Origin of the sequence: Saccharothrix luteola (assembly GCF_020859565.1) — a bacterium.
Lineage (GTDB): Bacteria > Actinomycetota > Actinomycetes > Mycobacteriales > Pseudonocardiaceae > Actinosynnema > Actinosynnema luteola.
Genome location: NZ_JAJHUO010000033.1, coordinates 1 through 114888 on the forward strand (window position 1 = coordinate 1; position 114888 = coordinate 114888).

Here is a 114888-nt window from a genome sequence, read left to right on the forward strand (position 1 = left end):
GGAGAACCCGACGCCCTCCAGCCCGGCCTCGGTGCGGATCTCGGCGAACAGCACCGCGACCTCGGTCATCGGCCGCTGCCTGCCGGTGAACACCTTGGCGTCGCTGATCGGGGTCGGCAGGGGCAGCATCACCGACGACAGGGTGACCGAGCTGATCCGGTCGGAACTCATCGCACTCCTCGGCGGTCAGGCGAACTGCCGGACCAAGGCGGTCAGCTCGGCGCGTTCGTCGTCGGTCAGGTCGGTCAGCGGCGGGCGCACCGGGCCGCCGTCGCGGCCCACGGCGGTCAGCCCGGCCTTGACGATCGACACCGCGTACCCGCGGGCCCGGTCGCGGATGTCCAGGTAGGGGATCACGAAGTCGTTCAGCATCCCGTACACGGCGGCGCGGTCCTGGGCGCGCACGGCGGCGTAGAACTTCAGCGCGAACTCGGGCACGAAGTTGAACAGGGCCGACGAGTACGTGGTCACGCCGAGCTGGAGCAGCGGCAGCGCGAACGTCTCCGCGGTCGGCAGGCCCCCGATGTACATCAGCCGGTCGCCGACGCGGGCGTAGGTGCGGGTCAGCTGCTCGATGTCGCCGATGCCGTCCTTGAGCCCGATCAGGTTCGGGTTGCGATCGGCCAGCTCGGCTACGGTCACGTCGGTCAGCATGGCGTTGGCCCGGCTGTAGACGATCACGCCCAGGTCCGTGGCCCGGCAGACCGCCGAGACGTGCTCGACCAGGCCGCGCTGGCTGGCCTCGGTGAGGTAGGGCGGGAACAGCAGCACGCCGGACGCGCCCGCGGCCTCGGCGGCACGCGCCTGCGCCACCGACACGGCGGTGGCGCCGGTCGCCGGTGCGACGACGGGCACCCTGTCGCCCACCTCGTCCACGGCGACGCGGACGACCCGGTCCACCTCGTCCGGGGTGAGCGAGAAGCCCTCGCCCGTGCCGCCCGCGGCGAACAGGCCGGCCACGTCGAAGCCCGCCTGCCAGGCCAGGTGCTCGCGGTAGCGGGCCTCGTCGAAGCGCAGGTCGGCGTCGAAGTGGGTGACCGGGAAGGAGAGCAGCCCGGAGGCGAGTCGGTCGGCGAGAGCGGCTGGGTGCGTCACATCCCCACCGTATGGACCAGCGGTGATGCTTGTCCAAGAGTTGTTTAGCATTGCGCAATACCTTGACGGCATCACTCGAACGGGGTGCGGCCCTCCAGGACGCTCAACGTCCGCCACAGCGCCGGGTTGGCCGAGGCCTTCAGCCACACCAGGTGCAGCTCCACCGGCTCGGGCACGGCCGTCTCCAGCGGCACGAACTCCACGCCGTCCAGCCGCAGCCGCGCGGCCGACTCGGGCACGAACGCGATGCCCCTCCCGGCCGCGACCAGCCACAGCATGGTGAGCACCTGGCCGACCGTGTGCACGGTGTGCTCCGGCGCGATCGGGACGGTCCGCACGACGAGGTCGTAGAAGTACCGGGCGTCGGTGGGGGAGTGCATGACGACCGGCTCGCGGGCCACGTCGGCGGCCGTCGCGGGCCGTCCCAGCCTCGGCAGCCGGTGACCGGCGGGCACGGCGACCAGCAGCGCCTCCCGGTGCAGCAGCCGGGAGCCGAACGTCGCGTCGTCGAACGGCGGCCGGCCCAGGCCGAGGTCGATCTCCTCGTTCACCAGCGCGGCGACCTGCTCGCGGGTCACCAGCTCGGCCAGCTCCACGTCCACGTCCGGCAGGTGCCCGGCCAGCTCGTCCAGCAGCCGGCCGAGGATCCCGTAGGTGGCCGCCGCGGTGAACCCGACCCGCACCACCCCGCTGGACCCCGACGACACCCGCCGGGCCAGCTCCGGCGCGGTCTCGGCCAGCGAGAGCAGCCGCCGTGCCTCGACCAGGAACACCTCGCCCGCCGCGGTGAGCGTGACCCGCCGGTTGTCCCGGATCAGCAGCTGGGCGCCGACCGCCCGTTCGAGCTTCTGGATCTGCCTGCTCAACGGCGGCTGCGTCATCGCCAGCCGGGCGGCGGCACGGCTGAAGTGCAGCTCCTCGGCCACGGCTACGAAACCCCGTAGCTGCTCCAGCGTGAACGCCATGCGGGGAAGGTATCAACCCTGGTCACGTCCGGTCGGGCGTGTGAGCATGGTCGACATGGGCCACCCGCGCCGCACCACCGGTCTCGTCCTGGCCGTCGTCCTTCTCTGCGGCCTGGCGACCGCACCCGCCACCGCCGCCGCCACCGCGTTCAAGGTGCTGCAGCTGAACCTGTGCAACAGCGGCGTCGCCGGGTGCTACCAGGACGGGCTGGCCGTGGGCGAGGGCGTGACGATGATCCAGCGCCGCGTGCCGGACGTCGTGTCGGTGAACGAGGTGTGCGTGTCCGACCTGCCCCGGCTGACCGCCGCCGTCGGCGCGACAGCCGAGTACCAGTTCGCGTTCGCGCGCCGGAAGACCACGAACGCGAACATCGAGTGCACCGACGGCCGGGGCGCGTACGGCAGCGCGATCATCGTCAAGGAAGGCATCAGGACCAGCGGCCAGAACACCTACACCGCGCAGGACAGCGGCAACGAGGTCCGCGCGTGGGCTTGCGCGCTGAGCGCGGTGCGCGGCTTCACCGCCTGCACCACCCACCTGAGCACGACCGGCACCGTGGCGCTGGCGCAGTGCAAGGAACTCGTGCCGGCGACGGTGCTGTCCTACGACCCGACCGGCTCGGCCACGACCCGGCACGTGGTCGTGGGCGACCTCAACCTGAAGTACAGCCCGGGTTCGGCGACGAACGCCCAGAACTGCGTGCCGTCGGGCTGGTTCCGCAAGGGTGACGGCGACGTGCAGCACGTCATCGCCCGCACCCTGACGTTCGTGTCGACCCAGGAGTACGCCATGTACCGCACCGACCACCCGGCGTTCGTGGTGAACTACACGTTCTGACGCCGTTCAGCGGTCGAGCGCCGCGCGGAGCACCCGGACCGCCTTCGGGCCGACGCCGTGCACGGCCAGCAGTTCGGCGTCGCTCAGGCGCGCGACCTGGGCGAGCGTGGTGACGCCGATGGCGGTGAGCGCCCGCGTCGCGGGTCGTCCGATGCCCTTGGGCAGGTCGCCGACCTCGCCCGCCTCGGCCGTCTCGGCCTCGGCCGCCCGCGCGGACAGCTCCTCCGGCGCCCGCCACAGCCACGCCCGCCGCACCCAGTGGTTGAGCTGCTGACCGTCGACGTCGCCGAGCGGGACGCGCACGCCGCGGGGCAGCCGTTCGGCGGTCGGGTGGGCCGCGAGGAGCGCGTCCACCTCCGCGGCCGGGAGGTGGAGGTGGACGCGGTCGTGCTCGTCCACCGAGGCGAACCGCTTGTCCCGCACGGTGAACGCCCGGTCGTGCGCGGCCACCTCGGGCAGGGACAGCGCGGTCTTGCGCAGCTGGGCGATCGTCGTCACGCGGAGATTCCATCACGCCGGCAGCAGCCGCCACAGGTGGTCGGCGGTGCCGTTGTCGTTACTGCACCACCGGCACGTCCAAGGGGTGGAGGTCGCGTGGACTATTGCCATAACATGGCAACAATGACGACGAGTTCGACCGCCACGGGCACGAGCCTCACCGACCTGGTCCGCCGCTGGGAGCGGGGGTGGAGCGTGTGTCGCGGCTGGGACCGGCCGCGGGAAGCCGGCGATGCCCTGCACCTGCTCCAACGCCGCCCGGGACGCCACCGCGAGATCATCGCCCTGCGCCCGGACGACGTGCCCGGTCTCCGCGCCCTGGCCGACGAAGCCGCCGCCGCCGAGGAGGCGACCTGGCTGACCGTCCCCACCACCGAGCCCGACCACGTCGAAGAGGTGCTGCGCCACGCCGGTCTCCACCTCCAGACCGCCCGCGAGTGGCTGATGACCCGACCCCTGGCCGACCACCCCCGCCGCACGGTCCCCGCGCCCTACCGGGTCGCCACCTCGGCGGCGGAGGTCGTCGTGGCCGACGTCCGGCACGAGTCCGACGAGCAGGCCGCGAGCGGTCAGGTGGCCGTCACCGGCGGGGACGCCGTCTTCGACCGCATCGAGACCGCCCCGGCCCACCGCCGCCGCGGCCTGGGCAGCGTGGTGATGGCGACCCTGGCCGAGGAGGCGGTCGCCCGCGGCGCGCGCCACGGCATCCTCCTCGCCGGCGTGGCGGGGCAGGCGCTCTACGCGTCCTTGGGTTGGGACACGCGGGCGGCGGTGGTGATCGCCACCAGCCAGCCCGGGTGAGCCCGTCGCGGTCGTGCCGGATTCCTGTTGCGGCACAAGCCAGTTGAGACTCGAAACTTCCGCGAAACGTCTGGTAGGTGGGTTGATCCCGACCTGATAGTGACAGCGCTCGTCCGACGGAAGGGATCTCGCGATGCGGTGGAGAACGGTGCTGTTGACCACTGGCCTGGTGCTCGGCTTGAGCTCGGCGCCGGCGAGCGCGGCCGAACCGGTGATCGTCGACTCCACCAAGCACGGTGGCCGCACGGTCGCGTTCACCTTCGACGACGGCCCCAACCCGGCCGACACGCCGCGCCTGCTCGAAGTGCTGCGCCGCCACCACGTCAAGGCCGTGTTCTGCCTCTGGGGCGACTACGTCGAGGCCAACCCGCAGCTGGTGCGCAAGATCGTCGCGGGCGGGCACATCCTCTGCAACCACAGCATGCACCACGACAACATGGGCGAGTGGACGCCCGAGCAGATCGAGGCCGACCTGCGGCAGACCAGCGCCGCGATCCACCGCGCCGCGCCGGGCGTGCCGATCCGCTACTTCCGCGCGCCCTACGGCAGCTGGGGGCAGAGCCCGCAGGTCGCGGCCAAGCTCGGCATGACCTCGCTGGGCTGGAAGCTCGCGATCGGCGACTGGGAGCCGCCGGGCGTCGACGAGCTGGTGCGCCGGGTGAAGGACGGCCTCACCGACGGGGCCGTCGTCCTGATGCACGACGGTCCGAACGAGCGCGGCCAGACCGTCGACGCGGTGGCCAGGCTGATCCCCGAACTGCGCGCCGAGGGCTGGCGCTTCGACCGTCCCGCCCGCCGTTGAAGGGGTCGACCGTGAAGCGCACCACGACGGCGGCGGTGGCCGCCCTGCTGCTCCTGCTGCCGACGACGGCCTCCGCGTCGCCGCGGCCCGCCTGGGTGGGGGCGTGGGCGACCTCGCCCACCACCGTGCCCGCCTCGGACACCACGGCGTTCGAGGACCAGACGCTGCGCCAGGTCGTGCACCTGAGCGTCGGCGGCGGCACGGTCCGCGTGCGGCTGTCCAACGAGTTCGGGACCGAGCCGCTGGTGATCGGCGAGGCGCACGTCGCGCGGCGGGCGGGCACGGGTTCGGCGATCCAGCCCGGCAGCGACCGGCGGCTGACGTTCGGCGGACGCCCGTCCGCGACCCTGCCGCCCGGCACGCCGCTGCTCAGCGACCCGGTCGCGCTGCCCGTCGAGGCCGACGCCGACCTCGTGATCAGCATCCACCTGCCGCGGCGCACGGCCGGGAACACCGTGCACGCGTTCCCGTACCAGGACGGGTACGTCGCGGCGGGCAACGTCACCGGCCGCGCGGAGATCACGCCGACCGCCGTGCTCGGCAAGTGGCACTTCCTCACCGGCGTCAGCGTCACGGGCGGCAAGCGCGGTTCGACCGTGGTGGCGCTCGGCGACTCGATCACCGACGGCGCGGAGACCACGCGCGGCGCGAACCGCCGCTGGCCCGACGTCCTCGCCCGTCGGTTCCAGCACGACCGGGGCCTGCGGCACCTCGGCGTGGTCAACGCGGGCATCAGCGGCAACCGGCTGCTGCACGACCCCAACCCGCCCGTCGGCCACCCGGCTCAGGGCTACGCGGCGTACTTCGGGCAGGCCGCTCTGCGCCGCTTCGACCGGGACGTGCTGGCCCAGCCCGGTGTCGGGCACGTCGTCGTGCTGCTCGGCGTCAACGACCTCGGCCACCCCGGCACGAGCGCGCCGCTGTCGGAGAAGGTGACCGCGCAGGACATCATCGGCGCCCACCGGCAGCTCATCGCCCGTGCGCACGCGCAGGGCCTGCGCATCCACGGCGGCACCATCACGCCGTTCCGCGACGACACGCTCGGCTTCTACAGCCCCGAGAACGAGGCCGCGCGGCAAGCCGTGAACCACTGGATCCGCACCGGTGGCGAGTACGACGGCGTGATCGACTTCGACCGGGCCGTCCGCGACCCGGGGCAACCCGACCGCCTGCTGCCCGCGTACGACAGCGGCGACCACCTCCACCCGAACGACGCCGGCATGGCCGCGATGGCGGAGGCCGTGCCACTGCGCCTGTTCCGGTGACGCCCGCGGGGCCGCCTCCGACACCGGGCGGCCCCGCACCCCACGTCCGACGACCGCCCGCCCGTGACGGGTGGGCGGTCGTCGTCACGCGTCGTTCACGTCGTGGCCACCCTCGGGTGGTTACGATTTTTCGCGATCGTGGCTATGTTGGGTTGGAAATTTCGGCCGAGCCGGGGGAGCGCCCAGGTGTCGCTGTTGCGGATTTGCGGTGTCGTCGTCGCACTGTTGGTCGCCACCGCGGTGCCCGCGTCAGGTCGGCAGGCCGCGGCGGCGCAGTCGCACTCCGAGAAGATCATCTTCGACGGCGGCGGCGACGACGTGCTCAACGGGATCAGGTACCACTCGTTCCGCATCCCGTCGTTGATCCGCACGAACACCAACCGGCTCATCGCGTTCGTCGAGGGGCGTGCGGCGGACAACGCCGACTTCGGCAACATCAACCTGATCTACAAGGTGTCCGACGACAACGGCGCGACCTGGTCGAGCCTGCGCGAGGTCGTGGGCGCCGGCCAGGGCACGTGGGGCAACCCGACCGCCGTGGTCGACCGCACGAACAACAAGATCTGGCTGTTCCTCAACCACCAGCCCGAGGGCCACTCGCCCGTCGACTCGTGGGACGACCGGCAGGTGTGGCTGACCTCCAGCACCGACAACGGCACCACCTGGGCGTCACCGACGAACATGTCCGCCACCCTCAAGCCCCGGACCCTCGCCGACGGCCGGAGCTGGAACTGGGACGCGGTCGGCCCCGGCGTCGGCGTCCAGACCACCTACCGCGACGCCGGTCGCCTGGTGATCCCCGCCCAGCACCGCAACCTCTACAGCGACGACCACGGCGTGACGTGGAAGTCGGCGCCGCTGCGCACCGCGGCGGGCGCGGCGATGGAGCAGACCGGCGAGTCCACCGTGCTGGAGCTGGCCAACGGCGAGCTCTACCGCAACGACCGGCCGACGTCGGCGACCGCGCAGATCCAGGAACGGCGCTGGGTCACCCGCGGCACGATCGAGAACGGCTTCCGGCCGTTCGCCGCGGCGAGCTGCCTGCTCGACCCGGTGAACGAGGGCTCGACCACGCGCTACAACGCCGACGCGCCCGCCCGGCTGGCGTTCGTGAACTCCGCCAGCACCGAGACCCGCACCAAGATGCGGATCCGGATGAGCGAGGACGAGGGCCGCACCTGGGCCTACAGCCGACCGTTCTCGGACGCGCCGCTGCCGAACGAGGGCGGCGGCTACCGCGAGGGCGGGTACTCCAGCATCGTCAAGACCGCCGACTACCACGTCGGCGCGTTGATCGAGGTCAACGAGAACACCTCGGCGAGCTCGACCTCGCACCGCTCGATCGCGTTCCGGAAGGTGAACCTGCCGTGGATCCAGGGCGGTGTCCGGGACGCGGGCTGCGACGGCGGCATCTCCTGACCGGACGCGCTCCCCGGCGAGGTCATCCCTAGACCGACATCGACGGCACCAGCGGTCGGCGGGTCGGCTCGGCGTCGAAGGCGCGCCACGCGGCGGCCAACGCGGCGACGGCGGCGCTGATCACCGGTGGTTCGGCGGTGAACGGCAGCCGCAGCCGGTCGGCGCTGCCGCCCGTCGGGTCGAGCGATCCCCCGGGCAGCACGGCCACCCCGTGCCGCAACGCCAGCTGGGCGTAGGAGGCGGCGTCCGCGTCGGGCAGCCGCACCCACAGCGTCTGGCCGCCCTCGGCGGGCGTGAACTCCCACGCGGGCAGCTCCTCGCGCAACCGCGCGCACAGGTGGTCGTGCTGCCGCCGCAAGGCCGTGACGCGTTCCGACCGCACGGCCGCGAAGTCCGCCAGCAACTCCACCGCCGCCCACTGGTCCAGCACCGCGCTGCCCAGGTCGTGCACCGCCTTGAACCGGGCCAGCCGGGCGACGAGCGCCGCGTCGGCCCGCACCCAACCGACCCGCAGCCCGCCCCACACCACCTTGCTCAGCGACCCCACCGTGATCGCACCGGGAGCGGGCGCCGCCGCCGGCGCGCCGCTCAGGTCCAGGTCGGCCAGCACCTCGTCGAACACCAGCGGCACGTCGCCCGCCGACCGCGTCAGGCGCGCGCGTGCCAAGGAGCTCATGGACGAGCCGGTGGGGTTGCGGAACGCGGGCATCGCGTACACCAGCGCCGGCGTGCACCGCGCCAGCGCGCCCGCGAGGTCGTCGTCCGCGCGGACCACCGCGCCGACCTCCCGGAACAGGTCCAGCGCGCCGGGGTACGTCGGCGCCTCCACCAGCACCTCGTCACCCGGCCGCACGAGCGCGCGCGTCAGCAGCGCCAAGGCCTGCTGCGCCCCCGTCGTCACCAGGATCTGGCCCGGGCTCGTCGGCACGCCGAGCTCGCGGTACCGGTCGGCGAGCGCCGCGCGCAACGCCGGGAGCCCGGACGGGTGGTAGCCCAGGTCCTCGGCCGCCAACCGGTCCACCGCCCGCCGTTGGGCCTCGACCAGCCGGCCGGGCGGCGTCATCGGCCCGGCGCAGGCGAACTGGAGCACGCCGTCGGGCGGCTCCAGCAGGTTCACGAACATCGGGTTCGCGGTCTCCTCGCGGGCCGCCGCACGGCCACCCGACGACACCCACGTGCCGCTCCCGCGTCGCCGGGTCACCCGGCCTTCCTCCCGGAGCAGGTCGTACGCCGCGATCACGGTGGTCCGCCCGACCGCCAGGCCCGAGGCCAACGACCGGTCCGGCGGCAGCACGGTCCCCGGCGGCAGCAGGCCCTCGTCGACCAGCTCGCGCAGGCGCGCCGCCAGCAGCAGGTACAGCGAGCCCCGGCCGGCGGACCAGCGCCCGAGCCGGCCCGCGAGGTCGTCCACGGAGATTGGCTTCATGATGAGACCAATCTAGGCGAATTGGCCCTAAAGGCATACCGCTTCCTGAGCCATGCTCGCTTCATGCAAGCCGACACCCGCGTTGCCCGCACCTCGGTCCCCGCGTTGACCAGCACGCCCCTGTCCGTGCCGCTCTACCAGACCTCCAGCTTCGCGTTCGACGACCTCGAAGCCCTCGCCGACGGGATGAACCGGCCCGACGGCGCGTTCGTCTACACCAGGTTCGGCAACCCGACCGTCCGGGCGCTGGAGGACGCCGTGGCGTCGCTCGAAGGCGGCACGGCGGCGTTGGCCACCGCGTCGGGGATGGGCGCGATCAACGCGGTGCTGCTCGCGAACCTCAAGTCGGGCGACCACGTGATCGCCCAGAACGCCCTCTACGGCGGCACGCTCGCCCTGCTGCGCGACCTGGAGGAGCGCTGGGGCGTCGCGGTCACGTACATCGGTGGCCACGACCCGGACGAGGTGCGCGCGGCGCTGCGGCCCGGCACGAAGGTGCTCTACCTGGAGACCATCGCCAACCCCACCGGCCACGTCAGCGACCTGCCCGCGCTCACCGCCGCCGTGCCGGACGACGTCCTTGTGGTCGTGGACAACACGTTCGCGTCACCGCTGCTGTGCCGCCCGATCGAGCACGGCGCGGACGTGGTCGTCCACTCGACCACCAAGTACCTCGGCGGGCACAGCGACGTGACCGGCGGCGTGGCGGTGTTCGCCGACGACGCCCGGTACCGCTCGACCTGGCGGCACTCGGTCGAGCTGGGCGTCACGCCGGACCCGTTCGCGGCCTGGCTCACGATCCGCGGCTTGCGGACCCTGGCGCTGCGCGTCCGCAAGCACGAGGAGAACGCCGCCGTCCTGGCGCGCCGCCTGGCCGAGCACCCGGCGGTGCGGGTGGTGCACTGGCCCGGCCTCGACACCCACCCCAGCCACGCCGTCGCGACCCGCTTCCTCGACGGCTTCGGCAGCTCGTTCTCGTTCAACCTGGCCGACGTGGAGGCGGGCCGGAAGTTCGTCACCGGCGTCGAGCTGGTCCGGCTCGCGCCGTCGCTCGGCGGCACGGAGACGCTGGTCCTGCACCCCGCCAGCACGTCGCACCGGCAGCTGGACGAGGAGCAGCTGAACGCGAGCGGCATCACCGGCGGCACGATCCGGCTGTCGGTGGGCATCGAGGACGCCGACGACCTGTGGCAGGACCTCGCCCAGGCCCTGGACCGCTGACTGGTCGGCCGTGCCCGCCGCGGAACCGCTCCTGCGGCCCTCGGTGCGTCGAGCCCGGCCGACGCGCGGTCACCCGAACCGGGAGCGGAACGCCAGGTCGGCGTTCCGCGCCCCGTCCGCGATCAGCAGGTGGGGTTGGTCTGGCGGGTTGGCGATGTCCGTCGTGGTGGAGTAGGACGCGTTGTCGTGGGGCCGACGTTCCCGGTGCACGGCGTGCCGCTGAGGGAGAACGCGGTCGGCGCGGGGTTGCTGCCGGTCCACGAGCCGTTGAACCCGAACGCGACGCTCGCGCCGGTGGCGATGCAGCCGTTGTAGCTCACGTTCCTGGCGCTGACCTGGGCGCCGCTCTGCGACACGGTGGCGTTCCACGCCTGCGTGACGGTCTGGCCCGCCGGGTAGGACCAGGTGAGCGTCCACCCGGTGACGGGGTCGCCGAGGAGACGTTCGCGCCGAACCCGCCGGACCACTGCGAGGTCACCGAGTACTCGACCGAGCAGCCGCCGCCTCGGCGGCTTGCGCGGACAGCGCGACGGTCGTTCCGGCCAGGGTCGACCCGGCGATGGCGAGGGCGGACAGGTGGGTTCGAAGTCGTGCGGGATGCCGCATCCCGGACTCCTCTCCAATGAGTGAGTGGCAGCACGTGTTAGCGCTGACAATCCGGGGCGCGCCGAACCGCCGGCTCCCGGACCGCGGGGCCACGGGCTCAGACGGGGTCGGTCCTCCGGAACAGTTCGGAAGACAAGGCCCGGAGGGACGCAGGCGACCGCGGTGACGCGCTCCGGGCTCAGGCGGGCGGCGCGGTGCTCTCGCGCACGACGAGCGTGGTGGCCAGCTCGACCCGGGGCTGGACGACGGTTCCGCCCGTGGCGAGGGTGAGCAGCATCCGGGCGGCCGTCGCGCCCATCTCCGCCAACGGCTGCCGCACGGTCGTCATCGGCGGGCAGCACCAGCGGGTGTTGTCGATGTCGTCGAAGCCGACCACGCTGAGGTCGTGCGGCACGCGCAGGCCGAGCTGCCACGCCGCGGCGTAGACGCCGAGCGCCTGCAGGTCGTTGCCGCACAGCACGGCGGTTGGCCGGTCGGGCAGTCCCAGCAGCTCACGGCCCAGTTCGAGGCCTTGTTCGAAGGTGAACTCGCCGGTGTGCACGAGCCGGTCGTCGAGCCGCGTGCCCGCGGCGTCCATCGCGGCCCGGCAGCCCTCCAGGCGGGCGCGGGCGCCCAGGGAGTCGGTCGGTCCGCCGACGACGCCGATCCGCTGGTGGCCGAGGTCGAGCAGGTGCCGCGCGGCCGCGATGCCGCCGCTCCAGTTCGTCGCGCCGACCGACGGGGTGGCGTGCAGCGGTTCGCCGGACGGGTCGAGCGCCACCAGCGGGATCGCGCTCGCGGCAAGCAGCGCGTGCTGCTCCGGCGTGAACGCCGAGTACACCGCGATCACCCCGATCGGGTGCCTGGCCAGCAGCTTCTCGGCCCAGGACCGGCCGGGCGACGTCGGCTCGACCACCTCGGTGAAGGCGACGGCCAGGTCGTGCTCCCGTGCCACCGGTTCGACGCCGCGCATGATCTCGACCGCCATGTGGCGTTCGAGCCCGTAGAACACGACCTCGAGGATGGCCGAGGGCGCGATGGCGTCCGGGCGCCGGTAGCCGTGCTCGCGCAGCAGGGCCTCGACCCGTTGCCGCGTCTCCGACGCCACGCCGGCCCGGCCGTTCAGCACCTTCGACACCGTCGGCTTGGACACCCCGGCGAGCCGGGCGATCGTCTCGACCGTCAGCTCTCCACGTCGTCGTCCACGCCGCCGGCCGTCCGAGATGCTCCCCGCCACGGGGCGAAGTGTACGTAGGCGGCGACCACGGGCCGTTCATGATCGCCGGACGACCACGCGTGCCGACTGTTCGGAGTGCCGAAGTGCCGTGCGGGTCGCGACGGGTTCGACGGTCACCCGGGGCGCTTGCCCTGGACGGTGCAGAAGACGCGGCGCACCAGCAGGCGCAGGCCGGGCGAGCCGCGTGCCACTGCCGCACCACCGGCACCGGTCCACGTCCACCGTCCTGTTCCCGTCGCGCATCGACGATCCGCAGACTCGCTCTGCCCACAACTGCGGGACAGTAGGTCGGTGACGTGCGCCGATCGTCGATCCGGGAAACCTTCGTTCTTCCCGGTCAGCTGTGCGCACGAGGTGGTGACCGCGCCGGCGTGAACGCCGCACTCCCGCGACGGAGGTGGTGGGGCGAATCCCCTGGCGGGTTGGATATGGTCCGGGGCTGAATCGCTCACCTACCGTGCTGGGAGGTAGACGTCCGGTGATCGGGCATCCCGACGAGCGCGAGCTGGAGCGGTGGGCGCGCGCGGACCTGGCCGCGCTGCGCGACGACCTGGACCACGCGCTCAACGCCGACGCGAGCTCGACGTCCGGTTCTTCGGGCGTGCCGAGATCGTCCCGGCCGCCCTCGGACGCCGAGCTGATCGACGCCGTGCGCGGCGGGCAGATCCAGGCGTACGGGGAGCTGTTCGAACGGCACGTGGCCGCGGCCCGCAACCTGGCCCGGTACTTGGCCTGGTCGAGCGCGGAGGCCGACGACCTGGTCTCGGACGCGTTCGCCAAGGTGCTCGACACGTTGCGCGCGGGCGGGGGACCGGACTCGGCGTTCCGCGCCTACCTGCTGACCGCGTTGCGCCACACCGCTTACGACAAGACGCGGCGGGACAAGAAGCTCAAGCTGGCCGACGACGTAGAAGCCGTGTCGGGCGTGGAGAAGGTCACCACGGTGCCGTTCCACGACCCGGCCTTGGCGACGCTGGAACGGGCGCTGGCCACGAGGGCGTTCGCCAGCCTGCCCGAGCGGTGGCAGACGGTGTTGTGGCAGACCGAGATCGAAGGCCAGTCGGCCGCGGAGTTGGCGAAGTTGCTGGGGTTGACCGCGAACGGCGCGTCGGCGTTGGCTTATCGGGCCCGCGAAGGGCTCAAGACCGCCTACCTGCAAGCGCACCTCGAGCACAGCCCCACGAACCGCTGCCGCGCCACCGTCGCGAAGCTGGCCGCGTGGACCAGAGGGGGCCTCACCAAGCGGGAAGCCGCCCAGGTGGAGGCGCACCTCGACGAGTGCCCGACCTGCCCCGCCATGGCCGCCGAACTGGCCGACGTCAACGGCACGTTGCGCGCCGTCGTCGCGCCGCTGGTGCTCGGCTCCGGTGTCGCGGGCTACCTGGCCACGACCGCCGGCGCGGCGAAGGCGAGCGCGGTGGCGGCCGGAGCGGGAGCAGGAGCGGCGGCAAACTCGGTCACGACGGCGCAGTGGCTCGGCATGGCGGCCTCGGCCACCGCGATGGTCGCGGCCGTGGCGCTGGGGCTGAACGCCGGGCAGCCGGTGGCCGTGCCCGAGGTGCAGGCGCAACCGCCCGCACCGACGACCGATCAAAGGATTTCCCCCGTCGTCTCGGGGACGTCCGCGCCCGTCACGGCGTCATCCGGCGCGCCGGCGACCACGGCCGGACCGTCCGACCCACCGTCCACGTCGGTCACGGCCGGCGTCACCACCACGACCACCGCCGAACCCGTGGCGCAACCGCTGGTTCCGGTCGTGCCGGCGGGTTTCACCCTGCCCACCGGCGGACCACCCGTCGAGCTGCCCGTGACCGTTCGCAACACCGGTCCGACACCCCTGGCGCCCACCACGCTGGTGCTGTCGCTGCCCGAGGGCGTCCAAGTGGTCGGTCCGGGCAACAACCTGGTGGGCCGGCGGCTCGTGGGCTTGGACGGCGCGGTGCGGCGGACGGTCGGCTGCCCGGCGGGCAAGGGCACCGTCACCTGCACGGCCGAGGGCGAGTTGGTCGCCGGCGGCTCGGTGACGTTCGTCCTGCGGTTGCTCGCCGGCCCGAAAGCCGTCGGCGGCCCGATCAGCGGCACGGTCACGGCGGGTCCAGGGCTGTCCGTGCCGGTCGAGGTGTCCGTGGTGGTCACGCCGAGGTGATCGACGGGTTTGGCCAGCCGGAGCAGCGGGTACCACACGCGTTGTTCGTGCCTTGAGAAAACAGGGCATCGGAGGGTGGACCATGAGCACTGTCGAACTTCCCCGGGACGGCGTCGAACTGGGCCTCCCGGACACCCCTCCCGCGCCGGACGAGCTGTTCGACCTGGTCGTCCGCACGTTCCCGGGCATCGGTGGTGGCCGACTCGTGGACATCCAGGTGGTCGCGGCGCAGCTGGTGGGCAACGCCTACCGCCACGCCGACGGGCCACGACGACTGCGCCTGCGCCGAAGGCCCGAAGCCGGTGTGGTGCGGGTCGAGGTCGAGGACGGCAGCCCGAGCCGGTTCCCGGTCCTGGGGCGGGTGGACACCCCGGCGCACGGCCGCGGCCTGGTCATGGTGAACCGGCTGTCCGTCAACTGGGGTCATCGGCCACGCGGCGACCACAAGACGGTGTGGGCCGAGGTCCGGCTGGTCTGAATCGTTCCCGTACGCGGGGTTGGACGTGATGCGACACGGGAGGCGATCGATGGCGCCCGATTCTGGTAGGCGTGGTTCACGCGAGGCTTTCTCCTGCGATTCCGGACAGGTGGCGGCACCACGGTGATCACGGTGTCCGGCGAGGTGGACATCGTGGCGGCGGACCGGATCCAGGACCACCTCGTGCGCGAAGGGCTGGGACCGGACGGGATCAGGCTCGACCTGGGCGGTGTGACGTTCATGGGCGTCGCGGGCCTGGCCGTGCTGCTGCACGCGGCGGACCTGTGCCGCGACCACGGCATGGACCTGACGCTGGTGGCGTCACCGGCGGTCACGCGGGTGGTCAAGCTGATCGACGCGACCGCCGGGCTGGTCGACCACCTGATCCCCGCGCCGACGCCGTCGACCGTGGCGGACCTGCGATGAGGTCGTCGTCACTGTTTGCGGGTGCGGGCGTGGGGAACCCGCCACCTACGCCCCTAGGCTCAAGGGGAGTGCCGATTGTTGGAAGGCAAGTGTTGTGGACGTCGTCGAACGGTCCGCTGACCACGTCGACTTCGATCTGGAGGACCGCGTTCCACCGGTGCGCCGCGCGCGGAGGTGGATAACCGAGAACGTCCCGGAACTGGACCGGCCCGCGCTGCTCGACCTGCTGTTGATCGCCGACGCGTTGCTCACCAACGCGTTCGAGCACGCCGAGGCGCCGCGCCGGTTGCGGCTGAGCCATCGGCCCGATGCGCACGTGGTGCGCGTCGAGGTGCACGACGGCAGCCCCGAACTGCTGCCCGTGCTGGGCAAGCCGGGCGGGCTGGAGCCGCACCACCGGGGGCTCCTGCTGGTCAACCGGGTGGCTTCGCGGTGGGGTGTGGATCCACAGGCCGATCACAAGGCGGTGTGGGGCGAGGTCGCCGCGTAACCGGCCCTCAGCCTTCGCCGCTCCTGCCGCCACCGCGCTTCTTGTCGTCCTCCTTCTTCTTGTCCTCGTGCTCGTCGTCGTCAGGTTTGCCGATGCGTTGGGAGGACAGGACTTCGACCGAGTCGATCAGCGGCGTTCCGTCCTGGACGACGAGCCGCAGGCGGTGCGACTCGCGGAACTTCTTGCCCTCCGGGCCGGTGAAGTCGATGCCGATGGTGACGGTGTCGGGTCCGGCGGCGGTGGGCGGGGCGCTGACGGTGAGGTCCTTGATGTCGCGCCAGGACTTCTCGTACTGCGGGCGGCCCTGCGCGCGCAGACCGGGCCCGAGCCGTTCCCAGGCCTGGGCGGTGTTCTTCGGCAACAACGCGTAGTACTCGGCAACTGCCTGTGTCAATTGGGCGGGAGCGGGCGTGCTGCTGGACGACGACGTGGGCGTGACCGCGCCGGCCGCGTTGTCGGCGGGCCGATTCCCGTTCGCCAGTACGACGATCAGCACGACGAGCCCGACGACAGCCGCCGCTGCCACCGCGATGAGCCCCGCGCGCCCACCACGCGCGGGCTGTGGCGCGAGGGCGGTCGGGTGTGGTGCCAACGCGGTCGGGCGCGGACCCGCCGGGGCTGCCGCGTGCGGGCCGGTCGACCACGGTGCCGGACCGGCGTGGGCTCCGGGGTTCCGATCGGCGGGCTGCGGTGTCGGGTCCGCCCGGTGCGGGTCAGTGGCGACCGAGCCTTCCGCGTGCGGGCCGGGCGGTGGCAGGTCCGCCGGGTTCAGGTCCAGTCGGGTCGCCGGCGGTGCGGTCGGCGCGCGCAGCCGTTCGGCGGCCTGCGCCATCGTGGGCCGGGCGGCCGGATCGGTGCGCAGCAGGTCCATCAGCACGTCGGTCAGCGGTCCGGCCTGCGTCGGCGGCGCGAAGCGGCCCGCCGCGACGGCGTGCAGCAGGGCGATCGCGTTGTCACCGTCGCCGAACGGCGGACGTCCTTCCACCGCCGCGTACAACGTGCCGCCGAGGGCGAACACGTCGGAGGCCGGCCCCGGCTCGCCGCCGCGCGCGACCTCCGGCGAGAGGAACGCGGGCGTGCCGGCGAGCAGTCCGGTCCTGGTGACGGTGACGTCACCGACCGCGCGGGCGATGCCGAAGTCCGTGATCTTCGCGGTGCCGTCGTCGGTCAGCAGGACGTTGCCCGGCTTGACGTCCCGGTGCACGACGCCCGCCGCGTGCGCCGCCGCCAGCGCGCCGGCGATCTGCGCCCCGATGAGCGTCACCCGCTCGACGGGCAACGGGCCGCGCGCGATCAGCTCGGCCAGGGTCCGCGCCCGCAGGTACTCCATGACGAGCACCGGCTTGCCGTCGTCCTCCACGACGTCGTGCACCGTCACGGCGTTCGGGTGCTGCAACCGGGCGGCGATCCGCCCTTCCCGCGCCGCGCGACCCGCCGCCGCGACCGGGTCGGACCCCTCGGGCACCACGAGCTGCTTGAGCGCCACCACGCGGTCCAGGCGCTCGTCCAGCGCCTCCCACACGACGCCCATCGCGCCCGCGCCCACGCGCCCGCGCAGCCGGTACCGCCCGGCCACCAGGCGACCCACGTCCATCACGAACCCCGCCCTTCCCGGCGTCGACCGGACAACCTTACGTCCGGTGCTCCAGCCGCGGACGTCAGTCGCCGGACGCGGTCTTCGCGAGGTAGACGGTGGCGGTCGCCTCACGTTGCTGCAACGGGTTGTGGAACCGGACGACCTCCGCACCGACCTCGGCGAACCGGTCGGCGAGCGCCGCGGTGTAGTCCTCGTCCGGCGGGTCGTTGGACCACAGGGCGAACACGCCGCCGGGGTGCAGCCGGGCGGCGAGGCGGCGCAGGCCCTCGGGCTCGTAGAAGTCGGCGTTGTCCGGGTGCAGCAGGTGCCTCGGGGAGTGGTCGATGTCGACGATGATCGCGTGGAACAGGCGGTCGGGGTCGGCCGGGTCGAGGCCGCCGTCGGAGCGCGAGAGCGCGAAGAAGTCGCCGTGCACCAGTCGGCAGCGCGGGTCGGAGGCCAGCTCCTGCCCGCCGGGCAGCAGGCCCCGCTGGTGCCACTCGATGACCTCGCCGAGCGCGTCGATGACGACCACCGACCGCACGGCCGGGTTCTCCAGCACGGTCCGCGCGGTGTAGCCGAGGCCGAGACCGCCCACGACGACGTCCAGCGGCGCGGGCAGGTCGGCGAGCGCCAGGCGTGCCAGTTCCACCTCCGACACGGTGAACAGGCTCGACATCAGGAACTCGTCGTTGAGCTTGATCTCGTGGACCTCGCGGTCGAACACGGGATCCCAACGGCGACGCAGGACGAGTTCGCCCAGCGGGGTCTGACGCCAGTCGAGTTCCTGGAAACGCGCGCTCATCAGGTGTTACCTCCGGGTCGGTCCTCGACGGTGGTGGTCGGGGACCACAGTGGACCGCGGGCACGCGGTGAGCGCACCGTGACGTCCATCGTCGCAGCACGCCTCCGACCCGGGTGAGCGCGGGGCCGGCCGGCGGCTCAGGCGGGCGCGTCGAGGAGTTCGGCGAGCAGCCCCCTGACGCGGCGGTCGATGTCGTCGCGGATGGGCCGGACGGCGTCGATGCCCTGGCCCGCGGGGTCTTCGAGCTCCCAGTCGAGGTAGCGCTTGCCGGGGAAGACGGGGCACGTGTCGCCGCAGCCCATCGTGATGACGACGTCGGAGGCTTCGACGTCTTCGGTGGTGAGCTTGGACGGCACTTCGGCGGTGATGTCGAGGCCCAGCTCGGCCAGCGCCTGGGCGGCGGCGGGGTTGACCTTGTCGGCGGGTGCGGAGCCGGCGGAGCGGACGGTGACGCGGCCCATCGCGTAGTGCTGGAGGAGTGCGGCGGCCATTTGGGAGCGGCCGGCGTTGTGGACGCAGACGAACAGGACTTCGGGCTTGGGGTTCAACGGACTTGCCCTTCGGTGACGGGTGCGGCGTTCTCGGCGGTGGTCTGGGTGGGGTAGAGCAGGCGCAGCAGCGGGATCGCCACCGCGATGCCGACGAGCTGGGCCGTCACGTAGACCGGGACCGAACTCGGTGCGATGCCGGCGAAGGTGTCGCTGAACACGCGGCCGACGGTGATGGCGGGGTTGGCGAAGCTGGTGGAGCTGGTGAAGAAGTACGCCGCGCCGATGTAGGCGCCGACGGCGGACGGCGCGAGGGCGGCCCGGCCGGACCGGACCAGCGCGAAGATCACCAGCAGCAGGCCGACGGTGGCCACGACCTCGGAGACCCCGTGCGCGAGGGTGGCGCGTTGGGTGGTGCTGATGCTGACCGGCGACGCCTCGAACATGACGTTGGCCAGCACCGCCCCGGTGACGCAGCCCAGCACCTGGGCGAGCGCGTAGGCGGGGACGTCGCGCCAGGCCAGGCCGCCGAACACGGCGTCGGCGATGGACACGGCGGGGTTGAAGTGGCCGCCGCTGACGGGGCCGAAGACGAGGATGATGGCGTAGAGGCCGACGGCGGTGGCGGCGGCGTTCTCCAGCAGTTGCAGGCCGACGTCGTCGGGGGAGAGGCGTTGGGCGGCGATGCCGGAGCCGATGACCAGGGCGGCGAGCAGCAGGCTGCCCAGGTACTCCGCCAGCAGGCGGTGGGGGAGCGGGCGGGGCATTCAGGAGTCCTCGGGAGCGGGGCGGACGGCGGGCACGAGGCGGTCGACGCGGTCGGCGAGGTCGCGGTAGGCGGCGTCGAACGCGGTCGGTGTGCCGACGGCGGCGGGGTCGGGCACGGACCAGTGCAGCCGGTCGTCGTGGTCGGTGAGCTCTTCGTGGGCGTTGTCGCACACCGCCACGACCAGGTCGTCGGGCCGCAGCACGTCGTCCAGGTGGTGCGGCCTGGCTCGGGTCAGCGACAGACCGTGCGTGCGGGCGGTGGCGACGGCCAACGGGTGCACGCGCTCCGCCGGCCGCGTGCCCGCGCTGGCCGTGGGCACCGCACTGCGCCGCTTCCACAGCGCGGCGGCCAACTGCGAGCGGGCGGAGTTGTGGCTGCACACGAACACCACCCGCGGCGCCCGCCGCAGCCCGCTGGGCACGAGGTCGGCGAACGCGGACGTGCGCAGCCGCAGGTAGGTGCGCCGATGGTCGCCCTCCGACCGGGACCGCTCCACCACACCGGCCTGCTCCAGCAGCTTCACGTGGTGGGCGAGCAGGTTGCTGGGCAGCCCGAGCTTGCGACCGACCTCGCCGGGCGAGGCGTCCCCGAGCACGAGCAGGTCCACCAGGGCGAGCCGCGCGGGCTCACCCAAGGCCGCGTGCACCCGCGCACGCGCCACCATGTCCGACGACCAGTCAGTGCTCATTGACTCAATGGTGCTTGAGCAGTCGACCGAAGTCAACCGGACGGCCGCTCGGTCAGCGGGAGCCGGAGACCTGAGCGCATGAGCTTGTGCACGCCGATCAGCCCGAACGCGATGATGATCGAGAACGACAACGCCTCGGGATCAGCGCGAAGGCGACACCTCGGGGAACATGTCGCGAGCGGGCAGGGTGCGACTCGCGTGGTGGACAAGGGACGTCACCCGGCGCACCCGCAGGCCGGCGCGACCGCATTCGAGGTGGCCGGCGTGGGTCTGCGATCCCCGTGAGGACCGGGAACGTGTCGCCGCGTACGCCGCCGTGTGGGAGCGGCGGCGCACGCGGCGCCTGACGCGTCAGGCCTCGACGACCACGGGGATGACCACGGGACGACGGCGGTGGGTCCGGTACGCCCAGTTCTGCACTTCGCGCGCGATCAGCCGTTCGAGTTCCTCGAAGTCGGTGACACCGCGTTCGTTCGCGCCGACCAGCGCCTTCTCGATCGCGGGGATCGCGGGGGCGAAGGTGGAGGCGTCGTGCTCGAAGCCGTGGGCGATGAAGTCCGGCGGTTCGGCCAGCCGGCGGGAGTCGATGTCGACGATGGCGACGACGGTGATGACGCCTTCCTCGCCGAGCGTGCGCCGCTGGGCCAGCGAGGCCTCGGTCACGCCGCCGACGGTCTGCCCGTCGACGTAGACGTTGTGGATCTCGACCTTGCCGGTGATTCGGGCCCGGCCGTCCTGAAGGTCGACGACGTGGCCGTTGGCCGCGATCGGCACGCGGTCGCGGTCTACGCCGGTGCGCACGGCGAGCTCGGCGTTGGCGCGCAGGTGTCGTGCCTCGCCGTGCACCGGCAGCACGTTGGACGGCTGCACGATGTTGTAGCAGTAGACGAGCTCGCCCGCGCTGGCGTGGCCGGAGACGTGGACCTTCGCGTTGCCCTTGTGCACGACGTTCGCGCCGCGGTCGGTCAGGCCGTTGATGACCCGGTAGATGGCGTTCTCGTTGCCGGGGATCAGCGAGCTGGCCAGCAGGACGGTGTCGCCCTCCTCGACCTGGATCGAGTGGTCGCCGCCGGCCATGCGGGACAGCGCGGCCATCGGCTCGCCCTGGGAGCCGGTGCAGACCAGGGTCACCAGGTGGGGCTGCATCCGGTCCATGCGCTTGATGTCCACGACCAGGCCGTCGGGCACCTTGAGGTAGCCGAGTTCGGTGGCCACGCCCATGTTGCGGACCATGGAACGCCCCACGAACGCGACCTTGCGGCCGTGGGCGTGGGCGGCGTCGAGGACCTGCTGGATGCGGTGCACGTGGCTGGCGAAGCTGGACACGATGACCCGGCGCGGCGTGGTGCGGAACACCTCGTCGATGGCGGGGGCCAGGTCGCGTTCGGAGGTGGTGAAGCCCGGCACGTCGGCGTTGGTGGAGTCGACCAGGAACAGGTCGACGCCCTCCTCGCCGAGGCGGGCGAAACCGCGCAGGTCGGTGATCCGGCCGTCCAGCGGGAACTGGTCCATCTTGAAGTCGCCGGTGTGCAGCACGAGGCCGGCGGCGGTGCGGATGGCGACGGCCAGGCTGTCGGGGATGGAGTGGTTGACCGCGAGGAACTCCAGGTCGAACGGGCCGCGCGCGAGCCGCTGCCCCTCCTTGACCTCCACCGTGACCGGCGTGATGCGGTGTTCGACGAGCTTGGCGGCGAGCAGGCTCAACGTCAGGCGCGAGCCGATGACGGGGATGTCGGCCCGCTCGCGCAGCAGGTAGGGCACGCCGCCGATGTGGTCCTCGTGGCCGTGCGTCAGCACGACCGCGACCACGTCGTCCAGCCGGTCGCGCATCCAGGTCCAGTCCGGCAGGATCACGTCCACCCCGGGCTGGTGCTCCTCGGGGAACAGCACACCGCAGTCGACGACGAGCAGCTTGCCCTCGTGCTCGAACACGGTCATGTTCCGGCCGATCTCACCCAGCCCGCCGAGGGCGATGACGCGCAGCGCGCCGGCGGTGAGGGTCGGTGGCGGGGTGGAGGTTCGAGCCATGGTCACACCCTCACGTTACGTGAGGGTGCCCGGGCGCGAACACTCGGGCCCGGGTTCGGGGTGCTCAGGCGTGGGGCAGGTGGGCCCGCAGGCTGCCGGCGAAGTCCTCGGCGATCCGCAACTGGGCGCGGAGCTCCTCGCAGCGCTGCTCGGCCGTCGTGTGGAACTGCGCGAGGCGGTCGAGGTGCTTGTCGCGGTCGTCGTCGTCGTCGAGGGCGGAGAGGGCGTCGAGGATGGTCAGCAGTTCGCGCATCTCCTCGAGCTGGAAGCCGAGCGGCTTCATGCGCTTGACCACCTGGAGGCGGTCGACGTCGGGCTCGGTGTAGAGGCGGAACCCGCCCTGGCTGCGGGCGCTGGGCACGACCAGGCCGACTTCCTCGTAGTAGCGGATCGTGCGCAGCGACAGGCCGGTCCGGTCGGCCACCTCGCCGATCTGCATGTGCCCGCCCACAAGATCCCTTCCGACGCCTTATACGTTCGACCATTGTGGCACCGGTGCGGCGCGGCCGGAGGCTACCGTAACGTGAGGGTAGGTTCGGTGGTTTCCGTCGAGCCGGTGACACCCGTCGAGTCCAGGAGAAGAGCGAATGACCACCGCAGGTTCGGTGACGGCCTCACCCGCCGAGGTGCTGCGGGAGGCGGATCGGCGGCGCACGTTCGCGGTGATCAGCCACCCCGACGCGGGCAAGTCCACGTTGACCGAGGCGCTCGCGCTGCACGCGCGGGTGATCTCCGAGGCGGGCGCCGTGCACGGCAAGGCCGGCCGGCGCGGCGTGGTGTCGGACTGGATGGAGATGGAGAAGGCGCGGGGGATCTCCATCACGTCGGCGGCGCTGCAGTTCGCCTACGGCGACACGGTCGTCAACCTCCTCGACACACCCGGTCACGCGGACTTCTCCGAGGACACCTACCGGGTGCTCGCGGCCGTCGACTCGGCGGTGATGCTGCTGGACGCGGCCAAGGGCCTGGAGCCGCAGACGCTCAAGCTGTTCGACGTGTGCCGGCACCGGGGCATCCCGGTGATCACGTTCGTCAACAAGTGGGACCGGCCCGGGCGCGACGCGCTGGAGCTGTGCGACGAGCTGGTGGAGCGCATCGGGTTGCAGCCCATGCCGCTGACCTGGCCGGTCGGGGAGGCCGGTCACTTCCGGGGCGTGCTGGACCGCCGTGACGGGCAGTTCATCCGCTACTCGCGCACGGCGGGCGGCGCGACGGCCGCCGGCCAGGAACGCCTCGACCCCGCCCGCGCGGAGGCCGAGGAAGGCCCGGGGTGGACGCGCGCGGTGGAGGAGCTGGACCTGCTGGCCGCCTCGGGCGGCACCTTCGACCTGGAGCGCTTCCTGAACGCGTCGGCCACGCCGGTGCTGTTCGGCTCGGCCGTGCTCAACTTCGGAGTGCGGCACCTGCTCGACCTGCTGGTCGACCTCGCGCCGCGGCCGACGCCGCGCCCGGACGTCGACGCGCGGCCACGCGGGCTGGACGCGCCGTTCTCGGCGTTCGTGTTCAAGGTCCAGACCGGCATGGACCCGTCGCACCGCGACCAGGTCGCGTTCGCCCGCGTCTGCTCGGGCGTGTTCGAACGCGGGATGGTGGTCACCAACGCCACCACCGGCAAGCCGTTCGCCACCAAGTACGTCCAGCAGGTCTTCGGGCAGCAGCGCTCCACACTGGACACCGCCTACCCGGGCGACGTGATCGGGCTCGTCAACGCCAACTCGCTGCGGGTGGGCGACACGCTCTACACCGACAAGCCCGCGGTGCGGTTCCCCGGCCTGCCCAGCTTCGCGCCCGTGCACTTCGCGGTGGTCCGCCCGGCGGACCTGAGCCGGGCCAAGCAGTTCCGCAAGGGCATCGAGCAGCTCGGGTCCGAGGGGGTCGTGCAGATCCTGCGCTCGGCCCGACGCGGTGACGGCTCGCCGGTGTTCGCCGCCGTCGGACCGATGCAGTTCGAGGTCGCCGCCCACCGCCTGGACGCGGAGTTCAAGTCGCCGGTACGCCTGGAACGGCTGCCCTACACGGTGGTGCGGCGACTGCCCGACCTCGCGCACCGGACCGCGGTCGACAGCAACCGCGGCGAGGTCCTCACCCGGGACGACGGCACGCACCTGGCCCTGTTCCCGGACTCCACGGCGCTCGGCGTGCTGAAGCGCCTGCACCCCGAGGTGGTGCTGGAACCGCTCGTCGCGGGCACCGACTGAGCCGGAGGTCGGCCGGGCGCGCCTGACCGACGCCGAACGTCGGCGGCGCGCCCGAACGTCAGCGGCGCCCTTCCCGTGCCGGGTCGGGTACCCGGGAGAGCAGGTCCTCGGGCGCGGACAGGCGCCAGGCCTCGAAGACCAGCTCGGCCAGCTCGTCGGCCTCGATGCCGGCCAGGTAGACCACCACCCAGCCGAAACCGCCGGACGTGAACTGCTCCTCGAACACGTCCGGCCGTTCGGCCACCAGCGCGTGCTGCTCGGACAGCAACTGCTTCAAGCCGACCGTCTGCGTGCGCGGCCAGTAGTAGCCGAACCGCTTGCCGCGCACGCTGAACGAGCTGTAGTCCCCGCCCTCCGCGCGCTCGACGTCGACGAGCGCGTTCACCATCCGGATGAACCCGTCACTGCTCACTGCCACTGCGGCCCCCACGGAAGTCCCGGTCCACAGTGTAGGGCGGCACGGACTTGAGGGAGACCAGCGCCGCGACCACGCCCAGCGCGGCGAGCACGGCGAACACCGCCGGGTAACCGCCCAGCGTCCCGGCGAGCGCGGTCGCGGCCCACGGGGCCACCGCGGCGGTGACCGTCAGCGGCGCGTGCAGGACGCCGCTGAGCTGCCCGTAGTGGGCGGTGCCCCAGCGGTCCGTGACGGCGGTGGCCTGGATGAGCGTGAAGATGCCCCGGACGACGCCCGCCAGCGCGGCGGCGGCGATCAGGGCGAACGCCGGTCCGGGGACCAGTCCCAAGAGGAGGGTCGTGGCCGCCGCCACCAGCAGGACGCCCGCGGTCCTGGCCTTCACGCCGGATCGCGCGACCAGCCGTCCGTAGCCCAGCCGTCCGAGGACCTGCCCGACGCCGCCCAGGCCGAGCGCCCAGGCGGCGGTGGTCGTCGAGAGACCGCGTTCGGCGAACAACGGCACCATGGCGACCACGATCGCGTACACGGCCAACGCGCCGAGGCTCATCGACACGACGAGCAGCACGAACGGGCGGCTGCGGGCGATGGTGGTCGGCCGACGGGTGTCCGAGGCGGCCGGGTGGGCGGGCCACGGCAGCCGGAGGCCGAACAGGTGCGCGGGCACCGTCACCGCGGCCAGCACCGCCGCGAGCACCAGGTAGGTCTGCCGCCAGTCCAGGTGCGCGGCCAGCGTGGCGGTCAGCGGGGCGAACACCGTGCTCGCCAGCCCGCCCGCCACCGTGACGACCGTCAGCGCGGCCACCCGGCGGTCCGGGTCGTGCCAGCGGGTCAGGGCGGCGAACGCCGGCTGGTACAGCACACCGGCCATGGCCACGCCGACCAGCACCCAGCCCGCGTAGAACCACGGCAGCGACCGCGCCGACGCGACCACCGCCAGAGCGCCGACGGCCAGCAGCGACCCGGTCGTCATCACCACGCGCGGCCCGCGCCGGTCGAGCAGCCTGCCGACCGGCACCCCGACCACCGCGCTGACCAGCTGCGCCACCGAGAACGCGCCGATGACCGCGGTGTCGGACCAGCCCGCGTCCGCCGAGATCGCGGGCGCGAGCACCGGGAAGCCGTAGAACAGGATGCCCCAGCTGGTGATCTGGGTCAGGCACAGCACCACCAGCACGCGGCGCGGCCCGGCGTGTCCCCTGAGCACGCCGGGCCGCGCGAGTTCAGACCCGGGCACCCGGGGCGGTGAGCGTCAGGTCCGCCACCCGCGGCGAGGCGCAGCACCCGCCGGAGGACGCCGGCTCGACGTCGAACACGCCGGATCCGCCGCAGACGCCGGTCTCCGGCAGCGTCAGCTCGACGTTCGCCGCCGACTCGTGGTCGCCCGCGATCTCGGCGGCCACGCTGCGGACCTGCTCGTAGCCGGTCAACGCGAGGAACGTGGGCGCGCGCCCGTAGCTCTTCATACCCACGAGGTACACGCCGGGCTCCGGGTGCCGCAATTCATTTGCGCCGTGCGGGTAGACGGTGCCGCAGGAGTGGACGTTCGGGTCGACGAGCGGAGCGAGCCTGGTCGGCGCCTGCAACACCGGGTCGAGGTCCAGCCGCACCTCCGACAGCCACGAGTGGTCCGGCCGGAACCCGGTCAGCGAGACGACCTCGTCCACCGGCTCGAGGCGGTGCCCGTCCTCCGACACCAGCACCAGGCGCTCGCCGTCGCGCTCGACGGACCCGGTGCGGAAGCCGGTGACCACCTCGACGTGCCCGGCCTTCACCGCGGCCCGCGCCCGAAGGCCCAGCGCGCCGCGCGCCGGCAGCTGGTCCGCCTCGCCGCCGCCGAACACGGCGCCCACCGCGCCGCGGCGCAGCAGCCACGTCACGCGCGTGCCGGGATGCCGTTCGGCCAGGTCCGCCAGCGCGACCAGGGCGGTGAGCGCGGAGTGCCCGCTGCCCGCCACGGCGATCCGCTTGCCCGCGTACCGGGCCTGCTCGCCGACGACGTCCGGCACGCGGTAGCCGATCCGGTCCGCCGCCTCCGGCTCGCCCGCGGCCGGCAGCCCGTCGCCACCCAGCGGGTTCGGCGCGCCCCACGTGCCCGAGGCGTCGACGACGGCCCGCGCGGTGATCCGCTCGCCGCCCTCGACGTGCACGGTCAGCGGCTCGCTGTCGCGGCCCGCGTCCACGACCCGGTCACGGCCGCGGCGGGCCACGCCGACCACGCGGGCGTTCACCCGGACGTGGTCGCCCAACGCCTCGGCCAGCGGCACGAGGTACTCGGCCGCCCACTGCTCGCCGGTCGGGTAGCCGTCGGGGTCGGGCGAACGCCACCCGGTGGGCTCCAGCAGGCGGCGCGCGGCCGGGTCGACGAGCTCGGACCACTGCGAGAACAGCCGCACGTGCCGCCACTGCGCCACCGCCGCGCCCGCCTGCGGGCCCGCTTCCAGCACCAGCGGTCGCAGCCCGCGCTCCAGCAGGTGGGCCGCCGCCGCCAACCCGACCGGCCCAGCCCCGACCACGACCACGGAGAGCTCGTCCACCACGCACCTCTTTCATCGGTGTTCCTCGATCGAACAGAGAGCAATGTATCGAGTAGGCTCGATGGATGCAACCATCGACTTCAATCGATAGACTGGGCGCATGACGACGACGCTGCCCGCGGTGGGCCTCGCGCCCGAGGACGCCTCCACCTACGCCGAGTGGTTCGCCTGCCTGGCCGACCCGACCCGCGTGCGCCTGCTGCACACCGTCGCCACCCACCCCGGCGAGATCACCGTGGGCGCGCTGACCGAGGCCGTCGGCGTCAGCCAGTCCACCTGCTCGCACCACCTGCGCAAGCTCGCCGACGTGGGCTTCGTGCGGCTGCGCAAGGAGGGCACCGCGACCCTGGTGTCGGTCAACGCGGCGTGCTGCACGGGCCTGCCGCACGCCGCCGACGCCGTCATGGGCACCATCGTCACCCGGCCGTGCTGCCCGACCGACCTGCCCACCGACGTCACCGTCCGCCCCCTGGGCGACGACGACTGGTCCGACGTGCGCCGCATCTACGGCGAGGGCATCGCCACCGGCAACGCCACCTTCGAGACCGAGACGCCCAGCCGTCGCACGCTGGAGTCGAAGTGGCTGCCCGAGCACCGCTGGGTCGCGGTCGTCGACGGCAAGGTCGCCGGCTGGGCCGCCGCCACCCCCGTCTCCGCCCGGGAGTGCTACTCCGGCGTGGCCGAGACGTCGATCTACGTCGGCGACGGCTTCCGCGGTCGCGGTGTGGGCAAGGCGCTGCTGCACAAGCAGGTCACCGCCGCCGACGACGCCGGCCTCTGGACCCTCCAGACCGCCATCTTCCCGGAGAACCGGGCCAGCATCGCCCTGCACCACTCGGCCGGCTACCGCACCGTGGGCGTCCGCGAGCGCATCGCCCAGCACCACGGCGTCTGGCGCGACACCGTCATGCTCGAACGCCGCGCCACCACCACCCCAACCTGCTGACCCGCGAGAGTCCTACGTTCAGCACGCGAGAGTCCTACGTTCAGGACCCTTGAATTCAACACTCAGAACGGCCGGCGGCCACGATCGTGTCCGCCGGTGTGCGGCGTCGGACCTGGTGGGTGACACTGGGTTCGACGTGATCCGTCTACAAGGGACGGTCGCTTGCCGTTGCGCGCCGAGTCGGGGTTCCCCGAGCTGATCCGACCCATGCTGGCCTCGCCGGGGCAACTCCCGCCAGGGTCCGGGTGGGCGTTCGAGTTCAAATGGGACGGTGTCCGCACGGTCACCTACGCGCGCGGTGGGCGGGTGCGCGCGATGACCCGGAACGACCTGGAGGTGTCCGCGACCTACCCGGAGGTACGGGCGCTGTCCGCCCTCCTGGGTGATCACGAGGCCGTGCTGGACGGTGAGATCGTCGCTCTGGGCGCACGCAAGCAGCCGGACTTCGGGCGGCTCCAGTCCCGGATGCACGTGGCCCGACCGGGTGACGACCTGCTGGCCCGCGTGCCGGTCGTGTACTACGTGTTCGACCTGCTGCACCTGGACGGCCGGTCGCTGCTCGGCGCGTCCTACGCGGAACGGCGGCAGGAGCTGGCGGCGCTGGGACTGGGCGGCCAGGCGGAGGTGCGCGTACCGCCGTCGTTCAGCGAGGTGCACGGCGAGGACGTGCTCGCGGTGGCCGAGGACTACGGGCTGGAAGGCGTGGTCGCGAAACGGGTCACCTCGCGCTACGAGCCGGGGCGGCGTTCGGCGGCGTGGGTGAAGGTGCCGTTGGTGCGCACGCAGGAGGTGCTGATCGGCGGTTGGCGACCCGGTGACGGTCGCCGTGCGGGCACGATCGGGTCACTGCTGCTCGGTGTGCGGTGTGACGACGGGGTGCACTACGTGGGCAAGGTCGGCACCGGGTTCACCCACTCGGCGTTGCTCGACCTCCAGCAGCGGCTGCGGCCGTTGGAGCGCGCGGAGTCGCCGTTCGTCGACGCGGTGCCCGCCGATCACGCCCGCCGCGCGCACTGGGTGCGGCCGGAACTGGTCGGCGAGGTCGAGTACCGGGCCTGGACCACCGACCGGCGGTTGCGCCACTCGTCGTGGCGCGGGCTGCGGCCGGACAAGGATCCCGACGACGTCCGGATGCCGGCGCCGTGAATTGTCGGTGCTCCCTGTTACCGTCCGCGCCGATCCGATCGACAGGGGGAAGGACCGGTGGACGACGACGAGAAGTCGGCGCTGGCGACGTTCTTGGACGCGCAGCGGGGTGCCGTGCTGGCGATCCTCGACGGCCTCGACGAGGAAGCGCTGACGACCGCGGTGCTGCCGTCCGGCTGGACGCCGCTCGCCTTGGTCGAGCACCTCGGTTACGCCGAGCGGCACTGGTTCCAGGAAGTCCTCCAGGGCCACGCCGACGCGTTACCGTGGCCGGACGACCCCGCGCCGTTCACCACGCCCCGGTCATCGGCCGAGGTCTTCGCCTTCTACCGGGACCAGCGGGAGCGGTCGAACGCCATCCTCGCCTCCACACCGCTGACCACCCGCCCGGCCGCGCGGCACCCCGACGAGCTCGGCGACGAGACCACCGACCTGCGCCGGATCGTCCTGCACATGATCGAGGAGACCGCGCGCCACGCCGGCCACCTCGACATCTGGCGGGAGTTGCTCGACGGCAAGACGGGGCTGGGTCCGCGCTGACGGAGCACAGCGGTGCGCGGGGGGGGGGGGGGGCGCGCCCCGCCCCCCCCCCCCCCGGGGGGGGGGGGGCGGGGGGGGCGGGCCGGCGGGGGGGGGGGGGGGGGGGGGGCCCCCCCCCCGCCCCGCCCGCGGATCGGGGCTAGCGGACGTAGATGTTCGGTTGCGGCGGGGTGCTCATGCCGCCGCCGAGGAAGAAGCTCGGGTGCGGCGGCTGGTTGTAGGCGGTGTTCTGCCACGCGATGGCCACGCGGTACTGGGCGTCGTGCATCAGGGTGTGGATCCGCCGGTCGGTCTGCGTGGTGGTGGCGTAGATGCGCAGCGCGGCGTTGTCGTCGCGCGGCAGGATGACCTCCTCGCGCCAGTCGCCGAACAGGTCACCGGACAGCGACGGCGTCGACTTGGTGCCGTTGACGGAGTGTGCTCCGGTGCCGGTGAGCAGGCGGGTGTCACCGCCGGTGCCGTACTTGTCGACGTGGTTGCCGTCCAGCAGCTCCCGCACCGGGTCGGCGTCCCACCAGGCGAGGAAGTTCGCGCTGCCCGGGCTGCGCCCGACGTTGCCACCGGAGCCGTTGAACAGGTTGCCCAGCCCGGTGCCCCGGCCCCAGAACTCGGCTCCGGCGTTCCCGGCGTACACGTCGCCGGCCGCGCCGCGGGCAGGGCCCTCGCAGCTGCACGTGTTGTTCTTCTGCATGATGGTGGCGCCGCTGTTGGCGTCGCGCAGGGTCGCGGCTGCGCCGGAGCTCTGCTCGTGGATCTGCCAGATCTCCTGGCCCGGACGGCTCGGGATGAAATCGCCGACGTGCAAGGCGTCACCGTGGGCGTAGAAGTTGGTGGTGTACCGCCCGGTGCCGTTGGCGTTGATGGTCATGCCGCCGTAGATGATCTCGTCGGTGCCGTTGCCGTCGACGTCCGCGATGGACAGGGAGTGCGTGCCGCGGCCGGTCCACTGGTTGCCGGCGGAGCCGGAGTCGAACTTCCAGCGCCGGGTGAGCTGCCCGTTGCGGAAGTCCCACGCCGCGATCGTGCTCTTGGCGTAGTACCCGCGGCCCATGATGATGCTGGGGCGCTGCCCGTCCAGGTACGCGGTGCCGGCCAGGAACCGGTCGCCCCGGTTGCCGTTGCAGTCGCCCCAGTCGCAGATGTTGCCGCGGGCCGGCTCGAACGGCACCGTGGACATGGCGGCGCCGGTGAGGCCGTTGAACACGGTCAGGTACTCGGGTCCGGTGATGATGTAGCCGGAGGAGTTGCGGTGGTCGGCACTGCCGTTGCCGATCACCTGACCCGTGCCGGACACCGTGCCGTCGCCCGTCTTGACCGCCAGCTCGGCCCGGCCGTCACCGTCGTAGTCGTACACCTGGAACTGGGTGTAGTGCGCGCCGGCGCGGATGTTGCGGCCCAGGTTGACCCGCCACAGCCGCTGTCCGTTGAGCTTGTAGGCGTCGAGGTAGACGTTGCTGGTGACGCCGGACTGGGAGTTGTCCTTCTGGTCGCTGGGATCCCACTTGAGGAAGATCTCGTACTGGCCGTCGCCGTCCGCGTCGCCGACGCTCGCGTCACCGGCCGTGTAGGTGCTCCCCGGCCGGGAGATCGGCACGTCCAGGTAGTTGCCGCCGGTGAAGCGCAGTGACGGCGCGGACGGCTCCTTCTCCACCCCGTCCTCGACCGCGCGGACCGTGTACGAGGCGTCTCCCGCTGCCCCGGAGTCCAGGTAGTTGGTGGAGTTGGTGACGGGGGAGGAGTTCAGCTTCGTCGTACCCCGGTAGACGTTGAACCCGGTCGAGGCCGACTCGGTACCGAGCAGTCGCCACGAGACCAGGTTGCCGGTCCCGGAACGCACGCTCACCAGGCCCCGGTCGAGGTCCTCCATCTGCTTGCCGGTGGGCGGGGTGCCCGTGACGTCGGTTTCGAGGTAGTCGACGTTCGCCAGGCCGGCCGCGGTGGTCGGGCTCAACCGGATCGTGTTCGTGCCGGCGACCACCGCCACGGTGAGCGTCTTCGTGACCCACGTGGTCCAGGCGCCGGTCGGGTCGAACGCGGTGGCGGAGTGGACGACCGCACCGTTGACCAGCACGTCGGCCGGGCGGTTGGCGGTCGCTCCGTTGGCGTACCGGACGCCGATGGTCACCGAGCCCGCCGCGGCCGCCGTGACGGTGAACTGCGATGACGCCCCGACGGCGTTGTCCGCGTTGCAGAACCCGCTGCCGGAATAGCCGGTGTGGTTGGACTCGATGACGCCGGCACAGGTGGCCGGTGTGGTTTCGGCCTCGTAGCGCGTCGGGGCCGCCGAAGCCGGGGAAGTGACGACACCGCTCCCGGCGACGGTCAGGGCGACGCCGGCAGCGAGCAGCGCGGCGCGCCGCCTGTTTCTGAGCATGACGAACCTCCAGTGGGGAAGTCGAACGACATGGGGTGCCGGTGGTCGAACCGGTGTCGGCGTCGTGCTCGGGCCGACCACCGGGCGCCATGAGAAGGCGCGGCCACCGTGCGGCTGCGGCGCTAGCAGCAGACTCGGTGGTCCCTGCGTCGTGAGGTCGTCACGGCGGTGGTTCGCACTCTGACAAAGATGGTGAGCACCGTTGCTCCTTCGTCGGTTCTGGGAACGCTCCCAGACGTGGCCGGGCTGGTCCTGCGGCGAGGCTGCGCGAGGTGAGCCCGGTGTTTGAAACGATTCAATTATCGTCACACGCGTGCTGGAAAGCGCTATCCAGATGGTGGTCACTGCGGTGGCGTGATCACTCGGGTGGCTTGGTCGTAATCTGGATCTGTTGGCACCCTGGGAGGTTCGAGCGCCAACGGTGCCGAGGAAGACCGTACGAACGCCACCGTCCCGGTGTCAACAGCCTCACCGAAAGTTTTCGCTCCGGTGCGAGGGGCATCCGGCCGCCGCGCCCGGGTGGGATCACGGCTCGCCCCGCGTCTCGGAAGGTCATCCTCGGGTGGGTCGCCCTCGGGCCGGCGGCGTCCTGGCGATCCACTGCGAGTGACGTGGTCGGGGCCTGCGGCACTCCGGATCAACCGGTCGGTGCGGCGCGGTCGCTGCGCCCGGCAGTGCGGTCGCGGGGCGTGACGGAGAGGTTCCGTCCATTGAGGAGGGTTACGCTCTTTCTCTTTCCCAACCTTCACTTGAGGGCTGATAGCGTCTCAATGCGATGCCGTGCCCGTCTGATTCGGAGGCGCTCGTGAGGATGGCCGTCGGGAATGTCAGTCGCGGCGCGGTGATTCTTCGGTTGGCACGAGTTCTGGTCGTCGTCGGTGGCCGTTCGTTGTTGTTGGCTCGGTTGGCGGTGACCGGCCGGCTGCGCGGGCACCGGGCCGGGCCCGTGCTGGAGTCGTGGTTGGCGGGCACGGTGGTCGAGCTGGGTGCCGCGTTCGTGAAGGCGGCACAGTTGCTGAGCACGCGGGCGGATCTGCTGCCGCCGAAGGTCTGCCGTGCACTGGCCCGGCTCTATGACGAGGTGCGTCCGGAACCTGCGTCCTCGTTCGCGGCGCTGCGGGGGTTGGCCGGAACGCCTGCGACGCTTGTCGGGTCGGGCAGCATTGCCTGCGTCTACCGGGTTCGGGTCGCCGGTGGCCGGGACGTCGCGGTCAAGGTGCGTCGACCGGACGTGGTGCGGTCGTTGCCGCTGGACCTGGCTGTGCTGGAGCGTGTCGCCGGGGTGTTGGCTCGGCTGCCAGTGCTGCGCGGTGCACCGGTCGTGGACATCGCCCGGCAGCTCACCGAAGGCATCCGGGCGCAGCTCGACCTCACCCGCGAGGCCGAGCTGCTCGACGGGTTCCGGAGGACCATGGCCCACGTCCCCGGGGTGACCGTCCCGGCGGTCGACCGCGAACTGTCCACAGAGGACGTGGTGGTGATGGGGTTCGTCGACGACCTGGTTCGCTTCCGGCCCGATGAGCTCTCGGAGGCCAACCGGCGGCGTGCCGTGGTGACCGCGCTGCGTGCGGTGTACCGGATGCTGTTCCTCGACGGTGTGGTCCATTGCGACCTGCACCCCGGGAACCTGTACTTCCGGGAGGACGGCTCGATCGTGATCCTGGATGCCGGGTTCACCGTGCGGCTGTCGGACTCGGCGCGGGAGAAGTTCGCGGCGTTCTTCTACTGCATGGGTCGTGGCGACGGGCCGGCGTGCGCGGACATCGTGGCCTCGACGGCCACGACCGTGCCGGGCGCGGACCCGGACGGCTTCCGCGCCGAACTGGTGGCCCTGGTGGAGGCGAGCGTGGGCCGGAGGGCGGGGGAGTTCGACCTCATCTCCTTCGCCACCACGCTGTTCGACGTGCAGCGGCGGCACGGTTTCTACGCCGACCCGCAGTTCGTGTTCCCGATCCTGTCGTTGCTGGTGCTGGAGGGCACCGTGCGCGAGTTCTACCCTGAGGTCGACTTCCAGCGGGAGGCCAAGCCCCTGCTGGTCGCCGCGTTGTTCGAGCGTGCGATGGCACGCGGCGGCGCATCGCGATGAGGCTGCTGCAGGAGATCCACGGCGTCAGAGCGTGCCGACCTTCACCGGGAACTGGTCGATCCGCACGATCGTGGTGTCCGGGTTGTCCGGCAGCACCAGCTCCATCGGAGTCGTCAGCTTGTAGATGTCGCCCTTCGGCGGGAACTTCGTGAGCTTGCTGGTCAACTGCACGGGATTCTTCGTGGACAGCACCAGCGGCTCGGAGGGAACGGTCGCCTGGATCCCCGCGTTCCGCAGCACCGCTCCGGGGTTGTCGATGGTCATGGTGAAGCTCAGCACCATGAGTTGCTCGAACTTCGGCGGGAACTTCGAGATCAGTCGCAACACGCTCTTCGCGTCGATGTCGAGGTCGTTCTGCTCGATCGTGACCGTGGTGGCGTCTTCGGTGCCGTTCGCGGGCAGTTCGGCACTGATCTTGTGGCCGACCACTCGCAGTCGTACCGAGTTGAGCGGTTCGTTGGGGTTGACCTCGACCCGGATCTTGATGCCGCCCTTGAAGTCGAGGGTGAACAGGCTGGTGCCGATCGTCATCGGGGTGTTGAGGGCCAGGCAACTGCACGGGATCTCGACACCGATCTTGGGCAACAGGTTCAACATCAGGTCCTCCGTGATCTCGTCACTGCGACGAGCTGAATCTAGGTCAGATCGGTTGTGCCGGCTGGGTCCGCGACGAGGTCGACTAGATCGTGTCAGCCGACGTGACGTGCAGTGGCCATGGCGGCGGCAAGCATCGTTCGGCTGGAGGTTCCCGCACCCGTCCGGGCGTGTGGAACCTGCGAAGCCGCTGCGACCGTGTGCGAGTGCGTTCCCGTGCGGAGCCGGATCGGATCCGCACGGGAACGCCGGCTCAGCGGTTGCAGCGGGAGGGTTCGTCCTTGTCCATGACCTCGGCGTGCAGGGCGAGCTCGCGGGCGTTGCCGATCTTGGCCTTGCCGTCGCCGTGCAGTCCCGTCGTGGCGTTCTCGTTCGCGGTGAGGCCGAGGACGTAGGTCAGGTACATCCCCTTGGACGCCTTGAGCGGGGGTGTGCCGGTGATCCTCAGGATGGTGCCGGGCTTGTTGATCTTGCTCTGGATGTCGCCCTGGCTGCCCTGGGTGGTCTGGCCGCCGCTGTAGTAGGAGTACGAGACGAAGCCGTTCCAGCGGCACCCGGACGGTGCGTTGAACTGCTGGGCGAAGCTGCTCAGGGCTTGGCCGGTGTCCTGCTCGAAGCCGACGGTGACGGCCATGAACCCGGTCTCGCCCTGCTTGACCTCCAGCAGGGCCGGTTGGACGACGGGCAGCGCGGTGTCGTTGTTGGTGAACGTCTGCGGCTTAGCCGGGTCCTGCACGGTGGCCGTCAGGCGCAGCGGTCGTGAGTCGGCGATGACCGCTCGGCCGTCGGTGTGTCGGCCGGGCTGGGCGTCCGCCTTCGCCCTGATGCCCACGGTGTAGGTGAGCACGTAGCCCTCGTCGGCCCGGAAGCGCTGGAGCCCGGTCAACCGCAGGCGCCGGCCGTCGTCCTCCAGGGAGGGTGTCAGCGTCGTCTCCCCACTGCCCTGGCTCTGGCCATGCGCGTCGTAGTAGGTGAACATGATCGTGCCGGTCCACTCGAACCCGGTCGGCGCGTCGAAGACGAGTTCGGCGTGCGCCGGGTCGACCGGGTTGCCGTCCGGGTTCTCGACGCTGATGGCGATGTGCCCCTCGGCGCCCGGTGTGAGCGAGACCGCCGCGTGCTGGCAGACCTTCAGGTCGTCCTCCGGGACGTGCTCGGTCAGCCGGGTGGCGTGCGCGTCGGACCTGTCGGGCGAGGTGTTGCTGTACTCCGCCGACCCGACCTCCGCCGCGCACGTGACGGTGCCGGTGGCCGCGCGGTCGACGGTGCCGGTGACGGTGATCGTCGCCGTGCCGCCGACCGGCAGGTCGAGCGGTTGCCGGAACGTGCCGCCGTCGACGCTGCCCGTACCCGTGGCCGACGCGCCGCCGGCCGCCTGGCGCACAGCCATGTCCACACTGGACAGCGCCGGGTCGAGCGTGCCGATCACCACGGCGTCGGGGACGTCGTTCGGGCCGTCGTTGCGGGCGGTGACGGTGAAGCTGATCCGGCTGCCTGCCGGGGCCTCGGCGGCCCCGTCGACGGCCACCGGCACGGCGGCGGGCAGGGCGACGACGAGGTTGCGCAGGCAGTGCCGGGAGATCTCCCCGCCGGTGCTCGCGGACAGGCCGAGCTTGAACGTCTCCGGCATCGGCGCCTGGCCCCGGGCGAGCTTGAGGTCGACACCGTCGAACACCGTCGTGGTCGTGTCGCCACGGGTCACGTGCACCGTCACCACGGCGTCGGTGATCAGCACCTGGACGTGCGCCCGGTCCGTCCAGACCGCGTCCAGGCCACCGGGGGCGGCGACACCGGTGATGTAGTCGAACCCGTCGGCGCGGTCACCCGAGCCGCGCAGCACGATGTGGTTCGGCTTGGCGATGTCCTCGGTGCACGGCCCGGCCAAGCTCCCGGAGAAGTTCCCGTACTTGTCGAAGCCCAAGCCGAGCCACCCCTTGGTGACGCCGTTGCCGTTGCCGTCCGGACCGCGGCTGTACCCGAGACCGGCGCCGTAGCCGCCGACGTCGGTGTCGTGGGCGCCGTCGACGAGGTAGACGGCGAAACCGTCGCCGTTCCCGCCCGCGCAGTAGAAGTCGAAGTCGACGGCGACACCGGCCGTGGACGCGAACGGGATGTTCAGCAACGCCGTTCCCGCCTTGTTGTGCTCGGCCGGAGTCAGCTGCAGGCCGTCGTCACCCACGAGGGTGGCGTCGCCGCGCAACGTCCAATCGTGCTCCAGGTCTTCGACCCGGGTCACCCGGAAAGTCTCCTCGATCGGGAAAACGGCGAGCGAGGGCGGGCTCGCGGTGGGCTCGCTCCTGGCGGTCGGACTTCCGTCGGTGTGGGTCTCGTCTTCCTGGCCGGCTTCCTCCGGAGCCGGAGCCGGAGCCCGGTCTTCGGCTTCGGCCAGGTGGGGCAGGCGTGCGCCGATGAGGTCGAACAGGCCGAGCACGACGTCCCCGTAGAGGTAGAAGCCGCTTTGCAGGGGTGGCAGCGAGTCGTCGTCGGTACCACGATCGGTGTCGGGTGGGCCCGGCGGGGCGATCAGCCCGGTCAGGCCGCGCACCACCCCGTGCAGGGTCGACTGCGCGGTGGCGGTCAACCACCGGACCTGCGGGTTGGCCGTGATCTGCCGGATCGGTCGGGGCGCGTGGGTGTCGATCGCGGCGACGGTGGCGTCCACCCAGCGCACCGGCAGGTCCAGCAGTCCACCGAGGGTCGCGCGGGTCATGATCGGCGGCGGCTCGCCGTCGATCATGAAATCCTCCCATTCGAGCAAGTCGAACAGGAACTGGCCGCCCTTGTAGAACGGCCAGGGCGCCAGGGCGTCGAGGATCTGCCGGGCGCGCTCCGGCTCGTCCTGCCGGATCGCGGCGCCGCGGCGGGCCAGCGTGCACAACACCTCGCGCAGCCGGGCGTTGATCCCGCCGGCGAAGCTCAAGGCGGTCCGGTCACCGTCGCGCAGGGCCGAGTCGTCGGTGCGGCCCGTCACAGCGGTCGGGTGGTGACGTAGTGGGCGATCTGTCGCAGCACTGCTTTTCCTTCGTTCTCGGGGATGATGGCGAGGTCGCGCTCGAACCGGGCGATGCCTTCGGCGGCGAGCCGGTCGGCGAGTTCGGTGGCGTACTCGATGGAGCCGTGCCGCCGCATGGCGGCGAGCAACTCGTCGGCGTTGTCCTGCGACTTGTCGACTCGCCGCTGGTGCAGGAGCTCGCCGAGCCGTTTGCGCTCGCGGTCGCCCGCGTGGCGGAACAGGTGGATCAACATCACCGTGCGCTTGCCCTCCAGCAGGTCACCCAGGACCTCCTTGCCGTAGAGCGCTTCGTCGCCGACGAGGTTGAGGATGTCGTCCTGGATCTGGAAGGCGATCCCGATCAGCCGGAACGCCTCGTCGAAGCGGCCCAGCACCGCCGGGTCGGTGACGCCGGCGCAGACCGCGCCCATCCGGCACGGCGTGATGCACGTGTACCAGCCGGTCTTCTTGGTGCTCATGGTGAAGTAGTCCTCGTCCCGGGACGGCACCACGCGGCGGTGGATCCACCCCAGTTCCATGGCCTGGCCCTCGATGGACTCGCGGCACATGTGCATGACTTCCTGGATGAGCCCCAGCGTCCGGGCCAGCCCGAGCGTCTCGAGGTTCGCCAGCACGGCGTCCACCGCGAGCAGATTGAGCCCGTCGCCGGTGTTGACCGCCAGCCCGTTGCCGAACTCGGTGTTCATCGTGGGCAGGCCGCGGCGGTGGGTGGATTCGTCGGCGATGTCGTCGTGCACGAGGAAGCCGTTGTGGAACAGCTCCAGCGCGGCGGCGGCCCGCACCGCGTTCTCGGGTTTCTCGCCGAACGCCGCGCAGGCGGCGAAGACCAACGTCGGCCGCAGGCCCTTGCCCTGGCGCGCGGGGTAGGACCGCATCAGGTCGTACAGGTCCTCTTTCGGCTCGCGGTCCGGCAGCAGCAGGTCGATCTCCTGGTTGGCCCGCGCGCGGCAGGCGCGCATGGTCTGCACCAGGTCGGCGTCGCGGACCGGCAGCACCTCCCACCAGCCGGTGCTGCGGCGGCCGTCCCAGATCAGCCTGGGTGCGGCGTTCGCGGTGCCGCCGATGGTGGTGTGCTCGCCCGGTTCGAGGGGTTGGCGGTCGGCGAGGAAGTCCACGGCGTGCCAGCCGGTCGGCACGTCGCCGTGCGGGGAGAAGCGTGGCGCCGTGCCGCCGGTGATCGTGCCCCACAGCCGGGGCGCCCGTTCGCGGTAGTCCCGCCACAGCTGTTGCACGAACCGCAGCCCGGAGGCGCGTTGGGACAGCAGCACGAACGCGCGCCACACCGCCAGCACCCGGTCGCGCGGCCCGCGCACGTCCAGGCTTTGGGGGAGCACCTGCTCCACCGGTGGCCGCTGGGCGTCGAAGACCAGGTTCATCGCCCGGTCGTCGAACGCCACCTCGACGTCCGGTTCGCCGACCAGGTCGGGTTCGACCAGCAGGCGGCTGTAGCGGGCGGTCATGGTCGCCCGGCTGCCGTCGTGGAAGTGCAGGCCCAGCCGGATCTCCCGCAGCTCCTCGGCGGCGGCGGCCACGATGGCGGGGGCGCGTTCCGACAACGCGGTCACGGTCTCGGTGAGCAGCCGCGCCCCGGTGTACGACGCGGTCTCAGTCGTCACGGGCGTCTCCGGCGAACTCGACGATGCCCTGCGTCTCGAAGCCGAACTCGCGGCCGGAGAGCACGCCCTCGATCGCGCAGGAGCCGAGCAGCTCGTGCACGCTGAACGGCTTCAGGCTCGTCTCCGACGGGTTGGCGATCCGGGCGGCGGTGGTGGGTCGGAAGTCGAGGACGAGCCGGTCGTCGCCCAGCCGCGCGGTGATCAGCAGCCGGCGGGGCACCACCGGGGCGGGTGCGGTGGCCAGGGTGGCCGCCAGCGGCGGAACCAGCACCACCCGGTCGCGGTCGAGCTCACCGTGCACCGCGACCTCCAGCCGGCGCCGGGGGAAGTGCCGCACCATCCGGCCGTTCCGCCACAACATCACCGAGCCGTTGGCCGCGTCGCGCGGGTACCGCGGCTGGATGAGGGTGAACACCACCGACCACGGCGGCGGCGCCACCGGGTCGTCGGACAGCGCGTTGGCGAAACCGAAGACCCAGCCGCCCAGCACCGGCCAGCTCCACCGGCCGCGGACCCGTTCGTGGTAGCCGACCAGGTCGCAGTGCACGTCACCGTGCGGTGACCGCAGCGTTCCCGTGCCGCGCACGCCGGGTTCGGACTGCCACCGCAGGAACTGGTCGTGCCCGAACGGGGCGCACTGGGACGTGCACGGCCTGCTGGTGCGGGACAGCCGCAGGTCGACCGCGGGCCGGCCCGCCACGGCCGCGACCTCGAACGGGCCGGGCGACGCGTGCGGGTGCGGCAACCGGAACGCCGACCACGCGGGATCGGGCGCGACCGCGTTGAACTGGGTCGACGACCAACCCCGGTCGGGGTCGTACACCAGGAGGATGGCCATCCGCTGCGGCTCCCAGCGGGTGGTCGACCCGTCCGGCGGCGGTTCCGAGCCGAGGACGGACAGGTTCGAGATCACCGCGTGCGAACCGGTCGACGACAGGAACGCGTAATGCAACCACTGGCGATCGAGCGGATGGCACAACTCCGACTCGGGAAAAGGGGCTTGCACGCCCAGCATCCAACGCTCCTCAATAGGGACACCGCAGCAGTCGAATTCATCTCGACATCGCGCGCGAACCGGCCGGGGCACAACCTCGTCCAGGCTGCGGATCCGTCCGCGATGACGTCCCGCACCTGGCTGAGCAAGAGATACCGCACTCGGTTGAGTCCGCGCGAGCAACTACCACCTATCGAGTGTCATGCCCCTGAAAGGGGGAGCAATGCATCCCACCTTCTCGAACGCGGTGGTCACGCGTGATCGTCTCGAACAGGGGATCCTTCAAACGCGGCACGGCATCAGCACGTGCAAGGTCCCGTGCGGGGTTCTCAAGGGAGGTTCTTCTCCAGGGCGGCCACGTACGCCTTCATGAGGTGGTCGCGCATCCCGTCACTCGCCGGGGCGAACGGATCCGCGGCGAGCCCTCGGGCGCGGTCGAGCAGTTTGGACACCCGGGGCATGGAGTCGCGCACCTTGCCGGAGGAGTCGATGTAGCGCAGTTCCGCGACGTGGCGGAACACCGGCCCGGGCGGGACCTGGGCGACGATGTCGTTGTTGTTGACCACCCGGAACGTCCGTCCGGCCAGTGCCTGGTCGTAGGCCTTGGCCAAGGCGGTGTTGCACGTGCGGGGCTGCCCGAAGGTGTAGATGCCGTGCGCCGTCAGTTCCGGCTTCTCGAAGTGCAGCCACGCCGCGGCCAGCATCGCCAGCGCGCCGCCGAGGCTGTGCCCGGTGAACCACACCGTCTGCTCGGCATCGCGCAGTTCCTGGACGGCCGCGACCACGGACGGGCTCACCGCCCGCAACGCCTCGGCGAACCCGTAGTGGACCAGCCCCCGCTTCGCCGGTCCCGGCCACGGCGGGACGGTCGCGTCGGACAACCAGTCCCGCAACTGCAGTGGCTCGGTGCCGCGGAACGCGGTCACGATCATCGTCGGGCTCGCCATCGTGTACGCCTGGGTGTCGCTGAGCGCGAACGGCGGCTTGAACGTCGAGTGGTGGTGACGCACGCGGTCGAACCCCCACTCACCGGCGGTGGCCTCGATCTCTTCCCGGTCGCCGTAGGCCAGTTCGGCGGCTTTCGCCATGCAGTACGCCTGGCGTGCGTCGTACCCGGATGCCAGGTGGTTCAGCGTCGGTGCGGACATCGTCCATCCTCACGTAGGCGACACGTCAACGGTGGCCACGTCCCCGCCACACCACCTGTGCCTACCTCCGCCGCGGCCCACCGCGCCACCGGCCGCGCCAGGGTTCACCCGCCGGATGCGTGCCTCGATCCCGCGCGGGTGATCCCGCCGGGCCCGGTCATCGTGGGCGGACGCCGCGGAGGTTCGCGATCGAATTCATCCGCCGGTCGGAGTACCGGTTTATTCGGCCCGATGTGGGATCGACTCCTTTCCCTGTGACGTTGCATTGGCGGGGGCTTGAGAAAGGTCGAGCGGAGCTACCACCGGGGCTCCTGTCGTGGTTACCATTGGGCTCCGGCGCACTTAAGGGGGGAGTGTCATGGAAGGGATCGTGCAAATACCGGAATCGCATCGCGATCTGCTGGACGTGCAGACCGCGGCGCTGTCGACCATCGGGAGCGACGGTCGTCCGCAGGTCACCGCGACGTGGTTCATCTACGACGAGAACGAGGGGACGGTGAAGATGTGGCTGCTGGACCACCGGCAGAAGGTCAAGAACATGCGCGCCAACCCGCGGGTCACGTTGTTCATCCTGGACCCGCGCAACCAGTTCCGGGCCTTGGAGATCAGGGCCGACGCCGAACTGGCGGCCGACCCTGAGATGGTGCTGGAGCGGCAGGTCTCGCCGAAGTACTACTACCCCGACTTCCGCAGGTACGAGCCGAACGGCGAGACGCGGTCGGCGGTGACGCTGCACATCGTGAAGGTCAACGCCCTGGACGAGCCGCCGCCGGACTGGGAGGACGTCACCCCCAGGTGACCCGTCGGCCGGTCCGGCAGGAGAGTCCGTCACCGCCCGGCGCGCCGGATCACCACCGTCGGCGCGATCGGCCCGAGCAGGTGCAGCGCGGTGGACAGCCGGGGTAGGTGGTCGCCCGGCTCGCGGACCCACCGCACCGGGCCGTCCGCGGTCACGCTCGGTGGCAGCGGTAGGTACTGGCCGTTGTTCACCAGCCGCACGTGAGGCGGCAGCACGGGCGCGCCGGCGTCGGCGGTGTCGACCAGGAACGCCCACAGGTCGGCCGACAGCGCCAGCGCCGGCAGCGCCGCCTCGACCTGCCCGCCGACCCAGGCGCTCACCAGCAGACCGCCGATTCCGCGCCCGGTGGGCAGGTGCACGTTGCCGTCCGACAGCACCAGCGGCCAACGGCGGCCGATGGCCAGGCGTTCCACGGTCGCGTGCACCTGGTTGGCGTAACGGGTGGCGGCGCACGCCGCTGAGTTGTCCATGGATCCCCCATCCTCGGTGGAAGCCCTCGACAGGGGTTCGTCATCGGGGCCGGTTCGGTTCGACCACTCGATCAGGTGACTGGCGGGCAGTGTCCGGAGGCGCGGCCTAGCGTGGCCGCCGTGTCGGTGCGGCTGAGCGAGTCGATCATCACGCTGGTGCTGTTCGCGCTGCTGGTGCCGGTGGCGGTGCTGCCGTGGGTGCACTGGCAGTACCGGCGCCGCGGTCGGCTGCGCGGGTGGTCGGCGGTCGTGGCGGCGGCCAGTGCGTTGTACGGGTGCGCACTGGTGGCGTTCACGCTGTTCCCGCTGCCGGTCGTGACCGACGGGTTCTGCACGGGCCGGTCGCCGCGCGCCTACTGGCAGCCACGCCCGTTCGCGTCGCTGGACGACATCGCCGCCGCCGGCTACTCGCCGACGAGCCCCGCGTTCCTCCAGGTGGCGTTGAACGTGGCGTTGTTCGTGCCGCTGGGTTTCCTGCTGTGCTACCGGTTCCGGCGCGGTGCGGTGGTGGCGACCGCGATCGGGCTGCTGGTGTCGCTCGCCGTGGAGACGACGCAGGGCACGGCGGTGTTCGGCCTCTACCCGTGCCCGTACCGGGTCGCGGACGTGGACGACCTCATGACCAACACCGCGGGCACGCTCGCGGGGTGGCTGCTCGCGCGGTGGGTCGGGCGGCTGTTGCCCGCGGCCGTTCCGGAGCCCGTGGCCGACACCGGGCCGCCGGGTCTGGTGCGGCGGGGGTTGGCGTTCGCGGGCGACCTGCTCACCTTGTCGCTGGCGCAGTTCGCGTGCCGGGTGGTGCTCGTGCTCGTCGGCGAGGGGACCGGGACGTCCGGGCTGACCCGGCTCGCGGTCTCGGACTGGTTCTCCGCCGCGCTCGGCGTGCTGGTGCCGGTGATCGCCACGGTCGTCGTGCCGCTGCTGCGCGCCGACCGGGCCACGCCAGGCCAGGTGGCGTTCAACCTGGCCCTGGCCGACGCGCGCACGGGCGGCACGGCGCCGGCACGAGCGGTGTTGCTGCGGTTCGCGTTCTGGTGGCTGCCGGTCCTGCTGCTGATCTCCGCCGGGCACGGAGGGATCGTGTTCTTCGCCGCCGTCGTGGTCGGCCTCGCCGCCCGCTCCCGTGCCGACCGCCGCAGCCTCCTGGGCCTGATCTCGACCACCACCACAACCACGCGTGTCGAACGCTCAGGACAACCGTTGAAGAGCACGGCGACGGGCCCGTGAACCAACGATCGGCTCACGGGCCCGTCCCTCGCTCACGCCGGATCAGAACGCCTGGTTCGCGAAGCCCTTCCGGGCCGCCGCGGACAGGAACGACTGCCACGCCGCGCTGCTGGTGTGCGGGTCACCGGTGGTGCCCAGCCGCGACTTGGCGGTGGTGAACGCGCTCTGCGTCTTCGGGCCCCAGATGCCGTCCACCACCAGGCCGGAGCTCATGAAGTTGTTGCACAGCGCCTGCACGAACTTCGTGTCGCTCTCCGACCCCGTCACGCACCGCACCGGCAGGCCGCCGAAGTCGGAGTGGATGTGGTCCTCGTGGGCGGCGTTGTACCAGCCGTCCAGCGCGAACCGGAACCGACGACGGCACACCGCGTCCACCGCCAGGTAGCGGCGACGCGTGGCGAGCGTGCCCGAGGCGTGGTCGCGGTCCAGCGGCGACGACACCTGACCGCCGCTCCACCGCACGTGGTCGAGGTCCATCGCGGTGCCCGCGCCGTGCTCGCCGGGCTTGTTCACGTAGAAGCCCGCCGACACCAGGTACGTGATGCTGCCGTACGCCGACGACAGCGACCGCAGGTCCCGGATCCACAGCACCAGGGAGTCGTAGAACGCCTGCGTGGCCTGCCAGTTGCGCAACGTCGTGTTGCCGCGGCCGGACCGCCAGTAGTAGACGGGGGTGCCGTCGATCCGCTGGAACGTGATCATCGGGTCGCCTCCGCGGTGATCAGCCGGCCGCCGGTGAGCCAGCCGGAACGGGTACCCGCGACACCGAGCGCCTTCGCGTCCGCCGGCACGGCCGGACGGGTCCGGTCCGCGTCGAGCACGCCGGTGAGCGGGGTGGCGTCGACCATCTCGTTGCCGACCCAGTGCACGCGGCCGTCCACCGAGGCCAGGCCGCGCACGGCGACACCGTCCAGGCGGGGACGGGTCGTCCAGGTGACGCCGTCGCGCGAGGTGTGCAGGACCGTGCCGGAGACGTCGACGGCCGCCACGACCCAGCCGTCGGGCGTCGCGGCGACGGCGGTGGCCGACAGGTCGTCGGTCCACTCCAATCCCCGCACGGGCACGGTGTTCCAGCCCGACGCGGTGCGGCGGGCGGCGATGCGGACGACCGAAGCGCGCTCGTGCTTGAGCACCGAGCCGAACGCCAGGCCGCCGCCGACCGCGGTGAACTCCGAGCGCACGCCGTGCAGCCGGCGGGCCTCGCGCCACGTGACGGCGTCGGTGGACTCCCAGATCGTCGCGATCGGGTCGCCGCGCAGCGCGCCGACCGCGTGGAAGGTGGAGCCGTCACGGGAGACGTCGACCAGGTCCGCGCCGGCGAGGCCGGTGGTGATGCGCACCGAACCGCCTTCGTCGACGACGACCCACTGGCCGTCCTCCTCGGTCACCATGAGAGGGGTGCCGTCGGACGCGAGGAACACGCCCGCGGCTTTTCGGGGGTTGTCCGCGGCGCTCGACGCGGGTGCCGCAGCAGCCGCGTGGGCCGTCAGCGCGCTGGTGAGGGCCGCGGTGGCGGCGGCTCCCAGCACGAACGTTCGCCGATCGAGCACGTCAGTCCTTTCGAGGCAGGGGGAAGTGCTGACGTGGCACAGGGCCGGTTGGAAGTTTTCCAACCCACAAAGTATGGGTGACCCGCCGTTGCGGCAATGGCCCGTTCCGCCCAAAACGCTGCCGTCCGGCACGGAAAGCCGCCGGTCGGCGAGAACGGCTGGGGTACGATTCCCGGTGTTCGCGACTGGCGTGCCGAGGGTGGGAACGACCACCGGGGAGCGTTGAGCCGAGATGCACCGCGCGCCTGGGTGCTGCGGCAGCGCCCCCGCGCGCGTGGAGGTCGTCATGCACGAACCCGCGATCCCGTCGTTGACCGGAGCGGACCCCGAGGTCGCCCGCCTGGTCCAGGCCGAGGCACGCCGCCAGTTCGAGAAGGTCCGCCTGATCGCCTCGGAGAACTACGTCTCGACCGCCGTCCTCCAAGCCACCGGCTCCGTGCTGACCAACAAGTACTCCGAGGGCTACGCCGGCCGCCGCTACTACGAGGGCCAGCAGGTCGTCGACCCGGTCGAGGAACTGGCCGTCGGGCGGGCCAAGGCGCTGTTCGGCGTCGACCACGCCAACGTCCAGCCCTACTCGGGCTCACCGGCCAACCTCGCCGTCTACCTGGCGTTCCTCGCCCCCGGTGACACGGTCATGGGCATGGCCCTGCCCGCCGGCGGGCACCTCACCCACGGCTGGGGCGTCTCGGCCACCGGCAAGTGGTTCCGCAGCGTCCAGTACGGCGTGACCAAGGAGACCGGCGTGGTCGACCTGGACCAGGTCCGCGACCTGGCCCGCGCCGAACGCCCGAAGGTGATCTTCTGCGGCGGCACGGCCATTCCGCGCACCATCGACTTCCCCGCCTTCGCCGAGATCGCGAACGAGGTCGGCGCCGTCCTCGCGGCCGACATCGCGCACATCGCCGGCCTCGTCGCGGGCGGCGCGCACCCGTCACCGGTCGGGCACGCCCAGGTGATCACCACGACCACCCACAAGACGTTGCGCGGACCGCGCGGCGCGATGATCCTCACCGACGCCGAGCACGCCAAGGCGATCGACAAAGCCGTGTTCCCCGGCTTGCAGGGCGGGCCGCACAACCACACCACGGCGGCCATCGCGGTCGCGCTCGGCGAGGCTTCGGAGCCGTCGTTCGGCCTCTACGCGCACGCCGTCGTGCAGAACGCACGCGCGCTCGCCGCCGCACTGCTCGACCGCGGCTTCGACCTGGTCTCCGGCGGCACCGACAACCACCTGATCCTGGTCGACCTGACCAGCAAGGGCATCGGCGGCAAGCCCGCCGCCAAGGCCCTGGACCGGGCGGGCATCGAGGCCAACTACAACACCGTCCCGTTCGACCCGCGCAAGCCGTTCGACCCGTCCGGCGTCCGCCTCGGCACGGCCGCCATCACCACCCGCGGCCTCACCGAGGACCACATGCCGCAGGTCGCGGAGTGGATCGACCAGGCCGTCCGGGCGGCGGACGACCCGCAGGCGCTCGACCGCATCGCCGCCGAGGTCGCCGACCTGATGGCGGGCTACCCGATGCCCGGCTGGGCGTAGCGGACCACGTCGGCCAACCGCGCCACGTCCGCCCGGAACGTCTCGTGCCGGACCGTGACGTGGTCGGCGACGCGACCGGTTCCCGGCAGCTGGTCGACGGGCAGCACCGCCCCGTCGACCAGCACCGGGATCACCGGCACCGCGCGTTGCGCCGCGCGTTCCACCTCGGCGCGCATCAGGTCGGTCGGCGTCCAGTCCGGCCCGACCACGGCGAGCAGCACGTCGCACTCGCCGACGTCGCCCACCACCGACCGGCCGAAGTCGTCCAGCCGGTCCGCGATGCGCCCGGCGAGGTGCACGTCGTCCGGACGCCGGTAGCTGAGGAACAGCCGCGGCGCCGGGGACAGGTCGATGCCGGCCAGCGCGGCGAACGCCCGGTCGCGCACCTCGCCGGGGTCGACGCCGCACCGGGCCAGCACGTCGAGCGCCACGCCCTCGTCCTCCGCGAGCACGCCCAGCAGCAGGTGCTCGGTGCCGACGTGCCGGTGCCCCAACGCCAGCGACTCCCGCACGGCCGAGGCCAACGCCCGCTTCGCGCCCGGCGTGAACGGCAGGCGGCCGGGCACGGGCACGACACCCCGCCGCGACACCTCCAGCACCCGCGCCCGACACCCGGCCGGTGACACCCCGACCGACGCCAGCACCGACGCCGCCGCGCCGCCCTCGCCGACCAACCCGAGCAACAGGTGCTCGGTGCCGATGGCGGTGTGGGCGAACCCCCGGGCCTCCTGGAGGGCGATCACGGAGACCCGGCGCGCGCTCGCGGTGAACCGTTCCACACCAATTCCTTCGCCACCGGTCGACCAGCCCCGGGATCAGGCTGCCCTCAGTCCATCGCACCGAGTTTCCGGGTGTTACCGGAATTTGTCAGTAGCCGCGCGCCTGGCCTCGGTCATGGCATCGCTGCCGCCGTGCGCGGTGTGGGGGACGAGGATCAGCTCCGCGTCCGGCCACGCGTGCGCGAGGTCGAACGGGGTGCCGATCAGATTTCCCAGGTCGAGCGTTCCTTGAACGATCACGCCCGGGATGCCCGCGAGTTTCCACGCCTCCTCCAGCACGATCCCCTCGGGCAGCCACGACCCGTGCGCCCAGTAGTGCGTGACCAGCCGGGCGAACGCCAACCCGTGCTCCGGGTCCTCGAAGCGCAGCCCGCCGGTGGACAACGGCTGCAACGCGTCCTCCCACGTGCACCACTCCAGCGCCGCCCGGCGGTGCACGGCCGGATCCGGGTCCAGGAGCAGCTCCAGGTACCCGGCCGCCGGGTCGCCGGACGGCACCAGTTCGCGGAACCGGGCGTGGGCCTCGGGGAACATCGGCCCCAAGCCCGTGGTCAGCAGGTCGGTCTCCGCCCGGCGGCCGGTGGCCACGCCCGCGTGCACCATCTCCGACACCCGGTGCGGGAACCGTTCGGCGTACACGAGGCCGAGCACCGAGCCCCACGACGCCGCGAACACCAGCCACCGGTCGATGCCCAGGTGCTCGCGCAGCTTCTCCAAGTCGCCGATCAGGTGGTCGGTGGTGTTGGTGGACAGGTCCACGACCGGGTGGCCGGCGTGCGGTGTGCTCCGGCCGCAGCCGCGCTGGTCGAGCAGCACGACCCGGTACGCCGCCGGGTCGAAGTACTGCCGGGCGCGGGGCGTGCTGCCCGAGCCCGGTCCGCCGTGCAGCACCACGGCCGGTTTGCCGTCCGGGTTGCCGCACACCTCCCAGTACACGTGGTGCCCGTCGCCGACGTCGAGCATGCCGTGGTCGTACGGCTCGATCTCCGGGTACAGCACAGTGCCTCCCTCTGGATACAACAGTGCTGTTATATTAGTGCTTACAGAATCGGCGGGAACATCGACCGCACGTCCGCGCCGCCGACCCAGAGCCCGATTGCGAACGCGGTCGTCGCTTCCAGCAACTCGGCCCGCTCCAGCGGTCCGCCGTCCACCGGCACGCACCCGATCGATCGCACCAGCTCCCGCACGACGTCCAGCGCGTCGGCCGAATCCCCGCACAACGGCACCCCGAGCGGCCGTCCCTCGAACGTGAACGACGGCTGCCGCCACACGTCCACGTGGCAGAGGTTGAACGCCTTCACCACCCGCGCCTTCGAGGCGGCCGCGAGCCGTGCGGCGGCACGCGGCTCGTCCAGCACGAACCGGCCCGGTACCACCGAGTTGGTGCAGTCGATCACCACTCGGCCCGGCGCGTGCCCGAGCACCTCCGCCGCCACCGCCGCCGGCACGGCCAACAGCACCGCGTCCCCGAACGCCGCCGCGTCCGCCGGTGACCCCGCGACGGCTCCGATCCCGGCCGCCAACGCCTTCGAGCGCTCCGGTGACCGCCCGCCGATCACCACCTCGTGCCCCGCCTCGACCCAACGCCCACCCAGCGCGTCGGCCATCCCGCCCGACCCCAGCACACCGATCCGCACGATTTCCCCTTTGTCCGGAGTGATTGGCTTGAGCCGACGCTAAAGAGCCCGACGGGCACCAAATGGTGTCCACGACACAGGGGGCCGATCGTGGACTTCCTCGCCGACTGCCGCGCCAGGCAGGCGTTCGACCTGCTGGCCAACACCTGGAACCCGGTGGTGCTGCACGCGTTGCGGCACGGCCCGCGCCGGCCCGCCGAGCTGCGCCGCGTGATCGGCGGCATCCGGCCGAAGGTGCTCACGGAGACCGTGCGCCGGTTGGAGGGCGCCGGGCTGGTGGCCCGGACGGTGTGGCGCGACCGGGTCGAGTACGGGCTCACCGACCTCGGGCGCAGCCTGCTCGAGCCGATCGACGCGCTCGGCCGGTGGGCGCACGAGCGGGGTGACGAGGTCCGGCTTGACGGCTGAAGTTGACGGCTGAAGCAAAACGGTGTTTTATAACGTTGTTGTGTAACACTGTTCTACGAAGGTGGGTCGTGATGGGCGTGCGGGCCGGGTTCGAGAGCCTCGACCGGGAAGTCGTCGTCGACCTGGAGGTGCGCGGCGAACTGCCGCCGTGGCTGGCCGGCACGTTGGTGCGCAACGGTCCCGCCAAGTTCGAGACCGGCAAGGGGTCGTTCCGCCACTGGTTCGACGGCCTGGCGATGCTGCACCGCTTCGGCTTCGCCGACGGGGCCGTCACCTACCGCAACCGGTACCTGGACACGCCCAGCTTCCGCTCGGCGCGCGACGACGGCCACATCGCGTTCGGCGAGTTCGCCACCGACCCGTGCCGCTCGATCTTCAACCGCTTCTTCACCCGCCCCGCGCTGCGCCGCACGTCGAACGCCAACGTCAACGTGACGTCCGACGGCGACCGGGACTTCGCGCTCACCGAGACGCCCATCGCGGTGGAGTTCGACCGCGAGACCCTGGCGACCGTCGGCCTGGCCGACCACGGCGACGCGATCTCCGGTCACGTCACCACCGCGCACCCGCACCGGGCGCCGCTCACCGGCGACCTGGTCAACTACGTGCTGAAGTTCGGCAGGCGCAGCGTCTACCAGGTCTACCGGCAACGCGGCCCCGCCCGGGAGCTGATCGCCTCCCTGCCGGCCGATCGTCCGGGCTACCTGCACAGCTTCGCCGTCACCGAGCGGCACGTCGTGCTGGCCGTGTTCCCGTTCGTGGTCAACCCGCTGTCGTTGCTGCTGCGCGCCAGGCCGTTCATCGAGAACTACCGGTGGCGGCCGGAACTGGGCACCCGGTTCGTGGTGTTCGACCAGCGGGACGGCTCGGTGGTCGCCGACGAGCGCACGGACGCGTTCTTCGCGTTCCACCACATCAACGCCTACGACGAGGACGGCCGGGTCGTCGTGGACATCGCCGCGTACCCGGATTCCGCGGTGGTCGACGCGCTGTACCTGGACGAGGTGCGCGGTGAGGGGGAACTGCCGTCGGCGTTCCCGACGCGGTACGAGGTCGACCTCTCGGGTGGCGGTATCCGGTCGCGGCGGCTCGCGTCGGACTCGTTGGAGTTGCCCCGCATCGCGTACGGGTCGCACAACGGTCGTGCCTACCGGTACGCCTACGGCGTCGGCTCCCGCGACAACGGCACGCGCGACTTCCTCAACCAGCTGGTGAAGGTGGATGTCCTCAGTGGACGGACGAGTCGCTGGCACGAGCCCGGCCGCTACCCGGGCGAGCCGGTGTTCGTGCCCGCGCCCGGTGCGCGTGCCGAGGACGACGGTGTGCTGCTGTCAGTGGTGCTCGACGCCTCGGTCGGGCGGTCCGGTCTGCTGGTGCTCGACGCGGCCACGTTCACGGAGCTCGCGCGGGCCGACGTGCCGCACGCCATCCCGTTCGGCTTCCACGGTCAGTTCACGTCGGGTTGCGCCACGTCGCGCGGGGTCACGTCGCGTCGATCGTGAGCACGCAGCCGTCGGGGTCGACGACGGGGACGTCGGGCTCGTCGAACCAGAGGCCGTTGTCTCCGAGGTAGCGGAACCGGTGCGTGCCGGGGGAGAGGATCACGGTCACCGTGCGCGTGCCGTCGCGGCGGGGCAGCAGCTCGTGCACGCCGGGGGTCCAGTCGTTGAACGTGCCGACCACGCTCACCGGCCCGCGCGGCTGGTCGAGGGGCAGTGAGAAGGTCACGCGGCGCTTCGGGCCGAACAGGCGAGTGCTGTGGAGCATCGTTCTCCCTCGCGAGTCGATCTTGCCATGCCTTCGGGACCACCAGCGTCGCGGCGCGGTGGCAACCTTTCAAGCCGGCGCGCCTGTTCGAAGTGGACGGTCACCCATCGGTGTGACGTGAACGCGTGCTCCCTCCGCAGCCCTCGTCGTCCAACCGAACCCGCGCATTGTGGACCGGCATTGTGGAGCACGCCCGACAACCGCGCCCCTGACCGTCCTATCCGGAACCCTTGCAGCTCCTGAGGCGACGGACGCTCCAGCCGGGCACAATGGATCAATAGACGCCGCCACCCCAGCCGCCGTACCGGCCTCGGCGATCACCCCAACGGGCGAATGAAGTGTCAATGGGCACCTTGTCGAGCCCGACCCGCGTTCGGAACGTGAGGCCCGCGCGGCGTCGCTGCCGGTGAGTCGCGAGCAGCTCACTGCGCTCGTCGAGTTCGTGGACGCACCGGTGGCCTGGAGAGGTTGGCTTGGAGGGGTGTGACCGCACCCTGCGCCACACCCGGTCGTGGGTCGACGGCCAAGGGCGCGAGTGCCGGGGCCACGAGTGCGAGGCAGGGGAGTGAGTGGGGGAAGGAGGGGTGTTCACTCTTTTCCACTTCAACTTATAGCGCACAGGGGGGCTTGCGGCAAGACCCCGGGGGTGCCGCAGAATCGTCGGCCGTAGGGAATGAGCTGCGGTAACGGGGGTGTGGCATGGGTGGGGCCGGGGTTGGGGGACGGGTGGGAGAGCGGGATCACAAATGGTGCACGGGTTGCAAAGTTGCAGTCAGTGCAGGTTTTTCCTTACCCTGATCGAGTGACCACGCAGGCGGCCGAAGGGCTTCGTGACCGCAAGAAGCGGCAGACCCGCAGGGCTTTGGGGCGCGCGGCCGTCCGCCTGGTCGCCGAGCACGGCCTCGACCACGTGACCGTCGAGGACATCAGCGCCGCCGCCGACGTCTCGCCGCGCACGTTCTTCAACTACTTCGCCGGCAAGGAGGACGCCGTCCTCGGCCCCGACCCGGACGCCGGCCCACGCGTCCGCGCCCGCGTGCTCGCCCAACCGGCAGACCTGTCCGCCGCCGCGGCGGTGCGCGAGGCACTGCTGGCCGAGGTCGCGGCGGAGTTGGCGGACGACCGCGAGCTGTGGCTGCAACGGATGCGCGTGGTCCAGCAGCACCCGGTGCTGCTGGCCAGGCTGTTCTTCGGCGGCGAAGCCCTGGAACGCGACCTGGTCGCCGGCATCGCCGAACGGGTCGGCCTGCCCGCCGACGACACCTACCCGCTGCTGCTCGGCGCGGCGGCGGGCGCGGCGTTCCGGGTGGCGGTGGCCCGGTGGTCCAGCACCGACGCACCGCTGCACGACCTGCTCGCCGAAACGCTCGACCTGATCGCCGCGGGGCTCGCCGACCCGCCCCGGAGCCACGGCGGCTGAACCACCGCCGCAACCCCGCCGCACCACAGCCGAACCCACGCCCGGACACGACCGGACCACGGTTCTGCACCACCGCGTCACCTTCGAAGACAACACTGGGGGATCCGATGTCCACCGAAACCGGCACGACTTCGCGCCGGGACGTCGTGCAAGCGATGTCCGGCCTCATGCTGGGCATGTTCATGGCCATCCTCGCGTCGACCATCGTGTCGAACGCGTTGCCGCGCATCATCGCGGACCTGCACGGTTCGCAGTCCGTCTACACCTGGGTCGTCACGACCGAACTGCTGGCCATGACGGCGACCGTGCCGCTGTGGGGCAAGCTCGCCGACCTCTACAGCCGCAAGCTGCTGATCCAGCTCTCGCTCGGCCTGTTCGTGGTCGGCTCGCTCATCGCGGGCTTCGCCCCGAACGTCGAGGTGCTCATCGCGAGCCGCATCGTGCAGGGCCTCGGCGCGGGCGGCATGACGGCACTGGCCACGATCGTGATGGCGGCGATGATCCCGCCGCGCGAGATGGGCCGCTACGCCGGCATCTTCGGCGCCGTGTTCGGCGTCGGCACGGTCGCGGGCCCCCTCATCGGCGGCGTCATGGTGGACACCTCGTGGCTGGGCTGGCGCTGGTGCTTCTTCATCGGCGTCCCGTTCACCCTCGCCTCGATCTTCCTGCTCCAGCGCACGCTGCACCTGCCGGTCGTGCGCAAGGAGGTCAAGATCGACTACCTGGGCGCGGTGCTGATCGTCGGCGGTGTCTCCACGCTGCTGGTGTGGTCGACGCTGGCGGGCCACCAGTTCGAGTGGGCCTCGGCCTGGACCGCGCTGCTCGTGACGGTCGGCGTGGTGCTGCTGGGCCTGGCCGTGTGGGTCGAGTCGCGGGCGGCCGACCCGATCGTGCCGCTGACGATCTTCGCCAACCGCACGGTGGCGCTGACCACGTTGGCCAGCGCGCTGGTCGGTGTCGCGATGTTCGGCGGGACGGTGTTCCTGTCGCAGTACTTCCAGATCGGCATGGGCAAGACGCCCACGCAGGCGGGCCTGATGAGCCTGCCGATGATCTTCGGCCTGCTGGTGTCGTCGACCGTCGCCGGTCAGCTGATCACCAAGTGGGGCAAGTGGAAGGCGTTCTTGGTCGCCGGTGGCGTGATCATGGTCGGCGGGATGCTGCTACTGGCCACGATCGACGCGAACACCAGCGTGTTCGTGGTCAGCGTGCACATGGCCGTGCTGGGCATCGGCGTCGGCATGCTCATGCAGAACCTGGTGCTGGCCGCGCAGAACGACGTGCCCGCCCGCGACCTCGGCAGCACGACGTCGACCCTCACGTTCTTCCGCAGCCTCGGCGGCGCGATCGGCGTGAGCGCGCTGGGCGCGGTGCTGGCGAACCGGGTGACCGCGTTGAGCGAGGAGAAGTTCGGCCCGGCGCCCACCGGCGGCGAGGCGACGGTGCCCGACCTGGCGCTGCTGCCGGAGCCGGTGCGGGTGATCGTGCGCGAGATCTACGCCACGGCCACCGCCGAGCTGTTCCTGATCGGCGCTCCGATCGCCGTGCTGGCGCTGGTGGCGGTGCTGTTCATCAAGGAGAAGCCGCTCAAGACGCTCAGCGGTGACGAGCGGTTGGCGGCGGAGATGGCCGCCGGCCACTGACGGGCCACTCGCGACCACCAGCCGCCCTGCGGCTCGACGGCGGGAAGACACGGCGTCGCACTTGTCCGGCTCACGGTCGGACAAGTGCGACACTTTCGCGCGTGTCAGGACTGCGCGAACGCAAGAAGCTCGCCACCCGGACGGCGTTGGCCGACGCCGCCCTGCGGCTGTGCGTGGAGCACGGCCTCGACGGGGTGACGGTCGAACAGGTGGCCAACGAGGCGGGCGTCTCGCTGCGCACGTTCTTCAACTACTTCTCCTCCAAGGAGGAGGCCGTGGTCGCGGGTGACGTCGCGACGGCCGCCGCGTTCGTCCACGCCTTCGCCGCCCGGCCCGGGGAGGAGCCGGTGCTGCCGGCGTTGCAGGCGGCTTTGGTGGACGTCGTGCCCGACCGAATCGACCCGGAACGGGTGGCGCAGCTGCGCGTGTTGCGCCGCACGCCCGCCCTGCTGCCGCACCAGATCGCCGCGTTCGCCGTGCAAGAACGGGAGCTCGCCGCCGTCGTCGCCGCACGGGTCGGCGTCGACCCGGCCACCGACCTCTACCCGGCGATGTTCGCGGCCACCGTGATGGCGACCCTGCGGGTGGTCGTCGGCTGGTGGCTGGACGCCACCGAACGCCCCGAACTGTCGGAGCTGATCGGCGTGATGATCGAACGGCTGGACGCGGGTTTCGCCGCCGTCCACCCGAGCGGGGACTCAGGACTCCCGTATCGCTCCCACCCGGGACGCAGCAGGCCGAAATCGGGCGCACCCGGGTGAACAGGCGTGCACGGCCCACCTGGATGACGTATCCCGGTATGGGCGGACAGCGGGGGTGTCGCGCTCGAGGGTGTTGCGCTGTCGGGATGTTCGTGCGCCGCGGCCGGGTGACCCGGGCCTTCGGCATCGGTGCAGGTCCCCGGCGTGCCGGGAGTCCCGGACGACCCCGAAGTTCCGGCAGCGGCGAAGAAGGACCTGCGGTTGCGCGCAACCCGCCCGCCGCCACCCCGCCGTCGTGCTCGGCGTGGTCGTCGGAGACCGCCTGCTCCCTGCTCTGCCTGCTGGGCTGAGCGCGGCACACGCCAACCGGCCGGTGGGGGCGTTCGTCCCCACCAGCCGGGACGCGCGTGGTCAGTCGCCGATGGTGATGGGCTTGGCGTCGACCGGGTCGACCGTGGTGACGTCCGCCGCGCCGCAGGCGCTCAGCAGTTCGGCGCGCTTGTCCGCGTCCGCGTACTCCTGGCCGAAGTGGAACGGCAGCGCGAACTTCGGCCGGGTGGCCGCCACCAGTTCGCCGAGGTCCTCGGCCGTCATGTGGCCGCGGCGGTGGATGCTCTCGCCCACGTCGCGCGTCAAGCCGAACGCCTCACCGATCAGGACGTCGCAGCCGGCGAAGTCGTGCTGGTGCGAGGGCACCGGGCCGGTGTCGGCGGTGAACCCGATCTTCGCCCGATCGGTTTCGACCACGACGCCGTAGCACGGCACCGGGTGGTCCGTCGGCACGAGGCGCATCGTCAGCTGCCCGCCCAGCGCCACGGCCTCCTCGGCGCACTCGACCCACGCGAGGTCGAACACCCGTTCGGGGTATTGGACCTGCAGCAGCTCCTTGAGCCCGGCCAGGACCGACGGGTGTCCCACGACCGTGAGCTTGAGCAGCGGGACGTCACCCTCCCGGTTGAGCAGGCTGCGGGTGAACACGAAGTTGGCGAACCCGCCGGCGTGGTCGGAGTGCAGGTGCGACACGTACACGTGGGTGACGTCGGTAGGTGACAACCCGGCGGCCTGGAGCCTGCCGACGGGGTCGACGCCGACGTCGAGCATCACCTCGGCGTCGTCCACGGCTAAGTGGAACGACGTGGTCGGGCCGGCGCTCGAATTCGACCAATGGCCCAGAGTGGTCACGAGGATGTCAGTCGTCACGGATGACCTCGATTCAGGGGGATGGCGGTCATGGCTCCGCAGGCCCTCTCGGGCAGGGCGGAGCGACGACCCGGGATGTCCTTTGTGGTCACCGCCCGGATTTCCGGCCCCAGCGGCGGGTGAAGTCGAATCCGGCGGTAAGCCCATCTCGGAGTGCCCGTGGCGAAAGTCGGCCAAACGCCGCCGATCGGGGCGCGGTCGGCGTGCTCACCGACCGTCGGCTCGCGGGGCTCAGGCGTCCCAGGTGATCGGGAGCGCGTGCACGCCGTAGACCAGCATGTCGTCGCGCATCGGGACCTCCGCCGCCGGCACGGCCAGTCGCAGTCCGGGCAGCCTGCTCAGCAGTCCGGTGAACCCGACCGCCATCTCCACCCGGGCCAACTGCTGGCCGAGGCACTGGTGCACGCCGTGCCCGAACGCCAGGTGCGGCCCGCGCTCGCGGGTCACGTCCAGCACGTCCGGCCGGGGGTAGTGGTGCGGGTCGCGGTTGCCCGCGGGCACGGAGACCAGCACGGTCGAGTCGGCCGGGACGACCTCGCCCGCGATCTCCACCTCCGCCGTCGTGGTGCGGACGACTCCGAGGTGGACGATCGACAGGTAGCGCAGCAGCTCCTCGACCGCGCCGGGGATCAACGTGGGGTCGTCGTGCAGGGCGGCGAGCTGCCGGGGGTGCTCCAGCAACGCGAACGTGCCCAGCGCCAGCATGTTGGCCGTCGTCTCGTGGCCCGCGACCAGCAGCAGGTTCGCCATGCCGATCAGCTCGTCGTCGGTGAGCGTCGGGTCGGCCTCGATCAGGCCGGACAGCATGTCGTCGGTCGGCGTGGCCCGCTTGGCGCGCACGAGGTCGTGCATGAACGCGCGCAGTCCGTCGGCGAGCCGCATCATCTCGGCCACGGGCAGGTCCAGGCGCAGCAGCTTCCCGGTGCGCTCCTGGAACTCGCCGCGGTCGGCGTACTCGACGCCGAGCAGCTCGCAGATCACCAGTGACGGCACCGGCAGCGCGAAGGCCTGTACCAGGTCGGCGCCCGGTCCGGCGGCGATCATCGCGTCGAGGTGGTCGTCGACGATCCGCTGGATGCGCGGTTCGAGCTGACGCATCCGCCGCACGGTGAACTGGCCGGTGAGGAGCTTGCGGTAGCGGGTGTGCTCGGGCGGGTCCATGGTGATGAAGCTGCCCGCCCGAGCCCGCTTGTCGGTCAACCGCGCGCGGACCGGCTGGGGCAGCTTCTCCAGGACGCGGCGGCTGCGGAACCGGTCCGAGCTCAGCCGCGGGTCGCCGAGCAGGGTGCGGGCCAGCTCGTGGCTGGTGACGATCCACACCGGGTCGCCGTCGAGCATGGTCATCCGGTGCACCGGCCCCTGCTCGCCGAGGCGGGTCAAGGCCTCCGGCGGGTTGAACGGGCCGGCGTCACGTCGGGTGAGCTCGGGCGGCAGGGGGACGGTCGGCCGGCCGGTGGAGGGGCGTTTCTCCTGGGAAGCGGTGGTCATCGACGGTCCGTTCCCGACCCGGCGTGACCGGGCCGCTGCTCGGTGTGGTGGGCGTGACCCACGGTACCAAAACGTGCACTCTGTGCAGCTTTTTCGTGTAACTCACTGCACAACGCGAAATCTTGCACGTCGTGCAAGATTGAGCGATAGTTGTATGTGGCAAGCAATGCGGAGAGACAGGGGGACGGCATGGACGCCGTCGCGCGGGAGCTGGAAGACCGGGTGCGGGACCTGCTGAGGGTCGTGCGGATGGTCAAGCAGCGACACCACGCGCTGCCTCCCGGCCTGATCGGCACGCTCGGCCTGATCGCCCGCGCCGGCGCGGAACCCACCGGGTGCCACGCCAAGCAGTTGGCCGCCAGCGCCGGGCTCGACCCGTCCACGGTGAGCCGGGCGGTGGCCGCGCTGGTCGCGAACGGCCTGGTCGAACGGCGTGCCGACCCCGACGACGGCCGCGCCAGCATCCTCGTGGTGACCGAACGCGGTCACGCCGAGCTGGCCGCCGCCCGGGACTGGTACGACCGGCTGCTCGGCCGCGCGCTCGCCGACTGGAGCCCTGAAGAGGTCGAGGCGCTGACCAGCTCCCTGGGCCGCCTGACCATTGACGTCGAAGGAGCCCTCGGCTCCACCTTGGAGGCCGCGCGATGAGCGCACCCGCCACCGCCAACGGCACGATGAGCCACCGCCAGGTCCTGGAGGCTCTGAGCGGTCTGCTGTTGGTGCTGTTCGTCGCGATGCTCAGCGGCACCGTCGTCTCGACGGCGTTGCCGCAGATCATCGGTGCGCTCAACGGCTCGCAGACGCAGTACACCTGGGTGGTCACCGCCACCCTGCTCACCGCGACCGCCACCACCCCGGTCTGGGGCAAGCTCGCGGACCTGTTCGACAAGAAGACCCTGGTCCAGGTCGCCATCGTGATCTTCGTGGTCGGCTCGGTGGTCAGCGGCTTCGCGCAGAGCGCGGGCCAGCTCATCGCGGCACGCGCGTTCCAGGGCATCGGCGTCGGCGGTTTGCAGGCGCTGGTGCAGGTGGTGATCGCGGCGATGATCCCGCCGCGCGAGCGCGGCCGGTACAACGGCTACCTCGGCGGCGTGATGGCGTTGGCCACGGTCGGCGGGCCGCTGCTCGGCGGTCTCATCGTGGACACCTCGTGGCTGGGCTGGCGCTGGTGCTTCTTCATCGGCGTGCCGGTCGCGGTGATCGCGTTGTTCGTGCTCCAGGCCACGTTGAAGGTGAAGACGGTCCGGCGCGACGACGTGAAGATCGACTACCTGGGCGCGAGCCTGATCGCGGTCGGCGTGAGCGTGCTGCTGGTGTGGATCTCGTTCGTGGACGGCTCGTTCGCGTGGCTGTCGTGGCAGAGCTTCGCCATGGTCGGCGCGTCGGTGGCGCTGCTGGGCGGCGCGGTCGCGGTCGAAGCGCGTGCGGCGGAACCGGTGGTGCCGCTGGGGATCGTGAAGCAGCGCACGACGGCGTTGGCGATCCTGGCCAGCGTGGCGGTGGGCATGGCGATGTTCGGCGGCGCGGTGTTCCTCGGCCAGTACTTCCAGATCGGCCGCGGCTACAGCCCGACCGAGGCCGGCCTGCTGACCATCCCGATGATGGTGGGCGTGCTGGGCGCGTCCATCGTGTCGGGGCGGCTGATCACCAAGACCGGCCGGGTCAAGCCCTACATCGTGGTGGGCGCGGCGACGCTGGTGCTCGGGTTCCTCGCGCTGGGGCAGATCGACCACGACACGTCGCTGGTCCTGGTCGGCGGCGCGATGCTGCTGGTCGGCACGGGTGTCGGGTTGAGCATGCAGAACCTGGTGCTCGCGGTGCAGAACACGGTGCCGTTGAAGGACATCGGCGCGGCCAGCTCCACCATCGCGTTCTTCCGGTCGCTCGGCGGCACGATCGGCGTGTCGGTGCTCGGCGCGGTGCTGGCGCGCCGGGTCGAGGACGCCATCACCCGCGACCTGACCGCCGCGGGCATCCCCGTCGGCGGCGCGGGTGGCGGCAACCTCAACCTGAACGTGCTGCCGGACGCGGTGCAGCACATCGTCCGCAACGCGTACGGCGACGCCACCGGCCACATCTTCCTGATCTCCTCGGCCATCGCGGTGATCGGCGTGGTCGCGGCCCTGCTGCTCAAGCCGATCACCCTGCGCTCCAGCCTCGACCTGGCGGAGGCCAAGCCGACCGTCGGCGCGGCTTCCTAGGGAGTCGCTCCGGTTGGCGAGAACCCGTTGAGGTGTGGCACTCCGGCCACTGCCGCGCCGGCTGCGGCGCTCCTAACGTCCAGGGCGGAACGTTTTCCTGCGACGACAAGGACCGCCAACCATGGTCGTGGTCTCGGCACTGCTCATCGGCGTGCTGTACGTGCTCCTGAACTCCTTCGTCCCCGACCGGCACCGCCGACCGTTCAACGCGGTCATGGTCGGCGGCGCCGGTGCGGCGTACCTCAGCGGCGGCGGGTTGGGGGCGTGGGAGTTCGCCATCACCGCCGTCATCACGCTCTGCGCCTACCGCGGGCTGACGTCGTGGACGTGGATCGGCATCGGGTGGCTCGTGCACACGGCCGCCGACGTGGCGCACCACGTGCACGGCAACCCGATCGTGCCGTTCGCCGAGCACTCGTCGCTCGGTTGCGCGATCTGCGACCCGGTGATCGCCCTGTGGGCGTTCGCGGGCGGTCCGGGCTTCCGGTCAATGACCCCCGCAGCACTCGTGCGGGCTTTCCGCCTCCGCCGGGCGCAGCACGCCACCGACGGCGGGCTCCACGAGTAGCAGCAGCTCGCCGTCCCGGCACACCGGGCGCACGAAGCCCAGCGTCTGCACCGGGTCGGTCGGCGCGACGTCGACACCGATGCCGACCACCCGGTCGATCGCCGACCCCGCCACCACCTCGGCCGCGGGGTGCGTGCCGGTGAGCGCCGACTGGCCGGGGAACCGGACGCACCGGCCGTCGACGCGGTCGCGGCCCGCCCGGGCGGCACGCGCGGCGGGCGTGTCGGAGTCGTCGAGCACGGCCACCGGACCGCCCAACGCCTCCGCCAGCCGATCCAGGTCCACCTCACCGGTCACGTGCGCGGACAGCGCGGTGACGGCGACCGGCCCGGACCGGTCCGTGTGCGTGCACACGAAGTCCGCCGCCACGCCGTCGAACGCCGCCAGCAGCAGCGCGTCCACGTGCGCCGCGCCGTGCTCGCCGGGCAGCGCGGGCACGGCGCCGAGCCACGTCATCAGATGACGTCCACGAACACCGGGTTCGCGTAGAACCACAGGTCCGCCCACGGGTCGGCGTCACCGATCACGTCCATCACCGGGTTGCCGTCGGAGGTCAGCCGGTTGCCGTCCGAACCGCGCAGCCGCAGGTAGAACGCGCCTTCCACGCGGCGGAACGCGTGCGTGAACTTCACCGTGCCGCGCGCGGTGCGGGAGACCTCGAACGACTTCACCACCTGCGTGGCCGGCGCGGAGAACGCGTCGCGGTCGGCCACCGGGCCGGTGATCGGGCCGGCGATCAGGTCCACCTTCGCCAACCGCGGCACCACGCCCGCGAAGTTCGCGCCCCGCGCCAGGTCGACCTCGATCACCACTTCGACGTCGTCGCCGCGCCGGACGAACGTGCGACCGCCGATCGTGACGCCCCGGTTGTCGCCCTCGCCGAGCGACCGGACCCGCAGGTTCAGCCCGTCGATGATCCGCCCGTGCACCGCGACGACCTTGCCGCCCTGCATGCCGCGCATCACGTCCACATAGGACTTGGAGTCCGCGCCGACCAGCGTGGAGCTGTAGAAGCCGGGCCAGTAGTCGCTCTCGACCTGCGGCACGCCGGTGTCGATGGGCGCGCCGCGGCTGCCGGTCGTGTTGTGGTCGCCGGTGCCCTGCTTGTGGGTGTCCAGGTGCACCCGGTGAGAGTCGGACGTGGCGGTGACCCACCACGGCCTGCCCTCGGCCAGCAGCGAGTCCCACAGGCCACCGACCTTCGCGGTCATCCAGTCGAACCCGCCGTAGGTGCGGTAGGGGTTCTCCGTCGCGGTCGGCGCGAAGCCGGGGAAGCTGTCCTGGTTGGGCGAGGCGTCGTAGAGCCCGCGCGCGGCGCCGCGACCGCCGTTCGCGGTCGGGATGCCCGCCGCCTGGTGGCCGGGCGCGCCCTCCATGCCCACGGCCACGCCGGGCGCCGCGTCGCGCCAGCCGCGGAACTCGTGCGGGCTGTCCACGCCGCGCCGGGCCGGGTGGTTGGCGAACATCAGCGCGATCTCCGTGCGGCCGGCGAGCACCTGCGCCTCCAGGTACCGCAGGGCCGCCAAGGCGTACGGCTCGCCGTCGGCCGACGTGGAGCGGGTGATCAGGCCCTTGCCGCCGTTCGCGACCGGCGTGGACAGGACGCCGCCGTCGTAGGCGGCCTCGAACGCGCGCAGGATGTCGACGGTGGACCGGCCGGGCGGCAGGAACACGGTGGCGTGCTCGGCGCCCGGGATGTTCCACTCCAGGCCCTGGTAGACCAGCACGTCCCGGTGCGACCTGCGGGCGCGCTCGATGTCCGGCGCGACCTGGTCGATGGAGAACTTCTGGTGCGCGACGCCGCCGTGGTCGGTGATCACGACCCAGTCCAGGCCGTGCTCGCGCGCCTTGGCGACCTGCTGCGCGACCTCGTACTGGGCGTCGTTGGAGTACTTGGTGTGGATGTGGTGGTCGCCCGCGAACCAGCGCCCGCGCCCGCCCCACGGGTTCACCGGCGTGGCCGGCCGGTCACCGTGCGCGTGGGCGGGCAGCGCGCCCATCGTGGTCGCCACGCCGGCCGCGCCCAGACCGGCCAGGAACCGGCGTCGCGCCACCGAGAGCGGCCGGTCGTCCCGGGCGTCGCGCCAGCTGCCCTCCACTTCCTCGTGGTGGTGCTCGTGGGTGTGGCCGTGGTGGTGGTCGTGCGACATGCGGAACTCCGATCATGACCCGAACGGCGGCAGGCCGAAGTATCGTTTTGCGGCCATGCGCCGGGTGGTGCGCGGAGTCGAACTCCCGGTGAACACTCGACGCGGGCGTGGGACCGTCAAGACGGCGTAAAGGACCGGGGTTGCACCACGCCGGGAAACGGGCGCGCGCACACTGGGGCCGTGGACGGCAAGCGCAAGCGCGGCGAGCTGAGGATCTACCTCGGCGCGGCGCCCGGGGTCGGCAAGACGTTCGCCATGCTCGGCGAGGCGCACCGGCGCAAGGCCCGGGGCACGGACGTCGTGGTCGGCCTGGTCGAGACGCACGGCCGGGAGAACACCGCGGCCCTGCTCGACGGCCTGGAGCAACTGCCCCGCCGCCACCTCGCCCCCAACGACCACCACCCCACCGACCTCCCGGCGACCTCGCCGCCGTCTGCGGAGCAGCGGCCATCCAACACAGAGATGGACGTCGACGGCCTGCTGGCCCGGCGGCCCGAGGTGGCTGTGGTGGACGAGTTGGCCCACACCAACCTGCCCGGGTCGCGCAACGCCAAGCGGTGGCAGGACGTCGAGGAGCTGCTCGACGCCGGGATCGACGTGTTGTCGACGGTCAACGTGCAGCACTTGGAGTCGCTCAACGACGTGGTCGAGCGGATCACCGGCGTGCGGCAGCGCGAGACCGTGCCGGACGAGGTGGTGCGGCGCGCCGAGCAGGTGGAGCTGGTCGACCTCACGCCGGAGGCGCTGCGCCGCCGCCTGGCGCACGGCAACGTGTACGCCGCGCACAAGATCGACGCGGCGCTGGGCAACTACTTCCGGGTCGGCAACCTCACCGCGTTGCGCGAACTGGCCCTGCTGTGGGTGGCCGACCAGGTCGACGTCGCGTTGCAGCGCTACCGCTCGGAGCAGAGCATCACCGACACCTGGGAGACCAGGGAACGGGTCGTGGTCGCGATCAGCGGCGGCCCGGAGAGCGAGACCCTGATCCGCCGCGCCCGGCGCATCGCGGCGCGCGCGGGCGCGGAGCTGCTGGTCGTGCACATCATGCGCGGTGACGGGCTGGAGGGCGTGTCGCCGCAGCTGGTGGCGGGGTTCCGGCGGGTGACCGAGGACGTCGGCGCGACGTTCCACACCGTGGTCGGCGACGACGTGCCCACCGCCCTGCTCGACTTCGCCCGCGGCGTGAACGCCACGCAGCTCGTGCTGGGCACGTCGCGCCGCTCGCGGCTGGCCAGGGTGTTCGACGAGGGCATCGGCGCGGCGACCGTCCAGGAGTCCGGGCCGATCGACGTGCACATGGTCACGCACGACGAGGCCCGTCGTGGCCCGCGCCGCCGCTGGACGGCCGCCGCGCACCCCCGGTACCGCAAGCTGCTCGGCTGGGTGCTGGCGGTCCTGCTGCCCGGCGCGGTGACCGGGATCGGGCTGCTGCTGGGCGAGGGCCTGACGTTCTCCACCAACCTGGTCGGGTTCTTCCTGGCCACGGTGGTGGTCGCGCTGGTCGGCGGGCACGGTCCGGCGCTGGCGGCGGCGTTCCTCGGCGCCGGGCTGCTGAACTTCTTCTTCACCCCGCCCTACTACACCCTGGCCATCGCGACGGCGGCGAACCTGGTCACGCTCGTCGCGATGCTGGTGGTGGCGGTGCTGGTCGCGCTGGTCGTGGACCGGGCGGCGCGGCTGGCCGAGCAGGGCGCGCGGGCCCGCACCGAGGCCGCGCTGCTCGCCTCCTACGCGCGCACGGTGCTGACCAGCCCGTTCCCGCTGGCCCGGCTGTTGGAGAAGGTGCGGGAGAACTTCGCGCTGGAGTCGGTGGCGTTGCTGGAGCGGCGCGACGGGGAGTGGGAACGGGTGGCGTGCGCCGGCCCGCGGCCGTGCGCCGAGCCGGACGAGGCGGACGTGGACGTGCCCGTGACGGCGGACGTGCACCTGGCGCTGCGCGGCCGGGCGCTGCCGGCGGCGGACCAGCGGGCGCTGGAGGCGGCGGCCGGTCAGGCGTTGATGGCGTTGCGGCAGCAGCGGATGGCCGCCGAGACGGCCGAGGCGCAGCGCCGCGCGGAGACCACGGAGCTGCGCACCGCGTTGCTGTCCGCCGTCGGCCACGACCTGCGCACCCCGCTGACCTCGATCAAAGCCGCCATCGGCAGCCTGCGCGACATCGACCTGGAACTGTCCGATGAGGACACCTCCGAGCTGCTGGAGACCGTCGAGGTGTCCGCGGACCGGCTGACCGGCCTGATCGACAACCTGCTCGACTCGTCACGGCTGGCCACCGGCGCGGTCGTGCCGCAACTGCGTGCGGTGACGTACGACGAGGTGGTGGCGCGCGCTCTGGCCGGCATCGACGAACGCCGCACGGTGTCCGTGGACGTGGCCGAGCACCTGCCACCCGTGCTCGCCGACCTCGGCCTGCTCGAACGCGTGGTGGCCAACGTGATCGACAACGCCCTGCGGCACGGCAGGCTCACCCCGCGCCGCGTGGTCGACGTGGACGGCGACGGCCGGATCCAGGCCGACGAGCCGGAGGTCGCGGTGCGCGCCAGCGCCTACGGCGACCGGGTGGAGCTGCGGGTCGTCGACCACGGGCAGGGGCTGCCGAAGAACACGGCGAGCGCGGTGTTCGCCCCGTTCCAACGCCTCGGCGACCGCGACGCCACGCCCGGCATCGGCCTCGGGCTGAGCGTGGCGAAGGGGTTCGTGGACGCCATGGGCGGCGCCATCACGGCCGAGGACACGCCCGGCGGCGGCCTGACGATCGTCATCTCGCTGCCGATCGCCGCGGTGACGACGGCATGACCTCGGTCCTGCTGGTGGACGACGACCCGGAGATCGTGCGCGCGCTGCGGATCAACCTGAACGCCCACGGCTACCGGGTGCTCACCGCTTCGGACGGCGCGTCGGCGTTACGCGCGGTCGAGGAGTTACTGGCGGCCGAGGACGGACCCGACGTGATCGTGCTGGACCTCGGCCTGCCGGACCTGGACGGCCTCGACGTGATCACCGGCCTGCGCCGCGTCACGACCGCGCCGATCGTCGTGCTGTCCGCCCGGCTCGACTCGGCGGACAAGGTCCGCGCGCTGGACGCGGGCGCCGACGACTACGTGACCAAGCCGTTCGGCGTGGACGAGTTCCTGGCCCGGCTGCGCGCGGCCGTGCGCCGGTCGGGCGGGCGCCGGGCCGCGGCCGACGAGCCGCCGGTGCGCACGGCGTCGTTCACCGTCGACCTGACCGCGAAGAGGATCCACCGCGACGGCGCCGAGGTGCACCTGACGCCGACCGAGTGGGGCTTGCTGGAGGCCCTGGTGCGGGCGGGCGGCGAGGTGCTCAGCCCGCGCCGGCTGCTCACGGAGGTGTGGGGGCCGGCGTACACGTCGGCCACCCACTACCTGCGCGTCTACCTGGTCCAGCTGCGCCGCAAGCTCGAACCGGACCCCGCCCACCCGCGGCACCTGATCACCGAACCGGGCCGTGGCTACCGCTTCCAGCCGTGATCAGCGCTGCGGCGTCGCGGTGATCAGGGTCCACTTCACGGCCTTGACGGTGCCGTCGGCCGCGGTGCTGTCGCCGACGATCACGCCGCGTTCGTTCAACGCCGTCGGCCGGCTGTGCGTGCCGCGCGGCGAACCCAGGTACAGGACCTTCCCGGCGCGCCACACGAACGCGCGCGGCGCGTTGGCGTTGTCCGCCGTCGTCCAGCCGATCACGTCGCCCCGGTCGTTGATCGCGACCGCCAGCGAAGGCCCGGGCACGCCCAGGTCCACCGACCCGCCGCCGGCGGGCCACAGCGTCGCCCGCCGGACGCCGGACTCCGTGCTCCAGCCCACGACGTCGCCGCGCTCGTTGATCGCCTGGGTGCCGGGCGCCACCCCGCCCGACGTGGACAGCACCGTCACGGCGTCGCCCTCCCAGCGCAGGGCCAGCGCGTCCCGGCTGCCCGCGACCACCCCCGCCTCGTTGATCGCCCTGACGGAGTACCAGCCGGAGCCCGGCGCGGCGGCCAGCCGTGCGCAGTTCCCGGCGGCGTCGCAGCGGAAGGCGTAGTTGTCGGGGGGACCGAACATGGGCGCCTTCGACCCCACGACCATCCCGGCGTCGTTGATCGCGCTCAGCGACAGGTGCGCTCCACCGCCCACCGAGAGCCCTTCGTGCTTCGTGCCACGCCAGACCGTCGCGCCTTCCTGGTGGTAGCCGTACGGCGAGGTGGAGTACGTCATCGGCACCTCGCCACGGTTGTTGATCGCCGTTGCGCCCACCCAGCCGGAGCCGCCGGGCGTGATGTCGGTGACCTCGCCCTCGTGCCAGATCCACGGTTGCTGCACGTAGGGGCCGAGTTCCGGGACCTGCACCAGGCCGAGCACCTGGCCGACCTGGTTCAGCCCGGCGGCGTGGCCCTCGCCCAGATCGGTGGCGGTGTTGTCGCGCGCCCACCGCACGGCGTGCGACGTGCCGTTGCCGTAGGCGGTGCCGACGACCTGCCCGAGGTCGTTGACCGCGGTGACGTAGTGGTTGGGGTAGCCGGACAGACCGGGCAGTTCGGTGACGAGGGCGGCTGCCCGCGCGGCGGGCGCGGTCACCAGCGGCAGGGCCACGGCCAGCGCGAGGACGGCCGCGGGCGTGCGTAACTTGGGCATGGTCGCTCCAGTGCGAGATGTCCGCTGAATCGATCCGACGGTAGTCTCGGCGCGAGACCGCCGGCGTCGGCCGGACAGCGGAATCAGGGGGACCGTTGACCGCGGACGAAGTCCTGGCCCGGTTGAGCGAGAACGCCGAGGTCATCCGGCTGACCGGCGGCGTGGTCAACACGGTGTGGCACGTCCGCGGCCCGGACCGCGACGTCGTGCTCAAGACGTCCGAGGACGCGCCGCCGTCGTTGTTCCAGGTCGAGGCCGAGGGGCTGGCGGTGCTGCGGCGGCACGGCCTGCGCACGCCGGAGGTGCTCGACGTCGGCGCGGACTGGTTGCTGCTGGAGGCGCTGACCCCGAGGCCGCTGGAGACGGACGCGTTCTGGGAGAGCGCCGGGCGCGCGATCGCCGCGTTGCACGACGTGCGCGGCCCCCGGTTCGGTTGGGACCACGACGGGTGGTTGGGCGTGCTGCCGCAGCGCAACGACTGGCGCGACGACGGGCACGCGTTCTTCGCCGAGCACCGGCTGCTGCGCTACCTGGACGAGCCGAAGGCCGACGCCGTGCTGACGGCGGAGGACCGGGACGCGGTCGAACGGCTGTGCGCGCGGCTGCCGGAGATCGTGCCCGCCGCGCCGCCCGCGTTGACCCACGGCGACCTGTGGCACAACAACGTGGTGTCGACCGCGGCGGGCGAGCCGGTGTTCATCGACCCGGCGGTGTCGTGGACGTGGCCGGACGTGGACCTGAGCATGATGTTCTGCGGCGCCGACTCGCCCGCCCGGTTCTTCGACGCCTACCACGAGGTCCGGCCGCTGGACCGCGACTGGCGCGACCGGATGCCCGTGGTGTTCCTCCGGGAGGTCCTGAGCACGCTGGCGCACGAAGGCGACCGCTGGGGTTCCCTCGACTACCTCCGCGAAGTGCTGCGACCGTTCCGCCGCGTGCCCGCCGACTCGCCGGAAGCGGGCTCGATCGCCGGGCCTGAAGGAGGTCCCGCGTCGAGCTGATCGACCGGGGAGTTTGCCGGGGGAGTGTCAGGGCTACCCCAAGATTTTCCCCCTGACGTGGCCCACCCGCGGGGACGCGCACACGATGTGCGCCGTGGCGCGACGAAGCGCCGCCGCTCCTCGGAGGAGGTCGTCCGTGAACCGCTTCAGCTGGTGCGCGTCGCTCGCCGTGACGCTGACCGCGGTGCTCGCCGCGCCCGTGACCGCCGACACCGGGCAGGTCCCGTGTCCCGCGCGGCTGCCGGCGGACGCGACCTGCTACGGCGGGCAGGACGCCAACGGCGCGTTCGTCGCGTTCGCGATCCCGGCGGACTGGAACGGCTCGCTGGTCGTGCACTCGCACGGCGGCCCCGACCTGGCCGCGCCGACCGCGGACCGCCCGATCGAGGACCTGAACCGCTGGGCGGTGATGGTGCGCGAGGGCTACGCGCTGGCGGGCTCGTCCTACCGGCGCGGCGGATACGGCACCCGGATGGGTGCCGAGGACACCGAGAACGTGCGGAAGCTGTTCGTGCAACGGTTCGGCGTGCCGCGCAAGACGGTCCTGCACGGCCAGTCGTGGGGCGGGAACGTGGCCGCGAAGGCCATCGAGGCCTACGACTCGTACGACGCCGCCCTGCTCACCAGCGGCGTGCTCGCGGGCGGGTCGCGCGGCTACGACTACCGCGTCGACCTGCGCGTGGTCTACCAGTACTACTGCGGCAACCACCCTCGGCCGGACGAGCCGCGGTACCCGTTGTGGATGGGGCTGCGCGCCGACTCGACCATGACCACCGCCGATCTGCGCGCGCGGCTCCAGGAGTGCACGGGTTACCAGTCGCCGTCCGCCGAGCGCAGCGCGCGGCAACAGCGCAACCTGGACGACATCCTCGCCGTCGTCAGGATCCCCGAGAGCGCGCTCGCGTCGCACCTCACCTTCGCCACGTTCACGTTCCGCGACATCGTGCACAACCGGCTCGGCGGGCGGAACCCGTTCGGCAACAGGGGAGTGCGGTACGCGGGATCGCACGACGACGAGGCGTTGAACGCGGGCGTCGAGCGGTTCAGCGCCACGCCGTCGGCCGCGCGCGACCTGTCCTACGACAGCGATCCGACCGGCGCGGTGTCGATCCCGGTGATCACCCTGCACGGGATCGGTGACGCCACGGCGTTCGTGGAGCACGAGTCGGCCTACCGGGCGAGCCGGGTCGGCGCGGGGACGGCGGAGAACCTCGTGCAGGCCTTCACCACGGAAACCGAGCACAGCGCGCTCAGCGACTCGGAGTACGCCGCCGCGCTGCGTGCGCTCGTGAGGTGGGAGAGCACCGGCCACAAGCCCACGCCCGCGTCGATCGCCGCCGACTGCCCCGCCGCCGACGCGAAGTACGGCACTGGCTGCTTCTTCGACCCCTCGTATCAGCCCGCGCCCTTCTCGGCACACGTGTACCCGCGTCCCGGCGGCACCCGGTGGCCGGCGATGACGGCCCGGCAGGAATGGTTGTGGGCGCGGCTGGGCCAAGTGGGTATCGCCCCCTGACTGCGCTTCCCCGAAGCAACGTGGTGGCTCTCTGCGGTGTCCTACTCACTGAGGGCAGTGGCGGTCGGTGAGGTACCGCCACGGTGAGGGGAGTCCACATGTCCCGGAGAACCAGGGGACCACTCGCGTCCGGGCTGTTCGTGGCGGCCGTGATGATCGCCGCGAGCATCCCGGCCGCGGCCGAGCCACCGGAGCGGACCGGCGCGCCGCCGGTGGGCGCGCAACCGGACGGCACGGTCACGCTGCTGACCGGTGACGTCGTCACCGTCCACGGGGACCGCGCTCAGGTGCGCCCCGGTCGTGGCCGCGCCGACGTGCGGTTCGTGCAGCGCTTGGACGAGGACGGCGACCTGCACGTGCTGCCGACCGACGTGCTGGGCGACGTGCGGTCCGGCGTGCTGGACGAGCGGCTGTTCGACGTCACCGGCCTGATCCGGGCCGGCTACGACGACCGCTCGACCCGCGTCACGCCGCTGATCGTGACGTCGACCGGCCCGGCCGTGGCCGGTGAGCCGCTGCCCAGCATCGGCGGGTACGCGGTCAAGGCGCCGAAGGGCACCGCGTTCTGGTCCGGCGCGCGGGCCGCGGGCGTGGCGAAGGTGTGGTTGGACGGCCCGGTCCGCGCCACGCTCGACCGCAGCGTCCCGCAGATCGGCGCGCCGGGGGCGTGGCAGGCCGGGCACACCGGTGCCGGTGCGAAGGTCGCGGTGCTGGACACCGGCGTCGACGCGACGCACCCGGACCTCGCGGGCGCCGTCGTGGAGTCGCGCAACTTCACCGACAGCCCCGACACCGACGACCGCGTCGGCCACGGCACGCACGTCGCCGCCACCATCACCGGCTCCGGCCGCTACCAGGGCGTGGCGCCGGACAGCGCGGTGCTCAACGGCAAGGTGCTCGACGACAACGGCGGTGGTTACGAGTCGGACATCATCGCGGGCATGGAGTGGGCCGTGGCGGCGGGCGCCGACGTGGTCAACATGAGCCTGGGGGCCTCGATGCGCACCGACGGCACCGACCCGATGTCGCAGGCCGTCAACCAGCTCACCAGCACCAGCGGCGCGTTGTTCGTCGTCTCGGCGGGCAACAGCGGTCCGTCCGAGCAGACCGTCGGCAGCCCGGGCGCGGCCGACCTGGCGCTCACCGTCGGCGCGGTGGACCGGTCCGACCAGCTCGCCGAGTTCTCCTCGCGCGGACCGCGCTGGGACGACGACGCGATCAAGCCGGACATCACCGCGCCGGGCGTCGACATCGTCGCCGCCAAGGCGGCGAACGGCCGCATCGGCACCCCCGTCGGCGACGCGCACGTCGCGTTGTCCGGCACGTCGATGAGCGCGCCCCACGTGGCCGGTGCGGCGGCGATCCTCGCCGCACAGCACCCGGACTGGACGGCCGCGCGGCTCAAGAGCGCGCTCATGGCGAGCGCGAAGCCCAACGCCGACCTGACCGTGCACGAGCAGGGCGCGGGCCGGGTGGACGTGGCCGCGGCCGTCGCGCAGTCGCTCGCGGCCGAGCCCGCGTCGCTGAGCCTGGGCGTGGCCCAGTGGCCGCACGCCGACGACCAGCCGATCGAGCGGAAGATCACCTACCGCAACTCCGGCACCACCCCGGTGACGCTGACGCCGACCGCCGACCTGCGCGACCCGGCCGGCAACCCCGCGCACGCGGGCATGGTCGCGTTCTCGCCGTCGTCGCTCACCGTCCCGGCGGGCGGTGAGGCGGCCGTCGTCGTCACGGTCGACACCTCGTTGGACGGGCCGGACGGCCGGTACGGCGGCGCCGTGGTGGCCACCGGCGGCGCGACGCCGCTGCGCACGCCGATCGGCGTGACCAAGGAGGTCGAGAGCTACGAGGTGAAGATGACGTTCCTCGACCACACCGGCGCGCCGACGTCGGACTACTTCTTCCGGTTCGTGGACATGAACCACCCCAAGGCCTACCTGGACCACGACCCGTCCGGCACGGTCGTCGCCCGCGTGCCGAAGGGCACCTACTACGCCGACGCGTTCATCCAGACCCGGGAGACGCGGCAGCTCACCCAGGTGTTGGAGCCCAGCGTCACCATCACCGGACCCGCCGAGTTCGTGTTCGACGCCCGCGCGGGCAAGCCGATCGCGTTGTCGGTGGACGAGAAGAGCGCGGAGGTCGGCTACACCGAGGTGTTCTTCAGCCGCACGGCGGCCTGGGGCGACACGGGCACCGGCTTCATCGGGTTCCCGCCGGGCGCCGTGCTGTTCGTGCCGTCCAAGACGTCCGCGCCCGGTGCGGCGAGCTTCGACGTCGCGGGGCGGCTGGCCAAGCCGGACGGCAACGGCTCGTACCTCGGCAGTCCCTACCAGTACAACGTCGCGTGGCGGCACGACGGCGCGGTGCCCGAGCGGCTCGACCGGTCGTTCCAGCGCCGCGACCTGGTGAAGGTCAAGTCGCTGGTCTCCTCGGCCGGACCCGGCACGACCGGGTTCCGCGACCAGATGGCGGGCGGACCGCTGCCGCTGGAGCTCACCGAGTACTACTCGCCGGGCGTCGACTGGTACGGCGACTTCCTGCAGATGTCGGAACCGCAGGCGTTCCCGCCGCAGAGCGCCCAGACGACCGCGCAACCGCGCCGGTTCACCGTCGGCCGCACGGGGTCCGAGAAGTGGAACGCGGCCGTGTTCGGGCCGGCGTTCCCGACCAGGAGCCGCGCCTACGAGTGGGGCGGGCGACTCGGCGACGAGTTCAGGATCTCGGTGCCGATGTTCACCGACCAGGACCCGAACCACTACGGGTTCTCGGACGTCACGGCGGCGAAGACCACGTTGCACCGTGACGGCGTGCTACTGGCCGAGTCGCCCTACGACGGGTACGTGAGGGGCGTCGTGCCCGCGGGCAAGGGCACCTACCAGGTGCACGCCGAGGCCGAGCGGTCCGGTGTGGCCGAGCTGTCCACGCTGGTGGTGGCGGACTGGTCGTTCACCTCGGAGCACGTGGCCGGCGAGCAGCCGGCGGCGTTGCCGCTGCTCGCGGTGCGGTTCGCGCCTTCGCTGGACGCGGAGAACCGGGCGCCGGCCGGCCGGCCGTTCGCGATCCCGGTGTACGTGCAGCGCAACGGGGCGACCGGCGCCCAGGGCGTGGCGAAGCCCGCCGTGCAGGTGTCGTTCGACGACGGCACGACGTGGCGGCCCGCGCCGCTGGTCAAGGTCGGGCAGCGCTGGCTCGCGGCGGTCGTGCACCCGGCCGGCGCGAAGTTCGTCTCGCTCAAGGCCCAGGCGCGTGACGCCTCGGGCAACGCGGTCGACCAGACGATCATCCGGGCCTACGGGCTGAGGTGATCGACCCCCGGACGCGCCCGGTCACCGGCCGGGCGCGTCCAGCGGGTTGGCCGCCACCCGCTGCGCCCAGCCGTCGCGCACCAGCTCGGCGGCGGCGCAGCGCGGTTTGCGCTCGGCCTGGTCCTGCGCCCTGGCCAGGAACGCGTCGGCGAACCCGAGCCGCGGGTAGCGGGTCACGACGTCGTCCTTGATCCGCTCGGCGAACCGGTCCAGCCCGCGTCCGGACACGTCGGCGCCCACCGCGACCTGCAACAGGTGGCTCTCCGGGTCCTCGTCGGCCGGCACGTCGTCGCGCATGTGCCGCACGATCACCTCCGCCAACCGGTCGCGCCGCACCCGTCCCCAGCCCGCGCCGGCCGCGAACACCCACGCCACGTGCCCGCTCGCCTCCTCGAACGGCAGCGCATGGCTGTCGAACGGCGGTGTGAGCGCGAGGTCGTGCAGCAGCGCGGCGACGTACAGCAGCTCGCCGTCGTGGGCGATGTCCGCGACGGCCGCGTGGGCGGCGGCCAGCGAGTAGGCGCGCAGCGAGTGGTTCAGCAGCCACGGCTCGGCGTACTCGTGGCAGACCTCGAGCGCGGCCGCCGCCGCCTTCGAGTCGGGTCGGGCGAAGATGAACTCCACGGCGGCGAGCCTAGGGGAGAGCGAATACCGGTACGACACCGAAGCGCGGTGTAGCGCGCTGCCCGGCGCGAGCGATTCCGGCTGTGGCACAGCAGCCGCGGGCGCACCGCGGTTGTCCCCGACCCCAGGAGCGCCCGTGTCCCGATCATCCCGATTCGCGGTGGTGCTCGCCGCGATCGCGCCGCTGCTCGGCGGCGTGCTGCCGGCCCACGCGGCGGCAGACGACTTCTACACCGTCATCGACATCCCGTCGAGGAACCCGCAGGCCGAGGTCGGCGTCCCGTTCCTGGTCACCGGCCACGTGCGCGGCTCGTGGACGACGCCGATCACCCGGGTCGAGGTCACCACCGACGACGGTCGGACGTGGCACCCGGCCGAAGGCACGACCGAGTGGCGCTACGCGTTCACCCCGACCGGGCCCGGCGTCCACGTCACCGGCGCGCGGGCCTACAACGACACCGGCGTCAGCCCGGTGTCGGCGCCGGACATCGACGTCCACGTGGGCCTGACCGGACCGTTGCCGTTCGCGGGCTGCCTGTGCATCCTCGACTCGTTCGCCTGGCGCGGCGGGTACGACCCGGACCCGGAACCGGTGGAGGTCGGCACGCGGATCCGGTTCGACCGCCCGGGCGAGGTGACCGGCGTCTACCTCAAGCGCGGCGACTACCGCGGACCGGTCGTCGTCCACCTGTGGCGGGGTGACGGGACGTTGCTCGCCGAGCAGACCGGCGGCAGCGACCCCTCCAGTTGGCAGATCGTCGGGTTCGACCAGGCCGTTCCCGTGCAGCCCGGCGTCGACTACGTGGCGTCGTACTACACGCCGGAAGGCGGCTACCGCTCGACCGAGCACTACTACACCGGAACCGTCGTGTCCGCGCCGTTCATCGCGCCGCACAACGGCGTGTCCGGCGCGGGTGTGTACCGCTACGGCGTCGGCGGCGGTTTCCCGACCGAGTCGTGGCACGACAGCAACTACTGGGTCAGCCCGACGTTCTACGAGTAGGCGGGACGGTCGGCCCGCCACGGGCTACGGCACGACGCCGTCGGCGACCAGACCCGCCAGGATCGCCTCGCCGACCGCCGTCAGCGCCGATTGGGGCCGGATCATCACGGTGAAGGCCCCGATCCGGCCCTCCCCGTCCAACTCGATCAGGTCGATGCCCTCGACCTGCCTGCCGCCGACCGCGGTGCGGAAGTGCAGGACGTGGCCGGCCGGCCCGTCGTACTGGCCGACGTACCGGAAGTCCTCGAACGTCCGCTGGAGCACGCGGAACAGGGCGCGCACGGTGTCGATTCCCTCGAACGGGTGAAACTTCACCGGGCTGTGGAACGTGATGTCGTCGCTGAAGAACTCCGTGGCGCCGACGATGTCGCCCGCCTCGACGGCCGCCTTGAACCGCAGTGCCGCGTTCATCCTTGCCTCCGGGGTCAGATCGTGGCCGCGAGTCGCGTGCCCTGGTCGATGGCGCGCTTGGCGTCGAGCTCGGCGGCGACGTCCGCGCCGCCGATGACGTGCGTGACGACACCGCGCCCGGTGAGCGCGTCCACGAGGTCGCGCACGGATTCCTGGCCCGCGCACACCACCACCGTGTCGACGTCGAGCACCTGCGGCCGTTCGCGCCCGGGCCCGAACGTGATGTGCAGCCCGGCGTCGTCGATCCGCTCGTAGTTCACCCCGGTCAGCTGCTCGACGCCCTTGGCCGCCAGCGCCGCCCGGTGCACCCAGCCCGTGGTCTTGCCGAGGCCCTTGCCGATCCGGGACGCCTTGCGCTGCAACAGGTACACCTGGCGCGCGGGTTCGGCGGGCTTCGGCTCGGTGACGCCGCCGCGCACCAGCTCGGGGTCCGTGACGCCCCACTCGGCACGCCACTCGTCCACGTCGAGGGTGGGGGAGGAGGTGTGGGTCAGGAACTCGGTGACGTCCACCCCGATCCCGCCCGCGCCGATCACCGCGACCCGGTCGCCGACCGGCGCGCCGTGCCGGACGACGTCCACGTAGGACAGAGCGCGCTCCACGCCGGGGATGGCGGGCACGCGCGGCGCGACACCGGTGGCGATCACGACCTCGTCGAAGCCGGCCACGTCGTCGGCGGTGACCCTGGCGCCGAGGTGCAGCCTCACGCCGGTCAGCTCGATCCGCCGCCGGTAGTAGCGGATCGTCTCGGCGAACTCCTCCTTGCCCGGGATGCGGCGGGCGATGGCGAACTGGCCGCCGATGTCGTCGTCGGCCTCGAACAGCTCCACCTCGTGGCCCCGCTCGGCCAGGGAGGTCGCTGCCGCGAGCCCCGCCGGACCCGCGCCCACCACCGCGACCCGCTTGGCGCGGCGGGTCGGCAGCAGCCGGAGCGTGGTCTCGTTGCCCGCCCGCGGGTTGACCATGCAGGTCGCCTTCTTCAACGAGAACGTGTGGTCCAGGCACGCCTGGTTGCACGCGATGCACGTGTTGATCTCGTCGGCGCGGCCGGTCTCGGCCTTGCGCACCCAGTCCGGGTCGGCCAGGAACGGGCGCGCCATCGACACCATGTCCGCGTCACCGCGCGCCAGCACCTCCTCGGCGACCTCGGGCATGTTGATCCGGTTCGACGTGACCACCGGGATGCCGACGTGCGGGCGCAGCTTGGCGGTGACGTTCGCGAACGCCGCGCGCGGCACGGACGTGACGATCGTCGGCACCCGTGCCTCGTGCCAGCCGATGCCGGTGTTGATGATCGTCGCGCCGGCCGCCTCGACCTCCTGGCCGAGCGCGACGACCTCGTCCCAGGTCTGGCCGTCCTCGACGAGGTCGATCATGGACAGCCGGTAGACGATGACGAAGTCCGGACCCGCGGCGTCGCGGCAGCGGCGCACGACCTCGACCGCGAGGCGCCGCCGGTTCTCCGCGCTGCCGCCCCAGCGGTCGGCGCGCTTGTTCGTGCGCGGCGCGAGGAACTGGTTGATGAAGTAGCCCTCGGAGCCCATGATCTCGATGCCGTCGTAGCCGGCCTCGCGGGCCAGCGCCGTGGCCCGGGCGAACGCGTCGATCTGCGCGCGCACGCCCCGGTCGGACAGGGCGCGCGGGCGGAACTTGGCGATCGGTGCCTTGAGGGCGGACGCGGACACGCTGAACGGGTGGTAGGCGTACCGGCCCGCGTGCAGCAGTTGCAGCGCGATCTTGCCGTCGTGCTCGTGCACGGCCTGCGTGATCACGCGGTGGTCGCGCGCCTCGCGGTGCGTGGTGAGCTTGGAGGCGAAGGGGTAGAGCGAGCCGGCCAGGTTGGGCGAGAAGCCGCCGGTGACGATGAGGCCGACGCCGCCGCGCGCCCGTTCGGCGAAGTAGGCGGCCAGGGCGTCGAAGTCCTTGGCGCGGTCCTCGTTGCCGGTGTGCATCGAGCCCATGAGGACCCGGTTGCGCAGGGTCGTGAAGCCCAGGTCCAAGGGCTTGAGCAGGGTGGGGTAGGCGGTCATCGCCGGTCGTCCTCTCGCATCGCGGCCAGCACCTCGTCGCACCACTCGACCAGCGCCTGCTCGGCCCGGATGCCGCCGCGCAGGACCAGGTACTGGTGCAGCCGCCGACCGGACAGGGCCGACGGGTCCGGGAAGTCCTTCTTCTCGATGGCGAGGTAGACGTCGAGGCGTTCGGCGTGCAGGTCGCGGTGCCGCGCGACCTCGCCGGTCAACGCCTCCGCGTCACCCAGCGAGGCGCCGCGGACCTTGACCGAGAGGTCGTGCCGGATCGTCTCCGGCTCGCCCGGCGAGGCCAGCCAGCGGGCGAGCTCCTCGCGACCGGCTCCGGCGACCTCGTACACCTTCTTGTCCGGGCGGCCGTCCTGGGCGACCTCGTGGCACGACACCCAGCCGAGCTCCACCATGCGCTTGAGCGTGCGGTAGATCTGCTGGTGGGTGGCGGCCCAGAAGAAGCCGATGGACTTCTCGAACCGCTGGGCCAGCTCGTAGCCCGAGCCCGAGCGCTCGTCCAGCGACACGAGGATCGCGTGCTCCAACGCCATGGCGGTGACGGTAGCCGTGCAACGGGGTGCAGTGCAACAAGTTGCATAGGTCTCGCGCGAGATCCCGGCAGCCCGGGCGCGTCGACGGCGCCAGGGCTGCCGGGGATCCGTCGCTCGACTAGAAGGCGTCCACGACGCAGGTGCTCGCCACGAAGCCGTCGATCGCGCCGTCGTTCTCCAGGTCGACCGAGATCCAGCCGTTGGCGTTGCTGACGCCGCAGGCGGTGTACCGCCCGCCGGCCTCCAGCCACCCGCAGGCCAGCAGATCGCCCCGGTACACCGTGGCGATGATGCCGTAGTTGGTGCCGGGGCCGCTCCGGACGTTGAGCCTGTCGGTGTTGACCTCCACCCAGCCGGTGCTGCAGGTGGCGGCGGGCCGCGGGGCCTGCCGGTCGGACCCCGGGGCAGGCGCCGCGCCGGCGACGCCACCGAAGGTCAACCAGCCGAACAGCGTCGCGCCGACGGCGATCAGGGACTTTGCCTTGTTCATCACTACCGCCTCGTTCGATCGGTGTCTGGCCCGGCGGGGACCGGTGCGCGGGTCGACCACGACGGAGGGCGTTGCCGAACGTGGTGGTCGCCGCGCCCGGCCCACGATGGCGTACCCATGGTGTGAACCTCTTGCAGAGTTCCTGCACGGCGCTGGTGCAGGCGCTATGCCTGGTGTCGGGGAGAGACGTCTCGGCGCACGGGGGTGAGGGCGTGGCGGTCGTGTTGCGCTTGCTGGGGGAGGTGGCCGCCGAGGTCGACGGGCGGCCGGTGGACCTGGGCGCGCCCAGGCAGCGGTGCGTGCTGGCCGCGTTGGCGGTCGACGTCGGCCGGGCGGTGCCGGTGGACCGGCTGGTCGAGCGGGTCTGGGGCGCGGAGGTCGCCAGACGCGCGCCGGCCACCTTGCACAGCTACATCTCGCGGCTGCGGCGGGCGCTGGCCGGCGCGGACGGTGCGGCCATCGTGCGCCGGTCCGGCGGGTACGCGCTGGTCGCCGACGCGGTGGTCGACCTGCACCGGTTCCGCCGGCTCTGCGGCCGCGCCCGCGACGACGGCGCCGTGCGGTCGTTGACCGAAGCGCTCGCGCTGTGGCGCGGTGAGGCGCTGACCGGCCTGGCCGGTGAGTGGGTGCTGGCCGTGCGCGACCGGTTGCGGCAGGAGCGGTCGGCCGCCGAGCACGACCTGGTGGACGCCCGGCTGCACGCGGGGGAGGGCGCGGAGCTGGTGGCCGAGCTGTCGGCGCGTGCCGCGCGACACCCGTTGGACGAGCGGGTGGCCGGCCAGTACCTGCTGGCCCTGCACCGGGCCGGGCGGACACCCGACGCCCTGGCGCACTACCGACAGGTCCGCACGCGGTTGGTCGAGGAGTTGGGCGCCGAGCCGCGGGTGGCGCTGCGGGAGCTGCACCGGCGGATCCTCGCCGCCGACCCGGCCCTCACCGCGTCGCACCCGCGTGCCGCGGCGGTGGTGCCTCGTCAGCTGCCGGCCACGCCCGTGCCGTTCGTCGGCCGTCGCGACGAACTGGACCGGCTCGACGTCGTGAACGCGGGCATCACCGCCGTCGTCGGTGCGGCGGGCATCGGCAAGACCTGGCTGGCGCTGCACTGGGCGCACCGGCGGCTCGACCGGTTCCCCGATGGCCAGCTGTTCGTCGACCTCGGCGGGGCCGGCGCGCCGATGGACCCGGTGGTGGCGGTGCGCGGGTTCCTCGACGCGCACGGCGTCGACCGGCAGCCGACGGACCCGCACGCCCGCGCCGCGCTGTTCCGCAGCCTGGTCGCGCAGCGGCGGATGCTGCTGGTCCTGGACAACGCCGCCGACACGGCCCAGGTCACCCCGCTGCTGCCGGGCGGCCGGTCGTGCGCGGTGATCGTGACGAGCCGCGACAGCCTGCCGGGGTTGATCGTCGGGCACGGTGCCGCGCACGTTCCGCTGGACGTGCTGTCGAGGGCCGAGGCCCATGCGTTCTTGACCGCCCGGCTCGGCGCGGCCCGGGTGCGGGACGAACCCCGCGCGGTCGAGCAGCTGGTGGGGCTGTGCGGCGGGTTCCCGCTGGCGCTGGGCATCGCCGCGGGCTACGCCTGCACCCGGCCGCGCCTGCCGCTGAGCGCGCTGGTCGGCGAGCTGCGGTGGTTCGACCTGACCTCGTGGGTGGACGGGGACCTCGCGGTGGGTGCGTGCGCGGTCCAGCCCTGGCGTCATCGCCGGACGTTCCGCGACCAGGGCCGCCTGGCCGCGCTGCCGGTCGTGAAGCCGGCATCGGCCTGCCCGGCGGACTACCGCTTCGGTTCGACGGGGGACTGCTGCGCGGTCTGGCGGGCGCACCGCTGGGACGGACCGCGGGTTCGCTGAACCCCACCGCCCGCCTGCGCCACCGCCGACCGGCCAGGTCGGTGCTTCGCGGTGTCGGCGCGGCCGGGCGGTCGCCGGGTCAGTCCGTCGGGTCGGGGCGTCGGGCGGCGATCAGCACTTCCAGGCCGTCCAGGATGCGGTTCAGGCCGAACGCCCAGCCGTTGTCCCGGGGTGCACCGTTGATCGACCGCGCCGCCTCGTGCAGCGCCGGGAAGCGGTCGCGGTGCTCGTGCAGGATCGTCCGCAGCTGCTTCTGCTCCGTCCACGGCTGCGTACCCGCCGTCGCGCCCGACTGCGTGTTGCGGATGTGCCCGCTGAGCAGGAACACCGCGTCCATCCGCTCGCCGCCGTCGAGCCCGGTGCCGTCGAGCGCGGCCACCGCGGACTCCGTCCAGCCCACCTCGCGCGGACCGGTCATGCGCTCACCGGTCGTCGCGGCGGGCAGCCACGGGTGGCGTCGCCAGGTCTCCCGCATCAGGTCGGCCCACCTGACCAGGCGCGGTCGCCACCCGCCCGGCACGCCGCTCAGGTCCGGCGGCTCGCCGACGGCCGACTCGATCATCACGGCGACCAGCTCGGCCTTGCTCGCCACGTGCCGGTACAGCGCCATCTTCGTGACGTCCAACTTGGCGGCGACCTGCTGCATCGACACCAACGCCATCCCCTCCGCGTCGGCGACCCCGATCGCCGCGGCGGCGATGCGGTCGACGGTGAGCGCGACCCTGGGTGGCCGTGCGGGCTTGTCTCGCGAACCCCACAGCAAGTCCACGCCCTGGTCCTCGCTCGCCATCCGCTCACCGGCTTCCGAAATCGAGGGTTGCTCACGTTGTCGATCTGTGTCTATCGTACATCAAGTGTCCGACGGACACACAAGTATCCGCAGGACACAGCCGTGTCCGCCTGTGCCAATGGGGGCTTCAGACCATGTCCGTGAAGATCTTCGTGAACCTGCCGGTGACCGACCTGACCAAGTCGATCGAGTTCTTCGCCGCGCTCGGCTTCGCGCACAACCCGCAGTTCACCGACGAGAACGCGTCCTGCGTCGTGTTCAGCGACACCGTCTACGCGATGCTCGTGACGAAGCCGTTCTTCCAGACGTTCACCACCAAGGAGATCGCCGACGCCACCACGACCACGGAGGCGATCGTGGCGCTGTCCCTGGACAGCCGCGAGCAGGTCGACGAGGTGGCGGACAAGGCGCTGGCCGCGGGCGGCGGGTTCGTCAAGGACGCCGAGGACCACGGCTTCATGTACGGCCGCAGCTTCGAGGACCTCGACGGCCACGTGTGGAACCTGTTCTGGATGGACGAGGCCGCGGCGCAGGGCTGAATCCCGGCCGGGACGCGGACGCCCGGCTGATCACCCGAGCCCGAGGGACCGGGCCGGGTGATCAGCCGGTGACCGGCTGGCGTCAGCCGATCTGCCACTGCTGGTCGGCCGCGCCGACGCAGTCCCACATCACGACCGCGGCGCCGTTGCCCCGGTTGGCGGCGGGGATCGTCAGGCACTTGTTGTTCGAGTTCCGCAGCTCGCTGCCGTTGAACCGCCACTGCTGCCCCTGGCAGTCCCACTGGTTGAGGCCCGCTCCGTTGGCGCCGTTGCTGTCGTTGACGTCGAGGCACCTGCCGCTGAACACGTTGCGGTACTCGCTGCCGTTGCTCTCCCACCTCTGGCCGTCGCCACCGGTGCAGGTCCACATGGCCACGGCGCCGCCGTTGGCCGTGTTGCCGCCCCGGACTTCAAGGCACAACCCGCTCAGCCTCGAGACGATCTGGACGCCGACCTCCGCCTGCTCGGACCGCGGCTGCGGCGCGGTGCCCGCCGAGGCCGACGCGCTGACGAGACCGCCGACCGCCAGCGCCGCGGCGGCCACGCCCGTGAGAAGCCCTTTCGAACCGGACCGGATCATGGTGTCCTCCCCTTGAACCTCTGGTGCAGGTCCGCGCTGCCACGCGACCTGCGCTGAACCCTCCGCCGCGTGGCGGCTCGGCGGGTATCCCGAAACTTGGGGGTGCCGGGCGGGCGACCGCGGCGTTGCGGGGTGGTCGAGAACGGCTCACACTGCGCGGTGTGGACCGTTCGGGGGAGCGGTTGCTGCGCGAGCTGACCGCGGTGACCGGACAGGGTGCGAGCTGGGCCGAGTCCGGCGCGGAACTCTCACGGGCCGTCGCGTCCGTGGTGCCGCACGACGGGGCGCGCTTGACGGGTCTGGGGCCGGCGACCGGGTTCGGACCGGCTTCGTTCAGCTTCTGGCACGGTTACGAAGCGGACTTCGGCCAGGGGTTGCTGCGCGGTTGCCACACGGGCCAGGACCCGTGCCTGCGCGAGGACCTCGCGCGGCGACCCGTCCCGGTCGACGTGGTGGCGGGCGCGGGCGACGGCCCGCGGCACCGCGCGGTGCGGCGGCTGTTCGCCGATCACGGCGTCCAGAGCGAGCTGCGGCTGCTGCTGCGCGACGCCCGCGGCGTGTGGGGGACGCTCGGCCTGATCCGGGCGCGCGGCGCCCGGCCGTTCAGCGACGAGGACCTCGGCAACGCCGCGCGGCTCGGACCGACGTTGGTCGCGTTCCTCCGCCGGTACGTGACCGCGGGCCCGCTGGTGCCCGCCACGGAGAGCCCGCCGCCGGGCGTGATCGTCCTCGGCCCGGACCACGGGATCAGAGCGGCCACTCCGGCGGCGCTCGCCTGGCGGGAGCGGCTGCAGAGCCGCCTGCGCGCTCCGGAGTGGACCGGCAGGTCCTTCTTCGCCGGGATGTCCGCCCTGGCCCGCACCCCGGCGGGCGCGCCGCTGGTGCTGGGCCCGGCGGCGAGCTACGGGCGGTGGGTCGCGTGCCAGGCGGAGCGGCTGGACGCCGACGGCGGGGGCGACGTGGCGGTCGTCATCCAGGCGGCCACGGCCGCGCAGCTGCTCCCGTCCTTCTGCTCCTGGTACGGCATCACGGCCCGCGAACGCCAGGTCGTCGAGCAGTTGCACGCGGGTGCGGCGCCCAAGCACATCGCCCGCAGGCTCGACCTGTCGGTGCACACGGTCAACGACCACCTGAAGGCGATCTTCCGCAAGACCGGCGCCCGGGGTCGCGACGAGCTCATCGCCGCGATCAACTGACCGTGCCGGCGGCCGGCCGGACGCGGCGGCGCGGGCGCAGGAACCCACGCCGCCGCCCGGCACCGGTCAGAACTGCAAGGACCAGCCGTTGATCCGGCCCGTGTCCGCGGACGCGACGTCCTGCACGCGCAGCTTCCACGTGCCGTTGGCGACCTCCGAGGACGCGTTCACCGTGTACGTGGTGACGACGTTGTCCGCGCTGTCGTTGCTCGACGTCTTCACCCGGTACGCCGAGCCGTCCGGCGCGATCAGGTCGATCACCAGGTCACCCCGGTAGGTGTGGGTGATGTCCACGCCGACCGCCAGCGCCGACGGCGCGTTGCCCGCGACACCGGAGACCGTGATCGGGCTCTCGACCGTGGTCAGGTCGGGGATGGTCACGTCGGCCGGGTTCTCGAACCGCGGCCCGGGCGGGTTGCCGCCGGAGCCGGCCAACGTCCACAGGGCGTAGGCGATGGCGTCGGTGTTGCGGTCCAGCGCGGTGGCGTCGACGTTGGACAGCGTGTCGCACGAGCGGTGGTAGCAGCGGTCGAAGGCGACGCCCGCCGTGCCGCCCCACTTCTGCGCCTGCGCGGAGGTCTTGGTGACCTCGGCGCCGGTGAACGTGCCGCCGACCGGGATGCCCGCCCTGGCGAACGCCGCGTGGTCGGACCGCCCGCCGACCGACGTCAGCTCGGTCGGCACGCTGAACGCCGCCTGCAACGTCTGCTGCAGCAGCAACGACCCGGTCGGCTGGCCGGAGGCGCTGTAGACGAAGTAGCCCGGGTTCGGCGAGCCGATCATGTCGAAGTTCAGGTACGCCTTGATCCTCGACCGCTCGGTCGTGGGCAGGTTGTTCACGTAGTACGTGGAGCCGATCAGGCCGAGCTCCTCCGCGCCCCACCAGCCGAACCGGACGTGCTTGGTCGGGGCCAGGCCCTGCCGCGCCACGGTCAGCGCGACCTCCAGCAGGCCCGCCGAGCCGGTGCCGTTGTCGTTGATCCCCGGGCCGGCGCTCACGCTGTCCAGGTGGCCGCCGAGCATCAGGACGTCGTTCGGGTCGCCGCCCGGCCAGTCCGCGATCAGGTTGTAGCCGGTCGCGCCGTTGCTGGTGAACTGCTGCACGGACGTCTGGTACCCGGCCGCGTCCAGCTTCGCCTTGACGTGGTTGACCGACGCCAGGTAGCCGGGCCTGCCGTGCGCCCGGTTGCCGCCGTTGTTGGTGGCGATGGTCTGCAGGTCGTTCAGGTGCGCCTGGACGTTGGCCACCGGGATGTCCGGCACGGCCACCGCGCTCACCGGGGCCGCGGTGGCGACGGGTGGGCTCAACAGGGCCGCGGCGAGCAACAGCGCGCTCGCCACAGGGGTCGTCCTTCTCAAGGACATGGCTGCCTCCGCAGGGTTTAGGGATAGCCACGCACGAGCGTGCGGGCTGTGCCACCCCTGCGGTAGCGACTTTCGTCGTGGCACGTTCGGACGCAGACCAGGCGATTCGGCCTGCGCGATAGCTTCAGTGCATACCAAATCCAAGGAGCTCTACTGCTGAGCGCGTTGTGCGCGGGCCCGCCGCTTGCCCTCGTGCATCGCCTGGACGCGGGCCACCGGAATGGTGTGCCCCTCGGCGACCAGGTCGTCCGGGAGCTCCTGGGGCGCGGGCATCCGCGAGTGCCACGGGTCGTCGTCGCCGAGCAGCGCCGGCGCGGTCTTCACGGTGAAGTCGGCGGGCGTCACGGAGTCGAGGTCGTCCCAGCCCACCGGGAACGACACCGTGGCGCCCGGCCGGATGCGAGGGCTGTACGCGGCGGCCACGGTCGAGCCGTAGGCCCGCGTCGAGTCGAGGAACACCCGCCCGCCCCGGTCGTCCTTGATGAACGCCGTCGTGGCCAGCTCCGGGTCCAGGCGCTCGGCCCGTGCCGCCAACGCCCGGGTCGCGGCGGCCACGTCGTGGTCGACGCCCCGCACGGGCACGAACACGTGCACGCCCTTGGACCCGCTGGTCTTCACCACGCCGGACAGCCCGTCGTCGGCCAACGCCCGCCGGACGAGCTTCGCCGCCGCCACGACCACCTCGAAGCCCGAGCCCTCCGGCGGGTCGAGGTCGAGCACGAGGTAGTCGGGCCGGTCGAACGCGTCGGCGGGTGCCGGCGTCACGTGGTACTCGACCGCGCGCTGGTTGGCGAACCACAGCAGCGTGCGGCGGTCCTCGCACAACGCGTACCGGATCTCCCGCTTGGACGTCTCCGCCCACAGGGGCACGGTCCGCACCCACGCCGGCGTGTACTTCGGCAGGTTCTTCTGGGTGAACGGCTCCTGGCCCGGCCGCACCCGCACCACCGACAGCGGTCGCCCGGCCAGGGCGGGGATGATCCGGTCGCGCACCGCGTCGAGGTAGTCGACGAGGTCGCCCTTGGTCGCCTCGGCGCCGTCGAACAACGGCTGGTCGAGGTTCGTCAGCGCCACGCCATCCCGCTCTTCACCCATCGCACCACCCTTGCGGTTGACCGTGCCGCAGGCAAGCGGGACACGGCCCGCACCACAGGGGAACGGGCCGTGTCCGGGGTTGGATCAGGCGGGGAGCCGCCAGACCTGGTTGGTGGCGGCGAAGCAGTCCCAGATCTGCAGCCGGGTGCCGTCGGCCGAACTGGGGCCGGTGGCGTCGAGGCAGCGGCCCGAGGCGGGGTTGCGCAGCGTGCCGTCGGAGCCGGGCTGCCACTTCTGCGCGCCGGTGCCGTTGCAGTCCCACAGCTGGATCACGGTGCCGTTGGCGGTGCCCGCGCCCGCCACGTCCAGGCACTTGCCGAGGGCGCGCAGCGAGCCGTCGCCGGAGACGGTCCAGCTCTGCGCGGTGGTGCCGTTGCACGTCCAGAGCTGGATGGCGGTGCCGTTGGCGGAGGACGCACTGGCCACGTCGACGCACTTGCCCGCGATGCCGGTGACGGGACCGGTGCGGCCGGGCGGGGTGGTGCCGCCCATGACCGTGTCGTAGATGGCGCTGAGCAGGGAAGTGCTGCCGGTGGTGTCCTGCGACAGCTCCCAGTTCATCACGCCGCCGGCGTTGGCCATGGCCCACTGGGTCTTGCGCTTGATGGTGGGCACGCCGTTGTAGCACTGCTGCACGCCGCTGACGGTGACGCAGTCGCGGTTGGCGTTGGCCGGGTCCATGGCGACCAGTTGCGCGTAGGTGTAGTAGTTCGGCCTGCTGTAGAACGGCACGCCTAGCACGGCCTTGGTGGCGGGCAGGCCGCGCGACTTCCAGTAGTTGACGGTGCCGATGGACCAGTCGTAGTTGGCGTGCGGGCTGCCGCCGTCGTAGGCCATGATGTTGAGCCAGTCGACCTGGCCGAACACTGCGGTCTGGACGCCTTCCGCGGTGCCGCCGCCGGAGACGACCGCGGCGGTGAGGAGCTTGCCGCGGCTGTGCATGGCGGTGCTGAGCTGTCCCATGAGGGCGGTGAAGTTGGTCGCCGACGCGCCGGGGTCGGGGTACTCCCAGTCGATGTCGACGCCGTCGAGGTTGTGCTGGTTGACCGCGTTGACCACGGCGTTGACGAACGTGGTGCGGCTGGTGGCGTTGGCGGCCAGGGCTTCGAACGCCGAGTCGTTGCCGTCGTTCCAGCCGCCGATGGCGAGCGAGACCCGCACGCCGTTGTTGTGGGCCAGGGTGACCAGGGACGAGAGCTTGCCCGGGTCGGGGATGGCCTGGAGCGTGCCGTTGGCGTTGGGCAGGGCGAACGCGTAGTTGATGTGGGTGAGCTTGGTGTACTGCACGGCGTTGACGCTGCCCGCCCAGGACGGCAGGTAGCCGACGCTCTTGAAGCCGTTGGGCAGGACGGTGGCCTGTGCCGCCGGTGCGGTGGCGACGGCCACCGCGAGGCCGGCCGCCGCCGTGGCGAGGGCGAGGCCCGCGGCGCCCCACCGGGTCGATGCGCGCCGTGATGGTGCAGGGGACTGCATGGACGTGGTCCTTTCACAGGGGTGCCCACGGCCGTCGTTCGCGCGGATGGCGGCGGATCCGCGCGGTCGCCGGCCGGGGACTGGCAGCCGCGCCCGACCTTACTGGCGTACTTGATTCAAGTCACGATAAAAGTCGGCGGGCACTGCGATGACGAGTCGTCGCAGGCGGGAGGGGTCGGCGATGACGTCGTAGGCGGCGATCCGGTCGTCCCGGACCGTGACGGTGAGGGCGAGCCGGAGCCGTCCGCGCGGTGCGACGACGATGCCGACGCGTCCGTCCACGAGGGCGGGTTCGGCGTGGCGCGCGTTCGCGGCGAGGACGACGGTCTCGGCGGCGACGGCACGCGCGCCGCGGACCTCGGCCGCCGCGCCGGGTGGCAGCACGGCGGGGTCGGCGCGGCGGACGACGTCGGGATCGAGCACGGCGAGCAGGGCGTCGAAGTCACCCGCGCGGGCGGCGGTGAGGAACGCGTCCACGACGTGCCGGTGGCGGGTGAGCTCGGCTTCGGGGAGCGCGGTGGTGCCGCGGACCTTGTGCCGGGCGCGACTGGCGAGCTTCTTCGTGGTGGCCGTGCTGCGGCCGACGATCGGCGCGATCCGGTCGAACGGGACGGCGAACGCGTCGTGCAGGACGAACGCGACGCGTTCGGCGGGCCTGAGCGCGTCGAGGACGACGAGCAGCGCCCGTCCGATCGAGTCGGCCAGCACCGCTTCGGTCTCGGGGTCGTCGGCGGCGGGCAGGTCGGGCACCTGGTCGACGACGTCCTCGCGGCGGGCCCGGCGCCGGCGGAGCACGTCCAGGCACACGCGGGCGACGACGGCGCGCAGCCAGGCGGCGAGGTTGTCGATCCCGTCGGCGTCCACCCGGCGCAGCCGCAACCAGGTCTCCTGGACGGCGTCCTCGGCTTCGGGCAGGGAGCCCAGCATCCGGTGGGCGACCGCGCGCAGGTGGCCGCGGTGCGCCTCGAATCGGTCCGCCAGGTCGTCGCGCATCGGTCCCCTCCCGGTCGTCTACCGGGTGGACGAGCCGCGGCGGTGAAAGGTGACGGGCTCGACCGCCCGGCCTCGACGTGGTAGCCAGGGATCGACTCACGGCCGCCGCCGCGGAGCGAGGAGAACGATCGCATGGGCAAGCGCCTGATGGCGGTGGGCGTCGCGCTCACCTGCCTGGTCGCGGTGCACGTCGGCTCGGCACGGGCGGAGGCGGCGGTGCTGTCCGCCGAGTTCAGCCGGTCGTCGGTGTGGAGCACGGGGTACGGCGGGCAGGTCGTGCTGACCAACACCGGTGACGTGGAGAGCACCGGCTGGGTGGTGGAGTTCGACCTGCCGCCGGGGTCGTCGGTGAGCAACGCGTGGAACTCCGTGCTCACCCGGGACGGGCAGCGCCACCGGTTCGCCGACGCGGGGTTCAACGGCCGCGTCCGGCCCGGTGGCACGGTGAGCTTCGGGTTCACCGTCACCGGCCTCGGCCTGCCGACCGGCTGCACGGTCGACGGCAGGCCGTGCGATGGCGGCGGTCCGGCTCCCGACACGTCCGCGCCCACCGTGCCCACGAGTCCGCGGGTGACGGGTGTGACGGCGGGTTCGGTGTCGTTGGCGTGGGGCGCGTCGAGCGACGACGTCGGCGTCACCGATTACCAGGTGCTGCGCGGCACGACCGTGGTCGCGTCGACGACGTCCACCGCGGTGACCGTCGGCGGTCTGCTGCCGGGCACGGCGTACGCGTTCACCGTGCGGGCGCGTGACGCGGCGGGCAACGTCTCCGGCGCGAGCGCCGAGGTGACCGCCACGACCGGCGCGGGCTCGGGGTCCACCGTGGACGTCTCCACGGCGGCGCAGCTCCAGGCGGCCCTGGCCGCCGCCGTCCCGGGGCAGACGATCCGGTTGGCCGCCGGCGTGTACCGGGGTTCGTTCGTGATCACGCGGCCGGGCGCCGCCGCCGCTCCGGTCACGCTCACCGGTCCGGCGGACGCGGTGCTGGTCAACGACGGGCCGTCGGGTTCCGCGCCGAGCTGCCCGGCGCCGACACCGGGCTGGGACCCCGGCTACGGGCTGTGGCTGCACGACGCGCCGCACTGGAACCTGGCCGGGTTCACCGTGCGGGAGTCGAAGAAGGGCATCGTCGCGGACAACTCGCACCACACCGTGATCGACCGCGTGCACGTGCACCACGTGGACGAGGAAGCCGTGCACTTCCGGCGCTCGTCGGCGGACGGCGTGCTGCGCGATTCCACGATCAGCCACACGGGACTGGTGCAGCAGGGGTACGGCGAGGCCGTCTACATCGGGTCGGCCGATTCGAACTGGGCCTGCCACGGCAATTCCGGCGGCGTGGACCGCAGCGACCGGGTGCACGTGCTGGGCAATCGGATCGGGCCGGGTGTCGCGGCCGAGCACGTCGACGTCAAGGAAGGCACCTCCGGCGGCGTGATCCGGGGCAACGCGTTCGACGGGACCGGCATCTCCGGGCAGAACTCGGCGGACTCGTGGGTCGACGTGAAGGGCGTCGGCTACGCGATCGAGGACAACACCGGCACGTTCGCCGGACCGGGGACGTTCGCCAACGGCTACGCGACCCACCACCCGGCCACCACGCCGTCGTTCGCCAACGGGTGCGGCAACGTGTGGCGGGACAACCGCTCGGACCTCGGCGGCGTCGGCCAGTACGCGATCCGGATCACGTCCACGTCGAAGTGCGCGGGCGCGCCGAACGTCGTGCACGCGTCGAACGCGGTGACGCGGGCGGTGATCGGCCTGACCAACATCGCGATCACCCCGTGACGCGCGGGAGGTGCTGCGGATCTCCGCCGCGCAAAGCGGGGAAACACATTTCCGGACGCCGATCGGAATCGCGGTGCGGCTTTTAGGTTAGGCTCCCCTTAATGATTTCGTGTTGCGGTACCCGGTGGTCGGTGGCACCGTCCCGGACAGGAAACCTGCTGTCCAGAGGAGCGGTCATGACCACCACGGAAATGCCGGCCGTCAACTCGTGCACGGTCACGGGTTGTTCGTACAACCACGACGGTTGTCACGCTTTCGCGATCACCGTGAGCGGTGCGAACGGGGCCGCCGACTGCGGAACGTTCATCCCCCTGGCCCGCAAGGGCGGTCTGCCCAAGGTCGTCGCGCAGGTCGGCGCGTGCTCGCGCACCGACTGCGTCCACAACGCCGAACTGGAGTGCACCGCGTCCGGTGTGCGCGTGGGGCCCGGGCAGGGCGACCACGCCGCCAACTGCCTCACCTACACCAGGGCGAAGGACACGGCGAGCCCGACGATGTCCTGAGGGCGCACGACCGCCGCCGGCCGGTCAGCACCCCTCAGAGCTGACCGACCGGCGGGGCGGGACGGCGTCTCAGCGCCGTCGGCGGTGGTGCCGTGCGACCACGAGCGAGGCGGCCACCAGCACCAGGTTCTTCAGCACGAACTCACCCGTGACGGTGAGCAGCAGCGGGTTGCCGTGGTGGAACGCCACCGCCGGCTGCACCACCAGTACGAGGAACGTGCCGAGCAGGTGCAGCGCCGTCAGCGCCGCGACCAGCCGCACCCGCACCGCCAGGACCAGCGCCATGCCCGCCAGCACCTCGAACACGCCGACGGTCGGCACGAACCAGGACGCCGGCAGGAACGGCACGGTGTCGGCGACCAGGTCGCGCACCGGCGACGTGCCCGCGACCTTCAGCACCCCGAACCACAGGAACACCACGCCCAGCGCGATCCGCAGCAGCGGAACGCTCCGGTCGAGCACGCCGTCCACCGCGCGTGACGCCCCGTCGAGCAACGCCGTGCGCGAGGACCCCGTGGTCGGCGCCTGGTCGGTCTCCCGCTCGCTGGTCAGCTCGCTGGTCATCCGTCATCCCCCCTCGTAGCGGTCGGCTCAGGCGCCGGACCGGCGCGCCGTGACGAGCGTGTCGCCCAGCGACCGCAACCGCGTGTCGGTCCGCTGGACCTGCTCCGCGACCACGTCCAGCGCCCGGTCCAGGTGCGGGCGCACGGTCGCGGCCCAGTCGACGCCCGACGCCCGGTCACGGGCGTCCTGGGTCGGCTCCGGGAACGCCGCGGCCACCGCGTACACGACCGCGCCGAGCACCGCGTCCAGCACCAGCTCCGGCAGCAGCGACATCACCAGGTTGGGCAAGTGCCCCGCCTCTTCGCCACCCGATCGGGGCTGCCACGGGTCGAGGTGCGGCCGGACCATCTCCCACAGGCCCGCGTCGACCGCGCCCACGCCGTACCGGCCGGCCCACTGCAACGCGTCCGCCCTGGTGACGGTGGCCGTCAGCACCTGGCGGGCGTCCGCGCCGATCCGCAGCAACTCCGCCAGGTCCAGGTCCTCCGGCGTGCCCATCAGCGCCGGCCGCAGGTCCATCGCCACCTGGTGGTGCCAGCGCGTCGCCCAGACCGCGCGCCACCACATGGCCTCCTGGGTGGTCGGCCGGGACAGCCACACCGCGATGTTGCGGAAGTAGGCCTTGATCTCCTCGTACGCGGCCCGACCGGCCGGCGACGCGGCGAACCCGACGCTCTTGATCGGGTCCTCCGGCACGGTCGGGTCGCCGACCAGGTTGACGTTGAAGAAGTGGTGCCACGTGGCGTCCACCGCGACCCGGCCGACGCCGACCTGGTGCCCGTCGTACGCGCCGATCGCGCCGAACGTGCTCGCGTCCAGCCGCCCCTTGCGCGGGTCGAGGTCCGCGGGCCGGGAGTTGATCGTCGACCACGCCACGACCTCCGGCGCCAGCCCCGCCGGGTACTCGGTCATCTCGTACCCGTCGAAGGTGAACGACCTGGTCAGGTCGTCCGGCACGTAGCACTCGCCCTCGTGCGGGTGGTCCGGCAGCACGCGGATCGTGCCGCGCGGCCCCGACAGCAGCGGGTGCGGGTAGCCCTGGTGCGCCCACTTCGGCGAGTCCGACGTCGCGTACATCCGCGGCGTGATGACCTGCGGGATGTCGTCGGACTGGTCGTTGAGCTGGTACAGCGGGTCGTGGCCCTCCGACAGCGTGTCGTTGCGGTCCGGACCGTCGATCGACGGCGCGACCGGCTCGCCGTGCGGGCCGGGGTCCGGCCAGTGCCACTTGCGCATGCTCCGCACGCGCGGCAGGTCGCCGCACATGGACACGCCCAGGTCCTCGTGGTCGCCGGTGGCGAACACGCCGCCGCCGGCATCCATGAACTCCGCCAACGCCCGCAACTCGGTCTGGTCCAACGGCGGCCTGGGCGCGCGGGCCACGCCGAACAGCCAGATCTGGTCGTACTGGCCCAGGTCGTGCCCGTCGAACCGGAACCCGGCCAGGTCCGCGGACAACGCCGGCAGGTTCTCCTCCCGGTGCGCCCGCGTCACCTCGAACCGGACCCACGGCCCGGGCGGCGTGGACAGCACGTCCACGAGGGTGGCCAGGCCGAAGTCGGCCCGGTCGAAGCTCGCCGTCCCATCGGTCACCATCAGGATCCGGACGGCGTCCGGCTCGGCCAGGACGGACGTGTTCGGCATGGGTGCTCCCTCTCGGTTCACGGTGTCATCCCTTCGATCTCGACCAGCAGGTCCGGGCGGCAGACGTCGACGGTGAACACCGCGATGTCGGCGCGCCGGGAGAATTCGTCGCGGCACAGCCGCGTCACGAGGGGCACGTCCTCGGGTCGCTTGACGTAGACCTTGATCGCGCGCAGGTCCTCGAGGCGGTAGCCGCCGTCGATCCCGTGCTCGGTGAGGTTGTCCGCGCCGATGAGCGCGGCGATGTTGGCCAGCGTCACCTGGACCTGGCGCGCCACGTCGCCCGGGGCCACGGTGGCGTGGTCGAGGATGCTCGCGGTGCCCGACACGTACAGCGAGCCCCGGCCCTGCTCCGGCTTCAGGTACGTCGCCCGCGCGAAGCTCGGCGGCCTCGGCCCGTACTGCTCCGGGTACTCGTGCGCGGGCACCTGCAACGGGTTCTCCAGGTGCACGGCCGCGTGCGACCGGTGCGCCAGGAAGTAGAACGCGACGCCGTCGCCCAGCGAGCCGATGCCGGTCGACGCCGGCATGGCGTGACCGCGCTCGTCGAACGCCTTGCCCCGGCCGACGCAGAAGTCCCGGTACACCTCGGTGCCGCGCGCGCTGCGCTCGGTGATGCCGTCGAGCATGTTCCACATGCGGAACACGTTCCGGTAGCCCAGGGCCTCGACCAGCTCGAACGCCGCCAGGTAAGCCTGGTGGGCCGCCTGTTCGCAGTCCTCCGACGGCCCGATCCACCCGGCGCAGAACAGCACCTCGCCGTCGTGCGCGTAGAGCAGCCCCTTGTGCTCGCCGGTCCGGACCACGCTCCCCTCGGTGTGCCAGACCTCCACGACCTCGGGCTCGCCCGGCCGCAGCATGTGCAGCGGGAGGACCGGCAGGCCGTGCTCCCACCGCGGCCGGCCGCCCCTGGTCGAGTGGCGGACGGCGCCCAGCACGGTGTCGCCCGCCAGGACGGCGAAGTCCTCCGCCGTCCGGAACGTGCACGGCGGCGTCACTATCACGTTGCCACGCAATGTTTTTCCCCCTCTTGAAGTCGGACCGCACGCCACGCCGCGATCACGGCGAGCGCCTGTCCGGGATTGAGCCGGGGGTCGCAGAGGCTCGTGTACGAGCCGGTCGGGAAGTCGTCCCAACCGCATTCCGCGACCTCGTCCGGAGTGGTCTCCAGGTGCAGGCCGCCGGCCACCCCTCCGGCGGCCCGCACCGCGGCCCGGAAGCCCGCGACCTCGCGGACCACCGTGGCGACCAGTCGTGCCTTGCGGCCCTCGGCGTCGGTGACCGTGTTGCCGTGCATCGGGTCGCACAGCCAGATCACCGGGTGGCCGGCCGCGCGGACCGCGCCCACCAGCGGCGGCAGCAGCTCGGACACGTCGTCCGCGCCGAGCCGGGCGATCAGCGTCAGCCGACCCGGCTCCCGCTCCGGGTCCAGCCGCTCGCACAGCGCCCGCAGCTCGTCCGGCCGCATGGCCGGACCCACCTTGCACGCCACCGGGTTCGCCACCGACGCCAGCAGCCGCACGTGCGCGCCGTCGACGTCGCGGGTCCGCTCGCCGATCCACGGCCAGTGCGTCGAGGTCAGCAGCGGGACGCCCCGGTCGTCCCGGCGCACCATCGGCAGCTCGTAGTCCAGCACCAGCGCCTCGTGGCTGGTCCACAGCGACGGGTGGTGGCGCCGCAGCAGCTCGGTCGCCGACCGCGCCGCGTGGTAGCCGGCGACGAGCCTGGCCGGGTCCGCCCGCCGGGCCAACGCGTCCCCCTGCGGCGCGTTGACCAGGTCGCCCCGGTAGACCGGCAGCTCCACCCCGTCGACCACCTCGGTCGGCCGCGACCGCGGCTTGGCGAACTGCCCGGCCATCCGGCCGACCCGCACCACGGGCCGGTCGCCGTCGCCGAGGGCCGTCGCCAGTCGGTCGACCAGCGCCGCCTTCGGCGTCACGTGGCGCGGACCGCACTCGGCGAACGGCTCGGCGCAGTCACCGGCCTGCACGACGAGCCGCCGACCGGCCGCGACCTCGGCCAGCTCGCGCCGCAGCGCCGCCACCTCGCAGGGCGTCACCAGGCCGGCCAACCGCGCCAGCCTCGCCCGGAACCACCGCGCGCGGCGGTCCGGCCACGGCGGCTGCTGGGCGGCGGTCAGCGATTTCCAGTGCGCCGTCTCCCATTCGGACAACACCTTGGCGTGGCTGCGCGGAACTGGCTCCGTGGACACTCGCGCCTCCGTTGGTCTGGTTCGGTCGTCGGTTTGTACGGCAATCATGCGGAAAGGCGATGTGCCTTTTCGTCGGTCCCCGGGTGGATTCGCCGTGTCCGCTTTCCCGTGCGGCGTCGCCCGATCGAGGTAAACCGTGAGGGGGATCGTCAAGCTCCGACGCAGGGTGGACGATAGTTCGGGGAAGGTGTGGTGCCATTGTTCCCAGCGCGTGGAAATGCGTGCGCGCCGAACACGGGATCGCGTGACAAGGGGAGGGAATAGTGTCCGGTTCCAACGTGCGACTCGTCGGGTCGGTCCAGGCGCGCGGTTTCGACGGCGAACCCCGGGAACGCCATCCGGCGGCCGGTCCGCCGGAGGTCCCGCGGCACGAGCCGAACGGCGACGACCTCACCGGATCACGGTCGGGCGGGGTGCTCGCCGCGTGCGGCGACCTGCCGTCGTGCCGGAAGGAATCGGCCTGATGGACGGCGGGGGGCGGCCACGGTGGTTGTCCCGCCCCACGGCGGTCGACGTCGCCCTGGCGGCTTCGGCCACCGCGGTGGACGTCTTCCTGTTCTCGGCGTTCAGCAACCGCACGCCGGAGGGCGCGGGCCTGTGGTTGTTCGTCGCCCTGGTCGCGATCGGCTTCGCGGCGCTGCTGGCGCGGCGCAGGTACCCCGTGCTGGCGTTCGGGGTCGTCTGGGTGTGGGCGGTGCTCGTCACGCCGACGAACGACTTGGAGTTCCAGCCGACCGCGATGCCGTGCGTGGCGTTGTTCGCCGTCGCGCTGCACGCGCAGCTCAAGGCGTCGGCCGGCGCGCTGCTCGCGTGCGCGGTGCTCGCCGTGCTGACCGGGCTGACCGAGGCCGCGTCCCGGCCGCCCGAGGCGCGGCTGGTGGCCACCTACGCCACGCTGCTGTTCTACCTGCTCGTGTACGGCTGCGTGTGGGCCGGCGGGCGGTCGGCGCGGCTGAGCCGGCAGCACGCCGAGGACCTGGAGTTCCGCCGGCGGGTGGAGGCGCACGAGGCGGTGCTGGGCGAGCGCACCCGCATCGCGCGCGAACTGCACGACATCGTGGCGCACTCGGTGACCGTGATGGTGTTGCAGGCGGCGGGCGCGCGGCGGGTGCTCGACAGCGACCCGGTGCGGGTCGGGCACGCGCTCGGCCACATCGAGGAGGCGGGCGAGCAGGCGATGGGCGAGCTGCGGCGGATGCTGACCGCGTTGCGGCTCAGCGACGACGACGAGTCGGGCGACGGGGTGACCGGTCGGCCGCAGCCGGGGCTGGCGGACGTGGAGCACCTGGTCGGCACGATCGCGGCGGCCGGGGTGCGGGTCCACACGAGGGTGGAGGGTGAGCCGGGTCGGTTGGCCGCCAGCGTGGACCTCGCCGCGTACCGGGTCGTGCAGGAGGCGTTGACGAACGTGACCAAGCACGTGGGGCCCGGCGCGGAGGTGGACGTGCGGCTGCGGTGGGAGCCGTGCGAGCTGACCGTCGAGGTCGCCGACGACGGCCGCGGGAGGCGGCCGGAGCGGGCGCTGTCCACGAACCACGGCCTGGCCGGGCTCGTGGAGCGGCTGGCGATCGTGGGCGGGAGGTTGGCGGCCGAACCGGCGCCGACGGGCGGGTTCCGGGTGACGGCCGTGCTGCCGGTCGCCGGGCCGGTGGCGAGCGAGCCCGTGCGGGAGCACCGGTGATCCGGGTGATGCTGGTGGACGACCAGCCGTTGGTGCGGGCGGGGCTGGCGATGCTGCTCGACGCCGAGCCGGACATCGAGGTGGTGGCCGAGGCGGACGAGGGCGCGGGCGCGGTCGCGCGGGCCGCGGAGCTGCACCCGGACGTGGTGCTGATGGACGTGAGGATGCCCGGCGTGGACGGGGTCGAGGCGACGCGGCGGATCATCGACGCGGACCCGGCGGGGGAGGACCACGCCACGAAGATCATCATCCTGACGACGTACAACGTGGACGAGGCGGTGTACGCGGCGTTGCGGGCCGGTGCGACCGGGTTCCTGCTCAAGGACGCGGTGCCGCGCGAGCTGGTGGACGCGGTGCGCACGGTGGCGTCCGGCGAGGCGTGGCTGGACCCGACCGTCGCGAAAGGACTGATCCGGGAGTTCGCCGCCCGGCCACGGCACCAGATGCCGACGTCGGCGGAGATGGGCGAGCTGACGGTGCGGGAGCGGGAGGTGCTGGTGCTCGTGGCGCACGGGTTCTCGAACCCGGAGATCGCCGTGCACCTCGTGGTCGGTGAGGCGACGGTGAAGACGCACCTGGGGCGGATCCTGATGAAGCTCGGGCTGCGTGACCGCGCCCAGGCGATCGCGGCGGCGTACCAGAGCGGCTTGGTCCTGCCGGGGAGCAGCCCGCCACCGCCGGCCGGTCGTCCGGCTTGATCCTCGCGGGCCGGCCCGTCTTGATCGTTACGGTGGGTCGGGGGGCGGGTGCACGGCGGTGGTGCGCGCTACCGTGAGCTGTGCGCATCCTCCCGCGCCGGGCACATCGCCGTGCCGAACCGCCGAGCGTGGTGCTCGATCCGGCAACGGCGGAACTCGTGCGTCTGGGCGCGTTGCTGGAGGTCGTGGTCCAGGCCGTGGCGTTGCAGGAGCGGGCGGAGGCCGTGATCGCCGACTGCGCGCAACCCGGTGAGACGTCGTGGGAAGTCGCGCGCAGCGGACGTGCCGTGGCGGCCCAGTACGGCAGGCTGTCCGGCTGGGCGGCGGACCTCGTGTGGCAGACCGACCGTCCCCCGCCGCCGCAGCGGGTCGTGGAACTCATCCGCTACCACCTCGGCATGCTGGACTGCGCCCTGCGCCTGGCGTTCCCCCGCTACCGCACGGACCGCCTGGAATCCCGCCGCCTGTCCATGACGGGCCTCGGCACCCCGGCCCGCGAACTGCGCGACCTGGAAACCGCCCTCCGCCACCGCATCACCACCCTCTCCGCGTAGCCGCGTGTCGAACCTTCAGCGCCCGCGTGTCGAACACTCAGGACCCGCGTGTCGAACCTTGAGGACCCGCGTGTCGAACACTCGGGCCCTCCGAATTCAACGTTCAGGACGACTCGGCATCGGGCAGCGGGATCCTGAGCGTTGAATTCGGGGGTCCTGGAGGTTCGACACGCGGGTCCTGGAGGTTCGACACGCGGGTTACCAGGTGGTTTGGCCCCAGGCGTAGGGGTAGAGGGGGTTGCCGTAGGTGGACGGGACGGGGGCGCCCGAGTCGATCCTGGCGCGGATGTCGGCACGTTCGGCGGCGGTGGCGCCCAGGTCGTACGGGACGTCCCAGTGCTCGGTCGCGTCGGCTGGGGTGTCGGTGCCGCCGGGACGCAGCACGTCGGTCAGGGCACGCGGCAGCTGCCACGGCAGCTTGCCGGTCGGCGTGTAGTCGCCGAACAGCAGCGACGCCAAGGCCGGGCCCATCTCCTCACCGCCGCGGTACGTCACGACGATCGCGCTCGCCAGGTTGTGCCACTCCGTGATCACGTAGGGGCGGGGGAGGACCAGGGCGACCACGACCGGGATGCCCTGGCGGTGGAAGTCCTGGATCAGCGCCAGCTGGTCCGGCGGCAGGTAGGGCTGCTCCTTCGGCCAACTCGTCGCGTGGGTGTACGAGGTCTCGCCCACCGCGACGATGGCCAGCTTCGGCGACGGCCCGGTGTCCTTGTGGACGTTCACCCCCGCCTGCGCGGCACGCGCGCGGATCGCCTGCAACATGGTCTGCGAGCCGTACTCCTGGTGGAAGTAGCTGGTCCAGATGCAGCACGCGGCCGTGTCGTCGGCACGCGGACCGGCCACCACGATGTTGTCACCGCGGTTCAGCCGCACCGGCAGCACACCGGCCGTGTTCTTCAACAACGTCATCGCCTCGCGCGACGCCTGGTTCGCCAGCGCCGCGTACTCCGGCTTGTGGAACCGGTACGGCCCGTTCACGGGGTCGCCGTACGGGTTCTCGAAGATCCCGAGCTTGAACTTCAACCGCAGCACCCGCCGCACCGCGTCGTCGATCCGCGCCGCCGGCACCGCCGAGGTGAACCCGCCGATGGTGAACCCCGGCGCGCCCGGGTCCGCGCCACCCATCACGTCGGAACCCGCGTTCGCCGCGCCGACCCACGACCCCGACGGCAACCAGTCGGTCGTGATCAGCCCGGTGTACCCGAGGTTCTGCCGCAGGTAGGCGAGGATCTTCGCGCTGTCACCAGCGCCCGGACCACCGGGGTCCAGCAGCGAACTGCCCGCGTACCCCGGCATGATGTTGACCGCGCCGGCCTCCATCGCGGCCCGGAACGGCGCGGTGTGGTACTTGATCGTCACGTTGTCGTACACGATCAACGCCTCACCGCCCGCGCCCTCGCCCGGCCAGTGCTTCACCGTCGCCAGCACGGAACCCGGACTCAGCTCCGGCCCGCCCTGCAACCCGGCCACCAGCGCCCTGACCTGCGCCGACGCCACCTCGGAACTCTCGCCGTTGCCCTCCTGGATGCGCGGGTACAGCACCTTCGTGCCCACCTCGGCCAACGGCCCCAGCACGCCGCGCGCGCCGACCTCCAGCTGCTCGCGCCGCTGCATGTCGCCGAGCTTGTACTGCAACGGGTAGTTCCGCGCCGCCGCCAACGCGCTCTGCAACGGGTACGTCGTCTTGTACCCGGCGATGGTGTCGCCCGCCGACACGAACGGGATGCCGAGCCGCGTGCCGCTCGACCCGAGCAGCGCGGTGTGCAGGTCCTGCGCCTCCGCCGGCCCGAAGTGCCACCCCGAACGCGGGAACACCTGGGCGTTGTAGAACATCTGGTAGGCCTTCTCCTCGATCGTCATCCGACCGAGCAGGTCGTTCACCCGCGTCTCCACGGGCTGCCGCCAGTCCTCGTACGGCTCGATCGCGCCGTTCTTGTTCAGGTCACGGCTGCCGCTCACCACCCGCACGCCGTCGTCCACCGAGGTCAACGTCGGCACGTACACGCTGAACGTGCGGATGGTCGACGCGCTGGTGCCGCCGGAGCCGTCCACCGCCACCACGAACCACCGGTACGTCCACCGGTCGGTGATGTCCCACGTCGGCGTGTAGCTGGTGCCGGTGGGCTCGGCGACCTTGGTGTAGAGGTCGATCAGGTTGCCCGATGCGGTGAAGTCGTAGTCCGTGCGGCTGACGTTGAGCCAGACCTGGTAACGCACCGCACCCGGCACCGCCGCCCACGAGAACGCAGGCCGCCGCGTGGACGTGATCATCGCGTTGTCGGCGGGCGCGGACAGCGCGAACCGGCCCGTCACCGCGGGCGCCTTGGTCGGCGGCGACAGCAGCGGCGGGGTGGCCGCGGAGGTGTCCACGGTGCCGAAGACCTGGAACTCCCAGAGCGAGACGCCGTAGCCGGTGGCGCGCGCGGTGGCGAACAAACGCAGGTAACGGCCCGTGCCGCCGACGGTGAACCGTTCCGTGCCGCCCGTGCCGGTGGTGGTCGCGTAGACCTGCGTCCAGGTCACCGCGTCGTTCGACAGCTCGAGCCGGTACCCCTTCGCGTACGCGCCCTCCCAGTTCAGCACGACCTGGTTGACGGTCGCGACGCCGCCGAAGTCGACCCGCAGCCACTGGTTGTCGGCGAACTGGCTGGACCACCGGGTGTTCGGGCGGCCGTCCAGCGCCGCGGCGGGCGCGTTGCCGCCCTCCCACGTCGAGGCCGCGACCTGCTTGTACTCGGAGATCGGCGTTCCCGCGGCGGAACCGCCGGTCGTGCCGTAGACCTGGAACTCCCACAGCGAGTAGCCGTAGCCGGTGGCGCGGGCCGTGCCGAACAGCCGCACGTGCCGACCCGTGCCGGTCACCGGGATGGACTGCGTCCCGCCGGCGGCGTTGGCGGCGGTGTGGATCGTGGTCCACGTGGAGCCGTCGGCCGAGGTCTGGAGCTGGAACGCGGTCGCGTGGGCGGCCTCCCAGGTCAGCACCACGCGGTCCAGCGTCGCGGTGGCGCCGAGGTCGACGCTCAGCCACTGCGGGTCGGTGAACGCGCTGGACCAGCGGGTGCCCGCGTTGCCGTCGGTGGCGGCGGACGCGGCGGTGCCCGCGTTCTCGGTGGACGAGGCGGTGGTCGGTTTGCCCTGGGAGAGCAGGACTCCGGCGGCCCTCGCTTCCCGTGACGCGGTGAGCTGCCCGGCGATCAGGGCGGCGAGGACGACGAGCAGGGGCAGGACCCGGCGGCGTTGCCGGGCGGGCGCTTCGGGCATGGCGACTCCAGGCAGGGGTGACCCGCGGCCGGTGTGCCGCCGGCCGCGGATCGTCGACAAACTCTCGGAGAGCGCTCTCCCACAGCGAACTTCACCCGCCGTGCCGCCGTCAAGAGACCGGCGGACCGGTTCTCGCGCACCCGGTGGCCCGGTTCCGGTCGGGTCCGGGAGCGGCGCATAGGATCGCCCGGTGACGATCGCGATTCCCGGCTTCGGCGAACTGACCCCGGTGGACCACGCCCCCGAAGGCGTGGCGTGCTGGAACACGACCGCCGCCGGGACGTCGGTGAGCGTGCTGGTGGAGGAACCGGCCACCACCGACGACCTCGACCTGCCGTTCATCGGCTCGGTCCTGCGCGACCGCCAACGGTTGCTCGCCACCGCCCACGAGGCCGTGGCAGACCACCTGCGCGACCACCCGGGCTACGAGCCGGACGCCGTGGCCGACCCGGAGTTCACCTTCCACCCCGGCAGGGACTGGCTGGTCCGGTTCGCCGAGTGCCGCGTGCCCGGGTTCACCGAGTTGGGCCTCGTGGTGGTGTTCAACGGCGGCGACGTGGTCGGCGTGGACGACCTCGCCGACGTCGACCTCGCGGACGAGACGGAAGACTGACCTCACCCGGCTCGCGGCCGGGAGTTCGTGCGGGCGGCTGTTCCGGGACTTCGGCACGCGGTGGGCATGGGTACGCGCGCCGCGTTGCCAGGCGTGCGGTGGCTGTGCTGTGATCGGTGCGCCGCCGTGTGGAAAGCGTTTTCCGCGAGAGGGAGAACCCCGATGCGAGCACTGCTCCTGGCGACCCTGATGCTCCTTGGCGCCGGCACCGCCCAAGCCGCGCCTGCCCATGCCGCGCCCGCCCCGGTGACGCCTGCCCGAGCGGCAGCCGCCCAAGCCTCGCACGCCGGGGTCGCGGCGATGGACTACTGGCAGTACATGGCCACCTTCGCGACCGAGGAGGAATGCGAAGCGGAAGGCGCGAAGATCCCGGAAGGCGTCGACTACTACGTCTGCTGGCCGACCGGGGGCGCCTGGGACTTCTACTGGGTCTTCCTGACCTGACCGCCACCGTCGCGGCCCGCGGCGCGGAGTCGGGCGAGCAGTTCACCGCACCGCCGTAGACAGCCCTTCCGCGTGGACGAACCGGTCGGGACGCAGCACGACGACGTCGGTGCGGTGGCGGGCGAACCAGGCGGTGAGCGTGCCGGTCACGTCCACCAGGTCGTCCTCGGTGCGGGGCTCGCCGTCGGCCACCACCCGCAGGAACCTCGCGGGCGGACCGGACCAGTCCCGCGCCGTGCTCGCGCCCACCCCCGGCCCGATGACCGCGAAGTCGGGGCCGAGCACGTCGTCGAGCAGCAGCCTCGCCCCGCCGACGACCACCTCGGGCTGGGGGAACATGACGCTCCCGTCCGGCAGCGCGGGCAGCGGCTTGAACTCGAAGTGGCGCACCAGGCGGCGCACCCGCGGCACGGTCTGCGCCGCGCGCAGCGCCACGTCCCGCAGGAAGGCGGCGAACCTGTTGCGCACCAGGAAGATCCGGCCGAGCCGCACGCTGGTGAGGGCCATCGCCTCGGTGTGCGGGCGGCGCTCGGCCTCGTAGCTGTCCAGCAGTGGCTCGGGGGCGTCCGATCCCAGGGCCAGGGCGAGCTTCCAGGTGAGGTTGGCCGCGTCGCGCAGCCCGCTGCACAGGCCCTGGCCGAGGAACGGCGGCATCTGGTGGGCGGCGTCCCCGAGCAGGAACACCCGGCGGTCGCGCCAGCGCTCGGCGACCAGGTGGTGGAACGTGTAGACGACCGCGCGCGTGACGGTGAAGCGGTCCGGGTCGACGTAGGGCGCGACGAGCCGGGCGACCGCCTCGGGACTGGTCATGTCCGCCGGATCCTCGTCCGGGCGGAGCATGAACTCCAGCCGGTAGGTGTCGAACGCGCCGGGGGAGACGAACGCGGGCCGCCGCCAGTCGCACACGAACGTCGTGTCCGGCACGCGCACCGCACCCGGCGCGACGTCGCCGGAGACCGCCAGCCACGGTTCGGCGTAGGACGTGCCGGTGAGCGCGATGCCGGCCGCGACCCGGGTGGTGCTGCGGGCGCCGTCGCAACCCAGCACGTACTTCGCGCGCACCTCGGTTTCCACGTCCGTGCCGAGGTCGCGCAGGACGACGGTGGCGGCCTCGTCGTCCTGGGTGAGCCGCATCAGTTCGACGCCGGTGAGCAGCGTGACGTGCGGGAACCGGTCGAGCCCCGTGCGCAGGGCCGCTTCGAGGCGCGGCTGGTCGAAGAAGTGCAGGGGACGGCTGCCCAGGCCGAAGTCGACCTCGTCCAGGGCGATGGTGGCGAACACCCGGCCCTTGGCGTTGACGTACTCGGCCCGTCGCGGCGGGTGCGTGTCCGCGGCGACCTCGGTCAGCAGGCCCGCCTGCTGGTAGATCCGCAACGCCTCGTCGTCGCAGGAGAACGCGCGTGGCTGCCGGTGCGGCGCGGTGTCGCGTTCGACGACCAGGGTCCGCACGCCCCTGATGCCGAGCAGGTTGGCGGTGAGCGCACCGACCGGCCCGCAACCGACCACGACGACGTCGAACTCCATGCGTCCTCCTCCTGGTGTCGGCTCACATGCCAGCGGAGGGCTGTTGGAGTTCTGTTGGATCAGCGTGGGAAGCGCGCTCGCACCAGGTCCCCGCCTTGCGCCTCCGCCAGTCGCGCGCCGGTGTCCAGGTCGGCCCGGTCGTCGGTGGCCAGGCCGCGGACGCGGTGCAGTTCGGCGGCGAGGACCCGTTCGCCGGTCTCCTCGGCGAGGGCGAGACCTTCCTCGGCCAACGCCGCCGCGGTGGCGTTGTGCCCGGTCACCAGGTGCGCGTCGGCCATCGCGGCGAGGGTGATCGTGCGGGTCGAGCGCAGGCCGAGCCGGTGGATGCCCTCCCTGGCCGTCCGCATGGCGTCGCGGCGGCTGTCGTCCCCGCCGCGCACGGCGGCCCACTCGGCGAAGAAGTCGGCGGTCGTGACGAAGTGCGGCATGTGCTGACGCGCGCCGATCTCGCGGCACCGGCGGGCGGCGGTGAGGGCGGCGGTGACGTCGTGCTCCTGCATGGCGGTCCACGCGGCGAACAGCGCGGCGTTGGCCCGCCCGTACGGGTCGTCGGCGCGTTCGGCGAGGGCTTCGGCGGCGGCGAGGTCGGCGCGGGCCGCGTCCGCGTCACCGCGCAGGGAGCGCACCAGGGCGCGGAAGTCGTGGGTGGCGAGCGTGGGCGTGCGACCGGCCTGCCCGACCAGCTCCCGGGGGTCCAGTTCGTGCAGCCGGTCGATCGCGGCGGTGAGGTGGCGGTCGGCCTCGGCCAGGCGGCCGGTGAAGTAGCCGACCACGCCCAGCAGGTAGTGGCCCGCGGCGCCGATCACGCCGTCGTCCGCGGCGAGGCGGGTGGCGAGGTCTTCGGCGATGGCGAACTCGGCGCGGTTGCAGGCCAGCTCGCCGAGCGTCCACAGGGCGGTCCGCACGTCGGTACCGGTGTCGACGCGCGTGAGCAGGTCGCGGGCGCGGGCGGCGGCCAGGTCGACGGCGTCGCTGCCGATGCCGACGGTGATCTGGAGCAACGACGTGCGGTGCAGCTGCACGGCCAGCTCCCGTTCCGGCGCGGTGAGCAGGGCGGCGGCCCGGTCGAGGTGGGCCAAGGCGTCCTCGTAGGCGAGGCGGCGGGTGGCGTCGTCGGCGGCTTCGAGGGTCCAGCGCAGGTGGTCGTCCTCCCGTCCGCGAGCCCGGCCGTAGTGCCGCGCCAGCTCGGCCGGGGTGAGGGCGTGCCTGCCCGCGTCGGCGAGCCGGGCGTGCAGGTCGGCCCGGCGGGTCGGGGTGAGGTCGGCGTAGGCGGCCTCGGCGAACAGCGGGTGCCGGAAGCGCACCACGCCGGCGGCGGGCTCGGTGACCAGGTGGGTGACGTGCCGGGTGAGGCGGACCTCGGCCGACGTGGCGGCTTCGAGCAGGTCGACGTCCAGGTCGCGGCCGGCGACGCTCAGCACGTCGAGCCACTCGCGGGTGCGGTCGTCCAGGGCGTGCAGCCGGCGGCGGACGGTGTCGCGCACGCTCGGCGGCGGGGTGCCGGTCGGATCGGCGGAGGCGAGCAGTTCGGTGATGAAGAACGGGTTGCCGCCGGTGCGGGTGAGGAGGTCGAGCACGAGGTCGGCGGGTGCGGGCGCGCCGGTGTGCTCGCGGACGAGGCCCGCGACCGCGTCGGCGTCGAGGCCGGGTGGTCTGAGCTGTCGGCAGCCGGGGCTGCGGGCCAGGTCGGCGAGGGTGGCGACCAGGGCGGGGTCGTGCTCGTAGGGGCGCAGGGTCGCGACGACCAGCGCGCGGGACGTGTGCACGGTGGTGGCCAGGTAGCGCAGGAGGAGCAGGGAGTCGGCGTCGGCGGCGTGCAGGTCGTCCAGCACGAGGACGAGGCCGGCGGCGCGGGCGGCGGCGCGCACGAGCGCCGAGACCGCGTCGTAGGTGCGGAAGCGGGCGGTGGGGTCGATGTCGGTGTCGGCGGTCGGGCCGGTGCGGAAGCCCGCCAGCGCCGGGTCGGCGCCCGCGTCGCCCGCCAAGGGCACGAGGGCGCGCACGACCTGGGCCCAGAGCCAGAACGGCGGCGCTTGACCGAGGTCCGGGCAGCGTCCCCACGCGACCGGGACGCCGGCGGTGGAGGCGCGGCGGGCGACGGCGTCGGCCAGGGTGGTCTTGCCGATGCCCGCCTCGCCGACGATCGCCGCGAACCGGCCGCCGGTCCGGCTCGACGCGGTGAGGAGGTCGGTGAGGAGGGCGAGTTCCGCCGTGCGACCGACCAGCAGGTCCGGCGACCTGGAACCGGTGGTGTCGGCAGGTGGCGCGTGATGGTGGTTGGGCGTGCCGGCGGGTGTGGTGCGGCGGGGGTCGGGTCCGGCGGTGGGCGCGATCAGCGGGGAGGTGCCCGCGCCGACCGGTGGCACGGAGTGGGCCAGGACGCGGCGGTGCAGGTCGCGCAGGGCCTCACCCGGCTCGACGCCGTGCTCGTCGGCCAGGAGCCGGCGGCCCTCGTCGTACACGGCCAGCGCGTCGGTCTGCCGACCCGCCCGGTAGAGCGCGAGCATCAGCTGCGCGCGGGCGTTCTCCCGGTTCGGGTGGGCGGCCACGAACTGGCGCAGGTCCGGCAGCACGGCCTGGTGCCGACCGGCGGCGACGGCGGCGGTGAAGAGGCCTTCGCCGGCGGCGGCCCGCGCCTCCGCGAGCCGTGCCGCGTCCGGCCGCACGGCGGCGAGGTCGGCGGCGGCCACCTCGCCGCGCCAGAGGGCGAGCGCGTCGGCGTAGTGGCGTCCGGCCGCCTCCCACTCGCCGTCGGCGAGCGCCCGCGCGCCTTGCCCGGCGAGCGCGGTGAAGCGGACGGCGTCCACGGCGTCCGGCGGCACGCGCAGCTCGTAGCCACCGGCGTGACCGCGCAACACCTCGGCGGGCGCACGCCGTCCCCGCCCCGGTTCGAGCGCACGGCGCAGAACCGCCACGTAGGACCGCAAGGTGACCTGCGCGCCGGCCGGCGGCTGCCCGTCCCACAGCGCGTCGACCAGCCAGTCGGCGCTCACGAACCGGTTGGCGCGCAACACCAGCAGCGTGAGCAGGTCACGCTGCCTCGGCCCGCCGAGCGCAGGCCGCTCGCCGTCACGGTCCACCGTCAACGGCCCCAGGACCCCGAACCGCACGGTGCCGGACACCCGCAGAGGGTAACCGCGACGGGCGGCCCGTCCGGCGGGAACGACAATGTGGACATGACGACACCTCACGTCGCGAGGCCCTCGATCCTCACCGTGGACGACGACCCGGGCGTGTCCCGGTCCGTGGCGCGCGACCTGCGCCGCAAGTACGGCGAGGACTACCGGATCGTTCGGGCCGAGTCCGGTGCTCAGGCGCTCGACGCGGTGCGCGAGATCAAGCTGCGCGGCGAGGAGGTGGCGGTGCTGCTGGCCGACTACCGGATGCCCGGCATGAGCGGCATCGAGTTCCTGGAGGCCGCGATGGACCTCTTCCCCGCGGCACGGCGGGTGCTGCTGACCGCGTACGCCGACACCGACGCGGCGATCCGCGCCATCAACGTCGTCGACCTCGACCACTACCTGCTCAAACCGTGGGACCCGCCGGAGGAGAAGCTGTACCCCGTGCTGGACGAGCTGCTGCGCGCCTGGTCGGCGGCCGATCGCGGGCCCGCCCGGCAGGTCCGGGTCGTCGGGCACCGCTGGTCGTCGCGGTCCTACGAGGTGCGCGACTTCCTGGCCCGCAACTCCGTCCCGTTCCGCTGGCACGCGGTCGACGACGGCGACCCCGAGACCGGGCGGCTGCTCACCGCGTGCGGCGAGGACGGCGCGCGGCTGCCGGTGGTCGTCACCGCGGACGGCGAGGCGCTGGTCGAGCCGTCGGACGCGGAGCTGGCCGCCCGGGTCGGCCTGACCACGCGGCCGTCCACCGACTTCTACGACCTGATCGTGGTCGGCGGCGGCCCCGCCGGGCTGGGCGCGGCGGTCTACGGCGGCTCGGAAGGGCTGCGCACGGTGCTGGTCGAGCGGCGCGCCACCGGTGGTCAGGCGGGCACCAGCAGTCGGATCGAGAACTACCTCGGCTTCCCCGACGGCGTGTCCGGCGAGCAGCTCACCGACCGCGCCCGCCGGCAGGCGCTGAAGTTCGACGTCGAGGTGCTGACCGCGTGCGACGTGGTGGGCCTGGAGGCACGTGGCGCGGCACGCGTGGTGCGGCTGGGCGACGGCACCGAGCTGGCCGCGCACACCGTCATCCTCGCCACCGGCGTGTCCTACCGGATGCTGGACGCGCCGGGGCTCGGCGCGCTGACCGGCCGGGGCGTGTTCTACGGCGCGGCCACCACCGAGGGGCCGAGCTGCGCGGGCCAGGACGTCTACCTCGTCGGCGGCGCGAACTCGGCGGGCCAGGCGGCGCTCTACTTCGCCGCGCACGCCCGCCGCGTGGTGCTGGTCGTGCGCGGCGACTCGTTGGCCCGGTCGATGTCGCACTACCTCGTCGAACAGCTCGCCCGGGTCGCCAACGTCGAGGTGCGCACGTGCACCGAGGTCGTCGGCGGCACGGGGGAGGAGCACCTGGAGACGCTGACGTTGCGGCACGACAAGACCGGCGAGACGACGACCGTGCCCGCGTCCTGGCTGTTCGCGTTCATCGGCGCCGCCCCGCACACCGACTGGCTCACCGGCACGCTGGCCCGTGACGAGCGCGGGTTCGTGCTCGCCGGACCGGACCTGGTCACCGACGGCCGTCCGCCCGAGGGCTGGGGCCTCGACCGTCCGCCCTACCACCTGGAGACCAGCCTGCCGGGCGTGTTCGTCGCCGGCGACGTGCGCGCGGACTCGGTGAAGCGGGTCGCGTCGGCGGTCGGCGACGGCGCGATGGCCGTGTCGCTGGTCCACCGCTACCTGGAGAGGTCGTGATGGAGAACCTGACGGTCGACGACCTGCGCGGGCTGTTCCTGTTCGAGCACCTGTCGGAGGAGCAGCTGGCGTGGCTCGTCGCGCACGGCCAGGTGGAGACGCACGCGGCGGGCTCCCAGGTGCTGCGCGAAGGACAGCCGGCGACGTGCTTCTTCGTGCTGCTGGACGGCACGGTGGCGCTCAGCCGCGTCATCGGCGGCCAGCGCGTGGAGACCAACCGCACCGACCACCGCGGCGCGTACTTCGGGGCCACCCAGGCGTACCTCGGCTCCGATGTCGAAGCCAGGACGGTCTACCAGATGACCGCCGACGCGGTGACCGACGTGCGGCTCTACCAGCTGCCCGCGCACGACTTCGGCGCGATGTTCCGCTCGTGGTTCCCGATGGCCATGCACCTGCTGGAGGGCCTGTTCTTCGGCATGCGCAACACCGAGCGGATCGTCAGCCAGCGGGAACGGCTGCTCGCGCTGGGTTCGCTGTCGGCCGGGCTGACGCACGAGCTGAACAACCCGGCCGCCGCGGCGGTGCGGGCCACCGGGGCGTTGCGCGAACGGGTCGCCGGGATGCGACACAAGCTGGCGCTGCTGGCGAACGGCTCGCTCGACCCGGCCACCCTGCCGGTGCTGGTGGAGCTGCAGGAGAGCGCGGTCGAGCAGGTGGCGAAGGCGCCGACGCTCGGTCCGATGGAGACCGCCGACCTGGAGGACGAGGTCGCCGACTGGCTGGACGCGCACGGCGTGTCGGGCGGTTGGGACCTGGCGCCGGTGCTGGTCGCGGGCGGGCTGGACGTCGAGTGGCTCGACCGGGCGGCGGCGTTGTGCCCGCAGACCGCCACGGAGGCCGCCGTGCGCTGGCTGGCCTACACGGTCGAGACCGAGACGTTGATGAACGAGATCGAGGACGCCACCACCCGGGTGTCCACGCTGGTCGGCGCGGCCAAGCAGTACTCGCAGGTCGACCGGGCGCCGTTCCAGGTCGTCGACGTGCACGAACTGCTCGACTCGACGCTCGTGATGCTCGGCGGCAAGCTCGGCGACGGCGTGCGCGTGGTCAAGGACTACGACCGCACCCTGCCGCCGCTGCCCGCGTACCCGGCCGAGCTCAACCAGGTGTGGACGAACCTGGTCGACAACGCGGTGGCCGCCATGGCGGGCGACGGCACGCTGACCGTGCGCACGTACCGCGCCGGCGAGGACGCGGTGGTGGAGGTCGGCGACACCGGCGTGGGCATCCCGGACGACGTGAAGAGGCGCATCTTCGAGCCGTTCTTCACCACCAAGGCCGTGGGTGAGGGGACCGGGCTCGGCCTGGACATCTCGTGGCGGATCGTGGTCGACCGCCACCACGGCGACATCCGGGTGGAGTCCGCGCCCGGCGACACCCGCTTCCGCGTCCACCTGCCGTTGAGCGCGCCGTCGGCGGAGAACGGGGAGGGCCGCGCCTGAGGTTCGGGCCGTCGAGTCCGCGTTCCGGTCACCAGGCGAAGGCAAGGAGGTTGTCCACTCCCTGCCATGGTCAACATATAGCCGATCGGGGGTCTTGCGGCAAGGCCCCCGTCGTGCCGCAGAATCTCCCGCCGAAGCCAGAACCTGCGGAAATGGTGTGCCGGTAGAACGCTGTGACCACCGGCGGACGAATCCGCGGGGTCGGCAGTGCGAACCGGCGAGGCCCGATGGGGCGAACGGAAGGTGGACGGATGGGCGACTACGTGCTCGATCTCCAGGAGGTCGACCGGACGCAGGTCGCCGTGGTCGGCGGCAAGGGCGCGCACCTGGGAGAGCTCTCGCGGATCGAGGGCGTCAGCGTGCCGGCCGGTTTCTGCGTGACGACCGACGCCTACCGGCGGATCGTGCTGGACGCGCCGTCGCTCGGCGAGCTGCTGGACGGGCTGTCGCGCCTGAACCCGGACGACCGGGAGGCGATCCGCACGCGCAGCGCGGAGATCCGGCGGGTCCTCGAGGGGATCGTCGTCCCGGACGGTGTGGCGGCGGCGATCACCGGTGCGCTCGCCCGCCTCGGCGACCGCGCCGCCTGCGCGGTGAGGTCGAGCGCGACGGCGGAAGACCTGCCGGGCGCCTCCTTCGCGGGTCAGCAGGACACGTACCTGAACGTCGTGGGGCCGGCGGCGGTCCTCCGGCACGTCAGCCGGTGCTGGGCCTCGCTGTTCACCGAACGGGCCGTCACCTACCGGCTGCGCAACGGCTTCGACCACCGCAAGGTCCACATGGCCGTGGTCGTGCAGCGGATGGTCTTCCCGCACGCGTCGGGCGTCCTGTTCACGGCCGATCCCGTCACGTCCAACCGGAAGGTCTCCACCGTGGAGGCCGTCTTCGGCCTCGGCGAGGCCCTGGTCTCCGGCCTGGTGAACGCGGACGCCTACCAGGTGCGGGACGACGAGGTCATCGCCAAGGCGGTCGCCGCCAAGGAGATCGCCGTCCAAGCCTCGCCGGACGGCGGGACGCGGGAGCAGCCGATCGAGCCCGCGGGGCGGGAACAACCTGCGCTGACCGACGCCCAGGTCGTGCGGCTGGTGCGGCTCGGCCGGCGGGTCGAGGCGCACTTCGGCCGTCCCCAGGACATCGAGTGGTGCCTGGTCGACGACGACTTCCACGTCGTCCAGAGCCGGCCGATCACCACGCTGTTCCCCATCCCGGAGACCGACGACCGGGAGAACCACGTCTACGTCTCCGTCGGGCACCAGCAGATGATGACCGACGCCATGAAGCCCTTGGGGCTCTCGGTGTGGCAGTTGACGACCACCCGGCCCATGGCCGAGGCCGGCGGGAGGTTGTTCGTCGACGCCACCAGGCTCCTGGCTTCGCCCACGAGCCGCGCCGGGTTCCTCGAGGTGGTGGGGAAATCCGATCCGCTGATCGAGGACGCGGTGCGGACCGTCGTCGAGCGCGACGGCTTCCTCCCGTCGTTCCCGGACGACGGCCCCGCCCAGACGATCCCCGGCGCCGAGCCGGTCGCGATCGAGCCCGACCCGGCCCTCGTGACGGAGCTGATCGAGCAGGGTGAGGCGTCCGTCGCCGCGGTCGAGCGCGAGATCAGGACGAAGTCCGGCTCGGAGCTGCTGGACTTCATCCTGGCGGACTTCGAGGAGCTGAGGCGGGTCCTGTTCGACCCGCGCGGCATCAAGCCGATCATGGCGGCGATGCGGGCGACGTGGTGGCTCAACGAGCACCTGCACGAGTGGCTGGGCGAGAAGGACGCGGCCGACGCGCTCTCGCAGTCCGTGCCCCACAACGTCACCTCGGAGATGGGGCTGGCGCTCCTCGACGTCGCGGACGTGATCCGCCCGCACCCGGAAGTCGTCGCCTTCCTGCGCGACACGACGGACGAGGACTTCCTCGACGGGCTGGTCGAAGTGGACGGTGGACGGGAGGCGCGCGACGCCATCGTGGCCTACCTCGACAAGTACGGCATGCGCTGCGTCGGCGAGATCGACATCACCAGGCCGCGGTGGAGCGAACGGCCCACCATGCTGCTGCCCCTGCTGCTGTCCAACGTCAAGAACCTCGAGCCGGGCGCCGGCGCGCGGCGCTTCGAGCAAGGGCGGCAGGACGCGTGGCAGAAGGAGCAGGAGGTGCTGGAGCGCGTGCGGGCGCTGCCGGACGGGGAGCGGAAGGCCGAGGAGACCAAGCGGAACATCGATCTCGTCCGGACCTTCGCCGGGTACCGCGAGTACCCGAAGTACGGGATGATCCGCCGCTACTTCGCCTACAAGCAGGCGTTGCTGGCCGAGGCCGAGCGCTTGGTGCGCGCCGGCGTGCTCCGGGAGGCGGAGGACATCTTCTTCCTGAGGTTCCGGGAACTCCAGGAAGTCGTGCGGGCGAACCAGGTCGACCACGAACTCGTCAGCCGGCGCAAGGACGTGTTCAGGTCGCACCAAGCGCTCACGCCACCGCGCGTGCTCACTTCGGACGGTGAGACCCTCAACGGCGCGTACCGGCGCGACGACCTGCCCGCCGGCGCGCTGGTCGGCCTGGCGGTGTCCGCCGGGGTCGTCGAAGGGCGGGCCCGGGTCATCCTGGACATGGCGGAGGCCGACGTCGAACCGGGCGACATCCTGGTCACGACGCACACGGACCCCAGTTGGTCGCCCCTGTTCGTCGCGATTGCCGGCCTGGTGACGGAGGTCGGCGGCCTGATGACCCACGGCGCGGTGATCGCGCGGGAGTACGGCCTGCCGGCCGTCGTCGGGGTGGAACGCGCCACCCGGGTGATCCAGGACGGGCAGCGGATCCGGGTGAACGGGACCGACGGGCACGTCGAGATCCTCACCGAGGCGTGACCGAGCCGGGTCTCGTCGGGCGGGGCCCGGCCGATCGGGTCGTCGTTTCCGCCGGCCGGGCGAAATGTGGCGGGGGAATCCGATGAGTCGACGACAGACTTATTCGTAGCACGACGGATATTCCACCACTCGGGAGGCGTTTCGCTGCCAATGCCATGAAACTCCGTGCCGGGCAAGCGTTTCGCACGAAGGCGTCCACGGAGCGGGACGGATGATCGAGGGAAGCGCATTTCGGTAAGTTCCCCGCCGACTCGATTCCCTTTCGGTCCGGCACGGAGTTTCCCCATGGCGCAGAAGGAACCGCGGCGCGCCGCGTTGTCCGCCACGCACTCGGTCCTGGTGCGCGTGGCGGCGGTGCTCGTGCTGCTCGCGGCCTGGGAGTCGTTGGCGCTGGCCGAGTTCTGGCCACCCGCCGTCCTGCCCGGGCCGTCGCAGGTGTGGGACCAGTTGCTCGCCGCCTCCGACAGTGACAACGGACAGGGCGGGTACGCGGGGTCCACCGTGGCCGAACGGCTGGGCGTCAGCCTCCGGCGCGTGGGCTACGGCTCCGCCTACGGCATCCTGGTCGGGGTGGTGCTCGGGCTCCTGATGGGCCTGGTGCCGCTGATCCGCGCGGTGGCCGAGCCGTTCGTGACGTTCCTGCGCGCGTTGCCGCCGCTGGCCTACCTGAGCCTGCTGGTCATCTGGTTCGGCATCGACGAGGAACCCAAGGTCTACCTGCTCGTCGTGGCCGCGTTCCCGCCGGTCGCGGTCGCCACCGCGGCGGCCGTGACCGGCGTGAACCGGCAGTACGTGGAAGCCGCGCACGCGCTCGGCGCCAGCAGGCTCGGCGTGGTCGGCACGGTGGTGCTGCCCGCGTCCGCGCCGGAGATCCTCACCGGCGTCCGGCTGGCCGTCGGCGTGGCCTACAGCTCCGTCGTGGCCGCCGAGACCGTCAACGGCGCGGACGGCATCGGGGGCATGGTCCTCAACGCCCAGCGCTACAACCAGACCGCGGTCGTCCTGCTCGGGCTCGTCGTGATCGGCGTGACCGGGCTGCTCATCGACACCGCCATCCTCGCGCTGCAACGCGCCGTCTCGCCCTGGCGCGGGCGGGCATGAGCGCCGACACCGGGAGCACCACCATGTCCGTCACGCGCAGATCGGTCCTGTCCCTGCTCGCCGCCGCCCCCGTGCTGGCCGCGTGCGGGGTCGGCGGCTCGTCGCCGGCCGAGTCCGGTGGGCGCCAGGTCCGGATCGGCTACCAGAACTTCGCCGACGGCACGCTGCTGGTGAAGGACCAGGGCGTGCTGGAGAAGGCGCTGCCTGACCACCGGATCGCCTGGACGTCGTTCGACTCCGGCGCGAGCATCAACACCGCGTTCCTGGGCGGCGCCATCGACCTCGCGGTCATCGGCAGCAGCCCCGCCGCCGCCGGGTTGTGCCCGCCGTTGAACATCCCCTACCAGGTCGTCGAGCTGCTCAACGTGATCGGCGACAGCGAAGCGCTGGTGGTGCGCAAGGACAGCGGCGTCACCGACATCAAGGGACTGGTGGGCCGCAAGGTCGCCGCGCCGTTCAGCTCCACGGCGCACTACAGCCTCCTGGCCGCCTTCCAGCAGG

General features: G+C 72.3%; 100 protein-coding genes and 1 riboswitch (1 of these 101 only partly in view). Of the genes, 48 read left to right on the forward strand and 52 right to left on the reverse strand.

The features are described from left to right. Positions 1-186: 186 nt before the first annotated feature. The gene (gene kdgD / locus LNK82_RS37205) at positions 187-1095 is read right to left on the reverse strand and encodes a 5-dehydro-4-deoxyglucarate dehydratase (RefSeq protein WP_230571539.1); all 909 of its coding nucleotides are present in this window, start codon (positions 1093-1095) and stop codon (positions 187-189) included. 71 nt (positions 1096-1166) lie between these two features. Continuing rightward, positions 1167-2060 (reverse strand): LysR substrate-binding domain-containing protein, encoded by an 894-nt coding sequence (locus LNK82_RS37210; protein ID WP_230571540.1) that lies wholly within the window; start codon positions 2058-2060, stop codon positions 1167-1169. A gap of 46 nt (positions 2061-2106) precedes the next feature. Between LNK82_RS37210 and LNK82_RS37215 the strand changes: the two genes are divergently transcribed. After that, on the forward strand, positions 2107-2898 hold the full coding sequence (locus LNK82_RS37215) for an endonuclease/exonuclease/phosphatase family protein (RefSeq protein ID WP_372470750.1): 792 nt from the start codon (positions 2107-2109) through the stop codon (positions 2896-2898). Positions 2899-2904: 6 nt separating this feature from the next. Here LNK82_RS37215 and LNK82_RS37220 read toward each other — a convergent pair whose 3' ends face one another. Continuing rightward, positions 2905-3396: a hypothetical protein gene (locus tag LNK82_RS37220; RefSeq protein WP_230571542.1), complete on the reverse strand. Its 492-nt coding sequence runs from the start codon at positions 3394-3396 to the stop codon at positions 2905-2907. A 123-nt stretch (positions 3397-3519) separates the two neighbouring features. Between LNK82_RS37220 and LNK82_RS37225 the strand changes: the two genes are divergently transcribed. The 4 genes from LNK82_RS37225 to LNK82_RS37240 all read left to right on the forward strand — a co-directional run bounded on the left by LNK82_RS37225 (position 3520) and on the right by LNK82_RS37240 (position 7683). Next, on the forward strand, positions 3520-4197 hold the full coding sequence (locus tag LNK82_RS37225; RefSeq protein ID WP_230571543.1) for a GNAT family N-acetyltransferase: 678 nt from the start codon (positions 3520-3522) through the stop codon (positions 4195-4197). Between the two features lie 133 nt (positions 4198-4330). Then, on the forward strand, positions 4331-4999 hold the full coding sequence (locus LNK82_RS37230) for a polysaccharide deacetylase family protein (protein ID WP_230571544.1): 669 nt from the start codon (positions 4331-4333) through the stop codon (positions 4997-4999). Positions 5000-5010: 11 nt separating this feature from the next. Next, on the forward strand, positions 5011-6264 hold the full coding sequence (locus LNK82_RS37235; RefSeq protein WP_230571545.1) for an SGNH/GDSL hydrolase family protein: 1254 nt from the start codon (positions 5011-5013) through the stop codon (positions 6262-6264). Positions 6265-6450: 186 nt separating this feature from the next. Further along, on the forward strand, positions 6451-7683 hold the full coding sequence (locus LNK82_RS37240; RefSeq protein WP_230571546.1) for a sialidase family protein: 1233 nt from the start codon (positions 6451-6453) through the stop codon (positions 7681-7683). Positions 7684-7711: 28 nt separating this feature from the next. Here the strand turns inward: LNK82_RS37240 and LNK82_RS37245 are convergent, their stop codons facing one another. Then, positions 7712-9109: an aminotransferase-like domain-containing protein gene (locus LNK82_RS37245; protein WP_230571547.1), complete on the reverse strand. Its 1398-nt coding sequence runs from the start codon at positions 9107-9109 to the stop codon at positions 7712-7714. 63 nt (positions 9110-9172) lie between these two features. Between LNK82_RS37245 and LNK82_RS37250 the strand changes: the two genes are divergently transcribed. Then, a complete protein-coding gene (locus tag LNK82_RS37250; protein ID WP_230571548.1) occupies positions 9173-10330 on the forward strand; it encodes a trans-sulfuration enzyme family protein in 1158 nt (385 codons plus the stop codon). A 122-nt stretch (positions 10331-10452) separates the two neighbouring features. Here LNK82_RS37250 and LNK82_RS37255 read toward each other — a convergent pair whose 3' ends face one another. Together LNK82_RS37255 and LNK82_RS37260 are read right to left on the reverse strand one after the other, a co-directional pair. Next, positions 10453-10797 carry a cellulose binding domain-containing protein gene (locus tag LNK82_RS37255; RefSeq protein ID WP_230571549.1) on the reverse strand — a complete coding sequence of 115 codons (345 nt, stop codon included), beginning with the start codon at positions 10795-10797 and terminating at the stop codon, positions 10453-10455. A gap of 317 nt (positions 10798-11114) precedes the next feature. Next, positions 11115-12152 carry a LacI family DNA-binding transcriptional regulator gene (locus tag LNK82_RS37260; protein WP_230571550.1) on the reverse strand — a complete coding sequence of 346 codons (1038 nt, stop codon included), beginning with the start codon at positions 12150-12152 and terminating at the stop codon, positions 11115-11117. A 478-nt stretch (positions 12153-12630) separates the two neighbouring features. On the opposite strand from LNK82_RS37260, the gene LNK82_RS37265 reads away from it, so the two are divergent. The 4 genes from LNK82_RS37265 to LNK82_RS37280 all read left to right on the forward strand — a co-directional run bounded on the left by LNK82_RS37265 (position 12631) and on the right by LNK82_RS37280 (position 15692). Beyond that, on the forward strand, positions 12631-14298 hold the full coding sequence (locus LNK82_RS37265) for a sigma-70 family RNA polymerase sigma factor (protein WP_230571551.1): 1668 nt from the start codon (positions 12631-12633) through the stop codon (positions 14296-14298). Positions 14299-14380: 82 nt separating this feature from the next. Beyond that, on the forward strand, positions 14381-14776 hold the full coding sequence (locus LNK82_RS37270) for an ATP-binding protein (protein WP_230571552.1): 396 nt from the start codon (positions 14381-14383) through the stop codon (positions 14774-14776). Positions 14777-14869: 93 nt separating this feature from the next. Then, on the forward strand, positions 14870-15202 hold the full coding sequence (locus LNK82_RS37275) for an anti-sigma factor antagonist (RefSeq protein WP_268997720.1): 333 nt from the start codon (positions 14870-14872) through the stop codon (positions 15200-15202). 94 nt (positions 15203-15296) lie between these two features. Beyond that, positions 15297-15692 carry an ATP-binding protein gene (locus LNK82_RS37280; RefSeq protein ID WP_230571554.1) on the forward strand — a complete coding sequence of 132 codons (396 nt, stop codon included), beginning with the start codon at positions 15297-15299 and terminating at the stop codon, positions 15690-15692. A gap of 7 nt (positions 15693-15699) precedes the next feature. On the opposite strand, the gene LNK82_RS37285 is transcribed toward LNK82_RS37280, so the two are convergent. The 7 genes from LNK82_RS37285 to LNK82_RS37315 all read right to left on the reverse strand — a co-directional run bounded on the left by LNK82_RS37285 (position 15700) and on the right by LNK82_RS37315 (position 22485). Beyond that, entirely contained in the window at positions 15700-17286 is a 1587-nt protein-coding gene (locus tag LNK82_RS37285) for a serine/threonine-protein kinase (protein WP_230571555.1), read from the reverse strand. Between the two features lie 64 nt (positions 17287-17350). Continuing rightward, a complete protein-coding gene (locus tag LNK82_RS37290; RefSeq protein WP_230571556.1) occupies positions 17351-18073 on the reverse strand; it encodes a spermidine synthase in 723 nt (240 codons plus the stop codon). A 137-nt stretch (positions 18074-18210) separates the two neighbouring features. Next, positions 18211-18621, reverse strand: a complete 411-nt coding sequence (locus LNK82_RS37295) for an arsenate-mycothiol transferase ArsC (RefSeq protein ID WP_230571557.1) — start codon at positions 18619-18621, stop codon at positions 18211-18213. Continuing rightward, positions 18618-19328 (reverse strand): MIP/aquaporin family protein, encoded by a 711-nt coding sequence (locus LNK82_RS37300; protein WP_230571558.1) that lies wholly within the window; start codon positions 19326-19328, stop codon positions 18618-18620. The genes LNK82_RS37295 and LNK82_RS37300 overlap by 4 nt, the downstream gene beginning before the upstream one ends. Beyond that, positions 19329-20018, reverse strand: a complete 690-nt coding sequence (locus tag LNK82_RS37305) for an arsenate reductase/protein-tyrosine-phosphatase family protein (RefSeq protein WP_230571559.1) — start codon at positions 20016-20018, stop codon at positions 19329-19331. A gap of 351 nt (positions 20019-20369) precedes the next feature. After that, positions 20370-22046: a ribonuclease J gene (locus tag LNK82_RS37310; protein ID WP_230571560.1), complete on the reverse strand. Its 1677-nt coding sequence runs from the start codon at positions 22044-22046 to the stop codon at positions 20370-20372. A 64-nt stretch (positions 22047-22110) separates the two neighbouring features. After that, complete coding sequence (locus LNK82_RS37315) at positions 22111-22485, reverse strand: MerR family transcriptional regulator (protein WP_230571561.1); 375 nt, start codon at positions 22483-22485, stop codon at positions 22111-22113. Positions 22486-22633: 148 nt separating this feature from the next. Between LNK82_RS37315 and LNK82_RS37320 the strand changes: the two genes are divergently transcribed. Next, complete coding sequence (locus LNK82_RS37320; protein ID WP_230571562.1) at positions 22634-24244, forward strand: peptide chain release factor 3; 1611 nt, start codon at positions 22634-22636, stop codon at positions 24242-24244. Positions 24245-24302: 58 nt separating this feature from the next. Here LNK82_RS37320 and LNK82_RS37325 read toward each other — a convergent pair whose 3' ends face one another. Genes LNK82_RS37325 through LNK82_RS37335 form a run of 3 tightly spaced genes read right to left on the reverse strand, consistent with a single transcriptional unit; the run spans position 24303 to position 27196 of the window. Next, positions 24303-24632: an MmcQ/YjbR family DNA-binding protein gene (locus LNK82_RS37325; protein ID WP_268997721.1), complete on the reverse strand. Its 330-nt coding sequence runs from the start codon at positions 24630-24632 to the stop codon at positions 24303-24305. Positions 24633-24645: 13 nt separating this feature from the next. Beyond that, entirely contained in the window at positions 24646-25896 is a 1251-nt protein-coding gene (locus tag LNK82_RS37330) for an MFS transporter (RefSeq protein ID WP_230571564.1), read from the reverse strand. After that, the gene (locus tag LNK82_RS37335; RefSeq protein ID WP_230571565.1) at positions 25883-27196 is read right to left on the reverse strand and encodes an FAD-dependent oxidoreductase; all 1314 of its coding nucleotides are present in this window, start codon (positions 27194-27196) and stop codon (positions 25883-25885) included. Before LNK82_RS37335 ends, LNK82_RS37330 begins: the two co-directional genes overlap by 14 nt. A gap of 100 nt (positions 27197-27296) precedes the next feature. Between LNK82_RS37335 and LNK82_RS37340 the strand changes: the two genes are divergently transcribed. The 3 genes from LNK82_RS37340 to LNK82_RS37350 all read left to right on the forward strand — a co-directional run bounded on the left by LNK82_RS37340 (position 27297) and on the right by LNK82_RS37350 (position 29828). Beyond that, the gene (locus LNK82_RS37340) at positions 27297-28142 is read left to right on the forward strand and encodes a helix-turn-helix domain-containing GNAT family N-acetyltransferase (RefSeq protein WP_230571566.1); all 846 of its coding nucleotides are present in this window, start codon (positions 27297-27299) and stop codon (positions 28140-28142) included. Positions 28143-28304: 162 nt separating this feature from the next. Next, a complete protein-coding gene (gene ligD, locus LNK82_RS37345) occupies positions 28305-29288 on the forward strand; it encodes a non-homologous end-joining DNA ligase (protein WP_308257427.1) in 984 nt (327 codons plus the stop codon). 57 nt (positions 29289-29345) lie between these two features. After that, positions 29346-29828: a DinB family protein gene (locus LNK82_RS37350; RefSeq protein ID WP_230571567.1), complete on the forward strand. Its 483-nt coding sequence runs from the start codon at positions 29346-29348 to the stop codon at positions 29826-29828. 139 nt (positions 29829-29967) lie between these two features. Here the strand turns inward: LNK82_RS37350 and LNK82_RS37355 are convergent, their stop codons facing one another. Further along, a complete protein-coding gene (locus LNK82_RS37355; protein WP_230571568.1) occupies positions 29968-32202 on the reverse strand; it encodes a rhamnogalacturonan lyase family protein in 2235 nt (744 codons plus the stop codon). 853 nt (positions 32203-33055) lie between these two features. Between LNK82_RS37355 and LNK82_RS37360 the strand changes: the two genes are divergently transcribed. Beyond that, the gene (locus tag LNK82_RS37360) at positions 33056-34288 is read left to right on the forward strand and encodes an ABC1 kinase family protein (RefSeq protein ID WP_230571569.1); all 1233 of its coding nucleotides are present in this window, start codon (positions 33056-33058) and stop codon (positions 34286-34288) included. Between the two features lie 24 nt (positions 34289-34312). Here the strand turns inward: LNK82_RS37360 and LNK82_RS37365 are convergent, their stop codons facing one another. The 5 genes from LNK82_RS37365 to LNK82_RS37385 all read right to left on the reverse strand — a co-directional run bounded on the left by LNK82_RS37365 (position 34313) and on the right by LNK82_RS37385 (position 41653). Continuing rightward, entirely contained in the window at positions 34313-34885 is a 573-nt protein-coding gene (locus LNK82_RS37365; RefSeq protein WP_230571570.1) for a hypothetical protein, read from the reverse strand. A gap of 250 nt (positions 34886-35135) precedes the next feature. Beyond that, complete coding sequence (locus tag LNK82_RS48000) at positions 35136-37853, reverse strand: DUF11 domain-containing protein (RefSeq protein WP_230571571.1); 2718 nt, start codon at positions 37851-37853, stop codon at positions 35136-35138. Further along, positions 37850-39511 (reverse strand): polyprenyl synthetase family protein, encoded by a 1662-nt coding sequence (locus LNK82_RS48005; protein ID WP_230571572.1) that lies wholly within the window; start codon positions 39509-39511, stop codon positions 37850-37852. The genes LNK82_RS48000 and LNK82_RS48005 overlap by 4 nt, the downstream gene beginning before the upstream one ends. Next, positions 39501-40526 carry a hypothetical protein gene (locus LNK82_RS37380; protein ID WP_230571573.1) on the reverse strand — a complete coding sequence of 342 codons (1026 nt, stop codon included), beginning with the start codon at positions 40524-40526 and terminating at the stop codon, positions 39501-39503. Before LNK82_RS37380 ends, LNK82_RS48005 begins: the two co-directional genes overlap by 11 nt. A 308-nt stretch (positions 40527-40834) precedes the next feature. After that, positions 40835-41653 carry a lipase family protein gene (locus LNK82_RS37385; protein ID WP_230571574.1) on the reverse strand — a complete coding sequence of 273 codons (819 nt, stop codon included), beginning with the start codon at positions 41651-41653 and terminating at the stop codon, positions 40835-40837. A gap of 358 nt (positions 41654-42011) precedes the next feature. Between LNK82_RS37385 and LNK82_RS37390 the strand changes: the two genes are divergently transcribed. Beyond that, a complete protein-coding gene (locus LNK82_RS37390) occupies positions 42012-42452 on the forward strand; it encodes a TIGR03618 family F420-dependent PPOX class oxidoreductase (protein ID WP_230571575.1) in 441 nt (146 codons plus the stop codon). A gap of 29 nt (positions 42453-42481) precedes the next feature. On the opposite strand, the gene LNK82_RS37395 is transcribed toward LNK82_RS37390, so the two are convergent. Continuing rightward, positions 42482-42922, reverse strand: coding sequence for a hypothetical protein (locus LNK82_RS37395; protein ID WP_230571576.1), 441 nt, complete (start codon positions 42920-42922; stop codon positions 42482-42484). Positions 42923-43042: 120 nt separating this feature from the next. Between LNK82_RS37395 and LNK82_RS37400 the strand changes: the two genes are divergently transcribed. Further along, a complete protein-coding gene (locus LNK82_RS37400) occupies positions 43043-44149 on the forward strand; it encodes a VanZ family protein (RefSeq protein ID WP_230571577.1) in 1107 nt (368 codons plus the stop codon). Positions 44150-44191: 42 nt separating this feature from the next. On the opposite strand, the gene LNK82_RS37405 is transcribed toward LNK82_RS37400, so the two are convergent. Continuing rightward, positions 44192-44851, reverse strand: coding sequence for an extensin family protein (locus tag LNK82_RS37405; protein ID WP_230571578.1), 660 nt, complete (start codon positions 44849-44851; stop codon positions 44192-44194). Beyond that, the gene (locus LNK82_RS37410) at positions 44848-45699 is read right to left on the reverse strand and encodes a hypothetical protein (RefSeq protein ID WP_230571579.1); all 852 of its coding nucleotides are present in this window, start codon (positions 45697-45699) and stop codon (positions 44848-44850) included. Before LNK82_RS37410 ends, LNK82_RS37405 begins: the two co-directional genes overlap by 4 nt. Before the next feature lie 171 nt (positions 45700-45870). After that, positions 45871-45957, forward strand: a riboswitch (ZMP/ZTP riboswitch). 28 nt (positions 45958-45985) lie between these two features. Here LNK82_RS37410 and glyA point away from each other — a divergent pair. Then, positions 45986-47242, forward strand: a complete 1257-nt coding sequence (gene glyA, locus LNK82_RS37415; RefSeq protein ID WP_230571580.1) for a serine hydroxymethyltransferase — start codon at positions 45986-45988, stop codon at positions 47240-47242. On the opposite strand, the gene LNK82_RS37420 is transcribed toward glyA, so the two are convergent. The 3 genes from LNK82_RS37420 to LNK82_RS37430 form a co-directional block, all read right to left on the reverse strand. Beyond that, entirely contained in the window at positions 47218-48021 is an 804-nt protein-coding gene (locus LNK82_RS37420; protein WP_230571581.1) for a Clp protease N-terminal domain-containing protein, read from the reverse strand. The two genes, glyA and LNK82_RS37420, sit on opposite strands and share 25 nt — an antisense overlap. A gap of 75 nt (positions 48022-48096) precedes the next feature. Continuing rightward, a complete protein-coding gene (pip, locus tag LNK82_RS37425) occupies positions 48097-49020 on the reverse strand; it encodes a prolyl aminopeptidase (protein WP_230571582.1) in 924 nt (307 codons plus the stop codon). Positions 49021-49061: 41 nt separating this feature from the next. Further along, complete coding sequence (locus LNK82_RS37430; RefSeq protein ID WP_230571583.1) at positions 49062-49661, reverse strand: NADPH-dependent F420 reductase; 600 nt, start codon at positions 49659-49661, stop codon at positions 49062-49064. A 90-nt stretch (positions 49662-49751) separates the two neighbouring features. On the opposite strand from LNK82_RS37430, the gene LNK82_RS37435 reads away from it, so the two are divergent. After that, complete coding sequence (locus LNK82_RS37435; protein WP_372470747.1) at positions 49752-50069, forward strand: winged helix-turn-helix transcriptional regulator; 318 nt, start codon at positions 49752-49754, stop codon at positions 50067-50069. A gap of 71 nt (positions 50070-50140) precedes the next feature. Next, entirely contained in the window at positions 50141-51571 is a 1431-nt protein-coding gene (locus LNK82_RS37440; RefSeq protein WP_230571584.1) for a carotenoid oxygenase family protein, read from the forward strand. Here LNK82_RS37440 and LNK82_RS37445 read toward each other — a convergent pair. Continuing rightward, a complete protein-coding gene (locus tag LNK82_RS37445) occupies positions 51552-51836 on the reverse strand; it encodes an early set domain-containing protein (protein ID WP_230571585.1) in 285 nt (94 codons plus the stop codon). The two genes, LNK82_RS37440 and LNK82_RS37445, sit on opposite strands and share 20 nt — an antisense overlap. Before the next feature lie 802 nt (positions 51837-52638). Here LNK82_RS37445 and LNK82_RS37450 point away from each other — a divergent pair. The 3 genes from LNK82_RS37450 (at position 52639) to LNK82_RS37460 (ending at position 55660) form a co-directional block, all read left to right on the forward strand. Continuing rightward, complete coding sequence (locus tag LNK82_RS37450) at positions 52639-53256, forward strand: TetR/AcrR family transcriptional regulator (RefSeq protein ID WP_230571586.1); 618 nt, start codon at positions 52639-52641, stop codon at positions 53254-53256. 107 nt (positions 53257-53363) lie between these two features. Continuing rightward, entirely contained in the window at positions 53364-54899 is a 1536-nt protein-coding gene (locus tag LNK82_RS37455; protein ID WP_230571587.1) for an MDR family MFS transporter, read from the forward strand. 101 nt (positions 54900-55000) lie between these two features. Then, positions 55001-55660 (forward strand): TetR/AcrR family transcriptional regulator, encoded by a 660-nt coding sequence (locus LNK82_RS37460; RefSeq protein ID WP_230571588.1) that lies wholly within the window; start codon positions 55001-55003, stop codon positions 55658-55660. Between the two features lie 351 nt (positions 55661-56011). Here the strand turns inward: LNK82_RS37460 and LNK82_RS37465 are convergent, their stop codons facing one another. Beyond that, positions 56012-56800: an MBL fold metallo-hydrolase gene (locus LNK82_RS37465; protein WP_230571589.1), complete on the reverse strand. Its 789-nt coding sequence runs from the start codon at positions 56798-56800 to the stop codon at positions 56012-56014. A gap of 231 nt (positions 56801-57031) precedes the next feature. After that, entirely contained in the window at positions 57032-58288 is a 1257-nt protein-coding gene (locus tag LNK82_RS37470) for a cytochrome P450 (protein WP_230571590.1), read from the reverse strand. A 189-nt stretch (positions 58289-58477) separates the two neighbouring features. On the opposite strand from LNK82_RS37470, the gene LNK82_RS37475 reads away from it, so the two are divergent. The 3 genes from LNK82_RS37475 to LNK82_RS37485 all read left to right on the forward strand — a co-directional run bounded on the left by LNK82_RS37475 (position 58478) and on the right by LNK82_RS37485 (position 61057). Beyond that, the gene (locus LNK82_RS37475; protein WP_230571591.1) at positions 58478-58936 is read left to right on the forward strand and encodes a MarR family winged helix-turn-helix transcriptional regulator; all 459 of its coding nucleotides are present in this window, start codon (positions 58478-58480) and stop codon (positions 58934-58936) included. Beyond that, positions 58933-60489, forward strand: coding sequence for an MDR family MFS transporter (locus tag LNK82_RS37480; protein ID WP_268997712.1), 1557 nt, complete (start codon positions 58933-58935; stop codon positions 60487-60489). Before LNK82_RS37475 ends, LNK82_RS37480 begins: the two co-directional genes overlap by 4 nt. A gap of 121 nt (positions 60490-60610) precedes the next feature. Further along, complete coding sequence (locus LNK82_RS37485; protein ID WP_230571592.1) at positions 60611-61057, forward strand: DUF6010 family protein; 447 nt, start codon at positions 60611-60613, stop codon at positions 61055-61057. Here the strand turns inward: LNK82_RS37485 and LNK82_RS37490 are convergent. Both LNK82_RS37490 and LNK82_RS37495 read right to left on the reverse strand, forming a co-directional pair. After that, the gene (locus tag LNK82_RS37490) at positions 60977-61513 is read right to left on the reverse strand and encodes a hypothetical protein (RefSeq protein ID WP_230571593.1); all 537 of its coding nucleotides are present in this window, start codon (positions 61511-61513) and stop codon (positions 60977-60979) included. The two genes, LNK82_RS37485 and LNK82_RS37490, sit on opposite strands and share 81 nt — an antisense overlap. Then, entirely contained in the window at positions 61513-63207 is a 1695-nt protein-coding gene (locus LNK82_RS37495; RefSeq protein WP_230571594.1) for a PHP domain-containing protein, read from the reverse strand. The genes LNK82_RS37490 and LNK82_RS37495 overlap by 1 nt, the downstream gene beginning before the upstream one ends. Positions 63208-63387: 180 nt before the next feature. On the opposite strand from LNK82_RS37495, the gene LNK82_RS37500 reads away from it, so the two are divergent. Further along, the gene (locus tag LNK82_RS37500) at positions 63388-66000 is read left to right on the forward strand and encodes a DUF4118 domain-containing protein (RefSeq protein ID WP_230571595.1); all 2613 of its coding nucleotides are present in this window, start codon (positions 63388-63390) and stop codon (positions 65998-66000) included. Next, positions 65997-66695, forward strand: coding sequence for a response regulator (locus tag LNK82_RS37505; RefSeq protein WP_230571596.1), 699 nt, complete (start codon positions 65997-65999; stop codon positions 66693-66695). Before LNK82_RS37500 ends, LNK82_RS37505 begins: the two co-directional genes overlap by 4 nt. On the opposite strand, the gene LNK82_RS37510 is transcribed toward LNK82_RS37505, so the two are convergent. After that, positions 66696-67835 (reverse strand): hypothetical protein, encoded by a 1140-nt coding sequence (locus LNK82_RS37510; protein ID WP_230571597.1) that lies wholly within the window; start codon positions 67833-67835, stop codon positions 66696-66698. A 95-nt stretch (positions 67836-67930) separates the two neighbouring features. On the opposite strand from LNK82_RS37510, the gene LNK82_RS37515 reads away from it, so the two are divergent. From LNK82_RS37515 to LNK82_RS37525, 3 genes are all read left to right on the forward strand, one after another. Continuing rightward, positions 67931-68836: a fructosamine kinase family protein gene (locus LNK82_RS37515; protein WP_230571598.1), complete on the forward strand. Its 906-nt coding sequence runs from the start codon at positions 67931-67933 to the stop codon at positions 68834-68836. Between the two features lie 136 nt (positions 68837-68972). Continuing rightward, positions 68973-70352, forward strand: a complete 1380-nt coding sequence (locus LNK82_RS37520; RefSeq protein ID WP_230571599.1) for an alpha/beta hydrolase family protein — start codon at positions 68973-68975, stop codon at positions 70350-70352. 98 nt (positions 70353-70450) lie between these two features. Further along, the gene (locus LNK82_RS37525; protein ID WP_230571600.1) at positions 70451-73663 is read left to right on the forward strand and encodes a S8 family serine peptidase; all 3213 of its coding nucleotides are present in this window, start codon (positions 70451-70453) and stop codon (positions 73661-73663) included. Positions 73664-73684: 21 nt separating this feature from the next. On the opposite strand, the gene LNK82_RS37530 is transcribed toward LNK82_RS37525, so the two are convergent. Next, positions 73685-74287 (reverse strand): HD domain-containing protein, encoded by a 603-nt coding sequence (locus tag LNK82_RS37530; RefSeq protein WP_230571601.1) that lies wholly within the window; start codon positions 74285-74287, stop codon positions 73685-73687. Between the two features lie 136 nt (positions 74288-74423). On the opposite strand from LNK82_RS37530, the gene LNK82_RS37535 reads away from it, so the two are divergent. After that, entirely contained in the window at positions 74424-75290 is an 867-nt protein-coding gene (locus LNK82_RS37535; protein WP_230571602.1) for a DUF4082 domain-containing protein, read from the forward strand. A gap of 24 nt (positions 75291-75314) precedes the next feature. Here the strand turns inward: LNK82_RS37535 and LNK82_RS37540 are convergent, their stop codons facing one another. The 4 genes from LNK82_RS37540 to LNK82_RS37555 all read right to left on the reverse strand — a co-directional run bounded on the left by LNK82_RS37540 (position 75315) and on the right by LNK82_RS37555 (position 78763). Further along, complete coding sequence (locus LNK82_RS37540; RefSeq protein WP_230571603.1) at positions 75315-75701, reverse strand: nuclear transport factor 2 family protein; 387 nt, start codon at positions 75699-75701, stop codon at positions 75315-75317. A gap of 14 nt (positions 75702-75715) precedes the next feature. Next, the gene (locus LNK82_RS37545; protein ID WP_230571604.1) at positions 75716-77731 is read right to left on the reverse strand and encodes an NADPH-dependent 2,4-dienoyl-CoA reductase; all 2016 of its coding nucleotides are present in this window, start codon (positions 77729-77731) and stop codon (positions 75716-75718) included. After that, positions 77728-78273, reverse strand: coding sequence for a PadR family transcriptional regulator (locus tag LNK82_RS37550; RefSeq protein WP_230571605.1), 546 nt, complete (start codon positions 78271-78273; stop codon positions 77728-77730). Before LNK82_RS37550 ends, LNK82_RS37545 begins: the two co-directional genes overlap by 4 nt. A gap of 118 nt (positions 78274-78391) precedes the next feature. Then, positions 78392-78763 (reverse strand): SH3 domain-containing protein, encoded by a 372-nt coding sequence (locus LNK82_RS37555; RefSeq protein ID WP_230571606.1) that lies wholly within the window; start codon positions 78761-78763, stop codon positions 78392-78394. 212 nt (positions 78764-78975) lie between these two features. Here LNK82_RS37555 and LNK82_RS37560 point away from each other — a divergent pair, with 212 nt between their 5' ends. Continuing rightward, positions 78976-80613: an AfsR/SARP family transcriptional regulator gene (locus tag LNK82_RS37560; RefSeq protein WP_230571607.1), complete on the forward strand. Its 1638-nt coding sequence runs from the start codon at positions 78976-78978 to the stop codon at positions 80611-80613. Positions 80614-80692: 79 nt separating this feature from the next. On the opposite strand, the gene LNK82_RS37565 is transcribed toward LNK82_RS37560, so the two are convergent. Continuing rightward, positions 80693-81403 carry a TetR/AcrR family transcriptional regulator gene (locus tag LNK82_RS37565; RefSeq protein ID WP_230571608.1) on the reverse strand — a complete coding sequence of 237 codons (711 nt, stop codon included), beginning with the start codon at positions 81401-81403 and terminating at the stop codon, positions 80693-80695. A 134-nt stretch (positions 81404-81537) separates the two neighbouring features. Between LNK82_RS37565 and LNK82_RS37570 the strand changes: the two genes are divergently transcribed. Continuing rightward, positions 81538-81942: a VOC family protein gene (locus tag LNK82_RS37570; protein ID WP_230571609.1), complete on the forward strand. Its 405-nt coding sequence runs from the start codon at positions 81538-81540 to the stop codon at positions 81940-81942. Positions 81943-82024: 82 nt separating this feature from the next. Here LNK82_RS37570 and LNK82_RS37575 read toward each other — a convergent pair whose 3' ends face one another. Then, complete coding sequence (locus LNK82_RS37575) at positions 82025-82522, reverse strand: RICIN domain-containing protein (protein ID WP_230571610.1); 498 nt, start codon at positions 82520-82522, stop codon at positions 82025-82027. Positions 82523-82683: 161 nt separating this feature from the next. Between LNK82_RS37575 and LNK82_RS37580 the strand changes: the two genes are divergently transcribed. Then, the gene (locus LNK82_RS37580) at positions 82684-83718 is read left to right on the forward strand and encodes a LuxR C-terminal-related transcriptional regulator (RefSeq protein WP_230571611.1); all 1035 of its coding nucleotides are present in this window, start codon (positions 82684-82686) and stop codon (positions 83716-83718) included. A 66-nt stretch (positions 83719-83784) separates the two neighbouring features. Here LNK82_RS37580 and LNK82_RS37585 read toward each other — a convergent pair whose 3' ends face one another. From LNK82_RS37585 to LNK82_RS37600, 4 genes are all read right to left on the reverse strand, one after another. Then, the gene (locus LNK82_RS37585) at positions 83785-85083 is read right to left on the reverse strand and encodes a M28 family metallopeptidase (RefSeq protein WP_230571612.1); all 1299 of its coding nucleotides are present in this window, start codon (positions 85081-85083) and stop codon (positions 83785-83787) included. Positions 85084-85233: 150 nt separating this feature from the next. After that, positions 85234-86178 carry a DNA polymerase domain-containing protein gene (locus LNK82_RS37590; RefSeq protein ID WP_230571613.1) on the reverse strand — a complete coding sequence of 315 codons (945 nt, stop codon included), beginning with the start codon at positions 86176-86178 and terminating at the stop codon, positions 85234-85236. 84 nt (positions 86179-86262) lie between these two features. Further along, positions 86263-87651, reverse strand: a complete 1389-nt coding sequence (locus LNK82_RS37595; RefSeq protein WP_230571614.1) for a glycosyl hydrolase family 18 protein — start codon at positions 87649-87651, stop codon at positions 86263-86265. Positions 87652-87750: 99 nt separating this feature from the next. Further along, positions 87751-88644: a sigma-70 family RNA polymerase sigma factor gene (locus tag LNK82_RS37600; protein ID WP_230571615.1), complete on the reverse strand. Its 894-nt coding sequence runs from the start codon at positions 88642-88644 to the stop codon at positions 87751-87753. Positions 88645-88776: 132 nt separating this feature from the next. Between LNK82_RS37600 and LNK82_RS37605 the strand changes: the two genes are divergently transcribed. Together LNK82_RS37605 and LNK82_RS37610 are read left to right on the forward strand one after the other, a co-directional pair. Next, positions 88777-90432: a cellulose binding domain-containing protein gene (locus LNK82_RS37605; protein ID WP_230571616.1), complete on the forward strand. Its 1656-nt coding sequence runs from the start codon at positions 88777-88779 to the stop codon at positions 90430-90432. Positions 90433-90608: 176 nt separating this feature from the next. Then, complete coding sequence (locus LNK82_RS37610; RefSeq protein ID WP_230571617.1) at positions 90609-90935, forward strand: DUF1540 domain-containing protein; 327 nt, start codon at positions 90609-90611, stop codon at positions 90933-90935. A 69-nt stretch (positions 90936-91004) separates the two neighbouring features. Here LNK82_RS37610 and LNK82_RS37615 read toward each other — a convergent pair whose 3' ends face one another. The 4 genes from LNK82_RS37615 to LNK82_RS37630 are packed head-to-tail and all read right to left on the reverse strand — an operon-like array spanning position 91005 to position 95355. Further along, entirely contained in the window at positions 91005-91499 is a 495-nt protein-coding gene (locus tag LNK82_RS37615) for a DoxX family protein (protein ID WP_230571618.1), read from the reverse strand. 27 nt (positions 91500-91526) lie between these two features. Beyond that, entirely contained in the window at positions 91527-93143 is a 1617-nt protein-coding gene (locus tag LNK82_RS37620) for a hypothetical protein (RefSeq protein WP_230571619.1), read from the reverse strand. Between the two features lie 17 nt (positions 93144-93160). Beyond that, positions 93161-94147, reverse strand: a complete 987-nt coding sequence (locus LNK82_RS37625) for an FkbO/Hyg5 family chorismatase (protein WP_230571620.1) — start codon at positions 94145-94147, stop codon at positions 93161-93163. Further along, positions 94144-95355 carry a 3-deoxy-7-phosphoheptulonate synthase gene (locus LNK82_RS37630; RefSeq protein WP_308257429.1) on the reverse strand — a complete coding sequence of 404 codons (1212 nt, stop codon included), beginning with the start codon at positions 95353-95355 and terminating at the stop codon, positions 94144-94146. The genes LNK82_RS37625 and LNK82_RS37630 overlap by 4 nt, the downstream gene beginning before the upstream one ends. Before the next feature lie 263 nt (positions 95356-95618). Here LNK82_RS37630 and LNK82_RS37635 point away from each other — a divergent pair, with 263 nt between their 5' ends. From LNK82_RS37635 to LNK82_RS37650, 4 genes are all read left to right on the forward strand, one after another. Then, the gene (locus LNK82_RS37635; RefSeq protein WP_230571622.1) at positions 95619-95819 is read left to right on the forward strand and encodes a hypothetical protein; all 201 of its coding nucleotides are present in this window, start codon (positions 95619-95621) and stop codon (positions 95817-95819) included. Next, the gene (locus LNK82_RS37640) at positions 95819-97036 is read left to right on the forward strand and encodes a sensor histidine kinase (protein WP_230571623.1); all 1218 of its coding nucleotides are present in this window, start codon (positions 95819-95821) and stop codon (positions 97034-97036) included. Before LNK82_RS37635 ends, LNK82_RS37640 begins: the two co-directional genes overlap by 1 nt. After that, the gene (locus LNK82_RS37645; RefSeq protein WP_230571624.1) at positions 97033-97734 is read left to right on the forward strand and encodes a response regulator; all 702 of its coding nucleotides are present in this window, start codon (positions 97033-97035) and stop codon (positions 97732-97734) included. Before LNK82_RS37640 ends, LNK82_RS37645 begins: the two co-directional genes overlap by 4 nt. Positions 97735-97814: 80 nt before the next feature. Then, the gene (locus LNK82_RS37650) at positions 97815-98288 is read left to right on the forward strand and encodes a hypothetical protein (RefSeq protein ID WP_230571625.1); all 474 of its coding nucleotides are present in this window, start codon (positions 97815-97817) and stop codon (positions 98286-98288) included. A 198-nt stretch (positions 98289-98486) separates the two neighbouring features. On the opposite strand, the gene LNK82_RS37655 is transcribed toward LNK82_RS37650, so the two are convergent. Continuing rightward, positions 98487-101552, reverse strand: coding sequence for a discoidin domain-containing protein (locus LNK82_RS37655; RefSeq protein ID WP_230571626.1), 3066 nt, complete (start codon positions 101550-101552; stop codon positions 98487-98489). A 190-nt stretch (positions 101553-101742) separates the two neighbouring features. On the opposite strand from LNK82_RS37655, the gene LNK82_RS37660 reads away from it, so the two are divergent. Then, complete coding sequence (locus tag LNK82_RS37660) at positions 101743-102165, forward strand: hypothetical protein (protein WP_230571627.1); 423 nt, start codon at positions 101743-101745, stop codon at positions 102163-102165. Positions 102166-102327: 162 nt separating this feature from the next. Then, complete coding sequence (locus LNK82_RS37665; protein ID WP_230571628.1) at positions 102328-102609, forward strand: hypothetical protein; 282 nt, start codon at positions 102328-102330, stop codon at positions 102607-102609. A gap of 42 nt (positions 102610-102651) precedes the next feature. On the opposite strand, the gene LNK82_RS37670 is transcribed toward LNK82_RS37665, so the two are convergent. Beyond that, positions 102652-104133, reverse strand: a complete 1482-nt coding sequence (locus LNK82_RS37670) for a bifunctional 3-(3-hydroxy-phenyl)propionate/3-hydroxycinnamic acid hydroxylase (protein WP_230571629.1) — start codon at positions 104131-104133, stop codon at positions 102652-102654. Positions 104134-104192: 59 nt separating this feature from the next. Next, positions 104193-107255: an ATP-binding protein gene (locus LNK82_RS37675; RefSeq protein WP_230571630.1), complete on the reverse strand. Its 3063-nt coding sequence runs from the start codon at positions 107253-107255 to the stop codon at positions 104193-104195. Positions 107256-107309: 54 nt separating this feature from the next. Here LNK82_RS37675 and LNK82_RS37680 point away from each other — a divergent pair, with 54 nt between their 5' ends. The 5 genes from LNK82_RS37680 to LNK82_RS37700 form a co-directional block, all read left to right on the forward strand. Beyond that, positions 107310-108989, forward strand: coding sequence for an NAD(P)/FAD-dependent oxidoreductase (locus LNK82_RS37680; RefSeq protein WP_230571631.1), 1680 nt, complete (start codon positions 107310-107312; stop codon positions 108987-108989). Next, complete coding sequence (locus LNK82_RS37685) at positions 108989-110434, forward strand: ATP-binding protein (protein ID WP_230571632.1); 1446 nt, start codon at positions 108989-108991, stop codon at positions 110432-110434. Before LNK82_RS37680 ends, LNK82_RS37685 begins: the two co-directional genes overlap by 1 nt. A gap of 251 nt (positions 110435-110685) precedes the next feature. Then, positions 110686-113286 (forward strand): rifamycin-inactivating phosphotransferase, encoded by a 2601-nt coding sequence (gene rph, locus LNK82_RS37690; protein ID WP_230571633.1) that lies wholly within the window; start codon positions 110686-110688, stop codon positions 113284-113286. Between the two features lie 285 nt (positions 113287-113571). Beyond that, on the forward strand, positions 113572-114387 hold the full coding sequence (locus tag LNK82_RS37695; RefSeq protein ID WP_230571634.1) for an ABC transporter permease: 816 nt from the start codon (positions 113572-113574) through the stop codon (positions 114385-114387). Between the two features lie 23 nt (positions 114388-114410). Then, positions 114411-114888, forward strand: partial view of a taurine ABC transporter substrate-binding protein gene (locus tag LNK82_RS37700; RefSeq protein ID WP_230571635.1) — the start only. The gene runs 539 nt beyond the window's last position; only the first 478 of its 1017 coding nucleotides appear in the window; it begins with the start codon at positions 114411-114413; the stop codon falls past the right edge of the window.

Excerpts from the sequence above, each read along its gene's own strand:
- LNK82_RS37210 (WP_230571540.1), bottom strand. The coding sequence starts at position 2,060 with ATGGCGTTCACGCTGGAGCAGCTACGGGGTTTCGTAGCCGTGGCCGAG.
- LNK82_RS37215 (WP_372470750.1), top strand. The coding sequence starts at position 2,107 with ATGGTCGACATGGGCCACCCGCGCCGCACCACCGGTCTCGTCCTGGCC.
- LNK82_RS37225 (WP_230571543.1), top strand. The coding sequence starts at position 3,520 with ATGACGACGAGTTCGACCGCCACGGGCACGAGCCTCACCGACCTGGTC.
- LNK82_RS37230 (WP_230571544.1), top strand. The coding sequence starts at position 4,331 with ATGCGGTGGAGAACGGTGCTGTTGACCACTGGCCTGGTGCTCGGCTTG.
- LNK82_RS37245 (WP_230571547.1), bottom strand. The coding sequence starts at position 9,109 with ATGAAGCCAATCTCCGTGGACGACCTCGCGGGCCGGCTCGGGCGCTGG.
- LNK82_RS37250 (WP_230571548.1), top strand. The coding sequence starts at position 9,173 with ATGCAAGCCGACACCCGCGTTGCCCGCACCTCGGTCCCCGCGTTGACC.
- LNK82_RS37270 (WP_230571552.1), top strand. The coding sequence starts at position 14,381 with ATGAGCACTGTCGAACTTCCCCGGGACGGCGTCGAACTGGGCCTCCCG.
- LNK82_RS37285 (WP_230571555.1), bottom strand. The coding sequence starts at position 17,286 with ATGGACGTGGGTCGCCTGGTGGCCGGGCGGTACCGGCTGCGCGGGCGC.
- LNK82_RS37290 (WP_230571556.1), bottom strand. The coding sequence starts at position 18,073 with ATGAGCGCGCGTTTCCAGGAACTCGACTGGCGTCAGACCCCGCTGGGC.
- LNK82_RS37300 (WP_230571558.1), bottom strand. The coding sequence starts at position 19,328 with ATGCCCCGCCCGCTCCCCCACCGCCTGCTGGCGGAGTACCTGGGCAGC.
- LNK82_RS37305 (WP_230571559.1), bottom strand. The coding sequence starts at position 20,018 with ATGAGCACTGACTGGTCGTCGGACATGGTGGCGCGTGCGCGGGTGCAC.
- LNK82_RS37310 (WP_230571560.1), bottom strand. The coding sequence starts at position 22,046 with ATGGCTCGAACCTCCACCCCGCCACCGACCCTCACCGCCGGCGCGCTG.
- LNK82_RS37315 (WP_230571561.1), bottom strand. The coding sequence starts at position 22,485 with ATGCAGATCGGCGAGGTGGCCGACCGGACCGGCCTGTCGCTGCGCACG.
- LNK82_RS37320 (WP_230571562.1), top strand. The coding sequence starts at position 22,634 with ATGACCACCGCAGGTTCGGTGACGGCCTCACCCGCCGAGGTGCTGCGG.
- LNK82_RS37325 (WP_268997721.1), bottom strand. The coding sequence starts at position 24,632 with ATGGTGAACGCGCTCGTCGACGTCGAGCGCGCGGAGGGCGGGGACTAC.
- LNK82_RS37340 (WP_230571566.1), top strand. The coding sequence starts at position 27,297 with ATGACGACGACGCTGCCCGCGGTGGGCCTCGCGCCCGAGGACGCCTCC.
- LNK82_RS37355 (WP_230571568.1), bottom strand. The coding sequence starts at position 32,202 with ATGCTCAGAAACAGGCGGCGCGCCGCGCTGCTCGCTGCCGGCGTCGCC.
- LNK82_RS37365 (WP_230571570.1), bottom strand. The coding sequence starts at position 34,885 with ATGTTGAACCTGTTGCCCAAGATCGGTGTCGAGATCCCGTGCAGTTGC.
- LNK82_RS37380 (WP_230571573.1), bottom strand. The coding sequence starts at position 40,526 with ATGCTGGGCGTGCAAGCCCCTTTTCCCGAGTCGGAGTTGTGCCATCCG.
- LNK82_RS37385 (WP_230571574.1), bottom strand. The coding sequence starts at position 41,653 with ATGTCCGCACCGACGCTGAACCACCTGGCATCCGGGTACGACGCACGC.
- LNK82_RS37390 (WP_230571575.1), top strand. The coding sequence starts at position 42,012 with ATGGAAGGGATCGTGCAAATACCGGAATCGCATCGCGATCTGCTGGAC.
- LNK82_RS37395 (WP_230571576.1), bottom strand. The coding sequence starts at position 42,922 with ATGGACAACTCAGCGGCGTGCGCCGCCACCCGTTACGCCAACCAGGTG.
- LNK82_RS37405 (WP_230571578.1), bottom strand. The coding sequence starts at position 44,851 with ATGATCACGTTCCAGCGGATCGACGGCACCCCCGTCTACTACTGGCGG.
- glyA (WP_230571580.1), top strand. The coding sequence starts at position 45,986 with ATGCACGAACCCGCGATCCCGTCGTTGACCGGAGCGGACCCCGAGGTC.
- LNK82_RS37440 (WP_230571584.1), top strand. The coding sequence starts at position 50,141 with ATGGGCGTGCGGGCCGGGTTCGAGAGCCTCGACCGGGAAGTCGTCGTC.
- LNK82_RS37445 (WP_230571585.1), bottom strand. The coding sequence starts at position 51,836 with ATGCTCCACAGCACTCGCCTGTTCGGCCCGAAGCGCCGCGTGACCTTC.
- LNK82_RS37455 (WP_230571587.1), top strand. The coding sequence starts at position 53,364 with ATGTCCACCGAAACCGGCACGACTTCGCGCCGGGACGTCGTGCAAGCG.
- LNK82_RS37470 (WP_230571590.1), bottom strand. The coding sequence starts at position 58,288 with ATGACCACCGCTTCCCAGGAGAAACGCCCCTCCACCGGCCGGCCGACC.
- LNK82_RS37475 (WP_230571591.1), top strand. The coding sequence starts at position 58,478 with ATGGACGCCGTCGCGCGGGAGCTGGAAGACCGGGTGCGGGACCTGCTG.
- LNK82_RS37480 (WP_268997712.1), top strand. The coding sequence starts at position 58,933 with ATGAGCGCACCCGCCACCGCCAACGGCACGATGAGCCACCGCCAGGTC.
- LNK82_RS37485 (WP_230571592.1), top strand. The coding sequence starts at position 60,611 with ATGGTCGTGGTCTCGGCACTGCTCATCGGCGTGCTGTACGTGCTCCTG.
- LNK82_RS37490 (WP_230571593.1), bottom strand. The coding sequence starts at position 61,513 with ATGACGTGGCTCGGCGCCGTGCCCGCGCTGCCCGGCGAGCACGGCGCG.
- LNK82_RS37495 (WP_230571594.1), bottom strand. The coding sequence starts at position 63,207 with ATGTCGCACGACCACCACCACGGCCACACCCACGAGCACCACCACGAG.
- LNK82_RS37505 (WP_230571596.1), top strand. The coding sequence starts at position 65,997 with ATGACCTCGGTCCTGCTGGTGGACGACGACCCGGAGATCGTGCGCGCG.
- LNK82_RS37510 (WP_230571597.1), bottom strand. The coding sequence starts at position 67,835 with ATGCCCAAGTTACGCACGCCCGCGGCCGTCCTCGCGCTGGCCGTGGCC.
- LNK82_RS37525 (WP_230571600.1), top strand. The coding sequence starts at position 70,451 with ATGTCCCGGAGAACCAGGGGACCACTCGCGTCCGGGCTGTTCGTGGCG.
- LNK82_RS37540 (WP_230571603.1), bottom strand. The coding sequence starts at position 75,701 with ATGAACGCGGCACTGCGGTTCAAGGCGGCCGTCGAGGCGGGCGACATC.
- LNK82_RS37545 (WP_230571604.1), bottom strand. The coding sequence starts at position 77,731 with ATGACCGCCTACCCCACCCTGCTCAAGCCCTTGGACCTGGGCTTCACG.
- LNK82_RS37550 (WP_230571605.1), bottom strand. The coding sequence starts at position 78,273 with ATGGCGTTGGAGCACGCGATCCTCGTGTCGCTGGACGAGCGCTCGGGC.
- LNK82_RS37555 (WP_230571606.1), bottom strand. The coding sequence starts at position 78,763 with ATGAACAAGGCAAAGTCCCTGATCGCCGTCGGCGCGACGCTGTTCGGC.
- LNK82_RS37565 (WP_230571608.1), bottom strand. The coding sequence starts at position 81,403 with ATGGCGAGCGAGGACCAGGGCGTGGACTTGCTGTGGGGTTCGCGAGAC.
- LNK82_RS37570 (WP_230571609.1), top strand. The coding sequence starts at position 81,538 with ATGTCCGTGAAGATCTTCGTGAACCTGCCGGTGACCGACCTGACCAAG.
- LNK82_RS37575 (WP_230571610.1), bottom strand. The coding sequence starts at position 82,522 with ATGATCCGGTCCGGTTCGAAAGGGCTTCTCACGGGCGTGGCCGCCGCG.
- LNK82_RS37585 (WP_230571612.1), bottom strand. The coding sequence starts at position 85,083 with ATGTCCTTGAGAAGGACGACCCCTGTGGCGAGCGCGCTGTTGCTCGCC.
- LNK82_RS37590 (WP_230571613.1), bottom strand. The coding sequence starts at position 86,178 with ATGGGTGAAGAGCGGGATGGCGTGGCGCTGACGAACCTCGACCAGCCG.
- LNK82_RS37595 (WP_230571614.1), bottom strand. The coding sequence starts at position 87,651 with ATGCAGTCCCCTGCACCATCACGGCGCGCATCGACCCGGTGGGGCGCC.
- LNK82_RS37600 (WP_230571615.1), bottom strand. The coding sequence starts at position 88,644 with ATGCGCGACGACCTGGCGGACCGATTCGAGGCGCACCGCGGCCACCTG.
- LNK82_RS37605 (WP_230571616.1), top strand. The coding sequence starts at position 88,777 with ATGGGCAAGCGCCTGATGGCGGTGGGCGTCGCGCTCACCTGCCTGGTC.
- LNK82_RS37610 (WP_230571617.1), top strand. The coding sequence starts at position 90,609 with ATGACCACCACGGAAATGCCGGCCGTCAACTCGTGCACGGTCACGGGT.
- LNK82_RS37615 (WP_230571618.1), bottom strand. The coding sequence starts at position 91,499 with ATGACCAGCGAGCTGACCAGCGAGCGGGAGACCGACCAGGCGCCGACC.
- LNK82_RS37620 (WP_230571619.1), bottom strand. The coding sequence starts at position 93,143 with ATGCCGAACACGTCCGTCCTGGCCGAGCCGGACGCCGTCCGGATCCTG.
- LNK82_RS37640 (WP_230571623.1), top strand. The coding sequence starts at position 95,819 with ATGGACGGCGGGGGGCGGCCACGGTGGTTGTCCCGCCCCACGGCGGTC.
- LNK82_RS37655 (WP_230571626.1), bottom strand. The coding sequence starts at position 101,552 with ATGCCCGAAGCGCCCGCCCGGCAACGCCGCCGGGTCCTGCCCCTGCTC.
- LNK82_RS37665 (WP_230571628.1), top strand. The coding sequence starts at position 102,328 with ATGCGAGCACTGCTCCTGGCGACCCTGATGCTCCTTGGCGCCGGCACC.
- LNK82_RS37670 (WP_230571629.1), bottom strand. The coding sequence starts at position 104,133 with ATGGAGTTCGACGTCGTCGTGGTCGGTTGCGGGCCGGTCGGTGCGCTC.
- LNK82_RS37680 (WP_230571631.1), top strand. The coding sequence starts at position 107,310 with ATGACGACACCTCACGTCGCGAGGCCCTCGATCCTCACCGTGGACGAC.
- LNK82_RS37685 (WP_230571632.1), top strand. The coding sequence starts at position 108,989 with ATGGAGAACCTGACGGTCGACGACCTGCGCGGGCTGTTCCTGTTCGAG.
- rph (WP_230571633.1), top strand. The coding sequence starts at position 110,686 with ATGGGCGACTACGTGCTCGATCTCCAGGAGGTCGACCGGACGCAGGTC.
- LNK82_RS37695 (WP_230571634.1), top strand. The coding sequence starts at position 113,572 with ATGGCGCAGAAGGAACCGCGGCGCGCCGCGTTGTCCGCCACGCACTCG.